The 115,343-nt window shown below is 58.0% G+C and carries 95 protein-coding genes and 10 pseudogenes (1 of these 105 cut by a window edge); 58 read left to right on the top strand and 47 right to left on the bottom strand.

Annotation, left to right across the window (positions count from 1 at the left end; genetic code table 11):
- Nucleotides 1–83: 83 nt before the first annotated feature.
- Nucleotides 84–1,721 (bottom strand): MBL fold metallo-hydrolase, encoded by a 1,638-nt coding sequence (locus NMAG_RS20085; protein ID WP_004216241.1) that lies wholly within the window; start codon nt 1,719–1,721, stop codon nt 84–86.
- Nucleotides 1,722–2,014: 293 nt separating this feature from the next.
- Between NMAG_RS20085 and NMAG_RS20080 the strand changes: the two genes are divergently transcribed.
- Nucleotides 2,015–3,982, top strand: a complete 1,968-nt coding sequence (locus NMAG_RS20080; protein ID WP_004216240.1) for a S9 family peptidase — start codon at nt 2,015–2,017, stop codon at nt 3,980–3,982.
- Nucleotides 3,983–4,209: 227 nt separating this feature from the next.
- On the opposite strand, the gene NMAG_RS22285 is transcribed toward NMAG_RS20080, so the two are convergent.
- Nucleotides 4,210–4,380 carry a hypothetical protein gene (locus tag NMAG_RS22285; protein ID WP_160165666.1) on the bottom strand — a complete coding sequence of 57 codons (171 nt, stop codon included), beginning with the start codon at nt 4,378–4,380 and terminating at the stop codon, nt 4,210–4,212.
- 262 nt (nt 4,381–4,642) lie between these two features.
- Between NMAG_RS22285 and NMAG_RS22550 the strand changes: the two are divergent.
- From NMAG_RS22550 to NMAG_RS20055, 5 genes and pseudogenes are all read left to right on the top strand, one after another.
- Nucleotides 4,643–4,942 (top strand): annotated as a pseudogene (locus tag NMAG_RS22550) (hypothetical protein); the annotation flags it as partial.
- A gap of 263 nt (nt 4,943–5,205) precedes the next feature.
- Nucleotides 5,206–6,069: a hypothetical protein gene (locus tag NMAG_RS20070; RefSeq protein ID WP_004216238.1), complete on the top strand. Its 864-nt coding sequence runs from the start codon at nt 5,206–5,208 to the stop codon at nt 6,067–6,069.
- Nucleotides 6,070–6,376: 307 nt separating this feature from the next.
- Entirely contained in the window at nt 6,377–6,604 is a 228-nt protein-coding gene (locus NMAG_RS20065) for a hypothetical protein (RefSeq protein WP_004216237.1), read from the top strand.
- Between the two features lie 113 nt (nt 6,605–6,717).
- Nucleotides 6,718–6,990, top strand: a complete 273-nt coding sequence (locus tag NMAG_RS22545) for a hypothetical protein (protein ID WP_081446737.1) — start codon at nt 6,718–6,720, stop codon at nt 6,988–6,990.
- A 228-nt stretch (nt 6,991–7,218) separates the two neighbouring features.
- A complete protein-coding gene (locus NMAG_RS20055; protein ID WP_004216235.1) occupies nt 7,219–8,184 on the top strand; it encodes a transcription initiation factor IIB in 966 nt (321 codons plus the stop codon).
- A 719-nt stretch (nt 8,185–8,903) separates the two neighbouring features.
- Here NMAG_RS20055 and NMAG_RS20050 read toward each other — a convergent pair.
- A complete protein-coding gene (locus NMAG_RS20050) occupies nt 8,904–9,287 on the bottom strand; it encodes a hypothetical protein (RefSeq protein ID WP_012996987.1) in 384 nt (127 codons plus the stop codon).
- Between the two features lie 310 nt (nt 9,288–9,597).
- Between NMAG_RS20050 and NMAG_RS20045 the strand changes: the two genes are divergently transcribed.
- Genes NMAG_RS20045 through NMAG_RS20035 form a run of 3 tightly spaced genes read left to right on the top strand, consistent with a single transcriptional unit; the run spans nt 9,598 to nt 13,429 of the window.
- A complete protein-coding gene (locus tag NMAG_RS20045; RefSeq protein ID WP_012996986.1) occupies nt 9,598–11,037 on the top strand; it encodes a nitrous oxide reductase accessory protein NosL in 1,440 nt (479 codons plus the stop codon).
- A gap of 56 nt (nt 11,038–11,093) precedes the next feature.
- Complete coding sequence (locus NMAG_RS20040; protein ID WP_004216232.1) at nt 11,094–12,212, top strand: signal peptidase I; 1,119 nt, start codon at nt 11,094–11,096, stop codon at nt 12,210–12,212.
- Nucleotides 12,213–12,226: 14 nt separating this feature from the next.
- Nucleotides 12,227–13,429 (top strand): DUF5305 domain-containing protein, encoded by a 1,203-nt coding sequence (locus NMAG_RS20035; RefSeq protein ID WP_004216231.1) that lies wholly within the window; start codon nt 12,227–12,229, stop codon nt 13,427–13,429.
- A gap of 184 nt (nt 13,430–13,613) precedes the next feature.
- Here the strand turns inward: NMAG_RS20035 and NMAG_RS20030 are convergent, their stop codons facing one another.
- On the bottom strand, nt 13,614–13,874 hold the full coding sequence (locus NMAG_RS20030) for a helix-turn-helix domain-containing protein (protein ID WP_004216230.1): 261 nt from the start codon (nt 13,872–13,874) through the stop codon (nt 13,614–13,616).
- A gap of 114 nt (nt 13,875–13,988) precedes the next feature.
- Between NMAG_RS20030 and NMAG_RS20025 the strand changes: the two genes are divergently transcribed.
- Nucleotides 13,989–14,246, top strand: coding sequence for a HalOD1 output domain-containing protein (locus tag NMAG_RS20025; protein WP_004216229.1), 258 nt, complete (start codon nt 13,989–13,991; stop codon nt 14,244–14,246).
- Between the two features lie 366 nt (nt 14,247–14,612).
- Nucleotides 14,613–15,443 carry an IS5-like element ISNma1 family transposase gene (locus NMAG_RS20020; protein ID WP_004216228.1) on the top strand — a complete coding sequence of 277 codons (831 nt, stop codon included), beginning with the start codon at nt 14,613–14,615 and terminating at the stop codon, nt 15,441–15,443.
- Between the two features lie 149 nt (nt 15,444–15,592).
- Here the strand turns inward: NMAG_RS20020 and NMAG_RS20015 are convergent, their stop codons facing one another.
- Nucleotides 15,593–16,237 carry a rhomboid family intramembrane serine protease gene (locus NMAG_RS20015; RefSeq protein ID WP_012996985.1) on the bottom strand — a complete coding sequence of 215 codons (645 nt, stop codon included), beginning with the start codon at nt 16,235–16,237 and terminating at the stop codon, nt 15,593–15,595.
- A 356-nt stretch (nt 16,238–16,593) separates the two neighbouring features.
- Entirely contained in the window at nt 16,594–17,439 is an 846-nt protein-coding gene (locus NMAG_RS20010; RefSeq protein ID WP_237076861.1) for a CPBP family intramembrane glutamic endopeptidase, read from the bottom strand.
- A gap of 616 nt (nt 17,440–18,055) precedes the next feature.
- Here NMAG_RS20010 and NMAG_RS21285 point away from each other — a divergent pair.
- Nucleotides 18,056–18,463, top strand: a pseudogene (locus NMAG_RS21285) (zinc ribbon domain-containing protein); the annotation flags it as partial.
- Between the two features lie 155 nt (nt 18,464–18,618).
- On the opposite strand, the gene NMAG_RS20005 reads toward NMAG_RS21285, so the two are convergent.
- The gene (locus NMAG_RS20005) at nt 18,619–19,155 is read right to left on the bottom strand and encodes a GNAT family N-acetyltransferase (protein WP_004216224.1); all 537 of its coding nucleotides are present in this window, start codon (nt 19,153–19,155) and stop codon (nt 18,619–18,621) included.
- A gap of 93 nt (nt 19,156–19,248) precedes the next feature.
- Here NMAG_RS20005 and NMAG_RS20000 point away from each other — a divergent pair, with 93 nt between their 5' ends.
- From NMAG_RS20000 to NMAG_RS22540, 3 genes and pseudogenes are all read left to right on the top strand, one after another.
- On the top strand, nt 19,249–19,917 hold the full coding sequence (locus tag NMAG_RS20000) for a helix-turn-helix domain-containing protein (RefSeq protein ID WP_004216223.1): 669 nt from the start codon (nt 19,249–19,251) through the stop codon (nt 19,915–19,917).
- 198 nt (nt 19,918–20,115) lie between these two features.
- Nucleotides 20,116–21,116, top strand: a protein-coding gene (locus tag NMAG_RS21280) for an IS630-like element ISNamo16 family transposase (RefSeq protein WP_076611238.1) whose coding sequence is annotated in 2 segments (ribosomal slippage) — nt 20,116–20,608 and nt 20,608–21,116 — 1,002 coding nt in all. Because the reading frame shifts where the segments join, the coding sequence is not laid out codon by codon here.
- 209 nt (nt 21,117–21,325) lie between these two features.
- Nucleotides 21,326–21,529, top strand: a pseudogene (locus NMAG_RS22540) (hypothetical protein); the annotation flags it as partial.
- Here NMAG_RS22540 and NMAG_RS19985 read toward each other — a convergent pair.
- Entirely contained in the window at nt 21,508–21,819 is a 312-nt protein-coding gene (locus tag NMAG_RS19985; protein ID WP_004216219.1) for a bacteriophage holin, read from the bottom strand. The pseudogene NMAG_RS22540 and the gene NMAG_RS19985 sit on opposite strands and share 22 nt — an antisense overlap.
- Nucleotides 21,820–22,292: 473 nt before the next feature.
- Nucleotides 22,293–22,739, bottom strand: a complete 447-nt coding sequence (locus tag NMAG_RS19980; protein WP_004216218.1) for a hypothetical protein — start codon at nt 22,737–22,739, stop codon at nt 22,293–22,295.
- Nucleotides 22,740–23,054: 315 nt separating this feature from the next.
- Here NMAG_RS19980 and NMAG_RS19975 point away from each other — a divergent pair.
- The 3 genes and pseudogenes from NMAG_RS19975 to NMAG_RS19960 all read left to right on the top strand — a co-directional run bounded on the left by NMAG_RS19975 (nt 23,055) and on the right by NMAG_RS19960 (nt 27,423).
- Nucleotides 23,055–24,754 (top strand): annotated as a pseudogene (locus tag NMAG_RS19975) (ATP-binding protein).
- Nucleotides 24,755–24,989: 235 nt separating this feature from the next.
- Nucleotides 24,990–25,832, top strand: coding sequence for a hypothetical protein (locus tag NMAG_RS19965; RefSeq protein ID WP_004216214.1), 843 nt, complete (start codon nt 24,990–24,992; stop codon nt 25,830–25,832).
- 550 nt (nt 25,833–26,382) lie between these two features.
- Nucleotides 26,383–27,423, top strand: a complete 1,041-nt coding sequence (locus NMAG_RS19960) for a hypothetical protein (protein WP_004216212.1) — start codon at nt 26,383–26,385, stop codon at nt 27,421–27,423.
- A 47-nt stretch (nt 27,424–27,470) separates the two neighbouring features.
- Here the strand turns inward: NMAG_RS19960 and NMAG_RS19955 are convergent, their stop codons facing one another.
- Together NMAG_RS19955 and NMAG_RS19950 are read right to left on the bottom strand one after the other, a co-directional pair.
- Nucleotides 27,471–27,938, bottom strand: a complete 468-nt coding sequence (locus NMAG_RS19955) for a hypothetical protein (protein ID WP_012996982.1) — start codon at nt 27,936–27,938, stop codon at nt 27,471–27,473.
- Nucleotides 27,935–28,264: a ribbon-helix-helix domain-containing protein gene (locus tag NMAG_RS19950; RefSeq protein WP_004216207.1), complete on the bottom strand. Its 330-nt coding sequence runs from the start codon at nt 28,262–28,264 to the stop codon at nt 27,935–27,937. Before NMAG_RS19950 ends, NMAG_RS19955 begins: the two co-directional genes overlap by 4 nt.
- 581 nt (nt 28,265–28,845) lie before the next feature.
- Here NMAG_RS19950 and NMAG_RS21835 point away from each other — a divergent pair.
- Nucleotides 28,846–29,634, top strand: a complete 789-nt coding sequence (locus tag NMAG_RS21835; protein WP_148221950.1) for a hypothetical protein — start codon at nt 28,846–28,848, stop codon at nt 29,632–29,634.
- On the opposite strand, the pseudogene NMAG_RS19945 reads toward NMAG_RS21835, so the two are convergent.
- From NMAG_RS19945 to NMAG_RS19930, 5 genes and pseudogenes are all read right to left on the bottom strand, one after another.
- A pseudogene (locus tag NMAG_RS19945) lies at nt 29,581–30,465 on the bottom strand (IS1595 family transposase). The gene NMAG_RS21835 and the pseudogene NMAG_RS19945 overlap by 54 nt on opposite strands.
- A gap of 843 nt (nt 30,466–31,308) precedes the next feature.
- Nucleotides 31,309–31,548 (bottom strand): annotated as a pseudogene (locus tag NMAG_RS21270) (transposase); the annotation flags it as partial.
- Nucleotides 31,549–31,758: 210 nt separating this feature from the next.
- Nucleotides 31,759–32,325, bottom strand: coding sequence for a hypothetical protein (locus tag NMAG_RS19940; RefSeq protein WP_004216206.1), 567 nt, complete (start codon nt 32,323–32,325; stop codon nt 31,759–31,761).
- Nucleotides 32,326–32,964: 639 nt separating this feature from the next.
- Nucleotides 32,965–33,726: a glycosyltransferase gene (locus NMAG_RS19935; protein WP_004216205.1), complete on the bottom strand. Its 762-nt coding sequence runs from the start codon at nt 33,724–33,726 to the stop codon at nt 32,965–32,967.
- A gap of 90 nt (nt 33,727–33,816) precedes the next feature.
- Nucleotides 33,817–35,136, bottom strand: a complete 1,320-nt coding sequence (locus tag NMAG_RS19930; RefSeq protein ID WP_004216204.1) for a hypothetical protein — start codon at nt 35,134–35,136, stop codon at nt 33,817–33,819.
- A gap of 98 nt (nt 35,137–35,234) precedes the next feature.
- Here NMAG_RS19930 and NMAG_RS19925 point away from each other — a divergent pair, with 98 nt between their 5' ends.
- From NMAG_RS19925 to NMAG_RS19910, 4 genes are all read left to right on the top strand, one after another.
- Nucleotides 35,235–35,840: a membrane protein gene (locus NMAG_RS19925; RefSeq protein WP_012996981.1), complete on the top strand. Its 606-nt coding sequence runs from the start codon at nt 35,235–35,237 to the stop codon at nt 35,838–35,840.
- An 81-nt stretch (nt 35,841–35,921) separates the two neighbouring features.
- Complete coding sequence (locus tag NMAG_RS19920; RefSeq protein WP_004216202.1) at nt 35,922–36,173, top strand: universal stress protein; 252 nt, start codon at nt 35,922–35,924, stop codon at nt 36,171–36,173.
- A gap of 249 nt (nt 36,174–36,422) precedes the next feature.
- On the top strand, nt 36,423–36,755 hold the full coding sequence (locus NMAG_RS19915; RefSeq protein WP_237076860.1) for a hypothetical protein: 333 nt from the start codon (nt 36,423–36,425) through the stop codon (nt 36,753–36,755).
- Nucleotides 36,756–36,942: 187 nt separating this feature from the next.
- The gene (locus NMAG_RS19910; protein WP_004216199.1) at nt 36,943–37,317 is read left to right on the top strand and encodes a hypothetical protein; all 375 of its coding nucleotides are present in this window, start codon (nt 36,943–36,945) and stop codon (nt 37,315–37,317) included.
- A gap of 139 nt (nt 37,318–37,456) precedes the next feature.
- On the opposite strand, the gene NMAG_RS19905 is transcribed toward NMAG_RS19910, so the two are convergent.
- The 3 genes from NMAG_RS19905 to NMAG_RS22530 form a co-directional block, all read right to left on the bottom strand.
- On the bottom strand, nt 37,457–37,867 hold the full coding sequence (locus NMAG_RS19905; protein WP_004216198.1) for a hypothetical protein: 411 nt from the start codon (nt 37,865–37,867) through the stop codon (nt 37,457–37,459).
- Nucleotides 37,868–38,542: 675 nt separating this feature from the next.
- Entirely contained in the window at nt 38,543–39,382 is an 840-nt protein-coding gene (locus tag NMAG_RS22535) for a hypothetical protein (protein WP_012996980.1), read from the bottom strand.
- A gap of 11 nt (nt 39,383–39,393) precedes the next feature.
- The gene (locus NMAG_RS22530; protein ID WP_237076859.1) at nt 39,394–40,413 is read right to left on the bottom strand and encodes a serine hydrolase domain-containing protein; all 1,020 of its coding nucleotides are present in this window, start codon (nt 40,411–40,413) and stop codon (nt 39,394–39,396) included.
- 379 nt (nt 40,414–40,792) lie between these two features.
- Here NMAG_RS22530 and NMAG_RS19890 point away from each other — a divergent pair, with 379 nt between their 5' ends.
- Nucleotides 40,793–42,154 (top strand): FAD-binding oxidoreductase, encoded by a 1,362-nt coding sequence (locus NMAG_RS19890; protein WP_049916378.1) that lies wholly within the window; start codon nt 40,793–40,795, stop codon nt 42,152–42,154.
- Nucleotides 42,155–42,262: 108 nt separating this feature from the next.
- Here NMAG_RS19890 and NMAG_RS19885 read toward each other — a convergent pair whose 3' ends face one another.
- Nucleotides 42,263–44,353 carry an ABC transporter ATP-binding protein gene (locus tag NMAG_RS19885; protein ID WP_004216194.1) on the bottom strand — a complete coding sequence of 697 codons (2,091 nt, stop codon included), beginning with the start codon at nt 44,351–44,353 and terminating at the stop codon, nt 42,263–42,265.
- A 463-nt stretch (nt 44,354–44,816) separates the two neighbouring features.
- On the opposite strand from NMAG_RS19885, the gene NMAG_RS19880 reads away from it, so the two are divergent.
- Both NMAG_RS19880 and NMAG_RS19875 read left to right on the top strand, forming a co-directional pair.
- Nucleotides 44,817–45,560 (top strand): ATP-binding protein, encoded by a 744-nt coding sequence (locus NMAG_RS19880; protein WP_004216193.1) that lies wholly within the window; start codon nt 44,817–44,819, stop codon nt 45,558–45,560.
- Between the two features lie 68 nt (nt 45,561–45,628).
- Nucleotides 45,629–46,879 (top strand): FAD/NAD(P)-binding protein, encoded by a 1,251-nt coding sequence (locus tag NMAG_RS19875; protein ID WP_004216192.1) that lies wholly within the window; start codon nt 45,629–45,631, stop codon nt 46,877–46,879.
- 86 nt (nt 46,880–46,965) lie between these two features.
- Here NMAG_RS19875 and NMAG_RS19870 read toward each other — a convergent pair whose 3' ends face one another.
- Nucleotides 46,966–48,234 carry an FAD/NAD(P)-binding protein gene (locus tag NMAG_RS19870; RefSeq protein ID WP_004216191.1) on the bottom strand — a complete coding sequence of 423 codons (1,269 nt, stop codon included), beginning with the start codon at nt 48,232–48,234 and terminating at the stop codon, nt 46,966–46,968.
- Between the two features lie 104 nt (nt 48,235–48,338).
- Between NMAG_RS19870 and NMAG_RS19865 the strand changes: the two genes are divergently transcribed.
- The 4 genes from NMAG_RS19865 to NMAG_RS19850 are packed head-to-tail and all read left to right on the top strand — an operon-like array spanning nt 48,339 to nt 50,285.
- Entirely contained in the window at nt 48,339–49,613 is a 1,275-nt protein-coding gene (locus tag NMAG_RS19865; RefSeq protein WP_004216189.1) for a GTP-binding protein, read from the top strand.
- Nucleotides 49,614–49,636: 23 nt separating this feature from the next.
- Entirely contained in the window at nt 49,637–49,822 is a 186-nt protein-coding gene (locus NMAG_RS19860; RefSeq protein ID WP_004216188.1) for a DUF7511 domain-containing protein, read from the top strand.
- Between the two features lie 11 nt (nt 49,823–49,833).
- Nucleotides 49,834–50,091, top strand: a complete 258-nt coding sequence (locus tag NMAG_RS19855; protein ID WP_004216187.1) for a hypothetical protein — start codon at nt 49,834–49,836, stop codon at nt 50,089–50,091.
- A complete protein-coding gene (locus tag NMAG_RS19850; protein WP_004216186.1) occupies nt 50,088–50,285 on the top strand; it encodes a 30S ribosomal protein S14 in 198 nt (65 codons plus the stop codon). Before NMAG_RS19855 ends, NMAG_RS19850 begins: the two co-directional genes overlap by 4 nt.
- A 314-nt stretch (nt 50,286–50,599) precedes the next feature.
- Here the strand turns inward: NMAG_RS19850 and NMAG_RS19845 are convergent, their stop codons facing one another.
- Nucleotides 50,600–50,836: a hypothetical protein gene (locus NMAG_RS19845; RefSeq protein WP_237076858.1), complete on the bottom strand. Its 237-nt coding sequence runs from the start codon at nt 50,834–50,836 to the stop codon at nt 50,600–50,602.
- Nucleotides 50,837–51,156: 320 nt separating this feature from the next.
- On the opposite strand from NMAG_RS19845, the gene NMAG_RS19840 reads away from it, so the two are divergent.
- Nucleotides 51,157–52,350: an RNA-guided endonuclease InsQ/TnpB family protein gene (locus tag NMAG_RS19840; protein ID WP_004216183.1), complete on the top strand. Its 1,194-nt coding sequence runs from the start codon at nt 51,157–51,159 to the stop codon at nt 52,348–52,350.
- Here NMAG_RS19840 and NMAG_RS19835 read toward each other — a convergent pair.
- The gene (locus NMAG_RS19835; protein ID WP_004216182.1) at nt 52,347–52,535 is read right to left on the bottom strand and encodes a hypothetical protein; all 189 of its coding nucleotides are present in this window, start codon (nt 52,533–52,535) and stop codon (nt 52,347–52,349) included. The two genes, NMAG_RS19840 and NMAG_RS19835, sit on opposite strands and share 4 nt — an antisense overlap.
- Nucleotides 52,532–52,909 carry a hypothetical protein gene (locus NMAG_RS19830; RefSeq protein WP_237076857.1) on the bottom strand — a complete coding sequence of 126 codons (378 nt, stop codon included), beginning with the start codon at nt 52,907–52,909 and terminating at the stop codon, nt 52,532–52,534. The genes NMAG_RS19835 and NMAG_RS19830 overlap by 4 nt, the downstream gene beginning before the upstream one ends.
- Before the next feature lie 779 nt (nt 52,910–53,688).
- Between NMAG_RS19830 and NMAG_RS19825 the strand changes: the two genes are divergently transcribed.
- The 3 genes from NMAG_RS19825 (at nt 53,689) to NMAG_RS19815 (ending at nt 58,552) form a co-directional block, all read left to right on the top strand.
- A complete protein-coding gene (locus tag NMAG_RS19825; RefSeq protein WP_004216180.1) occupies nt 53,689–55,443 on the top strand; it encodes a cation:proton antiporter in 1,755 nt (584 codons plus the stop codon).
- Nucleotides 55,436–57,238 (top strand): cation:proton antiporter, encoded by a 1,803-nt coding sequence (locus tag NMAG_RS19820; protein ID WP_004216179.1) that lies wholly within the window; start codon nt 55,436–55,438, stop codon nt 57,236–57,238. Before NMAG_RS19825 ends, NMAG_RS19820 begins: the two co-directional genes overlap by 8 nt.
- A gap of 306 nt (nt 57,239–57,544) precedes the next feature.
- Nucleotides 57,545–58,552 carry a transposase gene (locus NMAG_RS19815; protein WP_237076856.1) on the top strand — a complete coding sequence of 336 codons (1,008 nt, stop codon included), beginning with the start codon at nt 57,545–57,547 and terminating at the stop codon, nt 58,550–58,552.
- 193 nt (nt 58,553–58,745) lie between these two features.
- On the opposite strand, the gene NMAG_RS19810 is transcribed toward NMAG_RS19815, so the two are convergent.
- Nucleotides 58,746–59,621: a universal stress protein gene (locus NMAG_RS19810; RefSeq protein ID WP_004216177.1), complete on the bottom strand. Its 876-nt coding sequence runs from the start codon at nt 59,619–59,621 to the stop codon at nt 58,746–58,748.
- An 80-nt stretch (nt 59,622–59,701) separates the two neighbouring features.
- The gene (locus NMAG_RS19805; RefSeq protein ID WP_004216176.1) at nt 59,702–61,003 is read right to left on the bottom strand and encodes a glutamine synthetase family protein; all 1,302 of its coding nucleotides are present in this window, start codon (nt 61,001–61,003) and stop codon (nt 59,702–59,704) included.
- A gap of 402 nt (nt 61,004–61,405) precedes the next feature.
- Between NMAG_RS19805 and NMAG_RS19800 the strand changes: the two genes are divergently transcribed.
- Complete coding sequence (locus NMAG_RS19800; RefSeq protein ID WP_004216175.1) at nt 61,406–64,024, top strand: DUF1508 domain-containing protein; 2,619 nt, start codon at nt 61,406–61,408, stop codon at nt 64,022–64,024.
- Between the two features lie 68 nt (nt 64,025–64,092).
- Here NMAG_RS19800 and NMAG_RS19795 read toward each other — a convergent pair whose 3' ends face one another.
- Complete coding sequence (locus NMAG_RS19795) at nt 64,093–65,178, bottom strand: PAS domain-containing sensor histidine kinase (protein ID WP_004216174.1); 1,086 nt, start codon at nt 65,176–65,178, stop codon at nt 64,093–64,095.
- A 153-nt stretch (nt 65,179–65,331) separates the two neighbouring features.
- On the opposite strand from NMAG_RS19795, the gene NMAG_RS21260 reads away from it, so the two are divergent.
- Nucleotides 65,332–66,332 (top strand): IS630-like element ISNma7 family transposase gene (locus tag NMAG_RS21260; RefSeq protein WP_076611239.1). Its coding sequence is split into 2 segments (ribosomal slippage): nt 65,332–65,824 and nt 65,824–66,332, totalling 1,002 coding nucleotides; the frame shifts between segments, so codons are not numbered across the junction.
- A gap of 92 nt (nt 66,333–66,424) precedes the next feature.
- Here the strand turns inward: NMAG_RS21260 and NMAG_RS19780 are convergent.
- Both NMAG_RS19780 and NMAG_RS19775 read right to left on the bottom strand, forming a co-directional pair.
- A complete protein-coding gene (locus NMAG_RS19780) occupies nt 66,425–66,760 on the bottom strand; it encodes a DUF7344 domain-containing protein (RefSeq protein ID WP_004216170.1) in 336 nt (111 codons plus the stop codon).
- 242 nt (nt 66,761–67,002) lie between these two features.
- Nucleotides 67,003–69,951, bottom strand: coding sequence for a bacterio-opsin activator domain-containing protein (locus NMAG_RS19775; protein ID WP_004216169.1), 2,949 nt, complete (start codon nt 69,949–69,951; stop codon nt 67,003–67,005).
- Between the two features lie 212 nt (nt 69,952–70,163).
- Between NMAG_RS19775 and NMAG_RS19770 the strand changes: the two genes are divergently transcribed.
- Nucleotides 70,164–71,609 carry a hypothetical protein gene (locus NMAG_RS19770; protein ID WP_004216168.1) on the top strand — a complete coding sequence of 482 codons (1,446 nt, stop codon included), beginning with the start codon at nt 70,164–70,166 and terminating at the stop codon, nt 71,607–71,609.
- Between the two features lie 213 nt (nt 71,610–71,822).
- Here NMAG_RS19770 and NMAG_RS19765 read toward each other — a convergent pair.
- The 4 genes and pseudogenes from NMAG_RS19765 to NMAG_RS19750 all read right to left on the bottom strand — a co-directional run.
- A pseudogene (locus tag NMAG_RS19765) lies at nt 71,823–72,647 on the bottom strand (sensor histidine kinase); the annotation flags it as partial.
- Complete coding sequence (locus NMAG_RS19760) at nt 72,626–72,889, bottom strand: PAS domain-containing protein (protein ID WP_004216166.1); 264 nt, start codon at nt 72,887–72,889, stop codon at nt 72,626–72,628. The pseudogene NMAG_RS19765 and the gene NMAG_RS19760, both read right to left, overlap by 22 nt.
- 847 nt (nt 72,890–73,736) lie before the next feature.
- The gene (locus tag NMAG_RS19755) at nt 73,737–75,032 is read right to left on the bottom strand and encodes an MFS transporter (RefSeq protein WP_004216164.1); all 1,296 of its coding nucleotides are present in this window, start codon (nt 75,030–75,032) and stop codon (nt 73,737–73,739) included.
- A gap of 3 nt (nt 75,033–75,035) precedes the next feature.
- Nucleotides 75,036–76,148, bottom strand: coding sequence for an MBL fold metallo-hydrolase (locus NMAG_RS19750; protein WP_004216163.1), 1,113 nt, complete (start codon nt 76,146–76,148; stop codon nt 75,036–75,038).
- 86 nt (nt 76,149–76,234) lie between these two features.
- Between NMAG_RS19750 and NMAG_RS19745 the strand changes: the two genes are divergently transcribed.
- The 6 genes and pseudogenes from NMAG_RS19745 to NMAG_RS19720 all read left to right on the top strand — a co-directional run bounded on the left by NMAG_RS19745 (nt 76,235) and on the right by NMAG_RS19720 (nt 82,541).
- Nucleotides 76,235–76,966: a helix-turn-helix domain-containing protein gene (locus NMAG_RS19745; RefSeq protein ID WP_004216162.1), complete on the top strand. Its 732-nt coding sequence runs from the start codon at nt 76,235–76,237 to the stop codon at nt 76,964–76,966.
- Between the two features lie 195 nt (nt 76,967–77,161).
- A pseudogene (locus NMAG_RS19740) lies at nt 77,162–78,595 on the top strand (ATP-binding protein); the annotation flags it as partial.
- A gap of 118 nt (nt 78,596–78,713) precedes the next feature.
- Complete coding sequence (locus NMAG_RS19735) at nt 78,714–79,784, top strand: ABC transporter ATP-binding protein (RefSeq protein ID WP_004216160.1); 1,071 nt, start codon at nt 78,714–78,716, stop codon at nt 79,782–79,784.
- The gene (locus NMAG_RS19730; RefSeq protein ID WP_004216159.1) at nt 79,781–80,662 is read left to right on the top strand and encodes an ABC transporter permease; all 882 of its coding nucleotides are present in this window, start codon (nt 79,781–79,783) and stop codon (nt 80,660–80,662) included. Before NMAG_RS19735 ends, NMAG_RS19730 begins: the two co-directional genes overlap by 4 nt.
- Nucleotides 80,663–80,836: 174 nt before the next feature.
- Nucleotides 80,837–81,220 carry an IS200/IS605-like element ISNma12 family transposase gene (tnpA, locus tag NMAG_RS19725; RefSeq protein WP_004216158.1) on the top strand — a complete coding sequence of 128 codons (384 nt, stop codon included), beginning with the start codon at nt 80,837–80,839 and terminating at the stop codon, nt 81,218–81,220.
- Between the two features lie 61 nt (nt 81,221–81,281).
- The gene (locus tag NMAG_RS19720) at nt 81,282–82,541 is read left to right on the top strand and encodes an RNA-guided endonuclease InsQ/TnpB family protein (RefSeq protein ID WP_004216157.1); all 1,260 of its coding nucleotides are present in this window, start codon (nt 81,282–81,284) and stop codon (nt 82,539–82,541) included.
- Between the two features lie 71 nt (nt 82,542–82,612).
- Here the strand turns inward: NMAG_RS19720 and NMAG_RS19715 are convergent, their stop codons facing one another.
- From NMAG_RS19715 to NMAG_RS22275, 4 genes are all read right to left on the bottom strand, one after another.
- Nucleotides 82,613–82,867 (bottom strand): DUF3006 domain-containing protein, encoded by a 255-nt coding sequence (locus NMAG_RS19715; protein ID WP_004216156.1) that lies wholly within the window; start codon nt 82,865–82,867, stop codon nt 82,613–82,615.
- Entirely contained in the window at nt 82,867–84,027 is a 1,161-nt protein-coding gene (locus NMAG_RS19710; protein ID WP_004216155.1) for a ComEC/Rec2 family competence protein, read from the bottom strand. Before NMAG_RS19710 ends, NMAG_RS19715 begins: the two co-directional genes overlap by 1 nt.
- Before the next feature lie 163 nt (nt 84,028–84,190).
- Nucleotides 84,191–86,551, bottom strand: coding sequence for a PAS domain-containing sensor histidine kinase (locus tag NMAG_RS19705; protein WP_004216154.1), 2,361 nt, complete (start codon nt 86,549–86,551; stop codon nt 84,191–84,193).
- Nucleotides 86,552–86,568: 17 nt separating this feature from the next.
- Nucleotides 86,569–86,847 carry a hypothetical protein gene (locus NMAG_RS22275; protein WP_012996971.1) on the bottom strand — a complete coding sequence of 93 codons (279 nt, stop codon included), beginning with the start codon at nt 86,845–86,847 and terminating at the stop codon, nt 86,569–86,571.
- Between the two features lie 159 nt (nt 86,848–87,006).
- On the opposite strand from NMAG_RS22275, the pseudogene NMAG_RS21250 reads away from it, so the two are divergent.
- A pseudogene (locus tag NMAG_RS21250) lies at nt 87,007–87,653 on the top strand (IS6 family transposase).
- A gap of 31 nt (nt 87,654–87,684) precedes the next feature.
- Here NMAG_RS21250 and NMAG_RS19700 read toward each other — a convergent pair.
- Nucleotides 87,685–90,720, bottom strand: coding sequence for a CARDB domain-containing protein (locus NMAG_RS19700; protein ID WP_004216153.1), 3,036 nt, complete (start codon nt 90,718–90,720; stop codon nt 87,685–87,687).
- Nucleotides 90,721–91,310: 590 nt separating this feature from the next.
- Between NMAG_RS19700 and NMAG_RS19695 the strand changes: the two genes are divergently transcribed.
- The 4 genes from NMAG_RS19695 to NMAG_RS19680 all read left to right on the top strand — a co-directional run bounded on the left by NMAG_RS19695 (nt 91,311) and on the right by NMAG_RS19680 (nt 95,802).
- Entirely contained in the window at nt 91,311–91,664 is a 354-nt protein-coding gene (locus tag NMAG_RS19695; RefSeq protein ID WP_004216152.1) for a hypothetical protein, read from the top strand.
- A 117-nt stretch (nt 91,665–91,781) separates the two neighbouring features.
- Nucleotides 91,782–93,077 (top strand): serine hydrolase domain-containing protein, encoded by a 1,296-nt coding sequence (locus tag NMAG_RS19690; protein ID WP_081446736.1) that lies wholly within the window; start codon nt 91,782–91,784, stop codon nt 93,075–93,077.
- 53 nt (nt 93,078–93,130) lie between these two features.
- Entirely contained in the window at nt 93,131–94,726 is a 1,596-nt protein-coding gene (locus NMAG_RS19685; RefSeq protein ID WP_004216149.1) for a succinic semialdehyde dehydrogenase, read from the top strand.
- Nucleotides 94,714–95,802 carry an SDR family oxidoreductase gene (locus NMAG_RS19680; protein WP_004216148.1) on the top strand — a complete coding sequence of 363 codons (1,089 nt, stop codon included), beginning with the start codon at nt 94,714–94,716 and terminating at the stop codon, nt 95,800–95,802. The genes NMAG_RS19685 and NMAG_RS19680 overlap by 13 nt, the downstream gene beginning before the upstream one ends.
- A gap of 118 nt (nt 95,803–95,920) precedes the next feature.
- Here NMAG_RS19680 and NMAG_RS19675 read toward each other — a convergent pair whose 3' ends face one another.
- The 5 genes from NMAG_RS19675 to NMAG_RS19655 form a co-directional block, all read right to left on the bottom strand.
- Nucleotides 95,921–97,369 carry an RNA-splicing ligase RtcB gene (locus NMAG_RS19675; RefSeq protein WP_004216147.1) on the bottom strand — a complete coding sequence of 483 codons (1,449 nt, stop codon included), beginning with the start codon at nt 97,367–97,369 and terminating at the stop codon, nt 95,921–95,923.
- Nucleotides 97,370–97,444: 75 nt separating this feature from the next.
- On the bottom strand, nt 97,445–97,765 hold the full coding sequence (locus tag NMAG_RS19670; protein ID WP_004216146.1) for a hypothetical protein: 321 nt from the start codon (nt 97,763–97,765) through the stop codon (nt 97,445–97,447).
- Nucleotides 97,766–98,864: 1,099 nt separating this feature from the next.
- Nucleotides 98,865–99,215, bottom strand: a complete 351-nt coding sequence (locus NMAG_RS19665) for a winged helix-turn-helix domain-containing protein (RefSeq protein ID WP_004216144.1) — start codon at nt 99,213–99,215, stop codon at nt 98,865–98,867.
- Nucleotides 99,216–99,401: 186 nt separating this feature from the next.
- On the bottom strand, nt 99,402–99,845 hold the full coding sequence (locus NMAG_RS19660; RefSeq protein ID WP_004216143.1) for a pyridoxamine 5'-phosphate oxidase family protein: 444 nt from the start codon (nt 99,843–99,845) through the stop codon (nt 99,402–99,404).
- Nucleotides 99,846–99,932: 87 nt separating this feature from the next.
- Nucleotides 99,933–101,201, bottom strand: a complete 1,269-nt coding sequence (locus NMAG_RS19655) for a saccharopine dehydrogenase family protein (RefSeq protein WP_004216142.1) — start codon at nt 101,199–101,201, stop codon at nt 99,933–99,935.
- 134 nt (nt 101,202–101,335) lie between these two features.
- Between NMAG_RS19655 and NMAG_RS19650 the strand changes: the two genes are divergently transcribed.
- Nucleotides 101,336–101,689 (top strand): 2Fe-2S iron-sulfur cluster-binding protein, encoded by a 354-nt coding sequence (locus NMAG_RS19650; protein ID WP_004216141.1) that lies wholly within the window; start codon nt 101,336–101,338, stop codon nt 101,687–101,689.
- A 115-nt stretch (nt 101,690–101,804) separates the two neighbouring features.
- On the opposite strand, the pseudogene NMAG_RS19645 reads toward NMAG_RS19650, so the two are convergent.
- A pseudogene (locus NMAG_RS19645) lies at nt 101,805–103,123 on the bottom strand (RNA-guided endonuclease InsQ/TnpB family protein).
- A 3-nt stretch (nt 103,124–103,126) separates the two neighbouring features.
- Nucleotides 103,127–103,273: a DUF2080 family transposase-associated protein gene (locus tag NMAG_RS21820; RefSeq protein WP_004216139.1), complete on the bottom strand. Its 147-nt coding sequence runs from the start codon at nt 103,271–103,273 to the stop codon at nt 103,127–103,129.
- Nucleotides 103,274–103,732: 459 nt separating this feature from the next.
- Between NMAG_RS21820 and NMAG_RS19635 the strand changes: the two genes are divergently transcribed.
- From NMAG_RS19635 to NMAG_RS21815, 3 genes are all read left to right on the top strand, one after another.
- Complete coding sequence (locus NMAG_RS19635) at nt 103,733–105,151, top strand: carotenoid oxygenase family protein (RefSeq protein WP_004216136.1); 1,419 nt, start codon at nt 103,733–103,735, stop codon at nt 105,149–105,151.
- Between the two features lie 137 nt (nt 105,152–105,288).
- The gene (tsaA, locus tag NMAG_RS19630) at nt 105,289–105,789 is read left to right on the top strand and encodes a tRNA (N6-threonylcarbamoyladenosine(37)-N6)-methyltransferase TrmO (RefSeq protein ID WP_004216135.1); all 501 of its coding nucleotides are present in this window, start codon (nt 105,289–105,291) and stop codon (nt 105,787–105,789) included.
- A gap of 162 nt (nt 105,790–105,951) precedes the next feature.
- On the top strand, nt 105,952–106,335 hold the full coding sequence (locus NMAG_RS21815) for a hypothetical protein (protein ID WP_148221948.1): 384 nt from the start codon (nt 105,952–105,954) through the stop codon (nt 106,333–106,335).
- Between the two features lie 763 nt (nt 106,336–107,098).
- On the opposite strand, the gene NMAG_RS19620 is transcribed toward NMAG_RS21815, so the two are convergent.
- On the bottom strand, nt 107,099–107,971 hold the full coding sequence (locus NMAG_RS19620; RefSeq protein ID WP_004216133.1) for an NAD(P)-binding domain-containing protein: 873 nt from the start codon (nt 107,969–107,971) through the stop codon (nt 107,099–107,101).
- Nucleotides 107,972–108,527: 556 nt separating this feature from the next.
- Between NMAG_RS19620 and NMAG_RS19615 the strand changes: the two genes are divergently transcribed.
- From NMAG_RS19615 to NMAG_RS19600, 4 genes are all read left to right on the top strand, one after another.
- Nucleotides 108,528–109,346 (top strand): CPBP family intramembrane glutamic endopeptidase, encoded by an 819-nt coding sequence (locus NMAG_RS19615; RefSeq protein ID WP_004216132.1) that lies wholly within the window; start codon nt 108,528–108,530, stop codon nt 109,344–109,346.
- Nucleotides 109,347–109,970: 624 nt separating this feature from the next.
- The gene (locus NMAG_RS19610) at nt 109,971–110,894 is read left to right on the top strand and encodes a manganese-dependent inorganic pyrophosphatase (protein ID WP_004216131.1); all 924 of its coding nucleotides are present in this window, start codon (nt 109,971–109,973) and stop codon (nt 110,892–110,894) included.
- A gap of 204 nt (nt 110,895–111,098) precedes the next feature.
- Nucleotides 111,099–112,436, top strand: coding sequence for an RNA-guided endonuclease InsQ/TnpB family protein (locus tag NMAG_RS19605; protein ID WP_004216130.1), 1,338 nt, complete (start codon nt 111,099–111,101; stop codon nt 112,434–112,436).
- 139 nt (nt 112,437–112,575) lie between these two features.
- Nucleotides 112,576–113,172 carry a cadmium resistance transporter gene (locus NMAG_RS19600; protein WP_004216129.1) on the top strand — a complete coding sequence of 199 codons (597 nt, stop codon included), beginning with the start codon at nt 112,576–112,578 and terminating at the stop codon, nt 113,170–113,172.
- A gap of 403 nt (nt 113,173–113,575) precedes the next feature.
- Here NMAG_RS19600 and NMAG_RS19595 read toward each other — a convergent pair whose 3' ends face one another.
- A complete protein-coding gene (locus tag NMAG_RS19595) occupies nt 113,576–114,031 on the bottom strand; it encodes an ArsR/SmtB family transcription factor (protein WP_004216128.1) in 456 nt (151 codons plus the stop codon).
- Between the two features lie 83 nt (nt 114,032–114,114).
- On the opposite strand from NMAG_RS19595, the gene NMAG_RS19590 reads away from it, so the two are divergent.
- Entirely contained in the window at nt 114,115–114,969 is an 855-nt protein-coding gene (locus tag NMAG_RS19590) for a hypothetical protein (RefSeq protein WP_012996968.1), read from the top strand.
- 104 nt (nt 114,970–115,073) lie between these two features.
- Nucleotides 115,074–115,343 carry the beginning of an ABC transporter ATP-binding protein gene (locus tag NMAG_RS19585; protein WP_004216125.1) on the top strand. 660 nt of this gene lie beyond the right edge of the window, so the window shows 270 of its 930 coding nt (coding positions 1–270); its start codon is at nt 115,074–115,076; the stop codon falls past the right edge of the window.

Raw genomic sequence — 115,343 nt, 5'->3', positions numbered from 1 at the left:
CAGACTGCCGAGACTGATGAACTGGATGCAAGCAATGAGCGTGCAGTACTCCAGTTCGGGACTTATACCGGCATCGATGCGGTCTACGCTGATTTGATCGATAATTCAATGACCTCTCCTGCCTCGAGTTCTGCCTGATCCAGCAGTTGGAGGAACTGCTCATCCTCTCCGCCACTCAGCACACGAGCTCTAACTGTCTCCTCGGAACACTCGAGTTTCGCATCGATCGCATCGAGTCGAGCGAGGAGTTCTGCCTCAAGCGACTGTTCTTCGAGTGATTCCGTTTCTGCAGGAAGCGTCTCAGTGTCAGCTGTCACACCATCGGAGTCCGTCGACGCATATGGATCTGCCACAGTCCGTACAAACGTTTCCTCGAGGACGTCGAGGTTGACGCCTTCGGCCTCGAGAGTGATCGGTTCGCGCCGGTTGACATCCAGTGTGGTAGGTGCCTCGAGAGATTGTTCCTGTACCGCCTCCCAGTGTCGTCTGCGGATCTGACTTGCAGTCGTGTCCGGGATCCACCCGGGCGCGTTCCAGCGTCCATCTTCGTAGAGTCGGTGGATGTCCTGATCGTTCGTCCCCCAGGTGAAACACCGATCGAAGCGGCGTTGAAACCGGTTGAGCGTCTCGCCTCTTGCGTGTTTGATCACGACCTCGATCGGAGCGAGTGAGCGGACGACGTCGTCGATCGTCTCGAGTGTGGGATGATTGCATAGCCGAACCGATTGCGTCGTACACTGGGTATTCGGGATACCGTCGCCGTTTCCTGTCGCGAGTTGGAGAAACAGCGCTCCTGGATCGTCGCCAACTGTTTCGAGCAGTCGCCGAGAACTCCCAGTCGTCGCCGACTCCGGGCCTGTAATCGTCACGCCACCGTCCTCGAGTACCTCCGCAGGTCGTTCGAACACTTCAACAGGCGTGACTGATGGCTCGTCGTACTCGAGTGCAGTGTACAGTTTGGCAGCCTGCCCGACGAGGGTAATCGGTAACTCGCGCTCGAGTTCCGTTGCAACGCGAGCGAGGAGCGTCGCGTAGTGTACGCCGGTGAGCGAACTCGTTGCGACCACGACTCTCGAACCGGCGAACGCACGCTCGAGTACCGTCTCGAGTGACTCGTTGAGTGCGGCCGTGTACGAATCGTCGTTCGAGACGTTTAGCAACACACAGTCGATATCGAACGGGTACGCGGTCTCGAGTCCAGGATACCCGGCACACGGTCGCGTCGTGAAATCGCCGGTGACGAGGAGGTGTTGTTCGCCGCTGAGAGGGTCGTCACTCGAGTTCTCGTCGCGAAATCTGAGTATGAATCCGGCAGCACCAGGGGTGTGTCCAGCTGCAACCGGTCGGACCTCGAGTGTGGAGAGGATCGACGTCCAGTCGTCGATCGGTTCGAGAGCGTCGAGTGCAACCGAGATATCGCCGAGGTTGTTGTCCTTCTGGGCTTCGGGTAACGACTGCTCGAGGACTGTCGCCGTTGCAGGTGAGGTGTATATCGAAGCGCTGTGGTGAACGTTTCTCGCGAGTGTTTGGTAGTGATCAATGTGGGCGTGAGTGAGCAAAATTGCGTTCAGGTACTCGTCGTCGCCGAGCATGGATTCGACGTCGACATTGTCGCCAGCATCGACGAGAACACACGCACGCGTGCCATCCTCTGTGGTGAAGCGCAGGAGCGTCGATTCGTTACCGCTGTGAACGTTCGCATGTTGGTAGGAGACACGCATACGTGGTGGACTGTTTCAATTCACCACTGCATGAATTTCAGTTTTGTGTTAGACAGATTGGATACACACAACCGACCGATCATCGATGCATGCGGGTGTGAATCAATCGAGTTCCGATTTCAATCCTGCAGATCCCACGCCGCAGCACCGATATCGTCTCGGAGAGAACAACTGCAGGAGGGAACTCGGATAGAGAGTGACAAATTGTTCGACTCGCCTCCTCAGGACGGTCGATCACCGGAGAACTCACCTTTATGAATCAATATTTCGTTGGGCAACGAGAGGCGACCCACATGAGTGATGATGGAACTCGAACGGAACCGTACGGGACCTGGCCGTCGCCGATTTCCGCCGACGTGGTCGCGAGCGATGCTCGCACGTTCGGGCACGTCGCAGTCGACGGTGATGAGGTGTACTGGCGCGAAGAGCGCCCGACAGAGGACGGTCGCGGCGTCATCGTTCGACACGATGGCGAGGGGATCGAGGGCGTCACACCCGACGGAGTCAACGTTCGCACGCTGGTCCACGAGTACGGAGGCGGCGATTTCACGGTCCACGACGGCACCGTGTTCTTCACGGCGTTTGACGATCAGCGCGTCTACCGCCAGCCCCCGGATGGCGACCCGGTCGCCATCACACCCGCACCGGAAAGCGAGCGAGGACTGCGATACGCCGACTTCGAGGTGGCCTCGGACGGTCGCCACGTCTACTGCGTCAGGGAGAACCACGATGTGACGGCTGACGAGGACGGCGCCGAGGAGCCGACGAACGCGCTGGTTCGGCTTGCGGCGGACGGAAGCGACGAGCCGGCGGTGATTGCATCGGGGCATGACTTCTACGCCGCGCCGCGACTCTCGCCCGACGGCGATCGACTCGCCTGGCTCACGTGGGATCACCCGCGAATGCCCTGGGATGGCACCGAGTTACACGTCGCGACAGTGATGGACGACGGAGCCCTCGTTGACGAACGCGTGGTTCTCGGCGGGGACTCGGAGGCGGTTTTTCAGCCGACCTGGGCTCCCGACGGCGACCTGTACGTGGCCTCCGATCGGAGCGGCTGGTGGAACCTCTACCGCGTTCCCCTCGACGGAAGCTCCCCCGAACCGGTGCTCGAACGCACCGCCGAGTACGGGGCTCCACTCTGGCAGTTCGGGATGGCGACGTTCTCCGTCCTCGACGACGGAACGATCGTCGCCGTTGCCACCGAAGACGGGACTCAACGGGTGGAACTTCTTGAGGGAGGGGATCGGAAGGTAGCGGACCTGCCCTTCGAGACCGTCTCCCCACGCGTCAGGTCGAACGGCGAGACGATGACCTTCATCGCCGGCGGCCCGCGGACACCCACGTGCGTTGTCCGGTGGACGCCCGGAGACGATCCGGAGGTCGTTCGCCGGAGCACGGCGCTCGAGGTGGACGACGCGTACCTGGCGACGCCGGAGCACGTCAGCTACGAGACCCGCGACGGCGACGTGTCCCACGCGTACGTCTACCCGCCGACGAATCCAGAGGTTGAGGCGCCGTCGGACGAACGCCCGCCGCTGGTGGTGTTCGCTCACGGCGGGCCGACCGGCGCGACGACTCCGGCGCTGAATCTCACGATCCAGTACTTCACCTCCCGTGGATTCGCCGTCGCGGACGTCAACTACCGCGGATCGACGGGGTACGGTCGGGCGTATCGGGAGGCGCTCTACGGCGAGTGGGGTATCACCGATGTCGAAGACACGGTTGACGCTGCGGTCCACCTGGCCGAAACGGGTCGGGCCGATCCCGATCGGCTGGCCGTCCGCGGCGGGAGCGCCGGCGGGTTCGTCGTGCTGGCGGCGCTCGCGTTCCACGACGCGTTCGACGCCGGTGCCAGTTACTTCGGCGTCGCGGATCTCGCTCGCCTCGCGGAACTAACGCACAAATTCGAGTCACGCTATCTCGATCAACTGGTCGGGTCGTATCCCGAGGCGGCGGACACCTACCGCGAGCGCTCGCCCGTCGAACACGCCGATCGCATCGACGCACCTGTGCTCCTGTTGCAGGGTGAGGACGATCCCGTGGTCCCGCTCTCGCAGGCGGAGGCGATGGTCGACGCCCTCACCGCAAACGACGTTCCGCACTCGTTGCTCGTGTTCGACGATGAGCGCCACGGCTTCCGCCGGGCGGACTCTCGCAAGCGTGCCACAGAATCGGAACTCGCGTTCTACGGCGAGGTCTTCGGATTCGAACCGGCGGATGACCTGCCTCGGATCGATCCGGTGGCGGACGACGAGTAAGGCGGCCCGGTCTCGAATTCGGACAGTGATAAACGGGAGAGAGACGGCAAGCACCGACTCCACACCGTTCTCGCGCTGCGTCTCTGACCACGCATTATAACTCGAACGCGTCTTCTCTGTCGGCGTTGCTGATCTCAGCGCAGAACTTCTGCCAGAGCATCTCCTGGGGCCACTCCTTCGACCACTCCACGTTTCACTCGCCTGCCGGCGACACCAGGATCGCCACCTCACGTTCGGGAAAGGCGTGTTGACAGGCGGTCGCCTGCATCCGGTGGCGTCGTCACGTTGTCGCCCTTGGCTCGGGCTTCGTCCGGGAAAACGGCTGTTGACGCGACAGCCTCAGAATCCAGCTCCGGCCGCAACACGTCGCACGCGTGGTCGAGTTCCGAGAGGGCCATAGCGACGCGGTCCACCTGTAACGCTCGTTCCGAAAGGTCGTCGATGGTGGCCGAGTTTGGTTTGGACGTCGCGTCGGTTTCGGCACTCGCCTTTGCCAGTTCCTCGCGTGTGTCGGAGAGCGACTCCTCGATGCTTTCGACACGCGGCTCCTCTCCCGGATCGTCTTCTCACACTCGCGACCTTGTTCTCTCGCGTCCCGCAGTCCGTCGAACAACGACGTTCCGTCCTCTCGGCGTTAAAAATGATTCTTTCGAGACATAGTCGGTCGACCTCGATGCCGAGTTTCCGCTTGACGACGGCGAGAACGCTGCTGTCACCCTCGCGAACGAACTTGACGCTGCACTGTGTCTCTGCGATGAGTTCAACCAACTCGGTTTGATTCACGCGTCGCTCGCCGATACCCGGCTTGTGACTACGCAAACCTTGCTCTCTGTCCTCGTTCGAACTGAGCGGTTATCAGTTGCTGATGCTCAGATGCACCTCGACGAGATCAGCGCTGCCCGCAGCTGGGACGTGAACAGCTACGTACAGCGAGCCCGGTCGTTCCTCGAGGAGCCCTGACTGGATACTAGTTGAGTTGGTTGACTGATCTACGGTTGCGGCCCGCCCCGCTCGTCGCTGCCGCCCTCCGCTTGCTCACGGCTCACTCCGTTCACCGTTCGCCTCGAGGCGCTCCCCGATGGTCGCGCCTTCGCTCGCGTCCCTGTGGGGCGCGAGCGAGAGCGCACATGGTGAATGAGTCGGTCGATGTCGAGAGCCACGGCTGGAGAGTCGTGGTGTCAGAAGAAGACGCCGAGTGAGCGCCTTCGGAAGTTAGAATTCCAATGTCTACTAAGAATTCAGTCAGTAAGGTCGTTTCGGTCGATGAACAGGCATACGAACAGGCGGACACTCGAGCGGAGCACGATTCCGATGCAGAGTACATCGTCGACGAAATCCCGGAGTTCCGGGCAACGGTCGAGATGGAAATCCAGGCGAAGGTGGATGCGAACCACCCTGATGGGATCGTCGACACGAGCGACGAGCGAATCTACGGTGCGACCCTGGCTCAGGAAGAGCGCATCCGGGCCAGAGAGGAGGAACTCGAGCGCATCAGTGCCCAGGCCGAGTTCGGTCAACAGAATGGGCGGGCACGACGAACCCGGCAGGAAGTCGAAGCGATGCGCCGTGAACAGCGCCGGTCGGTATCTCGAAGCGATCCCCGTGAGCAACTCGAGTGCGAGCAGTTGGCGGAAGTCAATCAACAGGCACAGCGGTTGGCTGACAACGTCCGGGGTGGCTACAGTCGGGCGGTCATCGCGAAGCGGATCGCCAGTCGCGTTCTCGACGGAACAGAGTTGTTCGAGGCTGTGATGGAGACGAAAGAGGAGCTGCTCCACGAGGCAGGGACGATCGTACCGATTGGGAAACTCGAGGAGATCAATCGCGGCGAGGTCAGCGTTGAAGGTCGTGTGATCGAACTGTGGGAGCCAGCCTGTTCGAGTCAACAACAGGTTGGGCTGCTTGCGGACGAGACGGGGCGAACGAAGTTCACGGTCTGGCGGAAGAGCAGACAGCCGCTGGTCGACGAGGGCGAACGGGTGCGGTTCAGGGCTGCGGCGAAGAACTGGTACAACGGTCGGTGTTCAATCGCGCTCACTCGGTGGTCGGAAGTCCGGTTCCCAGCGCGGGAGACGTGGTGGGAATAGCCGGTCATGCCCTTTTTTGCTGGTAGGTACGATCACCGCCACCACCCACCACCTCCACGTTCCGGGCTGCTCACGGCCATAGGCCGCTTCGCTTCCGGGCTTTCGCTTATAGAGTTTTGCAAGAGATGAGTACAACAAGTAATCAACTCACAATTGGCTCTGTTGAAACCCTCAGAACGTGATAGGATTGTCGTGCTGAATACAGGGCGCGAGTGTGGTACGGACTCTGGATTGATTTGTGAGTATATGATCGGCAGTACAGATTGGAACCAGAAGAATCATATTTTGTAGAGTCATAGACCAGTTTATGGATATCACGAAACAAGTGTTAATTGAAAATCTCTTAGAGTCTCTACGTTGGTTAGCAAATATCGCATACTTGCTACTTACACTCGTTATCGCAGGATGGCTTGCAAACGCGGCTGGCACTGTCTTTGGTGGAGGATATCTTGGAACAGCCGTTGGGTTTGTTGTGTTCGGTGGAGCGTTTCTTGGAATGATGATGGCATATTATCTACTCTTTCTTAACGAGTGACCGACACTTTTACAAGTCGATTGAATTCTTGTTCGTTGATTAACGTGGGAAACAAGCGATGCGGCCGTGCTGCACTAATGCTCTGTATTCAGCACGACCATCCCTAACTATCAGTGATTGTGGGTTTCAACAAAGCCAGACGGTTCGAAGCCAGACTCGTTGCCCATGATCGGGATGCAACTCGCGTCGTGACAGCAGATATCGGCGACACAGCCGCCCGAAAGCTCGTTACCGAACTTGTCGATAACGATCTGGTGACACCAGTCCCTGGCAAGCGGGTGTTCGTCCACGAACCAAGTGGGACCGCCTTTGACTCGAGCACTCAGCTTGCTGTTTTCCATCGAGGCTGGACAGCAGCCCGTAATGCTGACAAGGAAGGTGTGTAATGCAGGAGACACTCACTGGCAGCATTTCTCCGATACCTTCCTCGCATACATAACCAAACGAGTGCTCTCTTTTTGCTGGTGCCCGATCACCCACACCCCACTGACCCACTCATCTGCCTGTTCCGGTCATTTCACGTTTTACGGCTGTTAAAACGCCGGAATTTCGCATAATTCTTGTCTCAGTATTGTACCCAGCGTTTAACCCGACAGAGCACATTATTCTAGGTAATGGAACGCCTGCCCCAGCAGAAAGAGCGCGATACTGAAACAGGGCAAGAAACCTCTGAACAAGAGGGTGTTCGAAGCTGCCCTGAATGTGATTCAACAACGCTTGCGAGGAGCGCTGATGGGAGCGAAATCAGTTGCGAGGACTGCGGACTGATTTTAGAAGAGGAGGCTATCGATCGAGGGCCAGAATGGCGGGCGTTCAACGCGGCTGAACGTGACAGCAAATCGCGCGTTGGTGCGCCGACGACCCAGACGATGCACGATAAGGGACTGACCACGACAATCGACTGGAAAAACCAGGACGCCTACGGTCGGTCTCTTTCCTCGGAGAAACGCAGCCAGATGAATCGGCTGCGGAAATGGCAAGAGCGGATCCGAACAAAGGACGCTGGCGAGCGCAACCTCCAGTTTGCGCTCTCTGAGACCGACCGGATGGCCTCTGCCATGGGCGTTCCCCGCTCTGTTCGCGAAGTCGCAAGCGTCCTCTATCGACGTGCACTCGAGGAAGACCTTATCCGAGGACGCTCAATCGAGGGTGTGGCCACGAGTACGCTGTATGCGGCCTGTCGGATGGAAGGGATTCCACGATCGCTCGATGAAATTGCCGCCGTCTCACGGGTTGAACGGATGGAGATCGGCCGCACGTACCGATACATCTCGAAGGAACTGGGCCTTGAAATGCAGCCTGTTGATCCCAAGAAATACGTCCCCCGTTTCTGTTCCGAACTCGAACTTCCCGATGAAGTACAATCGAAGGCCAACGAAATCATCGATACGACGGCTGAGAAAGGGATGTTATCGGGGAAATCGCCAACAGGGTATGCCGCGGCTGCCATCTACGCTGCTGCGCTCCTTTGCAATAAGAAAAAGACCCAGCGGGAAGTCGCAGATGTTGCTCAGGTAACTGAGGTCACTATTCGAAATCGGTACCAAGAGCAAATCGCCGAAATGGGGATTCACGACTAACGCTCTGCATCGGATCTGACTCCGTGAAACTGTGCTCAGTGCTGCTCAAAGAGTATGACGGGAGCCAGAGACCAGAGCTTTCGGTTACCCGTTGTTCTCTCAGTCTTGCCAGTACTGAGAGGTATACTGAGTCGGGCTGAATTAGCCCGACTCAGTCGCCGAACCAAGCGCTCACTGTACGGTATTTGTCCGAGAAACGTACGAAACAGGCTGGTCGGGACGACTGGGTCAGTCCCGACCGCCCGACGTGGAGTGACGACTATATTTGTTACCACTCCTAATTGTACAGCGCGACGACAAAAAGGAAGTAAACAGTCGTACCGAGAACGTCGGTGGCGACGTTCGTGGGAGAAACTCAGTTCTCTTCCGATAGGACGTCTCAATGCCCCAGCGACGGCGCTACGCTTGAGCCAGTGGTGAGCGATTTCGATGTCAGTGCCGACGTCGAGATCACGGTTGGTGACCAGCCAGACGTAGTCACCATCTCGTGTTCGGTGCGGAACGACGACGAACCGAACTGGTGGTACACCCGTGTTCGCACACGCACCGCAGTTCGACGAACTGGCAAACCCCGAGGGCACCGTCTCGGGAATGCGCGAGCGTCGTCGACACTGCGCCACGCTGTGAACCGGCGAACACCGACTCCCTCGAGACGGTGGGTGTCGACCCTGACGGGTACGAGTGTAGTGCGTCGGGCTCCTGACGGAGTGGCTGACGTTCTAGCCGTCTCCCTCGAGGACGAGTCGTTGTTCGGCCTCCACCTGGATATCTTCTTTCTCGAGGCGAGCGGTGACGGTATCTTCGTCGTGTCCGTCCGTTTCGACCTCTATAGTGACTGGTACAGTTTCCCCGGTTGGATTCGAGCCGACCGTTATTTTTTCGGCATCGAATTCCGTCACCTCCGCACTCTCGAGTGTGGAGTCGATAGTGAGGGCGTCGTTCGATTCTTCGAAACTGAGTTGGAGAGCGGACTCGTCGTCGGCTGTGTCGATGGCAGTTGCCTGACCGACTCCGATTCTTGAGGCGCCGTCGGTCTCTGTGAGGATAGCAAGCGAAGAGAGCCCAGCGAGGCCTAGAAACAGTCGGCGGCGGCTCACTCTCATCAGTATTACCTCAGTGCCTTCAGCCGTGTTCGTTCGGTGGTCTGTTCCCGGGCTGTTCCAGCAGACTGACACGCCATCACGTGGGTAGTAGCGGCGACACACCCAATCTGTTCTGGTCCACTAGTCGAAAATTTTCAAAACATAATTGCCTCCTTTCTACAGTCATACTAGTTCATTCCACGAATGCACCACAAATTGTTAGGTAATTACATCAGCATATCTTACTGTACTATGCCGGAACACGACACGTCCCGATCGACTCAGAGGCGCTTCCCAGGAACACGCGGCCATGTAGAAGGGATGTACTAGTATGCAACGCCGGAAATTCATGCTCGGTTCGACCGCCGCAGGTGCCGGTTTGTTGGTAGGCACTGGCGCGTTCAGTGCGGCCGGTACTGGACACGGGGTTTCGATCCAGGCTGGTGACAGTGACCTCCACGTCGAACTCAACGATGAGTACGAGGGCGATGCTGGGTCGTACGTCACCGAGGATCCCCTCGAGCTCGACGTCGAGGTCGGGGACGACGAGTGGATCCGATTCGACGACTTGCTTCGCGTGACGAACACGGGGACACAGCCTGTCACCGTCTACGTTGGGGATGAAGAGTGGCTTGGCGACGATGCGGACGCCGTGCTCGATTATCGGGTCGACGGCACCGTCGTGGGCGAAGACAACGGCGTCACCCTCGAGGACGCGGCGGGAGACAACAGCGAAACGTTCACCGTTCTGGTCGATGCGACCGGTCACGATACCGTCGAGGACGCGCTTCCCGACACGGACGGTGACGACGACACCCATACCGTTCGGTTTGTCGCCGAGACCACGGACGCCGACAGCGGTAGCGGTGAGGAGGACTCAGACGAGGACGACGACGATGATGAAGAGGACGACACCGAAAACGGGGACGGAGTTCTCGAGGTCGACGCCGACAATCATGTCACGGTCGGCTCGGACAACACCTTCGACGTTACTGCCACAGTCACAGACGAGGGACACGGCGGCGGGGACGCGACAGTCACACTCGACATCGAGGGTAACCAACTGGAACCGCACGAAGAGACGATTACCGTGCCCGAAGACAGCGAGGTGGAGGCCACGTTCGAGGTCCCGACGGTGTATGACGATCTCGACGCAGACGACACCGAGTCCGGACGACACGGTGACTTCCGGTTCGACGGGACCGACTGGACGGTGACAGTCGACTACGCCGGTGAAACAGACGCGGTCACCGGAACGCTCGATGTCGAAGATGCGGCGATCAAGTTCTACGAACCGGACGGTGATGTAAATTGTCCAGTATGTAACATGGGGACGAAAACCTGGGAGGACTCCCACGGACAAGTAACACACGCAAACGGCGACCGAATGGAGTTTTGCTCCGATGGGTGTATCGTCCCGTATGTTGTCGATCCAGGCCAGTACGACGGTGACTACGTCACTGTTCCGGACGCTCCGATAGAGGGAGTCTGGGTCGTCGACTTCACTGACCTCGACGACGACGGTAATCGCACCGGTGACGGGACCGACCTCATCGACGGACACGAGGCGTACTTCGTGCTCGATTACGACGCGAGCCGAGAGACGCAGCATCACATCATGGGGGCGAATCCGCCGTCGTTCGCCGCCTACGACGACGCCCTCGCGTACGTCGACACCTACGACGACCTCGAAGAGGCAGACATCGTCACTCTCGACGACTTCGACGCCGACATCGCCGAGGAATACCGTCCGAACTCCTACGAGCCGTAGGCCACTTCGAAAAAGCTGGTGGTCTATCTTCCAACTGTACTTCAGGACGTGATATAATGGGACGCTCGACGATATCCCGGTCACTCGAGTTCGCGTTGCTAGTCGGCGCAATCGTCGTCGCCGGTCAACTGCTCGGCCAGCCGATCCTGCTGGGCTACGTCACCAGCGACAGTATGGAGCCGACGGTCGAGGCCGGTGACGGCTTCGTCGCCGTACCGGCTGCCGTGACGGGCGAGGTGGAGGTGGGCGACGTGGTTGTCTACGAGGCGGACGGGGACGGCGGGCTGGTAACCCACCGCGTCGTCGACGAGACCGACGAGGGCTACGTCACCCGCGGTGACGCGAATCCCATCACTGACCAGGCCCGGGGTGATCCACCACTCGAGGAGGACGACGTCCTCGCGACGGCCGTACAGGTCGGTGGGACGGTCGTTACGATTCCTGGACTGGGAACCGTAGCGACGAGCGTAGGGGCAGCAGCCGAGACCGCCCAACTGTGGCTGATCGACCTCACCGGACTCGACCAACTCCGTGGCACGGCGGTGCTCCCGATTGCACTGCTGGTCCTCTCACTCACCGGCTACGCACTCGAGACAGCCCGTGACCGGTCGTCGTCGGAGAGAGACAGATCTGGCGACACTGTCGCCGCCCCTTCTAGACTGGCCCTCGGCCTTGGGTTCGCCCTGTTCGTCGTGATCGCCGCGTCGGCAGCGATGCTCGTTCCAGCGGGCGGGGAGACGCTTACGGTCATCAGCTCCGATCCGGCACCGGACGTCGAACTCGTCACCGAACCCGGCGGGACGGCCCAGACGTCCTACCATGTTTCGAACCAGGGGTTCATACCGATCGTCGCGTATCTCGAGCCCGTCGACGACGGTGTTTCCGTCGAGCGCAAATCGATGTCCGTTTCGGGACGCGATAGCGAGGTGGTCGGGGTTACGCTCGAGGCTCCTGAGGCGACCGGCCACAACGACCGAACGGTTCTCGAGCGGCGGTATCTCCACGTCCTTCCGCGAGGGGTGATCGACGCGTTGTACGCAGTTCACCCGTGGGCCCCGTTCGTCGCGATCGTCGTCACACTCGGTAGTGTGTCGTACGCACTCGGACGACGCGTTGCTGGCTATCAGGACGTTCGAACGGCTCGAGAACAGGACCGTTTACGAACACGTGGGTGACCGACAAGAGATCTATGAGTACCAGCGACGATAGTGACCGAGATGTCGACGGACTGTGGACGAACGAGACGGTTCTGTGCGCCCGAGCTCTCCTCGCTGACCGACGAGCGCTCGCCGTCGTGGCGGTCGTCTGTCTTCTCTGTCTGGGTGGATGGTTGACGTACGCGGCGTACGCCGCTCCCGATGAGACGACAGAGCAACGGACGACTGAAACCTGGACGATGACGGGGACAATCTCCCACGGTGCCACCGTGGTCGAACCGACGACGGTCTACGGAGACGACGGCGGCGTAGAGGTAACTGACGAACCAGTGTACTACAGGTCGGTCTCGCCGACTGCCAACGGAGCGGTCGCCGTCGAGTACGACACAGCGAAGGCGTCCGATGTCGACCTCGAGATCGATCTCGAGGTCGTCTCACGGGCGGTTGACGACGGAACCGTCTACTGGGACGTCTCTGAGCCGCTCGACCGTGTCGAACGAGAGAACGTCGAACCCGGTGAGACGGTGGCTGCCTCGTTCGAACTCGAGGTCTCTCGAATCGAAGAGCGGATCGACGAAATCGAGAGTGAACTCGGTGCGAGTCCTGGCGACACTGAGACGTACGTCGACGCGACCGTTTCACTCGATGGAACGATCGAAGGTGAGCAGGTATCGACTACCCGTCAGCAACGGATGGACCTCTCGATTGACGAGTCGACGTACAGCTTTGACGGTGATGGCTCGTTTACCGAGGAAGGAACCGACACTGAAACGATCACTGTCACCGACTCGTCCGACCTAATCTACACCGCCGGTGGCCCACTCCTGTTCGTGCTGGGTGTCGTTGGCGGTGGTATCGTCGTGACCGTTACTCGGCGGCCACTGTCGGAAGCCGAACGCCAGTGGATCAGCTATCGTGACGCCCGCGAGGAGTACGACACAGTAATCGTGCGGGCGAATCTGCCAGCGACGGTGGACCCACCCTTCATCGAGATTCCGACACTCGAGGAACTCGCGACCCTCGCGATTGACTTCGATTCGGCCGTCCTCGAGGTGCGAGCGAGTCAGCGGTACGTCGTCCATCATCGGAACAGGACGTACGTCTACGACCCTCCACAGGAGCCGTGGGATCGACCCGAACCGGATTCTGACACGATCGCAGGTTCGGATACCGACACAGCGCTTTCCGAGCGGGCTCTACCTGAACCTAATTCGGATCCTGTGGACGACCCGTAGTGTCGCCGTCAGCGGAGTCTGTTGGCTTCGGAACGGTTCTTACGGGTCCGGAAACAGCAGTGATGAAGCCGCGTGAGTTACATTCCTTGCCTCGGTTGTGTCGACCAGATCGAGACAACGACCGCGACGACAATCGTCGCTTGGCTACTTCAGCAACCACTGTTTCGCTGTGGAAGAAAGTACGTTACTTCGCCTCCAGATCGCGAGCGTCAAGTTCCCCGTCGAGATATTGTTCCCCTTCAGGGGAGATGTCGTAGACGCCGTTACCGAGGTGGACGAGCAGCCCATAAATAACGAGTTTCTTGCATCGCTGGTTAATATGCTGCCGAGAGAAGCGAACACGGCCACTATCTGCCATTTCCTTCGGCGTATCTGGGCCGCGTTCTGAGAGGTGTTCAAGAATCCTGTCATCGGCACGCGACATCCAGTCGTCGTCGAAACGCATATTCAACGCTGACTGCTCCACGGACATTGTAGCCGCGCTAAGTCAACCAGAGAATCTATTAGAGCCTGTAGTTGACCGACAATTCTTTAAACGGTGAAAAAGGAGGGCTAGAAGATGAGTGATAGACAGAAAGGGACAACTGTCGACGAGTATGATGATCCGCTCATTGCGATTCTCACTGCCCTCGAGGCAGAAGGAGTTGATCCAGATTCGTATCGTCTCTATGACTTCGTCGAGATGGAAGCACTCAAGCAGTTGATGAATGCAGGAAACGACTCTGTGGCGGTTTCGTTTACGGTTCGAGGGTTTCGTGTAGTAGTTACGTCAAACACAGTGTCTGCTACCGAGCGTGAGTCGCTTGAACAGATCTGACCACGTAATGTACCTGTCTCGATACAAATGGCGTTAGGTGGGGACAACAAGCCAGGGAATATCGAACTTCTCAGTCGCTCCGAACACGCAAACTGACACGGCTTCGGAGCCGAGATTAAACCAACCGACTACGAATGGGATGTTACAGATCGCGAGCGGGACGAACGGAGCGATTCACCATCGGGGTTCACGGGCTACGCATTCTCGCCTAAAACTCCAACTGTGGGTTATTCGGCCTTGTTGAAATCATTAATCAGTGATAGGTTTTAGCAACCGTGCTGAATACGGGGCGCGGGCCATGTTTAGACGCCGCTCAGTTGATGTCTCGACCGGGATTATGTAGAGTTGAGTAAGGAAGCGGCGAGTATGCCGTCGCAACTCGCTCGTTTCACCGACCGATGCGTCGATTTGTCCCAGGATGCTGTCATTGGCGAGCCAGCACCGGCGGTCGAGAAGGGTGACGGCGGCTATGCTGACTGGGTGATCGTCTCGATTCACTGTCTCAGAGAGTATCTGAATCAGCCCTACCGCCGATTACTCGATATCTTGTACGAAATGCCTGCAATTGCTGCTAAACTCGGACTGTCTGTGGATCAGCTTCCGGATTTTACCACCGTCTGCACGCGGAAGCAGGATCTCAGAATGCGGATCTGGCGGGTGTTGCTGCGGCTGTCTGTCTCACTGCACGAACTCGGCGACGTCCAAGCGATCGACGCAACTGGTTTCAAACGGCATCAGGCCAGCCGTCACTACGTTCTCCGCGTCGGCTACAATTTTGACGACATCAAGACGACAGCGCTCGTCGATTGCGATACCAGCGTCATCCTCGACATTCATTGCTCGATGAAACAACCTCATGATACCCAAGTTGGACGGCAGGTACTGACGAGAAATCGCACCCGATTGAGCACGATCGCCGCTGACAAAAGCTACGACTGGGACGCGCTCCGGCACGAACTCAGGGACGCTGGCATCCGCCCGGTGATCAAACATCGTGAGTTCTACGCACTCAATAAAGCGCACAACGCTCGCCACAACGAAACCGTCTATCACCGCCGGTCGATCGCCGAGGTGATCTTCTTTGCACTGAAGCATCGGTTCGGCGAGACGTTGCGGGCTAGAACGTGGTTTGGCCAGTTCAGAGAACTCGTCCTAAAGACTGCCGTTAGGAACATCGAGCAAGCTGTGAAGCTCTGAGACCACTAATCTCCCGCGCCTAAACAAGCCCGATAGCGCATGTATTGCACAAATATACGCCGCCCTCACAAACTGATGATTATAGATGAGTCAATAAATAATGCAAGACAAATGATATAACCTCCTATCACTAAAAACAATTTCCCTTATTAATTCTGTATTGAAATCACGTCGCTGATCAACGCTCCGAGCACAAGCCCGACAGCGTGATAGTGATGGCCCAGTCCAGGAAATGCCAATCCGACTGATTTCCGCCAGATATCGAATACAACCCCACCGAGACTGATCACTAACAGTATGCTGAAAAACGTGGAATTTTTCATATCAATGCCGCTCTCTGCCAACGGTGGGTTCTGATACGACCAGTAGTGGCGAAGGCTCAACCCCAAGAGAACGAACAATCCAATACTTGACCCTATCCCACCAGAAGTAGTCGCATCAGGGAGGAACGGGAGACGGACGAATACGACCAGTACGGTCCCGATGATAGCACAGAGTGCTCCACCCACAATGTAAGCCACGCCCGTCTTCGTGGTCCCTAAGACCCGTTCAACTGGTGGGATAATAAACAATGCAAGCCAACTGTTGAACAATAAATGTGCGAGATTGCCGTGGCCAAGGGGCGCAGTCACCCAGGTCCATACATACTCTAGGTGAGAGAAGTGTACTGCGAATAGTGAAAGGGCAATCTCCTTGCCGTAGAGGGATTCAATTCCCAACCTGAGCCCATACAATACCCAGACTGTCACCAAAAACAACACAGTTGCTTGGGAACGCCGTAACACCCCAATCATTATATTGATAATAAGGCTAATTTTATTAAAATGTCTTGATTTGACAACTTTTGAGAGAGTAGGTGTAGCCATTTGATATGAACATAGCTGTTCGGAACCGCCAGGTTGCTTTGCTGTATTCAGCACCCCTCTCGTGTCAGGTAGTATGAGTTTCAACAGAGCCGACTGATTGAGTACATGTAACAGCCAATTGGTTATGCTATGGGGCAGCAGTTGATGGCACTCAACAGACCAGTGTTTCACTCTCGTCTGGCCTGCCTGTTTGTCCTACTTGCTCGCCACAGCCGCGGTGGGTCGTTCCTTGAGGGCGAGGCATTCTCGCCTCTTTTATAGCAAGGATTGATAGATAGGAACGCTCACGTATCATCAGAATTCTCCTCCCGGACTGGGGTGGACTGGTAGATAGCTTCGTGAATCCTCACATCACCGTAGGTCAGTCGAACCCATCCGACGACGAGCAGGCTCACCAGAAGTGCCCGGACGACGGAGAACTCGTAGGTGACTGTTGTATGTGCTTCCAAAACGAAGAGTGTCGGCAGCTCTAATCCCAGAAACGACGTTCCGAGCGCGCCTTCGAGAAAAACACCGCCGAAGTGGACGCCGATCGGGAGCCCGAGACGTCCCGTGAACAGGTACGCCAGCGTGAAGGCGATACCGATGACGAAGCTTGTGATCACTTCGGGTATCGGATTTCCCGCTCCGAGTGGAATGTGCCATAGCCCAAACACGAAAAGGCTCCCCACGGCCGCGAGGACGACCGCCAGAGTCGGTGAGAGCCCGCGCCCCTCCAGCCCTTCCGTGAAATTCGGGAGCATGATCCCGCGAAAGACGACCTCCTCGTAGACATTGTTTGCGAGCACGTAGCCGAGGAGCACGACGAGGACACTACTCACTACAAACGGGCCACCGGTGACACCGAGACCGCTCACCTCCACGCTGATGGATGCATATCCTCTGTAATCGAGATAACCGAATGCTAGACCGCTTCCAACGGCGCTGATCGCGATCCCGGCCAAAAAGTCCCGAGCCCACGTCGCGGAACTCTCGAGCCCGTAGGCTCTGATCGGCTTCCCGTCTAGCCTCGTTGCAAGACCGAGCGCGATAACGACAAGAATAACCGCCACGAGTAGCTGGAAACCCACGATTCCGACCGCTTCGGCGAGCGAAAACTCAGTTGCGGTTGGGCCGAGTATGATCGCCATCGAAATATGTAGAATGACCAAGATCGTGCCTGTCACTATCGCCGGAAGTGATCCACGAACACTTGCCCGCAGCTGTTGTGAGTTTTTCTCGCGGATGCGTTTCATCGTTCCCTGGTCTCACTCTGCCGTGTGAGAAAGCCCACAACCACTCCGGTTGCTGTTCCGCTCATCATCACTAGCATACTCCTCGTCGAAATTCGCCCCCGAATTCCCGCGTTACAGACCATCGCCGTATCGAGCACGTCAACTAACAGCGCCACACGATCCCACTCGCGCCTTCGTTCCGATGATGCAGTGAGTTGGCCAATCCCGAGCCCAAGTGCTCGAATACAGGCGTACCGGAGTGCTACCGACTGTGAACTGGCGTCACCTTCTGTCAATCCATACCACCGGCCAAGCAAACCAGGAGACAGTGTTCCGATGACGCCAAACACCACTCGAAACCAGGGTAGGGTTCGCGAGGCCCTTTCGACCGCAACAGTGGATGCAATCTGTTTCCTTCTCGAATTTGACTTTTCCATATAAACAGTCACGGCGACACCTCAGGAAAGGTTTCTCCGGAGCATAGCCACTGGGTTTATGGGTTGTGCAGGCGCGTATCCCCGCGCTATAGCGATTGAGCGACCTCAGTGAAACCCGAAACGAGGAGAAAGGCGGTTCTCGCAACTGGGGCAAGCGTGGCAACAAGCTGCTTCATGGCTGGGGGTTCGACAGCTTCACGCGGTTACTCGAATGCCAGACGGAAGAGCACGGTATCTTCGTGACGCGGAAGTCGGAGCGCGACACGTCTAAGACGTGTTCGTGTTGCGGGCGGAAGAAGAGGTAAACCGAGTGGAGCGTGGCCTGTACGTCTGTGATTCGTGCTGAACGCGGACGTGCATGGAGCGGTGAATATTCGGCGAAAGATAACCTGGGATCCTCCAACGTGGATATGAGTACCGGTCGTTTGGCACGGCCAGGAGTCTACGTGTTTAAATTAGGTAGCGAGGCGGATTCCCCGTCCCACCGTGCGCGGGGCAGATGACTCAACCTTCGGGTCAGTTCGAGTCGAGGGGAACACGTGGACTGCGTAATATCCCAACGCTCGAGAATCCTTCCCGTCAGGTCGGAGGTGTCAAGTACATCACATGTGTAGAATTCACCGATTTCAGACATCCGTAATCTGGTGTACAGTGACTGTCAATGGTTCCTGTCGCTGTCGGGCAAGGAGAGACGATAGATCTCGGTCGGGTACGAACGCTCACCGATCCTGTACGTTCTTTCGTCGATCTGTTCGAACCCACGCGCTTCGTAAAATTGGCTGCCGACGTCGTTTCCCGATAGCATTTCGAGTGAAACTGCCTCGAGGTCCTTCGGGAGCATTTCAAGGCCAGTGTGTAACAACTCCGTACCGATCCCCTTTCCCCAGTCGTCTGGGTGGACGTATATCTCCTTGAGACCCGCTTCCGCTTCTCCGACGAACTCCTTTGTCTTATGTCCCCATCGGAAGTAGGCGTATCCCCGGACGAAACCGTCATCGACGGCAACGAGGAATCGGTCCCGGTCCGTCTTGACTCGTTCGTACCACCGTTCCACTACGTCCGGATTTGGATTCGTCGGGACCTGTTCAAGAACGTTTTCCGGGAGTACGCCAGTGTAAGCCTCTCGCCACGCCAGCCCGTGTGTTCGAACGACGCCGGCGATGTCGTCAGGCCCCTTCAGAGTCCTGATTTGCATAGCGTATGACTGTCTCCAACAGTACCAGAAGGTTTCCCAGAGTATCCGCACCCGATTTATATATTCGTGTATGGAGTGGCGACACGCAGGGAGATGAAACAGATCCGTGTACAACTGACGCTTGACCCAAACGACCTCCCCCCGTTTTATTCAATCGTGTCTGACTCACCGGACATCAGCGAACTACAGCTCGTCGACTGGAACTTAGCTGCCGACGATATTGGAACGATTATTTATGTTGTCGATGGTGACGAAGAACGGTTTCGCGACGCACTCGACGGGGCGAACGGCATCGTCACTACTGATGTTACCAAATCCAGCCAAGGTTGGTCGTACGCCGTTGTCAAGGCGAAAGTGCATGCGATTCCGCTATTCGACACGTTAATGGAACTCGTAGGCAGAGCAGGAATGATTGTTCGAAAGCCGATCGTCATTGATGATAACTGTTCGCACGCACGGATCGTCGGCGAACCGGAATCACTTCAGTCGATCATCAATGATGTTCCATCGAATTTTGAGTTGCGTGTTGACCGAATCGAGTCGTTCCCCGGCGAGGTGGATGCTCCTGAACAACTGTTGAGCGATCGGCAGCAAGAAGTCGTGTCGTTGGCACTCGAAATGGGATACTATGATCAGCCACGTGGGACGACACACGCCGAAATCGCGGCAAAGGTCGGGTGTGCGCCAAACACCGTAACAATGCACCTACAGAAAGCTGAGGCAAAACTGATTCCCGCAACCATGAATCACCCCGGGGCCTGATCCCGGGGCGATTCACATCAAGGGATGAGTACAGCATCACAACTTCGTTTATTGACCACCATGCTTTCGACGGGTGTGGATTGGTCGTTGACACGCTTGCAGCCCTCAGTGTAGCTCCGGTAGGCTGGCAACCTATAGTAACAACTGCAACTATAGTAACCGCTAGAACTTTCCGCCCACAGATTGTTGAAGCTACTAATGGACCATCTCGACGAGATCTCCGTCGAAGAACTTCACGACGCACTCAACAACGTCGAGGGGAGGAAGCCGACACAGCGACTGATAGCGGCAATTGAGTACAAAAACGGCGTTACGCAGACTGAACTAGCTGAGTGGCATAACACCGGCCGGCGAACAATCTACAGTTGGCTCAAGCGACTCGATACTGACGAGTCGCTTGAGCAGGCTGTTACTGATGCTCACCGATCTGGGAGAAAACGAAAACTCTCAGAAAAAGAGCAGCAAGAGTTCGAAGACACAGTCCACGAATCTCCCGAAGAAGTTGGGGTAGACGCGCCGGCGTGGACGCCGGCGCTCGTCCAGCAGTATCTTGACGAAACCTACGATGTCGAGTACTCAATCCCGAGCTGTCGGCGGTTGCTCAAAGAAGCGGGATTGAGCTATCAAAAACCACGACCTACAGCCGCCGAATCAGATGCTGAGGACCAAGAAACGTTCCGCGAAGAACTCAAAAAAAGCGGCGGGAAATGGACGCCACGGTAGTCTGTATCGATCAAACCAAGAAATCCGTGCAAGTTGAGCCGCGTGCCGCGTGGTTTCCGCGCGGCACACGGCCGTCCGTCGAACTGTCTGGGCAACGCGACTGGACGTGTCTGTTGGGCGCGATCACCGAGAACGGTGATCGCTTTTTCACTCGATTCGAAGAGTACGTGACCGCCGCCCACGCAAAACATTTCATTCTTGCGTTATGCCAAGAGTTCGAAGATAATTTGATTGTCGTGCTAGATGGAGCGCCGTATTTTCAGGCGTCGGCCGTCACGGACCTGGCGGCCCGTGACGACCTCACCTTCGTGAGGTTACCGGCGTATTCTCCCGAACTCAACCCAGTCGAGGAGTGCTGGAGACAGCTCCAGGCAGCCCTCAGCAACCGGTTCTTTGACTCGCTTCCTGAGCTCACAACAGCGATTGATACCGCTCTTGATCAACTTTCGCTCCCAAAGGTGAGCAATCATTTCTAACGTCTACTATAGTTACACACTGATCGCCGAGCAGGCTGGCGATCAGGTGTGCAGTGACTTGCAGTGGCTACTATACTGGACAGGTACTTTCAATGAGCACGTTGTTGCAGATGAGTGGAGTACAGCTATGCGTGGCTACCGAGACAGAACGAGTGCACGTAGACAGTTGGCTCCTGAGTGTTTATATGCCATGAGTCGTATTTTTGTGGTTTGAGTGTGAGTCCTGCGGTGCAACACAGAATGCGGATTACGTGGGTGCAAAGAATATTGGGTGGCGGTTTGTCCGTCGGGGCCTACAGTCGTCTCGGCGGACGGGCGACAGTCAATCGTTAGGTTCAGCATCATCAACTGCCAAATTGGCCGATATAGATAAGATGACAAGAATGACACTTCACTCCGCCAGTCGGTTGTAAAGTCTCCCAAACAGGTACCCGAGGATGTATGCATCGATGAAGCCCAGAACTGTGCCCCAAACGAGATCCCCTGGCTCATGGCTGTATCCCGGGTAGAGGTCCGCAAGCAACAGTCGCCAGCGTTCTCCGTATTTTGTCCCAGCTGCCAGTTCCAGGAAAGCAACCACTGCACCCCAGATGATACCTGCCGAGAGGCCGAGCGCACCGGCATCTACCTTCCCTGTGGTCTCTACGGCTTCGGCTGAGAGAGCACGGGTCTGTTCTTGGACCGAGGACTGTGAGTCGCTCATCCTACCGAGAGGTCGTCTCCTTCAACAAAAATACACTAGGGTAGTCCTAGTGCTGTGTGAATTACTACACGTAGAACTGGTCATCGGCACCCGTAACACTCGATAGGCCGATTTTCCCATGGCCCTGTCAGTATGAACCAACCGACTTGTTCGATAGCCATAGAGACGAATCTTCATTCCCTGTACGGAGATTTACTGATGGGTTCATCCTCTGTCTGATGAACGAAATAAAGTCGCTCTGCTGTACCTATCCTCTGTATCTTGCACGCGCTTTCTACCAGCTACTGGACAGATTGAGCGGGACGTGCTGAACTCAGAGCGCGAATGTGGCACGGACTGAGGAGCGATCAACGCGGAAGATCGAACGGTCAGTACAGGAGAGATAAACAGTAGTGTAGCGATAAATTATACTGTTCATTTAGAGTAACTCTCTTACTAAGACACCTCTATAGAGAGGACGGGTTCGAGCGGCACTATAATTCTTTGCTCGTATGAGTGTCGTCAAATGATCCTCGTTCGATTACCGTAATACGTGCTGGTAACGACTCAACGTCTACGGTCAACTCGTACTCATTATACTGCTCAATGTCGGTACAACGGAACTCCCATGGCCAACTGTCATCTTCCCCAACCACCTCAATAATCAATTCATCCGCAGATTCGTCGTATTCGACTGTGTCAAGCATAGCCGCGTTACACGAGTTGCCGACAATAAATTCCCCCGTCACGAAGAATTCATGTTCGTCTGTCTCGTCTATCCTTGGTGGCTCCTCTGACTGGTCGCTAGGGTCAGTTTCTCGGGCTACGAAGTCAATACCGGTAACGGGGCCCGGAGTAGGTGGAGTTTGCAGAACGCGGTATCCAAGACCGCCGCCAAAGGCGGCTGCTACACCAGCAGCCAGCACCGAGCGTCGATTCATGACATTTGATAGAGGTTATGCGAGTAAATGCTTTTGGATGGAAGTATTCGGACATAAGAGATGTAAATTGATAGCGTCTTCAGCACTCAATAAGTGCCTGAAGTGAGCGGATGCTTCACAGCTTTCGTCGTGAAACAAACGAGGTCGTTGTCCTGCATCCATGCTCTGTATTCAGCAGCTCTCTCTTGTCTGGTTGTGAGAGTTTCAACAGAGCCGGTTGACCGAATCTATCCACCAATTCCAGCAGCAACCGCGCTAGACGAAAGCGTCTGAGTTGCTCTGTTCGGTTTTTGTGGTGCCACAGGGGCGGACACCATGACAAAACATCCGACGTTATCGGAGTTCGCCACGAACGAAGCCACTGACTCGAGACCGGCCAGTCAGCCATCGACTGACGAGACCGTGACGATGACGGCTGACGAGCGAGTTGCAACGTACCTTATCGAAGATCAGATGGCAAACCTCGCAGATGCGATTCGTGAAGCAGTTCAAAACGGCATTGACAGTCCAGGGTCAACCCGTGTGCTGGTCAGCATCTCACCAGAGCGGTCGCTCATCCTCGATGATGGTGCTGGTGTCGACCTCGCGTCGACCGAGGGACGACGCGACCTCTCGGTACTTGGCGCGGGGAGCAAGCAACGATCGGACGACGAGACGATCGGTGAGTGGGGAATCGGCAAGGGAGCAATCATCGCAAAAGGTGCGGTCCGGATCTGGAGCCACGACACTGCACTCCACTTTGACTACCGAGATCGACGCAACTCCGGACCGTGGGCAGAGATCAACGGTCGCGATGGCCAGCTAGAGGATACTGACCATCACCTCGAGGGGATGCTCGTCGAGATCGATCACTACGAGCACGAAGTCCCTGATTCGGATAGCTACCGCTGGCGGCGCTACGTTCGCGATCTCCGCAAGTGCTTTGCGTACGTGCAGTCACGAACGGACGTCTCGGTCGTGATCAACGGCGAATCGGTCGACAACGGAGACCCACTCGAGGCGGTGGCAAACTCGCCCCATCCATCGCTCATTCGAGAGACCGACGATGCGATCCTCGCACTCGAGTACGCTCCCCATGAGGGACTCGACATCTACAGTAACGGGTTGTACGTGACGACGAAACGCGAGTACGGACTCGGTGGAGTCGTCGTCTCGAAAGGGAATCTCACGCTGAACTTTGCACGTAACGAGATCCAGTCTGGCTGTAAGCGCTGGCAGCGGATCGGACACGCACTCGAGCAGGCCCGTGATGAGCTGTACGCGGACGTCTCGGATGACCGATTGACAGCCGAGAGCCGGGAAGTGATGGTCGAAGAGCTGGCAGCTGATTCCAAGAGAGAGAGGACCAGTGGGCCGGTCGGAAGCTGTTCCAGTTGGCAACGGAGTCCCGTATTAGCCTCGAGAAGATCTAGGCTGCTCCGGAGATTGGTTGGGTCACTGGCGCGGAGAAAGGTGCGGACAAACTCGTTGAGCGAGGCTACGTCGTCCTCGATACGAGCGACACAGCAACACATCGACTTCGTGAGCTGGCTACTGATGAGGAGACATCGATCGACCTTCCGTTGACGTTCGATGTCGGGAAGCAAGCCGAGTCAGAAGGCGTGTGGACCGGGTATCATCGAATCGACGATGAGTCGCAGTTGAACGCAGATCAGCGACGCTATCTCCGCTTTGCTCGCGTGTTGGCCCTAGAACTTGGTATCGATCGGGATGTGTACTACGGTGAGGCCAGTGCCGATGCCTGGACCGATGGCAGGTCGTATATCGTGATCACTGACTCGGCAGTAACGAGTCGCCAGCGCGCAGTCTGGATGCATGACCTGTATCTGGTGTTGCTGCACGAAGCAGCGCACCAGACCTCGAGTACGAACCGACCGTCGCATGGACATCACTTCGAGAGCACGTTTCGCTCACTCGTTGAGGATCCAGGCAATCGTGACACGTTCGCTGACCTTGTGCAGCAGGTTCTCGATGAAGGGTTTGAGGCCGTGTTCGAGGAGTACGGACACAGGTAAGCTACCCCACCCTACTCTCTCGGCACAGACGCGCCTCGGTCCTTGAGGGTAGCGTGGGACCGTCGGTCCCACGGACCATGCGAACGGCCGGGCCGTTCGCAGATGGGGATTTGATGTGGACTCCCGGCAATCACGCTGAAGTTGATTGACAGTGGGTTCTCTATCCCCTCCCTTCTTTTGATTTTCTGGGCCCGAAAAATAGTCATTATGTGTCTCCAGTATGTTTTTGAGTCCAATGACCGGTCTCGTCCACTACCATCACCCTGACGACGAGCACTATTCGCTCGCATACGTTACACTCGATCGTGACGAGATCAACCCCGATGACGGGAAGATAAAAACCTACCAACTCGAGGAAACGGTACACGTCCTCTACACCAACTCCGGAGCGAGTGGGACGGTCGACGATATCACCGAGAATTTTGAAGCGATACTGGACGAAATGGACGAATCAGACCGGCTCGTGACAATGCGTATTCTCCAGACCTTCGAAGGTGTCCTCGAGGCCATGGAACTCGAGGAGGGAGAGAAACTCGAGATCTATAAGCAGATCGACGTTGGTCGAATCCCGACTGCACTCGAGCACGTCGACTGGTCGAGACCAGTAGTCGAGGTCGCAGGGCAGTTGCTGTCATCACTCATTTTGGCACATTCCCTTCCGAATGCCAACCACCGTACATCGATCGCGTTCGCCGAGTGGTACCTCGAGAGTGCCGAGTCGTCGTTTTCACTTCCGAAATTGGCGACCGAGAGCTACGATTGGCAGGAGTGGGTCGACCCATACATCGTCGACTCGAAGCGACTGCTCACTGTTCGACGAAACACAACCCCGTTCAGGATGCTCAGTGAGTGGGGCTGTGAGATCGTGTTACGAAAAGGTGAGATCGAAATTGAGCTCTCGGAGTACGACCTTGAGATGCCCCAGTCAGAAGCCCTGTCGACGTATGCGACTCACCATACCGAGCTCTGTACCGGACTCATCATCGAATCAGTGACGCGAGCCGGAGCGTCGCATCTGCGCTTTGAGGATGGGCTCGACGAACAGGGGTTCCTCGAGTATCTAGAAATCAGCGAGTAAGGCTCGAGCGTTAGTCCCGCAGCTGGGCGACGGTACGACCAAGTTCTCGAGCACGCTCACTCTCGGAGATGTCATACCGTTCTTCTAGCGACCGGAGTTGTTCGTCGAATTCCATGGTAGTACTGGAGATGTACTCCTCTATGAAAAAATAGTGCATCGTCGAATAAGTAAGTTCTCGTGCTCAGCGCTTACTCTCCATAGCGGTTCCCACTGAACAACACGAGGAGATTCACAGTACGACCAAAATGCGAATTCGAAGTCAGCGGCTACATAATCGGTCGATATTTCGGGCTGAACGCGAGTCGGCTGTCGTTCTATTCGTTTCTCACTGCCACTGGAAGATTACAACAAGTTGAACGGGAGTCCCTTCCAGTTCTCTAGTAAAAGTAGGGGGTGTATTTTGATCAGTTCATGGACTAATCGCGTGCTCGAATTTTGTGTGCTCCCAGCACTATTGAGCAAGACGGTCCTCTGGTGTGCCTGAGAGACTACTTGTAATAGCGCTGACCGATGCATAAGATATATTACGGAAACAACTAATCGAAATGTAATGTATCTCTATACGCCGGATGAAATTGATCGAGAGCGAGCTCACCACCAGGCAGTCATACAGGGCGCAGACAATCTAGACGTCAAGCGAATCGGGAACCTTGGTGAACTCGCGTTCGAGCAATTCTGTCGGGAGTATCTCCCGGTGGAGATGTGGGAGTGGGAAAACGAAGAAGCAATTCGCCGCTGTAATGCCGAGAGTTTCTCGGGTCACGACTTCGAGGTCTTTGGCTACGAAATCGACGTGAAGACCTCGAGAGACGTCTCGGCGTTTCGTCCAGCGAACCTCCTCGAGAACGACCCTGACGACGACATCATTGTGATGGTCTGGCATCGCGACAACGAAGATGCACTGATTCTTCTCGGCTGGGAGCGAACTGAAACCCTCAAGTCAAAAGTCAGAACACAGGACGCGTATTCTGGTGAGGAGCCTGAGAAACTCGCCCATCTCGCTGCTCGCCCAATGAACGAGTTGCAGGATCTGGGGCCGAACACGGCTCACATGAACCAGAAGCCACAGAATCCGTTCAAACCCGGCGATAGAGTAAGAAAAGCAGGCGATGACGACGCGTCAGTTGCAGTCGTCGTGGAGGTTGTCCCGCCTGAGAAGGACGTTTCTCTCTATGGTCAGACGATGGATGGTGAAGCCGTCAGTGTTGCATTCCCGAATATGCTTGATGACGGGCCGGGGAACTGGCGTGAAATCCATCCAGCGAAGCTTGCATCTTACTGTGACGATCAGGATATCCAGCTCTATACGTACAAACACACAAACCTTGAGTACGCAGAGAATCCATTCACTCCAGGCGACTACGTCATCAAACCAGACTATGAGGATCCCGATTTAGCAGTCGTTCTCGAGGTCGCAGAAGACGGTGACGACGACCGGGATATCACTATCGTGTTCTGCAAACATCTCGAAAAAGAGTTTGGCGAGCAAACGTACGTTCCGCCGGCGGAGCTCGAATCACGTTGTGATGAGGCAGGTATCAAGTCGTACTCTTACGGGCACGATGAACTCTCGTTCAAACCGCAGTACTGATCTGGTGTCTTGGTGTACGTAGAGTAATTAGCAGTCGATATAGGGGTTCAATCGACGTACTCGAGAGCGAGTTTCGAGAGAGTGTGCTCGGCTGGAGCAAACGCAGCGAAGTCGGCATCGTTGGTTAAGACCGTCGGTTCCCGATCTCGATGCTCGAATGCCAGAACGACGATCGGGATATCTTTCGGCTGAACGCCCGTAATTCTGGCGAGGAGTTGGGTGTGAACGTTCGCTCGTCGTTCGTCGAGTAAGGAGTCGGCGAAGTCGCGACTCGAAGGGGCTTCGATGAGTCCGGTCATTCGGGTAAGTCGAGTCAGGAATAGTGTCTTCAGCTCGTCTCGTTCTCTCGCTGTTAGCCCGGGTGTCCGATCGAACGCGTTGAGTGCCTCCTGGACCATGTATGCGTTGATCGCCGACACCGTCTCGCCCCGTTCGATGTCGTCGAGGAGACGTTCCGCTCGATCGTTCGTTCCAAGCGTTCCGAAAACCCAGAGGTTCGTATCGAGGATCTTCACGCGTGATCGGCGTACTCGTCGACTATCTCTTCGCGAGCGGCTGCAACCGCGTCTGCGACCTCTTCTTCGTCGACGCGCTGACGAAGCTCGTCGAGTCGGCCGTGCAGTTCGTCGTCACTCACCGGCTTCTGTTCGGCGCGAGCGAGTAACTGCTCGACGCGGAGCGCCGCGATCGCTGGTTCGTTATTCAGTTCGATCAGGTGGCGGCGAACCGACTCCTTGATGAACTCGCTCTTGTTCGTGTAGACGCCCGTCTCTTCGAGGAACTGCTCGAGTTCCCGATCGAGTTCTTCGGGAAACTTGACGCTGACGTTGGCGTACTTCATGGTAATACTATAGTAGCACAATCAAATAAAGGTGCGGCCACTCCTCCGAACAATTAGACAGACCACGAACTCTTTAGATCAATGCTCTCAAACCTGGTCAGCGAGAGCTATGCGGCCGACAACCTGGCACTGGGAATCTCATCTGATTGATTATTTCTCCAACCTACCGACGGCGAAACAGTCGGGGGTCGCGGTTGACGAAACCCAGCAACCGCACCAGTCAAATGATATTGTTTGTATATTGTCACTAACACACATCTACCGGTCCAAGAATTGCTATCGAGGGTCCGAGGCATGATTTTGACCGGCGTGCTCCCCAGAAGACTCACTTCAACAGAGGAATTAATTTCCAGGGATGGCTAATATTGTTGATGATCCCGGTACAAGGTCAGGGTACTATCGAGGCAAGTCGATTGCTACCACAATGGTTGGATAATCGACTACGACGAGTTACCCGGGGTACTCAAGAATACAGTATTCCATATCATTTGGATGCCAATAGTATCAGTTATCGAAGTCAAGCTGTAACCCAGTATCAACTTTATTCACTTCTAAATAAATACGGGAATTGTTACTGCGAAGTGAAGTTACAGGGTGAGGGTAGAATTGATATTGTTTGGGAAGCCCCAAAGTCGGACCGACTTATTGGAATTGAAGTCAAAAGTTTCTCAGACTACAAGAACACACCGTCGTATAAATTACGTGAGCAGGTCGAACGCTATCGGAACTCGACTCCTATTGATTCACATCGTATCTCTGTCGACCAGCAAGGCCAGGCCTATAATTCAGATGAGTTATATCTCTTTGATGGCATCTGGGTTGCACTTCCAAGAGAAGAGCCATGGGCAGAAGACACCACTGGTGAAAAGATCGGTGACGGATGGCTAACATATGATTATTTCACCGGCAAACTATCCTACACCGTAGAGAAAACAAATAGAGACACAATCTTCTCACAACAATATTTGGACGAAAACATTGGTGGGGAGGCAGAATTAGTGACTGCGCTATGGAACTATTATACAAATAAAGAGATGATCGTAACGTCTGAGGTAGGGTTCAGAACGTCACCGTATGACCGGCGACGATTGGACTATACTGCTGATAGTGACCGTCACAAGCTCTCTGGGAAACTACGGGGAGACTATCGGAAGGCAGACTTAGTGGTGGGGAACAAGCACGTGCTTGATGAGAGTACAAATGAAACTGAAATACTCGGTATCGAGGTAAAGAAAAGTCTTTCAAACAAGTCCAGGATCATTGACCAGCTCGAAGACTACATTCAATCAACGCTCTTGTGTAGCACTTTGTTGATTTCACAGCGTGGCTTTGACAGCGTGTTTGAGCGCTTCTCTTCCTGGTTTCCGTAGTAGCTTTCGTCGAAGTTGGAACGCTCGGAGATACTGTGTGAGCTTGTCTTTTGAGACGCCTCGATGAGGCGAGAGCCACGGTCGCAGCAGTGATCCGTGGCTCTCGCAGGTGTTGACGTGAACGTCTTCGTCGGCATATTCGCCGTCGCCGTGGACGACGTATTCGCGGTCGAATGCGTCGTCCTCGGCTAACGGATCGTAGGCACGAAATCCATCGGTGTAGACAGTCAGTGGCTCCTTCTCGCGGTTTGCAAGAAGGAGCCGAACCGTCGATTCGTCGGCGGATTTCGCGGGGATCACGTACCGATTGCCGGTGCCACGATCGACGATCGTGAACACCGGCGGTTTGTCCTGCTCGTATGATCATCGCCCACGCGTGGACAGGCCACGCGAGCGCGACTCTTGGTCGCGCTCGCGGCCTTTCAGCCCTGCAGAAACGTAGACTTCGTCGATCTCGACTGGACCAACGAGGTCGAGGGAAGGCGCGTCGAGCGCCTTCGTGAAGCGCTCGACGCGCTGGTAGATCGTTTTGTACTGAACGTCGATCTCTAGCTGAAGTTGGCGAAGACTCGTGTTAAACCGGAGGAACGCGTAAATCGAGAATAGCCACTTTCTGAGTGCAACTTTCGAATGGGCAAAGATCGTGCCGGTCTTGTCGTTGAATGTGCGGTCGCAATTCTTACAGAGATAGCGCTGAAAGTGTCCATAGCTGCCGTTCTTGACCGTCAGGTCAGAACGGCAGCGAGGGCAAGTAACACCGTTACGCCAGCGAGCCTGCGCCAACAGGTCCGCTGCGACCGATTCCGATCCAAACACATCTAGCGGAATCATGCCTAACGGACACCGCTGACGCGGTGTCCTTGCTCTCTTCGATTCCACAGCGACAGCTGAGCAGTATCAACAATCTCCTACAGAAGAGCGAACAACTGAAACTGTGTACACACCAATCGCGCAGCCGCGGTTCTCACTCGTTCCACTCGCTTGCGGGTCACGCTGTTCCCCGCTCGTCATCCGCGGTTCTCACTGACTTCGTTCGCTCGCGGGTCAGGCTGTTCCCCGCTCGTCATCCGCGGTTCTCACTGACTTCGTTCGCTCGCGGGTCAGGCTGTTCCCCGCTCCTCGTCCGCGGTTCTCACTCACTTCGTTCGTTCCGAACCGCGCTCGCTCCGAACCGCGCAGCCGCCGTGCGAGTGGGTGTGCACTGACGTTCAGTGGCTACTATAGTTCCCATGGACTGAAACACGACCCCAAGCACCGTTCCGACGATAATCAAACCGAACGAGGAGATTACGCGGTCTCGTATACAGCAACGACTGAAACGCTTTACACACTACTCGGTGCAGAAACATTCGTTTTCTTGTCCGCGCGTTCGAACGTGAACTGCCCGGTGGTGACCGGTGCCTCCTAAAAGTACTGTGGCTTCCTCCGCATCTTCGCCCAGAGTCAGTACACAGCGTGGCACATTCGCGGTATGATTCAGCACGGTATTCTGAATATCTACTAGCCCTGAAATACCGTTCAGTGCTCAATACGCAAGTGTACTGAGCGGCTGGAGACGTATGGAATAAACGTGGTCATCTTGCTGAACTCATCTTCTATATTCAGCAGCCGACTTTTGACATGTTTCGGACAAATCAATAGCTGCTTCGGTAACTGCTTTCCCTGAACTGGTCGTTAGATTGCTTGGTCAAGATTGTGGACGAGACACGCAAGAGCGAGTTCACGGAACTGCTTCCACCAGCGTCGTGAACGGACGAACGCGCCGTACTTCCGCTTGAGCGTTAAGTTGACTGTCTCTGATTGACTCCGTTGGCCGTAGAGGTCGGCGTCTAAGCGTGCGTTCCATGCCTTGTGAAGCGGTGTGAACTCACGGTGTTTGATTCGTGGACGGATCTCGTGTTGACGGGCAAGCCGTCATCCGAAGGCAAGAGACATCGTGCACGGGTGAGTTCCCGAGTTTTGTACGTGCCCGCTGACAGCATCGCATTCAGTTCCGCTCGCGCATCAGCAGACAGATCGACAGAGTACTATTGTGTTCGTGGCATGAGTGACTTCAGAGAAATTCTGAACGAACCATAGAGGCGCTCACGCAGATAAAGCTAGCAGTTCAGGTCTGAAGCCGCACTAGTTGGATCCGTAGAGGTTCTCGAGGAACCGGTCGCCGAACACGACCACCAGTATCGCTCCCACGAGGTTGAAACAGAGGTCCAGGGCGGTGTCGACCTTCCCGTACGTGACGAGTAGCGGCTCGAAACCCCGCCGGCGGGCGTACAGGTGGATCACGTACTCGAGGGCCTCCCAGAGCAGGCCCCCGGCGACTACGGTTCGAAGGACGGTCGCGTCGGGATCGTACCCGCGGCGGTGGGCCGCGACGCGAGCCAGCCCGCCGAGGAGACTCGCCGAGTGGACGTGCGTGAGGTGGTCCCACCACCAGACGTCGTCGTACGGACCGAGCATGCCGGCGGCGTGAGTCACCATCGCCACCGCGGCGTAGAGGCGCTGCCACGGCCGGAACTCGACGTTCCAGCAGCGTTCGACGACCGACGGAAGATACGTCCCGACGTACGCGATGACGGCGTTGACGACCGCGCCGGGGTTCCTGCGACGGGCTCCCATGACGAAAACGAGCCCGATCCCGAGCCTGACGGCCCGGACGCCGACGCTGGCGACCGACCCGCGCGTCGAGCTCACGTACTGACACCCCGACTCTCAGGGCGGTGAGCGAGGGCCGTCGTAGTCCTCCCGTGCGAATTGGCCGGACGGCGAGGTGATCCGGGACCGGTCGCAGTCCGTCGGATCGTGCCGCGGTCGCCGCCGTCTCCGCACGGCCGACGGTCGAAACGCAGTTCCCGGTTTCGAGCGAGCCCTGTCATGAACTGTTAGCGGAACCGTACCACCGCGACACGGTTAGGCGTTGGCCCGATGGGGCCGCCGGAGGACCGAACGGAACGATCCGTTCCCGACACCCGGTTTCGGCACCTCGAGAAGCGAAGCTGATCCCGGCAGCTCCGTTGGACCCGGTGATGGTCGGATTGGCCCGCCGATTCGACCGTCTGAAATTGCGCGACTCAGCCGTACCACGGTGGGAGCTCTCCGGGGTCGATCCCCCAGCTAAACGGGAGCCACTCTGGACGAACGCGAGCACCAGCAGGACGCCGATGAGGTTCATACTGACTCCGACCGAGGCCATCTTTGGGACGGTGAGATGGCCGCTGCGGAAGACGATGGCGTTGAGGGGCGCGCCACCGGAAGCACGAACGCGACGGTGGTCGCTGCGTTCCTCGAGGCCGTATCCAATCGATCGTCGCCAGTGGGGGAACGGAGGAGTGGTCAGTCGACCACGGTCACGTCGAACGTATCGGGCCAGTGATACCGCCTGCCGCCCCAGACGAACGTCGGCCTGACGATTCCCGCGAGGACGAAAAACGGAGCGAGGAGCAGTGATGGAACCGCAAACACCCACGTCCGTCGATCGACACCGAGCGAGCGGTACCGATCGCGCGCGATGTACGTAACGCCGAAGGCGACGAGCAACGGGGCGAGGATCCCGGCCGCCGCGACCGCCAGGAAGAGCCCCAGAATCGCCAGAGTCCGTCGCGGCGCAAATCGGTAAAAGATCGTCGCGAAACGCGTGATCCGCTCGTAGGTGACGCGCGGACCGCCAGGAACGTACACCTTGTTGACGATTTCCCGCGAGGCGACGACTTCGTCGGTGTACTCCGCCAGCAGGGCGTCGTCCGAGACCGTCCGCCGGAGGTCGCCGACGTAGCCTTCGAGATCAATCTCGCGGCGGTCGAACGTCACGCCGCCACCCCAGGTCACCCAGTTCGTGCGATCGACGTCGTCGTCGGTCAGGACGATCCGGTCTTGCGAGGCGTGCTCGAGCGCGAGGGCGACGGCGTTTGCCTTCCCCGAACAGCCCTCCGGCTCGCCGGCGACGAGCAGCTCGGCGTTCTCGGGGAGCTCCGCGCTCGCCACCGGATCGTCCTCGTGGTCGCAGACGACCAGCAGTTCGTCCTCGGGCTCGAGTTGGCGAGCCAGCTGTGCGCACGACCGCGTCCACTCGAAGGTTGGCAGGATAATACTCGCCATCGACCCACCGTACACCGGCCGTCCGGCTAACGATTGTGGGACGTATCAGCAGCTGAGACGGAACCTCGTGGCGACGCGAGAGCGATCAGTTTACTCGGTCTCGACCAACCGGTCGAACCGTTCGGACAGCGAGTCGGAGACGTCCGTGAGGTAGGCCGTCCCCCACAGCGTGACGATAATCGCCCCGACGGCATTGAAGATCAGGTCGACGATCGTATCGTTGATCCCGTACTGTGCGAGAACGGCGTCGAGCCCGAAGACGATCGCGCTCTGGTCGATGATGAACTCGAGGATTTCCCAGAGGACCCCGGCCGCGAACACAAAGATCAGGATGAACGCGGCCATCACTTTCGGCGGGATGTAGACTCGGTCGGTGTGCACGTGTATCGCCCGGAAAATGGCGTAGCCGGCGGCCGAAACCACCGACGCCGACAACGCGTGGGTCAGGTGATCCCACGGATCGATTGCGTCGTACAGACCCGCCGACCCCAGGGCGTGGAGGAAGACAGCAGTCGTGATCCACAGCACCAGCCCGGCGTCCATCGGGAGGTCGTACTCCCGCTCGAGGATCGCCGGGACGAACGTGATCGCGAGCGCGACCGCGGCATTGGCAATCGTGGGCAGATCCCGAACGTACAGCCCCCAGACGAGGACGACGGCGAGGACGACCTGCATGGAACGACTGGCCTGGCGCTGTCGCCGGGGAGAGATGCCGAGACGGTCCCGGAGCTTCGGCGAGTCGGGTTCGCCGGTCGACGCCGCGTCGGCTTCGGTCTCGAGTTCACCCCGTGGTTTCGGCGGGACGTACGTCCGCTCGGTCGGCATCCTGTTTCGCGAGCGGAAATACAGATCGAACAGGAGACCGCCGCCGATCCCAGCAATGCCGGCGTAAATGAACTCGATCATCATGTCGGCGTTGATCGCGTCCTGCGAGCGACTGTCGAGGACGAACGACGTGCCAACGAGGACGTCGGCGACCCACTGGAGGACGTTCCAGATGCCGGCGACCGCGAGCGTCGTCAACGCCACGAGGGCGATAGCGAGCCCGTGGTTCAACCGGACGGCGGTAAACTGGTGGAGTTCGACGGCGATCAACAGCGCCAGCGCGGCGACCGCGAGATACGCCGGCACGTCGGTTACGAACGCCCGACCCAGCAGCGCCTCCCAGAGGATCGGGACGGCGGCGATGGCGACCAGTTCCCACGGCGGCATCACGCGCGGATCCCGGAACGCACCTCCGGGAACGAGGACGATCACGACGACTACCAGCGCGATGAAAGTCCAGTCGAACGCCCCCTCGAGGGCCGACAGAACCGCGGTCAACGACAGGATAACGACGACGACCCAGCCGACGATAGCGTTCGGACCCGTCTCGGAGAGTAAGGCCCCCAGATCGTCCGTGCGTTCCATGTCCGACTATTCGAACGACGACTTCAAATTCGTATCCCCGTCCGGCCGTTCCAAGCCGGGAAACGTTCATATCCTTCCGTCGCTTATGGAAGGTCACAATGATGGCGACGACCCACGCGCTGTGGGGGATGGCCCTCGCCCTCCCGGTGATTGCGGCCGCCCCGGAGTACGCACTCGCCGCGTTCGTCGCGGGCCTCGTCGGCGGTCTCGCCCCCGACCTCGATCTCTATACGGGACACCGGAAGACGCTTCACTACCCCGTCTACGCGTCGCTGGCCGCGGTCCCCGCTATCGTCCTCGCGGTCGTGTTCCCCTCGACGGCGACCGTCGCGCTCGCGGTCGGCCTCGGGGCGGCGGCGCTACACGCCGGCAGCGACGTCCTCGGTGGCGGCCTCGAGCTCCGGCCCTGGGAGGGAACCTCCGAGCGAGCGGTTTACAGCCACTACCACGGACAGTGGCTCCGACCCCGACGGCTGGTCCGGTACGACGGCGCGCCGGAGGACCTCGCGCTGGCCGGCGTCGCCGCGGTGCCGATCGCGGTCGCAGGTGACGCGCTGATCGCAGCGGTCGCCGTCGGGTTCCTCACGATTTCGGCCGTGTATGTACTCCTTCGCAAGCGTCTCGCCGCGCTTGCCGCACGCCTCGCTCGCCTGCTCCCGGCACCGGTTCGTAGCTACGTTCCCGCCCGGTATCTCGAGGCCTGACGCTCGTTCCGCTGTAAATCGCTCGTTTCGTGGTCTACCTTTTTGATCGGTGCCGGCGAACCAACACGTCTGCATGTTCTCGTGCCGATAGACGACTCCGACCCCGCGGACGCGGCACTCGAGTACGCGGTCACCGAGTTCCCTGACGCCGACGTGACGGCGTTGCACGTGATCGATCCCTACGAGACGAGTTTCTCGTCGTGGCTCGGCGGGGAGCAGTTCTCGGAACGCCTCGAGGAGGAAGCAGACGTACTGCTCGCGGCAGCTATAGTAACAACTGCAACTATTTTACACACTGATCGCCGAGTCATCTGGCGATCAGGTGTGCAGTGACTTGCAGTGGCTACTATAGAAACCCCGGGGTAAACACCGTGAACAGAAAACCCTGGACGACCTCCTCGAAGACGCCCGGTGATCCCCGTGAAAGCGTTTCCTCCCGGGACCGCTGGTCTCACCCAAGGAACTGCCGATATTGCTTTCGGATAGACTATCTGTTTTGTTTTCCAATCCTCTACTAGTATATATACCCTCCTGGATATAATGGTAGTGCGCCTACTGCATAGGAGCAGTTTTTTGCTGTTAATGTCTGAGTATTCCGTGACCGACGCGACCGACGCGACCGACGCGACCGACGCGCTGTTCAAGGCCCTCGCCAAGCAAGAGCGCCGCCAGCTACTGGCTACCCTCGCGACGCATGGCCCGACGGAAATGGTCGCGCTCTCGGACCTCCTGGAAGGCAACGATGCCAGCACTTCCATGGTTATGTTCCACCACAACCACCTCCCGATGCTGGACGAGTTGGACTACATCGAGTGGGACTCGACGCAGAACGAAGTCGGACAAGGCCCGAAGTTCGACGACCTCGTCCCCTTCCTCGATCGGGACTCCCCTACCTGCCTATTCTCTCCTTCCTGACACTCTTGTTTGCTCCAAGCCGCCCGCCGCCTACTGGTTCTCCATCTCACAACCTCGTCCGTGAGAGTCGGGGCCGGGACACGGGCTACAACGGCACCTCCTACCCGGTGTTTTACAGTTCCTGACGTGATTCGGCTAGATTACCGATTGATAACAGGTCTCCCAGTTCGAACGTGGTGAACCGTTGATGGTCAGGAACCTCACGTACCTCGCAGCAATTGCAGTTGGGATCCACGGAGTCATTCACTTTCTCGGGATCGGGGTCTACTTCGAGCTACTCGAGATGGCAGACCTCCCGTACAAAACCACCCTGCTCGGCGGTGCCGTTGACGTGGGGGATGTTGGAATTCGGGTCTTTGCCGTGTTGACTGCCGTGGCCGGTGTCGGGTTCGTCGCTTCGGCTGTCGCGCTGGTAACTGACTGGCGCTATTGGCGAGAGATGCTGCTCGCAGTTACCGTGTTTTCACTTGTTCTCACGATGCTTGATTGGACCGTCGCCTCCGCGGGCGTTCTGGCGAACCTGGCGATTCTGGCTGGCCTTTTCGTGATGTCACGGCCGTGAAGTCCACTTTTGCAATTCTCGCAGTTCTGTTGAAACCCTTAGAAAATGATAGTTTTGGCACCCTGTGCGGTAAGTACAGGGAATACACCTAACGTTTAGAGGAACAGTAATGCCCTGTGAATGATCCACTTTTCGATCGTCACTCGCATCGGTCGTACAATTGATATTCGCTGTGGAGGGTTTCAGGACCCAGATAGAATTGCAAACGGATACACGTTTGATCGTCTGTGATACGGTCTTGCGCATCCATAGTTGCGGAGTACTCATCAACCTCGACTCGGACGGTATGCGCTCCCGGCTCAACGGGATCTTCGAGCGCGATAGCGGATTCACCCGAGTCGGCTGCTTCAAGGTGATATGTCTCTTTGAACACGGTTCCCTCTTCGTCCTCAATTTGAACCATGAACTCGTGATCTTCTTCCCGTTGATCGTTTCGGACTTCTAAGCTACCAATCTCGGGGACAGGCTCAGAGTCGTCCTCATCGAGACAGCCGGCACTAATTCCACAAACAGAACAGCAGCCAACTGCAATGAACTCCCGCCTTCTCATATGGGCGGAGATGGGACAACTGTGTATAATTCTTCATATCCAGTTTGCACGTGTAGTGTGCAGTAGATTCATGCGAATAAATGTCTAAAGAAGAGGGTTTTAACAGAGCCATTCTCGTCTTTCTCTTTCCTGGAGACCTCCTCCGCACTGACCAGAACGCTCGAGCAAGAGTGACCGGACGATACAGGTATTCGAAAGTTTGAGATGGTATAATCTTGAATAACAGTATATGCAGGGCCCCAAACTCAATTTTAGAGAGATTTTTAAATCGGCAGTCGTCCTTGTTCTCGTTATCGCGGTCCTACAGTATTTCGGGGGGATAATGGTGGAAACTCCCGGACAAGTTGACATCACTGGGTTAGCGACAATCGCAGTGGTGTTTCTGATATTATCTGCTGTGATTGCGATAGTCACCGTAAATACATCTCTCCCGGCACCTGACTGGGCCACGAGAACCGACAAATAAGAAGTCGACTGGACGGCTGACTCACCGATTCTGGTGTGAAACAAACTCGGCTGCTGTGCTGCGTCCATGCGTTAGATTCAGCACGCAGTTTCTGACAGAATCTGAGTAAGGCGTTCAGTTTCTACTGATTGCACAGCACGGATGTGACACCGACTGAGAGCGATCTACGGGGGACGATGAGATTCAAACTGCGTAGGGGGAGGTGGTGTTCAAAACGCCGCTGTGAATAGATTCCAGTACCACGCTTGCCAGAGTAAGACGAGAAGTGCCATTACCAGCGTGGTCAGATATACCAGACCGTACCGGCTGGTTGATCCTGCATCAAGGTCACGGGCGACGAAAACTCGTTGCCACTCAATGCCAACCGAGACCACCGTGACTACGGCTCCGATGGCCAAGGCGTATAGTAGCCCGAACGCCAGCCGTTGCCAGAGTATGAAGCCGTACACCCAGGACGCCATATCGAACGGCGGATTCAACGCGACGCCACCAATAAACGCCACCAGAAAGGCAACACATCCCAAGATTGCGAGGCGAGGGCGGTTTAGATACCCGCGCATCGCTCCCCAACCACGGTGCCGATAGGCGTTGATCGGCCAGATAACAATCGGTGAGAGGAGAGTCAGAATAACTGTGCCAGCGAGACTGACCTGGAAGCCCGCCGTCTCGTACCACGAGAGGCGTTCGAATGGTGGTGCTGGTGCGTTCATGTAGAGGTAGTCATCCTCGATCGCCACGCTCGTCTGTCCGAAGCTTGCATCATCGTCAGTTTTGGGCTCGAACACGCCCGGTTCGACCTCGACCCATCGACTCTTCTCACCTTCTGGTGATATGAGTTCGAGCACGCCGTCATCAGTCACGGAGGCCGTCACTGTCCCTTGAGCTAGTCCCAGGAACTTTTCGTGTGTCGTCTGGAAGGTTGTCATCCGGTACTCCCCGGCGTACTCGTCCGCGCGATCAGCCGTCGTCGGATCCGCTTCGATCGCATCCTCGGCCGGTGCGAATCGCTCGTCGACGAATTCGCCAAGGATGTCGTCGAACGGGGCCATCGAATTGAAACTCACAAAGAGACCAACGTCGTGTTCGGGAAACAAGACGAACAACGTGTGGAAGTGTTCGGTTCCGCCGGTGTGCACGACGAGTTCTCGCCGCGATACTCGCTCAGCATGTAACCGTACCCCACCCCGTGTACACCCGGATGATTCGCCGCCTGCTGTTCGAACATCTCTTCGACCGAGGCGGCCTCAAGGATCTGGACATTCTCACCGCCGTGTTCGACTGTCCCGTCCTGGAGTTTAGCGAGCGCAAATGCACCCATGTCGGGTCCGGTGGCACTCACCGAACCAGCTGGCGGAATTCCAACAATCGTCGGATCACGCGTTTCGAACCCGTCGTCGACCGGGACGTGCCCCTTCGAAAGCGTTCGGTCTTCTGGAGCGGGTTGGACAAACGTGGCGCTGTCCATCTCCAGTGGGCTGAAAATTTCGTCCTCAATGTGGGACTCGAGTGATTTGTCGTACGCTTCCTGAACGACGAGGCCAGCAAGGACGGTTCCGTGGTTCGAATACGAGATCGTCTCGCCAGGCTCCCAGATCTGTGGCGGCATCTCCGATTCGAGTTTTTCTTCCCATTCCTCGATCTCGCTGTGTTCCTGGACGAAGATCCCTTTGAAGCGGTCATCGTATCCTCCTGAGTGCGTTGCAAGGTGTGCAAGCGTTACCTCGTCGTCGCCTTCGAACTCGTAGTCATCGAGGTACGTTCCGACTGGTTCATCGAGGTCGAGCGTACCATCTTCTACACCCTGCATTACTGCCGTCCAGACCAGCAATTTCGAGACCGATCCGATCATGAAGGAGGTCTCATCCGAATCGACAGACTCACCGGTCTCGTAGTCGGCATACCGATAGCCTTCAGCGTGGACAATCTCGTCTCCCTCCACGTACGCGACCGTTGCCCCAGCCACGTCGTGTTCAGTCATCGTCTCCTCAATCATCGCATCGATAACCTTCGGTTCAAGTGGTTCGTCACCAGTAGGTAGTGCATCTTCTTCTTGTGCATCCGCAGCGTCCCCAGTACCCATTGCGAATGGCCCAAGCACGGCCATTGCGAGAAGTAGACAAATCGTTAGAACGGCCGCGTTAGAGTTGAACTGCGTGTGCGTAGACCCCATTGGGACTGAGTAGGTGGGTGAAATAGATATAGGGTGCTTCTGCTTCTCATCGTATAGGATCGATGCTGAACTCTCCCTCTGGATGTCGCACGCTACTTCTAGCCATTTCTGATGGGGGTACGTCTTGTCCGTGCAGGATACAGGGGGCGTATCTTTCATCGGTTGATTTTACGTCACCTCTCGCAAATTCGTCACAGAGTGACGATATGGGACTGTGCCACATAGGAATGGGCAACCCATGGCCGAAGCAACACCATCATCATTTTCAGCGGATGTCGTTCAGGATTTGATGGAGCGATTCCACGGTGAGATAGTACTTCCCGAGGATGCGAGCTACGATGATGCCCGGGTAGTTTGGAACGGGATGATTGAGAAGTATCCCGCCATAATCGCCTGCTGTTCGGGAACCGCCGACGTCATCAGCGCGGTGAATTTCGCCCGAGAGAACGACCTCCTCGTGGCGGTTCGGAGCGGCGGTCACAACGTGTCTGGAAGCGCGGTCTGCGACGACGGGATGGTCATCGACCTCGCTGAAATGAACGGTGTATGGGTGGATCCCGACGAACGGACTGTGTGGGCCCAGGCAGGTGCAACGCTGGGTGACGTCGACCACGAGACGCAGGTGTTCGGCCTGGCAACACCCCTCGGAGTCGTCTCTGATACCGGGGTCGCAGGGCTCACCCTCGGCGGAGGAATCGGTCACCTCCGGAACAAATACGGATTGAGCTGTGACAACCTCACATCCGTCGGTATTGTCACCGCGGATGGCGAGTACTGCACCGCCAGCGAAAACGAGAATGAAGAACTGTTCTGGGGTCTACGCGGCGGCGGTGGCACGTTCGGGATCGTGACGGGGTTTGAGTTTGATCTGCATCCTGTTGGGCCCGAGGTCGCCACTGGATTAGTGTTCTACCCTGGTGATCTCGCTGTTACGGTGCTGCCTGCCTTCCGAGACTACGAGGAATCGGCACCGGACGAGCTCACCACGCTTGTTTCCATGGGGGTGTTCCCCGAGGAAGAGCTCTTCCCAGTAGACGCGGTCGACAAATTCAAGATCGCTATTCTGGGGGTGTACGCAGACGCACCTGGACAAGGTGAGACGGTCATCGAGCCACTGCGGAAGCTCGGCGAACCACTGGCAGACTTCAGCGGCAGGATTCCCTATACGGAGTTCCAACAACTGTTCGACGACGACTATCCCGACGGCATGCGATACTACTGGAAATCGTTGTATCTCGCGTCGCTCTCCGACGACGTCATCCACCGCAGTCTCGAGTGGGCGGAGGCGGCCCCATCACGGCTCTCGACGGTCGACATCTGGCCATTGGGAGGTGCGATAGCCGATGTCGGTCACGACGAGAGTGCCTTCGCTGGTCGAGAAGCCCCGTATCTCCTCGGTGTAGAGGCAAACTGGGAGGACCCCCGGCAAGATGGGGCGAACGTAGAGTGGGCACGCGACTGTCTGGATGACATGCGCCAGTTCTCCGACGGCTCGGTGTATCTCAACTTTCCGGGATTCTACGAGGATAGCGACGAGATGCTGGAAACGACGTTCGGCGATGCATACGACCGACTGGTCGCGCTGAAAAACGAATATGATCCGACCAACCTCTTCAGCCCAACTCAGAATATCGAGCCGACGACGTGGTGATCTGGTCGATCCACTGTCTCCACGCCAATTTTACAGGCGGTACGAGGCGGATGCCACGGGGTTTGACCCCATGGAGGAAGCCGACACTCCACTCGACCAGTAGCTGGATCACTCGAGTGACTGATGGTCGCCGCTGCCACCGTCGTCGTTGCTCGTCTGTGAGGTCCAGAGATCGGCGTAGGTGCCCGACGCAGCGACGAGTTCCTCGTGGGTTCCGGTCTCGATCACCTCGCCATCGTCCATGACGACGATTCGGTCGGCGTCCCGGATCGTCGAGAGCCGGTGTGCGATAACGAACGCAGTGCGGTCCGCCGTGAGATCGTCGAGATTGCGCTGGATGAGCTTCTCGGTCTCGGTGTCGACGTCGCTAGTTGCTTCGTCAAGCACGATGATGTCTGGATCGTTGAGGATTGTCCGCGCGATCGAGACACGTTGGCGCTGGCCGCCGGAGAGTTTGACGCCACGCTCGCCGACCATTGTGTCGTACCCGTCGGGCAGTTCTTCGATGAACTGGTGTGCACCGGCGGCGACTGCTGCCTCGCGGATTTCCGTCTCGACAGTGTCTGGGACCTCGTCGGTGTCGTCAGCCGCAAGCACTGTTCGGAATCGCTCACCGTCGCCGTAGGCGATGTTCTCCCGAATCGTTCCGGAGAACATGTAGGGGTCCTGTTCGACGACGCCGACCCGGTCGCGCAGCATCTGGAGGTCGTACTCACGGACGTCGACGCCGTCGATTCGCACCGCGCTTGCACCATGGTCGGATGCGTCGCGGCGGGGGCGGTTGTGATCGGGCTTGGCCCAGCCGCTTCCATCCCAGTCAGTATCGCTGGCCTCGCTGTCGACGTCGAGACCGCCGTCAGCGCGGGTGTGGCTGTCGGTATCGAGACGGACACCGTCCTCGTCGACGTCGTAGAATCGCGGCACCAATTTTAGCAGCGTCGATTTCCCGGAACCGCTGGTTCCTGCGAAGCCGACCGTCTCGCCTGGTTCGACCTCGAGGTCGATCCCGTCGAGGATCCGTTCGCCGTTCTCGGTGTAGCTGAATTCGACGTTCTCGAAGGCGACCTCACCCTCGACTGCATCGGGGGTGATGGGGTCGGACGGCGACTGGACGTTGGCGTCGGTTGCGAGGATGCCGAAGACCCGCTCGGCGCTGGATTTGGCTTTCTGGTAGTTGTTCGCGGTCTTGCCGATCCGGGTCATCGGGCCGTCGAGTTCCCGCAAGTACATGAAGAAGACGACGAACGTCCCGGCGGTCAGCCCGCCGGCGGTGACCACGGAGTAGCCGCCGGCGACGAGAATCGAGACGAACATCACGCCGACGAGAAGCCGAAGCGACGCGAAAAACGCCTTTCGGACCGTAATCGCGCTGATCTTCTCGTCGCGGTATCCCTCGCTCTGTTCGGCGACACGACTGTTCTCGACCGCGTACCGATCGAAGGACTTCACGATGGCTGCGCCGCCAAGGTTGTTCGACAGCCGCGTGTTCAGTTGCGCGACGCGTTCGCGGATGCGCTTGTACTTTGGCTCGATCCAGATGATGAACTTCGCCGTCATAAGAGCGATAATCGGCACGGGGAACAATACCAACGCGCCGAGCCACGGCTCCGTGTAGAGCATGTAGCCGCCAACCAGCGAGAAGATCATCACCGCCTCCGTGATCTGGCGGATCTCGTTGTTGAAGAACTCCTCGAGGCGGTTGACGTCGCTGTTCAGGATCGCCATCATCCCGCCGGTCTGGTGGTTGTTGAAGAACGAGAGTGACAGCCGCTGCATGTGGTCGTACGTGTCGAGCCTGAGGTCGTGCTGGATATGCTGGGCCGTCGTCTGGAAGAAGTACCGCGACATGTAGTGAGTGATGGCCTGCACGATGTAGGCTGCGACCGTGAGCGCCCCCAGATAGTACAGCAGGGAGAGTCGCTCGCCGGTCTGTGACGCGGGAATCGGTTCGGTAGGGACGAGACCCGTCGCTGCGAGTAACTGATCGACGCCGCCCGATTGCGTGATGACGAGATCGATCGCAGCCGCGAGCATCAGCGCCGGGAACAGCCGCGCGGCGCGGTTGATCATCGTCGAGACAAAGCCAATGCTCAATGGGATCCAGTAGGGCATTGCGTACTGGAACAGCATCAGCATCGGATTGCCGTCGATCTCCTCGCGGATATCGTCGAAACTGCCGTGAGGATCGGATCCGGCCATTGTGCTGTTCGCGGCCTTCACGACCGGTGCGTAAAAGGCGCACACAACCGGAAACCATCGCTGCATCAAGCGGAATCCGACCGTCAGTGCGTACCGAATGTATCCTTTTGAGACTGCTACGGTGCCGACTCAGATCGTGATGTTGTGATTCGACGGTGTACAGCAGTTGTACGTAGGAAACGCGTGTGGGTAGATACAATCGGTATATGTGGCTGCATAGCGGGTACAGACTTCGACGCTGCCGCGTCGACGAACGAACGCATGGAGCGAGGACCTCGGCTCCATTCGCGAGTCTGCTGGCGTTTCAGTCGTTGAGGCCGCAGGGTCGTTCATGGCCCAGCGATGGTCGCAGCATCCGAACTCGAGTGGTGCTCAACTCGCTACGTATTTCGTGGCGGGTTACTAACTTTGAGCCACAGAATGATAATCTTGATTAGTATGGGACGTATAATTGATAACAACTGTGTCGACGAAGCCAACCGAGACCGGGGCGATCGAGAACGAGTGTGGCCCTGAGACACGTCACATCGCGTTCGTCGGCGACCGTGGTGTCGGCAAAACGACGGTCGCTGCGCTCGTCGCAAGTCGCCTGACCGAGCGAACGGACGTTCGGGTGATCGGTGAGGCAACGCAGCTGGTGACCGACGATGCGGCGAGTACCGACGATGGACTCGGAATTGAGTGGGCGGTCGAAGATTGTCCGCCGAATCCGGAGGCAATCGAAGCGCGAGCGGAACAGGTGGATACCGTGTTCATCGTCGCAACGCCTGCGACGCTCGAGCGCGTCGTGACCTACGAGCGCCGCGCCAGACAACACGACGTCGACTGTTTCCTCGTGGTCAATCGCTTTCACGAGTCGGCGAGAACTCAACTTCGAACGTTCGACGGACCGGCTCTCGCGGAGTACGTTTACGACGACGAGGCGATTTCGTCGGCGATCGACGACTCTCGAGTGCCGGAACTTCCGGAGTGGACAGTCGAGGCAATACTCATCGAGGCCCTTCAGTCCGAACGACAGGACACAGAGTGCGCGCTCGAGGCGCTCGACTGCGGCGAACGGTCGATCGTCAACGTCGAGGTCGAGGAGCGAGCCGACGCCGATCCGCTCATCAACACCTTCGAAGCGGCCGGGTACAGTGCGGCCTATTTCGAGTGCAACTGCCGGTGTCATACCGGACACGTGCTGGCGCGCCACCGACTGGATTGAATGGGAGCTGACGTTCGTGTCGCCTCGAGTCGAGTACAGCGCTTTCGTCGGTTGGCAACCGGAAGACGATGATACGGACCGAGACAGACCCTGAACCGGTTGTCACGATCGTTGGTGGCGGTGTCCACGGGGTTCACCTTGCCGTTCGGCTGTTGCAAGCGGAGCTGGTCGACCCGTGCGAGTTGTGTGTCATCGACCCCGCAGGTCTTCTCGAGTCGTTTCGTCGAAAGTGCCGCCAGTGTGGGATGGTCGAGTTTCGATCACCATTTGTCCATCACGTCGATACCGATCCGTTCTCCCTCAGAGACTTCGCTCGAGCGCAGAGTCGCGAGGACGAACTCGTATCGAGCACGGTCGGCGCGGATCGGCCGACTGTGTCGCTGTTTTTCGACCACGCTGCGTGGCTCTGCGATCAGCACGACCTTGAGTCGATTCGATTTGATGCCCGGGTCACGGACATCACCGATCGGCGGGATGGCGTCGAGATCGAGACGAATCGCGGGCACATCAACTCTCAGTGGTGTCTCCTCGCTGTCGGACACGGTCGCTCGTTTACCTACCCAGAGTGGGCTACAGACCTGGCCTCGACGGAACCAGTGACACACGTCTGGGATCCTGGATTCGATCCCGATGCGATTGAGGAGATGTCGACCGTCGGAATCGTTGGCGGCGGGATTACCGCGGCACAACTCGCAACGACGCTTGCCCAGCCGGGCCGCGACGTGGTGTTGTTCGCTCGAAGCCCGTTTCGCGTCGAGACACTCGAGGCGAGCACTGACTGGATGCATTTCTCGGGCGGTATCGAGGCCCTTCACGGTCATCCTCCCGGATCACGTGCTCGCGAGGAACTGGTTTCGGACGTCCGATACGATGGGACGATGCCTCCATACGTATTTCGTCGAGTACAGCGAGCGCTCGAGCGGAGGTGGATCGAACTCGAACGATCTGAGATCGCGGTCGCGACCGAAGCCGGCGGAACGGTCGTCGTCACCTGCCGGGATGACAGCGCGTTCTGTCTCGACAACCTGATCTGTGCGACGGGGTTCGGATCGCCGTACGACGGTTCGTTGTTTCACCACCTGCGCAAGCAACCGACGCTGCAGACGGGCTACCGGGGGGCGCCCGTCCTGGACGACGACACGCTCCGGTGGATGCGTCAGGACGGGACACCCTCGCGGATTGCGGTTTCGGGTGTCGCTGCACAGCAAGTCCTCGGCCCGTTCGCTCGCAATGTGATCGGTGCCAGGCGAGCGGGCAAATTGATCGTCGGATTCCTGGAGTCAGAACTCAATGCGGAGAAACAAACAACCAAGCTGTGAATCGCCTCGGGGTCAAGCCCCGGAGCATCAACCTTGCGGCGCTTGTGAACTGAATCGAACCCTGTTCGTCGTCGTACCGTACTTAATCAATCGGACACTCCCGTTCCGGACACCGATTCGCTCGTGTCGTCCGTCTCGGAATGACGAAGGCGCCCTGTGATGGCAGCCGTGATCCGATCACCGGCCCGTCTGGCGCCCGGAATGTTGGGTGCGTATGGACCGACCGATCCAAGGGCGAGCGCCCCGGACACATACAGCGGAACGAACCGGCTGTCGTCGCACCGCCAGGCCAGTGTGTCGTCGTCGAGAACGGGCATCCCTCGATGGCCCCGAGCCAGGTCAAGTTCGTTTGCGATTCGATCGGCGAAGGGGTGATCGAACACCGGTTCGAAGCCGGTCGCGAGGACAACTCGGTCGCCCAGTACCTGCAACCCGTGGTCCAGGGAGAGTCGAACCGACTCGTCTTTGTTCGTCGCCGAGTCGACGGCTCCCTGCGAGAGTGTGAGCACACCGTCGTCGATTCGATTCTCGAACTCGGTGTAGAGAGACGGCGGAACCGTCGCGGTGTTTCTGGCAGCCGAAATCACCTCGAACCGTTCCCTTGAGCCCGGCGGGTGGACGTGGAGATTTTCTTCGACGTGCGACCAGTTGATCCACGACGGATCGGCTTCGGAGACCTCCCACTCGAGTGGATGCCGTGAGAGCAGGGCTACCGATTGTGTCTTGCTCAACTCACATGCGAGTTGTGCGGCCGTGATTCCGCCGCCGACCACGATGGTTCGATCAACCGACGCGTCGGGATCGAATCCGTCCCAGACGTGTTCGACCCTGTCGAGATCGGTCGTCCAGTCGGGCCAGCGATACCGACCGCCGTGACCAATCGCCAGGACGCAGTGTTGGGTATCGATTGGTCCGACGGTCGTCTCGAGTCGAAGTCCTGTCTCTCCAGAGCGTTCGTGAATCCTGTCGACCGCAGCCCGACGATGCAACGAGTCGAGGTCCTTTCGATCGATCACGTGTTCCGCGTAGTCCAAAAAGAGGTCGAGCGACGGCCTTGGCGGGTAGTCGACCGTCGGAACGAGTTCGTCCTCACGGTCGTTCGCTTCGGCGAAGCTCTCAAGCCCGAACGGCTCGGTCCCGACGTGGTGAACGAATGTCGATCGGAGAGCCTCCATACCGCAAGCCGTTGCCTTCTCACGAAACGACGCCAGCAATCGGTCGCGTGGATCGACGATGCAAATGTCGGAGCTGTCGAACGAAGTGTCTTCGATGAGACGTTGGGCGAGATACGTGCCATGGATCCCTCCGCCGATGATAGTACAGCCGAATTTCCGAGTTGAGTTGGGTGTCGTCATGCGAGATGCGTCGTGTCGGTATCGGGACAGAGCCGCTGCATGTTAATAAGAGCTATGGGGAAGATAATAACTTATATTACTGAAGGCTACGATGTTGGTATCGTATGGAAGAGCAGACGATTCCCGTGACGGTGCTTTCCGGGACGCTTGGCGCCGGCAAGACAACCACGCTCAACAATCTCCTTCGTGAGAGCGGCGACCGCGAACTCGCCGTGCTCGTCAACGACATGGGTGAGGTGAACGTCGACGCGGACCTCGTCGCCGAGTCCTCAGACATCTCGGCGGACGAAGAGGAGATAGTCGAGCTCTCGAACGGCTGTATCTGCTGTGAGCTTCGTGGCGACCTGCTCGACGCGATCGGTGGACTCACCCGTGAGCGGGAGTTCGACGCGATCGTCGTCGAGTCGACAGGCGTCGCCGAACCACTCCCTGTTGCCCAGACGCTGACGCTCGGGTTCGATCAGTCGGACCTCGATCCCACGGAGTTCTACGATGAAACGGGTATTGAGCCGCTCGAGAACTGTCACCTCGACACGACGGTGACAGTCGTCGATGCCCATCAGTTTCACGAGGCGATGCAATCCGACGAGATTCTCGACGACGACGGGACGAAAAAACACCTGGGCGACCTGCTCGTCGAACAGGTGGAGTTCTGTGACGTCTTGCTTTTGAACAAGTGCGACCTCGTCAACGAGGAGACGCTCAGCGAGATTGAAGAGACCCTCGAGATGCTCCAGCCTCGTGCCGAGATCGTCCGGACAACCCACGGTCGAGTCGACGTCGACGAAGTGGTAGACACGGGACGGTTCGACTTCGAGGAAGCCAGCCAATCGGCGGGTTGGATGCGGGAACTCCAGGAACCCCACGAGTCCGCCGAAGAAGAACACGGCGTAACCTCGTTCGTCTTCGAGGCGCGACGCCCCTTCCACCCCGAGCGGTTCGCCGAACTGCTCGACGTGTTTCCGGAGAACGTCGTCCGATCGAAAGGTCACTTCTGGCTCGCGGGGCGCGAGGAGATGGCGCTCATGTTGAACGTCGCTGGCCAGTCGATTCGGGTTGCACCCGCCGGGAACTGGATCGCCACCCTTCCGTCCGAAGAACGCGAGGAACAGTTTGAGGCGTACCCCGAACTCGAGGAGACCTGGGACGACGAGTGGGGTGACCGCGGCAGCCAGTTGGTGTTGATCGGCACCGAGATGGACCACGACTCGATCCGTGAACACCTCGAACTCTGTCTGCTCACCGACGAGGAGATGGACGCTGACTGGGACACATTCGACGATCGGTTCCCAACGTTTGAACCACCCGAAGGTACCGACGAAGACGAAGCAGAGGCTCCTGACCACAATGGCCAAGAAGAGATCGGAATCGCAGATTGACTCGCCAAAACTCCGAAAAGCAGGTGACAGCAACCGGATCGCCTCCGGCCGCCGAGCATCCAGCACCGGAGTGTCTCGCGGTCGTCGAAACGACAGACTCAGAGCCGGATCTGTGTACGATTTACTCGATCGCGTCCGAGGACTCGCTGGTGACGGCGTGGATCTCGGCCCGCGAAGGCTCGTATTGTTCACTCGAGAACGCACGATAACCCACTGAACGATGTCTACAACATTCCAAACAGCAGTCAAGAAGAACGTTTCACGACCGCAACGCTACGACGCAATCGATGCACTCGTCCAAAAGGGGGAGACGACGAACCTCGCAATACTCGTCCAAATGGGTGGCCTCCGGGGAGAATTCCGTCGGCACGCACTCAACGGATTAGCCGACTGTAACGCCACGACCGTTCTTGAGGATCTCTCCGAGGATACGGCGATCGAACCGTCGCTAAGACGGAGAGCGGAGGAGCTGGCATGACCGACGGCGGTACATCCAACGTCACAAGCGAGTCGAACAGCGGTACCGACACAACGGGTGGACGCACCGGGAATCAACGCGTTTGTAGAGACACCGGTCGAGAACAGGGCTTGATCGGAACGTACGATATCTGGTTGTGTCGACAGTCGTTTCGAGAGATGGCCCGTGATATGGGCTTTCGAAAGTATGACTAACCATTGACTGATCTCGTTTGACAGGGGAGTACCGGACTCTGTTCATCGATGTGCAACCGATCGGGCGTCCGCAAACCGATCGTCACTGATGACGATCGCGAAGCGCTGAAAGAATCCGACCGAGGTACCATTTTCGAGGCGCATTTGTTACAGTGCAACGAGCAATTCAACGGGGTAGACGAGCTACAGGATCACATCCACCAAAACCATTGACGCGGGTGCAGGTGTAGAGACACGTTTGGCGCTCAAAATTGGGTTGCTCGGGGAGACGTCGATCACCCACGAGCTTGCAACGTTCTTCTTCGGTCTCGAGTTCAGGTTGATGACGCGTCGTCAGCCGGCTGTTCACTCGAGTTGCCGCGCTCGACGTACTCGGAGACGCCGAGTAGCGCAATCGCCCAGAGTATCACTGCGAATGCGCTGATGGTACCGAGGCTCGATCCCTGTTCGGCCCCGGGGAAGGCAAGCGAACTGGCAGCAAAGAGGAGCGCCAGTGTGCCGGCGGCGTAGAGCGGGATTCGCCAGCCAGTTGGCTTCAAACTAGGTAGCAAGGCGGATTCCCCGCCCTTCCGAAAACCTGCGGTTTTCGGCTTTCGCAAACCTTTGATTTGCGTCAACACCGTGGGCGGGGTTGAAGCCGACACCACCCCGAATTTTATCAACCTATAACTCTTTATTGAACGGCTCTGGTGAATCACTAGACCGCGGCGACTTCGGGTAAGAAAATAGGTCGCTCGAGGCCCACGCTGGAACAATCATGGCTGCAACCTCGACAAACCCAACAATGACAAACTAATTTGCCGGTCTTAGCAAGAGGGCAAGACAGTACAACTCGGCGCAGTATGGCGATTCACCAGAGCCTATTGAACATATGGCGTCGGACGAGTATCACCGTCGAACACTCATTACTCGCCTCACTCTCCGTAGTGACGAGGATGAGCAACTGCTCCTCAACACGATCGAGGAGTGGCTCGACGGTTGTAACATCGCTAGCACTCTCGCGTGGAACGACTGTCACACCAAGTCCGATGTCCGACAACTCGCCAAACACAAAATCAAGCAGGAGACCAAGTTAGGCGACCAACACGCCACGCTCGCCTGCCACGAAGTCTCCGGTGCAATCAAGTCCTGCATCGAACGCCGCAAAAACGGGAAGAAAGCCAGCCAACCACAATTCACAACCCGGTCGATGACATTCGACCGACGTACCCTCACCGTCTTCCCCGACCAAGAAAAGGTTACACTCACCACGCTCGGAGACCACAGCCGCGTCCACGCCGACCTATGCCTTCCCGAAAACGAAGACGGCTATCAATACGACTACCTCTATAGTGATGAGTGGGAGTACACAGAATCCACACTCCACTACCGAGATGGTGACTGGTACATCCATCTTGGCTATCGAACACCAACGGAAGACGGCGAACCCGAGGCAGCGACCGAGAACGGAACGGTTCTCGGTGTTGACCTCGGCGTCAACCAAATCGCTGTGACGAGTACAGCCAGGTTCTTCGACGCGGGTGAACTCAACCACTACCGCCGTGAATGTGAGAACACACGTGGCAGTCTCCAGCAGACCGGGACGCAATCCGCCCACCGAACCATCGAATCCCTATCCGGCAGGGAAAACCGATACGTCAAACACGTTTTGCACAGCGTGGCGAACGGTATCATAGAAGAAGCCCTTGAACACAACTGCGATGGTATCGTGTTCGAGGAACTGGACGGGATTCGAGAGGACTTGCCAGAAGCGGCGTGGCATTCGGAGTGGGCGTTCCGCAAACTGAAAGATTTCGTGGAGTACAAAGCCGAGTACGAGGGCCTGTTCGTTGATACGACAAATCCTCGAAATACGTCGAAACGGTGTAACGAGTGTGGATTCACGCACGACGATAACCGGTACGCTCGGCAGTTCGAGTGCCAGTCGTGTGGGAAGACGAATCACGCAGATTACAACGCGGCGAAAAACATTGCAGAACTGTATCTCCGGCGGGGCCATCAGTCGTCCGGTCGGAGGAGCGTCAGTCAATACGCTCTGAAGTCAGGAGCGAGGACGCCGAGTTAGCCAGATACACTGGTTCCCCCAATACTGGGGCAGAGGCCGAGTTCACTGACAAGCCCCGCGCCACCGTGCGCGGGGCAGTTGACTGTGCCAAGCAGGCCGAACAGGCCGATCGAGACCAGTCCAAACAGCGTGAACTCGTAGTGGCCCATCAGGACGTGCTCGTCGGCCAGCGTGATATGGTTCACGAACTCGGTGACGGCGAGCGCCGCGAGTCCATCGCGCCGACGGCCGCAATGGCGAGTACACGGCGATCCGCTCCCTTGAGTCGGGGCACGAGCTCGCTGCGGGCAGGATGCAACAGGGTGATTAGTACGACTGGAACGAGGAACACCAGGAGTTCACCGGCGGCCGCCAGTCCCGATGCAATTGCAGTGAGCACGAACGCCGCGATGATGAACGCGAGTGCCGCCTGTAACGCTCCCACGTGCTTCGTGGGCCGGTATAACTGCACGACGATGGTCGCCGCGAATACTGCCAAGGTTCCGCCGATCATGATGTGATGGACGCGGTGGATGGGAAAGGCGTAGCCGCCAAACCACGCGGTGACGACCATCGCCATCGCCTCTCCCAAGGCGAACAGGAGGAACGCCACGAACACGGCCGTCAGTAGGTAAACACGGGCTTTCGGACTCGGGATGCCCTGTGGCCCGCTCCGCTTCGAACCTGATGGCCGACGCGGGCGGCACTTGAGGACATGCTCATGGTCGAACCTCGCGGAAGGTACTCAGAAACTGTACGATTTGGCTGTGGATCACTCTCGATGGCATGAGTGTAGGTATAGAGACGCTATGCAAGATAATGAGTAATTGCGGGGTTTCGCGTATTTTCTTGGCAAGTAGACGAATGTGCTACTGAGGCCGTTTCGTGGTTGCGAACAAGGTGGTAAATCGAAAATGTGTTCTCGTTTGTAACTGGAGGTGGTGTTCCTATAGTAACACCTGCAACTATAGTAACAACTGCAACTATTGACACACTGATCGCCGAGCAGGCTGGCGATCAGGTGTGCAGTGACTTGCAGTCGCTACTATAGTGTGCGTGGCCCGTTTACGGCTGCCGACGCGCTCTGTCACAGCGGTAACAGCGCGGAAGCCCACGGCTTTAGCCGTGGGAGGAAGCGCGTAAGCTCCGCAAGCCAATCCACAACTCTTCCCAATCGGTAGCAATCACTGATCGTTTGCCCAAATTGTGACGCCGTTTTGGGTGGACTGGCACTCGAGCGACTGACTAACTGGTCCATAACGGCTGCACATCAAACGGTCACTGTTTCTGGCCTCGGCAACTGAGCGCGGTGGACTTTTAATTTTACGAAGGTAATTGGGAGTACAGGTGAAATAAGAGATGGTCGATGTCGGCCTCGCAAGTGACGTTGCAATTATCCTCGTCGCTGCTGCACTCGTCGGCGTGTTGGCGGTCCGGCTAGGACAGCCGACGATCATCGGATACATCCTCACCGGCGTGGTGATCGGTCCAGTCGGACTGGGGCTCGTGGAACCGAGCATCATAACAGACACGATGGCCGAACTCGGGCTCGCGTTCCTGCTGTTCCTGCTCGGGATCAAAATGCGCATCGACGACATTCGCCATCTCATCGCCCCGATCGTAAAGATCTCAATTCCGCAGATGGCCGCAATCGGCCTCGTCGGGTTCGGTCTTGCGGCTGCCCTCCCGTTTTCCGTCGAGGAGTCGGTGATCATCGGACTGGCGGTAATGTACAGTTCGACGGCCGTGGTCATCAAGATGTTAAACGACAAGGGCGAGGCAACGTCGCTGCACGGCAAGATGGACGTTGGCGTACTCCTCGCCCAGGACATCGTCGTCGTCATCATTCTCGCGGTGCTGGCCGCAGGCCGGCCCGAGGACGCCGCCGACATCGCGGCCACGCTCGCAGTCGTGATGGTTCTCGTCACGGTCACTACCGTCGCGGCGATCGCCGCGTCCAGGTACGTACTGCCGCCGCTCTTTCGACGGATCGCCGACGATACGACGTTCCTGTTCCTCGTCGCCATCTCGTGGCTCTTCCTGTTCGTTCTCGTCTCCGACCAGATCGACGTTCTCCTCGCACCGTTCGGGATCGATGCCTACCTCTCGGTCGAGATGGGCGCGTTCCTCGCCGGGCTGGCGATCGCTCAGTTGCCCTACAGCAAGGATCTCCAGGGCCGGGTCAACCCATTGACTGATCTGTTCGTGATGATCTTCTTCGTCTCGGTCGCGCTCGACTTCGAGGCCAGGCACCTTCTCGAGTACTGGCAGGAAGCGATCGTCGTGGGCGCGGTGTTGATGGTCGTCAAGTTCGTCGTCTTCTTTTCGCTTCTGTACTGGCAGCGGTTCGACCTCGAGACGACGTTCCTCGGCAGCATCGGCATGGTTCAGGTCAGCGAGTTCGGAATCGTCGTCGCCGTCGCCGCAGTCGAGACCGACCCGCAGTTCATCGGCCAGGAGGAACTCGGCTTCATCACCCTCGTCGCGCTGCTGACGATGAGCGTCTCGGTGTACTTCATGCAGTACAACAAGCAGCTGTTCGAGCGCGCGAAACCCTATCTCTCTCGGTGGGAGCAGACCGATCCCGTCGAGCCGGCCAAGACAGAGTACCGAGACCACGTCGTCGTGGTCGGCTACGACGAGATCGCTCGCAGAGCGTTACGGATCCTCGAGGAGCAGTACGACAACATCGTGGTCGTTGACCGGAACGTCGAGCACGTCGAGGCGATCGAAGACGCCGGGTACGAAGCCCTGTTCGGCGACTTCCGGTACGAGAAGATTCGCAAGGACGCCAGGGTCAAGTACGCCGATTTCGTGTTCTCGTCGTCGGATCAGGTGGCGATCAACGAGATACTTCTCGACGAAACGTCGGAGGAAACGACCGTGTTCGTCGAGGCCGCCACTGCCGATGAGGCCGGACGGCTGTATGATCACGGTGCCGATTACGTCATCATGGCCCCTCAGCTCGGCGTCACACAGTTCATTGAGTATCTCGAATCATACTTAGAGAACAGAGCGGCTTTCGACCGGGAGATCGCCGGCGACATGGAACTGCTGCAAAGCGGACGACTGTTCCCCGACATTTCGGATCGACCGGGTGGTGACCATGACTGACGTTGCGTTGCTCACCGCCTTGGCGATCCTGTTTGTCGTCGTCGGACCACTGTTGCTGATTGCGAAGGGGCTGCGGCTGTCGCTGGTCCCGTCGCTCATCCTGGCCGGGCTACTCGTCGGACAGCTGGGTGTCATCGAGGAAGAGACTATGCTCGAACTCGCCCGGCTCGGGATCGCGTTTCTCGTCTTCACGTTTAGCGTACAGATTCACACCGAGCGCGTTCGCACGGTCGTCTCGGACACCGAGGTCGTCGCAATCGTACAGGCGCTCGCGCTCGGTACGCTCGGAATCTGCTTTGCGCTCCTGGTCGGCGTCGCACTGGAACTCGAGATATTCGCCGACGTGGCCCTCGAGGAGCCACTGACGGTCGAGCAGGCGCTCTTCGTCGGGATCGCGGCCGCACTCTCGTCGTCGATCGTCGGGACCGCGCTGTTTACCAAACCGCAGTCCGACATTGTCCACGACTACCTCTCGAGAGAAATCGATTCGTTCAACGACCTCCTGGCAGTGTTCCTCCTCCTTGTCGTCAGCGCCGGCACCTTCGCACTGGATCCGATTGCGACACAACTCGGGTACGGCGTCATCCTCCTCGCCACGGCGATCGTCGTCAACCGGTATCTCTTCGGTATCGTCGAACGCCTCGCTCGCGGTTCCGACGAGGCGATGCTCGTCAGCATCGTGGCGCTGTTGATCGTCTTCCTTGCGGCGGCGGAGTTCCTCGAGACTTCGATCGTAGTCGGCGCGTTCGCAGCCGGGTTGGCAGTCAGGAACAATCCCGTCGAGTACTCGGAGGTGTTCAACGGGTTGACCTCGATCCAGGAGTTCTTCGTCGCTATCTTCTTCGCTACCGTCGGGGCGCTGGTGACCCTCCCCTCGCCGACCGCGGTCGTATCTGATCCGACAGCTGCTTTTGCCCCCTTCGTCCCTGTCGCCACGATCGCTCTCGGACTCGTGGTTCTGACGGTCGTGGTCAAGCCGATAGTTACCGGCATCTTGCTCGTGTACAACGGGTACGACAGGCGATCGGCGACGGTCACGGGGCTCGACCTGGATCACGTCGGCGAGTTCAGTGTTATCGTGGCAATCGAGGCGCTCGTCCTTGGCCTCTTGATCAGGCCGGTGTTCTATGCGATCATCCTTGCGGCCGCGGTGTCGATGATCCTCTCGAATCTCACTCACACGTACGACGAGGAAATTTACGGGTTTATGGTCAGTCGCGGCTGGCTCGGACAGCCGTACCACGATGTCCACGACTGGAACTCAGTCCCCGAGAATATCTCAGATCACGTCATTATCGTCGGCTACGGCCGGCAGGGTCGACGGCTCGTCGAGTTCTGTGAGGAGGTCAATCAGCCCTACGTCGTGATTGAGAACAACCCGCAGGCGCTGCCCAATCTCCGAGCCGACTGTGACGCCTACGTGTTCGGCGATGCTATCGAACCGGAAACGGCGGGTGTGGCCAATCTCGAAGACTCGCGGCTGGTCATCTCGACGGTCGAGTCGAAACCTCTAACGGAGTACTTCCTGTCGTTTACCGATACCGTTGATGTCATCGTCCGGACCAGAGAACTGCCGATGGCTGCTGAACTCATCGAGCAAGGTGCTACATACGTCATCGTGCCGGACCTTCTCGCAGCCGACCAACTCGCCGACAGCCTCGAAGCACTCCTGAGCGGGGAGTACGATCTCGACGGACTGCGGACAGAGAGCATGCGCGAACTCGACGTGGAACGCGCGCCACCTAGTCCGTCCGCCGGGGAATCGATATCGTATAGCGGGGAACGCGTCAGGTGACCTCCCAACACCCTGAAACCACCTCTTTATACCAGTGGAATCTACAATAGATAATAGCGCGAGTGCCCCGCCCCATCGTGGGCGGGGGTGAAGCGCGTCAAACTATTATACTTAACAATTCTTAGACTGTAATAGAATCCGATGCAGTCGTCTGAACTCACCCACACCCTCTCATTCGGGTTACACATCGACACGGGGAGTCCTGACGACTTGCGAAACGGGTGTCTCGAAGCCCGCCGTATCCGTAACGAAGTCAACCGTCTCGACCGCCACGGCTGGGACTGGGACGATCTTAGATCGGTCGTCGTGGATAACGCCACCCACGTCAAGAACACCAGCCAACAAATTGTTGACAAAATACTTGGCGAGATCGAAACCTACCACGAACACAAAGACGACGGCTGGGGACGGCCTTACCCGTACATCGACAAGCTGTACCCGATGGTGATGAACCACGGGGAAGGATACCGACTGTTCCTCGAAGACGAGGATACGGTTCGGTTCCGCATCAGTGCCGCCCCACGAAACCACGTCAAAGGAGAGCTTCGTGGCAGCCCTGATCATTTCGACCGGGTGCGAACCGCTCTCGAAAACGACGAGTGGCGGGTTGGAACCGCCGAAGTCGTTCACAAACACAGCGAGTGGCGGCTTCACGTCACCGTCACACACGAACAGCACCACGTCGCCAGCAAGAACGATGCAGAGACGATCGTCGGCGTTGACGTGAATGAAGATTGTATTGCCCTCACAGCAATGAATCGAGACGGGGCAATGTTGGACTCCGTGGTAATCGAGTACCCTGAAATCAAGGAACGACGCCACGAGTTCTTCACGAAACGGAAGCGGATGCAGAACGCAGGGCAAACAGCGTTTGAATCCGTCGTGCAGACCGAGGAACGCGACTACGTTCACGACTGTCTGCATAAGGTATCGCGTCAGGTAGTCGACTGGGTGTCGCAATTCACGGATCCTGTCATTGTCTTTGAAGACCTCAAAGACATGCGAGACTCTATCGACTACGGCACGCGAATGAACCGCCGCCTGCACAGTTTGCCGTTCGCTGCACTCCGGGAGATGGTATCGTACAAGGCTTCGTGGAGAGGGATTCCGTCAGATGAGGTTGACCCGGAATACACGAGTCAGCGGTGTCCTCGGACAGAGTGTCAGCATACGTCGCGGTCGAACAGGCAGAAGAAGCGGTTCCGCTGTCAAGAGTGTGGGTTCCAAGACCACGCTGATCGGAAGGCGGCGGTTTGTGTGGTGCAGAATTGGTTTGCAGTGGCTACTATAGTATCGGAGTTAATACGAAGATAACTTTCACTATCATTGGGAATTCGAGTGTAGATTGGAACGTCGTCGAAACAGGAAGCCCTGCCTCAAGGAACGAGCGAAAGCGAGTGAGTAGGCAGGGGTGGTTCACCCACAACGGCATGCGACCAGATGAGACCCGGGCCAGGCTGCTGCAGTCGGCAAAAGACGACCCGTCGTGTCGCCATCCATGTCGGTGCTAGCCGAACCGATCGAACACGGATCCACCGACCGTCTCACCGGCCCGAGCGAGGATAACCGTCCGGTCGGTTCGGTGGACGACCGATTGCGGGATCGAGCCGACGATCCGACGCATTACACCTTGACGGGTCGCGCCCAGCACGAGCACGTCGTGGGCGGCCGCCGCGTCCAGGATCCCGTCGACGATCTCATCGGCTTCGCGGACCTGCGTCTCGGTTTCAATTGCGGGGCCTGGACTCTCACGAAGGGCAGTGTGTGCGTTCTCGACGGACGCACGCGCTGTTTCGTCGTCCACGTCGGCCGCAACAACCGACAGGACGTGGACGCTGGCGTCGTTCCGTGCAGCGATCGCCTTCGCTGCCGTGGCTGCCGGACGCACGTGCGGTCCTCCGGCCACCGGAAGCAGGATCGACTCGACGCCGTTGGCCTCGTGCCCGATCTGTTCGACGTAGAGATCACACGGCGCGCGCCTGATCAGCCGATCCACGTTCGTCCCGAGGATGGCATCGGTTCGGCCCGATCGGTCTTGCCACCCGATGACCACGGCTCGTGCATCCGTGGCGGCGATTTGCGTGAGCACCCCGTCGGCGACCGATCGGCCGACGACCAGTTCGCTCTCTGTCGTGACAGCGTCGGGTGCGACAGCGGTCGCCTTATCGAGGAGTTCCCGGCTATTTCCCGAAAACTGCTCGATGATTCGTTCGTCCGAGTACATCGAGAAGGGAGACTGTGGTGACTTGACGACGACCGAAACGATCTGGACGGCGGCGCCGGTAGTTTCGGCGAGATCGCCGGCCGTCCTGACCAGTTGCTCGACGTGGTCGGGATTTGCCACCGCGACCAGAATCGGTTGGGTCTCACGTTTCGAATTCATGCGTGGTACTACATGCCACAGGGATGAATAGCCCCCGTTTCAAAAATAGAAAAATTCTGTCCGCGGGAAATACCCGTAATTCACAGGACGCCGAGATACCGCCGTTCCCAGTCGGTGACGTGGTCGTTGAACTTCTCTCGTTCGCGGCGTTTAACCGCGGTGTAGGCCTGGATGAACTCCTCGCCCAGCGCCTCTGTCAGGACATCGTCGTTCTCCAGCGCCCGGAGGGCTACCTCCGGCGAATCTTCGAGCGGTGGGCGCTGCCCCGCGGCGTCACCGTCCACGGGCTCGCCGGGGTCGATGTTCTCGCGAACGCCATGAAACCCTGCGGCGAGCGTCGCCGCGACGACGAGGTACGGGTTGGCGTCGGCACCGGGGATGCGGTTTTCGACTCGAAGCGGCTTGGATTCGGGAATGCGGACGGCCGCCGTGCGGTTGTTGTACCCCCACGACCGGGTGTACGGTGAGAAGCTACCCGGCGTGAATCGCTTGAACGAGTTGATGGTCGGACAGCCGAGGGCCACCAGCGCGTCGGCGTGCTCGAGTAGCCCCCCGACGAACGCTCGCCCCGTCGCGGAGAGAGTATCGCCGTCGGCGAACGCGTTGTCCTCGCCGTCGAACGCCGAGACGTGCAGGTGGAAGCCGTTCGCGGAGGCGTCGGTGAACGGGACGGCCATGAACGTGCCGGTGAGGTCCTCCGCGTCGGCAGCGCGCTTGACGAGTTCGCGGAACGTGAACGCTCGGTCTGCGGTTCGCATCGGCCCGGCGTGTTCGAAGAGGACCTCGAACTGTCCTGCACCGAACTCGTGCATCAACACCTGCAAGGGGATGTCCATTGCGTCACTCCACGACCGGAGGTGATCGTAGACAGCGGTGGCTGCCTCTGTCGCCCGCGTGATGCACTCGTGGTTCCCGTCGGTCAGCGGTTCGATCTCGTCTTTGCTCTTGTCTTCGTTCTCACGGAGGAGGTGGAACTCCAGTTCCGCTCCGACGCCGATATCGAGGTCCGGTCCGTTGTCGACGACGCGGGCCAACAGGTCGCGGGTGTATGCGCCGGCGGTGTCGCCGCGAAAGGAGTACGTACAGCGGACACAGGCGGTGTCATCGCGCCACGGGACGACGCGAAACGTCTCGGGAACGGGGTGGATGGTTCCGTCGGCGAAGTTGAGCGACTCACCGAGGCCGCTCCCTTCGGGGACGTCTGTCATCGAGGAGACGCCCAGAAGCAGCATGTTCATCGAGAAGCCGGTCTCGAATTTTTCGATGAAGTAATCAGCGTCAACACGCTTCGAGCGGGCGACCCCGTCGATGTCGGGGAACTCGACGATGACCTCTCCGATACCCTCCGCTTCGATGGTCTGGGTAATGGTATCTGGTATCATACAACAGGCAGATTCAGCTACGGTCATAAACTTTGCTCCGATTCCGATATTTTCGCCACAGTTAGCCCCACAGCGTAGCGAACTCGCTCTCACCAGTGGGGTCTCCGAGGTGACTGAGGGACACCTCACGAGAAGGGGACAAGGATAGCATACAGAACGGAGCAGACGCGATGACGCAATTTCTCAACGCGTAGAGTACCGTTGACACGAGAGAGTCCCCCGTTGTTCCCGTGAGTGACGAGTGCTCCGACACTCGCTGTCGGAACGATGACCACACCGGCTCGCCGCTGCCCGTGCTCGTCTTCTGACTCCCTCCCACGACTGAACTCGTGGGCTCTCTCGCTGTTTTCCGTGTAAGGTGGACATTCTTATGGGTCAGTTGATGCTCCGGATCGGATACGAATGTCCCTCGTTCGCAAGCGCGGTTTTCGAACCGGTGGTGGTGGTCTGGGGCTGCTACTCATCGGAATCTCGGCTGATGCGTCCGCTCCCGCCTGGTGGCCCGCCCAGAGCCCGGACCTCCAGAGCGGCGTGCTCGCGACCGCTCTCTTGCTCATCGTTGGGCTGGTCGCTCTCGGCATCACGGCGGGGAGCAAGTACCGAACGGACGACGAGCTCGAGCCGTCCGCCGCGCCGGTACTCCCGAGCGGTGACGACTCGCCGCGCACCGAACTCGCTGTCCGTCAGGACGAGACCGGTGGATGGCAATGGCACGTCGTCCAGATCTCCCCCCTGGCGACGGGTGATGTCGGTGCTGACACGCAGTCCGCCGCGACCACTCGCACCGAACAACTCCAGACCGCGATCGAGACGGCTGGGGTGACGGAACTCCCTCGAGCGATGGTTCGTGTAACGGAATCCCGCGACGGGGAGTGGCGGTGGTCGCTGGTGCGGGCTGACGGCACCGCGGTCAGCACGAGCAATCAGTTGTTCGAGGACCGTGACGCCGCCCTGTCGGCCGTCAGTCAACTGCAAGAGCACGGATCCACAGCCGACCTCGTCGAGGTCGAGGGCGCGGCGATCACCTACAGCGAAGAGCCCGACGGCTGGCACTGGCGGCTGGTCGACGACGAACGGACCGTGCTGGCGACGAGCGAGCGCGGCTTCACGAGCCAGGATGAGGCCGCGGATGCCGCCCGGACGTTTGCCGAGCGTGTCACGGAGGCGCCGCTGCTCGACATCGAGACCGCCGGAGTCGAACTGTACGACCGCGAGGACGGCTGGGCGTGGCGCATCGTCGACGAGAGCGACGAGATCATTGCCGACGCGGCCGCGACGTTCGAGACGCGCCGGGCGGCAGAGGCCGCAGCGGAATCGGTCCTGCCGGCGTTCGATTCGGCGGCCATCACCGTCGCCGGGGAGCCGACCTACGAACACTACCGGGACGAGTCGGGCTGGCGCTGGCGACTCGTCGACGCGACCGACCGCGTACTCGCCCGCGCCCCCGACGGCTATTCGGAGCCCGAACGTACGGACCGGATGACCGAGACGTTCAGCGCGGCCGTCCCTGACGCGGACGTCGTCGCGGTCGACGACGCAATCTACGAGTGCTATCCCGGGGCCGAGAGCGAGAACTGGTCTCGGACCGGGAGCGGCGGTGACACGGAAGCCATCGACGGCGAGGATGCAGGTGCCGAAACGCAGCCGGACGCAACCACCGACGCCTGGCACTGGCGCCTCGTCACCGCAGACCGCGAGGCTATCGCTGCGAGCACCGTCCCCTACACCGACGCAGCGGCGGCCGCGGACGCGATCGAGCGGATCCGCGAGCAGGCCCGTGAGGCGGAGCTGATCGAGTTCGAAACCGCCGCGTTCCAGGTCTACGAGGCCGGAGACGGCACGTGGCGGTGGCGGTTACTCGACGAGGACGGCAGCGTCCTCGCCGACAGCAACACAGACCACGCCTCGCGGAGCGAGGCCGCTGAGGCAATGTTGACCCTGAAAGAACAGGCGCCCGACGCCGACGTCCTGGAAATCGAGACGGCGGCGTTCGAACTGTTCGGCACCGAAGACGCAGAGTGGGGCTGGCGACTGATCGATCGCACCGGCACCTGCCTCGCCGCAGGGACGACGACCTATCCGACGCGAGACGACGCCCGCCGCGCGATGGAGCGACTACTCGAGCACGTCACGGCCGACGTCCAGACGATGGACCAGCCCGCGTTCCAGCTCAGTGCGAGCCACGACTGGCGCTGGCGGCTCGTGCACCCGACCGGCGACACCATCGCGGTTGGCGACGACCCGTTCCCGACACGGGATGCTCTCGCCGACGAACTCGAGACCGTCCGTGAGACAGCGGCCGCCGCCCAGGACGTCACGCTCGGGGAGGTCACCGTCCAGCTCTACGACAGCGGTGACTGGCACTGGCGGCTACTCGACCGCGACCGCGAGGTACTCGCAGCGTCCACGGTCTCGTATCCCGAACGCGAGGCTGCAGTGGGGGCAGTTGAAACCCTGCAGCAAGGCATTGCGGACGCCAGGGTCTTCACGATCGACGACGCAGCGCTGCGCCTCGACGACGCCGATGGGTGGCGCTGGGAGCTCATCACCCGTGAGCGCGACGTGCGCGCCCACTCGAGTGAGGTCGTCGACACGCGGGCGGATCTCGTGGCGGCTCTCGAGAACGTCCGCCGGCTTGCGCCGCTAGCCGATTCGATTGGCATCGGGGAGCCGTCGTTCGACCTCGTCGAGACCGAGTCCGGTCGCTGGCGGTGGCGGTTGCTCGCCGCCGATGGCACTCCCGTTGCGAGTGGGGCTAACACTCACGAGTCGGATTCGGCCGCCCGGGACACGCTCTCTGCGGTGCAGGAACTGCTCGATGAGGCAACCGTCCGCGAACACGACAACGTCACCTTCGAGCTCTGTGCGACCGCGGACGGGTGGGGGTGGCAGTTAGTCGACGCAGACGGCGAGATACTGCTCGAGAGCACGCAACCCTACGCGACGCGGGCCGGTGTGCGCGAGGCACTCACCGAACTGAAAGCGCAGGTGGTCGACAGCGAGTTCCCGGTCGCTGAGTAACGTCCACCCGCGACTTCGGTCGTGAGAGTCTCTTGCTGGTCAAAGATAGCAATCTCTCAAAAAGGTGATCACGTATTGGTTGCCGGAAGCGTGAACGAAAACGTCGCTCCCTCTTCGGGTTCGGAGTCGACGTAAATTTCGCCTCCGTGGCGTTCGACAACCCGTCGACAAAGTGCGAGGCCAATCCCTGATCCTTCGTACTCCTCGTGACTGTGGAGTCGCTGTAACACCTCAAAAACACGGTCTGCATCGTCTTGCTCGATACCAATCCCCTCGTCACTGATCGAGATTTCCCACTCGTCTTCGTTACGCATCGCAGAGATTGACACTCGGGGCTTCTGCTCGCCGCTGTACTGAAGCGCGTTTTCTAACAGGTTCTGGAAGAGTTGGCGGAGTTGGCTGGCGTCACCGTCAACAGTCGGCAGCAGTTCAGCGGTGACTTCAGCACCGGTTTCGTCGATTCGAACGCTGAGATCCGTCAAGACATCGTTCAGTACTGCCTCGAGATCAACTGAATCGAAAGACTCACCCTGTGTTTCGACTCTTGAGTACGTCAGGAGCCCCTCAATCATTGCCTCCATCCGCTCGGCACCGTCAACTGCGAACTCGATGAACTCTTCGGCGTCTTCGTCGAGGTCGTCGCTATACCGATTCTCGAGCAGTCGGAGGTAGCCCGTGACCATCCGTAACGGCTCCTGGAGGTCGTGGGAGGCAGCGTAGGCGAACTGCTGGAGGCGTTCGTTGGACTCTTCTAACTGCCGCTGGTACGTGTACCGGTTGGTGATGTCGAAATGCGCGACAGCAACGTATCTCTGGTTACCGTCAGTGAACGATGCTGCTCGCATGAGAAACCACCGTTGTTCGTCGGGAGAGTGGCACGGATATTCGAACTCGAAGAGTTCTCGTTCTCCCGTTAGAATCTCGGACAATCCAGCGGCAGCAGCTTGGGCTCTCTCTGTCTCCGCTTGTTTGGTAATCTTGAGATAATTAGTGCCGACTGTTTCTGGCCGAAGGTCGATATCATTCGCCTCGCCGAACTCCTGCCATGCACGATTTGTATACAGGATTGTCCCCTCGTTATCGAGGATTGCAAAGTTGATCGGGAGTGTATTCACAGCCGCTGAAATGAGCGTCTCTGGCTCCCGGCCGTTCATATCTGTTTGCAGTTGACTGACGCTAATAACGTTGTTCCCGTTCTGGTTGCAACGCAACTTTCTTGGGGATCAATATTTCAACCGGCGGTATTGTAACAACTGCAACTATAGTAACCGTTAGATCTTTCCGCCCATAGATTGTTGCTACTTCTAATGGATCATCTCGACGAGATCTCCGTCGAAGAACTTCAAGACGCCCTTGATAGGGTTGAGGGAGCTAAGCCGACACAACGATTGTTAGCGGCGATTGCGTACAAGAACGGCGTGAATCAGACCGAACTTGCGGAATGGCACGACACTGGTCGACGAACAATCTACAGTTGGCTCATGCGACTCGATACGGACGAACCGCTTGAGCAAGCCGTTTCTGATGCTCATCGATCCGGGAGAAAACGAAAGCTCTCAGAAAAAGAGCAACAAGAGTTCGAAGAAACAGTCCACAGGTCTCCTGAAGAAGTTGGTTTTGACGCGCCGGCGTGGACGCCGGCGCTTGTCCAGCAGCATCTCGCCGAGACCTACGATGTCGAGTACTCAATCCCAAGCTGCCGGCGGTTGCTCAAAGAAGCGGGATTGAGCTATCAAAAACCACGCCGTACAGCCGCCGAATCTGAGGCTGAGGAACAAGAAGCGTTCCGCGAAGAACTCAAAAAAAGCGGCGGGAAATGGACGCCACAGTAGTCTGTATCGATCAAACCAAGAAATCCGTCCAAGTTGAGCCGCGTGCCGCGTGGTTTCCTCGCGGCACGCGACCGTCTGTTGAATTGTCCGGACAACGCGACTGGACGTGTCTCTTAGGTGCGATCACCGAGGACGGTGATCGCTTTTTCGCTCGATTCGAAGAGTATGTAACGGCTGATCACGCAAAACACTTCATTCTTGCATCATGTAATGAGTTCGAAGAGGACTTGATTATTGTGTTGGATGGAGCGCCGTATTTTCGGGCGTCGGCCGTCACGGACCTGGCGGCCCGTGACGACCTCGCCTTCGTGACATTGCCGGCGTACTCGCCAGAGCTGAATCCCGTCGAAGAGTGCTGGAGACAGCTCCAAGCGGCACTCAGCAATCGTTTCTTTGGCTCACTCAACGAGCTTACAACAGCGATCGATACAGCTATTGATCAGATCACCGTCCCAAAAGTGAGCAATTATTTCTAACGTCTACTATAGTTACACACTGATCGCCGAGTCATCTGGCGATCAGGTGTGCAGTGACTTGCAGTGGCTACTATAGCCCACTCCAGTCACAGTCAGCCGTCGGGTAGTTTGTTGGCGTGGTTCTGCAGCACCTCCAGCAGGGGTTGGATCTCGTCGAAATGGGGTCCCTTCCGTACTGAATTGGTGTCCCGGTCCCACTCGATGAATCCTGACTCTTCCAGTTTGGGAAGGTGGGAATGCCTCATGTGAATTCGACGCGTTTCCAGGTCCTCAGCTGCGAGTTCACTGTCTGCTGGGAGCTGTGGGTTATCGGCATCCTGCGGATTATGCTCCAACAGCGCCACAAGCATGCGGCGACGATACCGGTTTTCCAAGACGTTCAACACGATATCCATCGACGATGGTGAATTCGCTTCTTCGGTCATCATGGGAAGCTTACACCCTCAATCAGGGAGGGTAGCAACGAAAGAATAGTCTCGGAACCCTGCGCACGTCCTCACCACCACATCGCACTATTGCGAACGCACATCGATCACAATCACACGCTCTTTCTCTCAGAACCGCTCTCCATCTACTCAAACGCCGGTAAAGAGGATATACGACGATACATAGGTAACTAGGAAAGAGAGTACAGAACGCAATAGTGAGAGGAATAGCGACTGGTATCCAACTACGCATCTGGGACGTGATCAAACACCATCGCCAGGAGTGTGCGTTCGCCACCTCTGAGGTGATAGTTGAACGTCGATTGCGAGAGGTCCAGCGCGTCGGAGAGTTCCTTCCCCGTTTGGACGCGGGGGGACTCGAAGTACCCACTCCGGTAGGCCAGTTGGAGTATCTCTTGTTGACGAGGGGTGAGACGCTGATCGAATGCGGTTTGGAGCCGCTGTTCCGTATCGGGTGACCTGGTTCGAGACTGGCGAGCGAGCAAATTACAGTCGGGCACGTCTTGCTTCAGCCCCGCAACGAACTCGCGGACGTCAGCTGTCTCCGGTAACTCCACGACGGCAGTAGCCGTCCCCGCATCGATGTTTAGCGAACGGATCGTCGCGCCCCGGTCGAGGAATCTCCTGGCAAGCGTCGAGTTAGCCAGCTGTGCTTTGAACAGGAAACCGCCGTTCTGTTCCGCTAGATGGGATACTTTCTTGATGACGAGCGATCGCTCGCCGGCATCAATCATCTCGTCGGGGGAGACATCTCTCGTAGTGAAGAACACAGTCACGTCCCCGTCGGCTCTCGGCACTACTCCCTCAAACTTGAGTACACAGTCTGCCTCCAGAGCGAGCCGAACGAGTGGCGTTTCCGCCGTCGTTTGAAGCGTGAGTTCGACAACGCTGTCGGTTCGCTGAGCCACTCTGGTTTCGACCGCGTGAATCGCGTGGGCAATCGTCTGTCCGAGTTCCGAGAGGACGTCCACGTTCCGTTCGTCGGGCTGTGGCGTCCTGCCGTATACAACCAGGACACCGTAGATAGACTCATCGTACACGAGCGGGATACAAAAACACGACCGCCCACCGGATTCAAGCGCGGCTTCTCGCCATGGCGTTGCCCGTGGATCTGTTGCGGTGTCAGCGACGACTTGAACCTCGCCCGACCGGACTGCGTCGACGACCTGGCTCTCACCAATGGCAGACTCCTCACCTGTAGTGAGCTGTTCCAGAGATGCCGTATCAATCCCCGCCCACTCCCGAGGGGTAACCGTGCCGGCGGCTGCGTCGAACTCGCCGGTCCAAGCGAACTCGAACAGCCCAGATTCGGCCAGGCGGTCGCAGACGGCTTCATCGATGGATTCGACTGTTTCCGCCTGGACGAGCGCCTGATCAATCTCCCTGATCAGTATGTTGAGCCGGTCAAGCCGGACTAACTCCTCGTTCTGCTGTTCCAACTCCGCTTTGCCGGCGGCACGGTCCAACGCGGTCTCGACTGTGGTGGCGACCGTCTCTACGAGATCAACTAACCTATCGTCGAACGTGTTGACTCGAGTGGAGCCGACACAAATAACGCCATGTCTGCCCAACGGGGCGAAGACACGACTCCGCAGTGGGAACTCTCCGCCCTCGCTTTCACTACTTTTGACGTCGTTTCCGACGTCTACATCATCACTGATGAATGCCTGCCAGGCCTGCTCGGAAAGCTGGTCTGGTAGGTGAACTGCATCAGCGTCTATGTCGGGGCTCGTTTGACTGGCGTATTCGTCGAGTTCGCCGATCGCCTCGTCGTAGTGCCAAAGCGCGGCGTACTCGACGTTGAGGACCGACTGGGCGATGTCGGCGGTCCGGCGCTTTATGTCCTCGGGATCAGCCTCGATCAGTTCCTGGGTTGTGACGTTGAGTCGTTCGAGCGCCGCCTCGTTCTCACGAATGCGTTCTTTCGCCTGCGTTCGTTCGGTGATATCGCGCGAGAGCGCGAGTACGTACGCCCGATCTAGCTGATCCAGCTCGATGTACGAGACGTTGACTTCCACCGGGAACGTAGAGCCGTCCTTCCGTTGATGCGTCCCGTTAAAGGTAGTGTGCCCATCGGCTTTGAGATCCATCACGAATTCCCGGTAGTCCTCCTGCGTGGGGAGCTCGGTGTCGATGTCGGCTATCGTTAGATCCAGTAGTTCCTCGCGAGGGTAGCCGAGCTGTCGGATGGCGGTGTCGTTGACGTCGAGAATCTCGCCAGTCTCAGGATCTTCGACGAAGACGGCGTCGCTGGAGTGATCAAGTAACGTGCGAAACAGTGCCCGGTCGCGTTCGTGCTCCCGGCGTTCAGTTATGTCGCGGAAGTAAATTGATAGACCCGATGCGGACGGATAAACGTGGACCTCGAACCAGCCATCCAGCGGCGGGTAGTACTCCTCAAATATGGTGGGCTCCTGGGTGGTGACAACCTCGCGGTAGTGCTTCTCGAACGTCGTTCCGAGCGCCGGTTCGAACACATCCCAGAAGTTTCGGCCGACCAGTTCCTCGTCATCGAGAGTAATCAGTTCCTTCCCGCGGTCGTTGGTATATGTGATGACCCAGTCAGCATCCACCCCAATGAAACCGTCCGTGATGCGGTCAAACGTCTCTTTGAGATCGTTCTCCCGTTCGTGGAGCTGTTGCTTCGCATGTATTTCCGTGATCACCGCCGCCAGCACGTTAGCGATGCTCTGGACGAAGTTCACGTCGTGGTCAGTGAATTCGTGGCACTCAGCCGTGTGTACACCGAGGGCACCCCATGGATCCTCGACAGAGCCGATGATAACGCTGATACCGCTGACGACGTTGTGACTGGTAAGCAACTCAGGCCCGGAAAACCGTTCATCGGTTCGAAGGTCGTCTACGATGATTGGCTCCTCTGAGAGCAGCGTGTAGCCCGCTTGCGAGTCCACAGCCGCCGGCACCGTCGCGTCGCCGACGAGACCATCGCGCCAACCGACGCCCTGCCGTAAGATCATTTCGTCCTCACCAGGGAGCAATTCCAGCACCTTGGCGTAGTCACTATCAAGTGTCTCGGCAATAGCAACCGTAGCCTCGTGCAATAACTGGTCGAGATTGTTGGTTTCGAGTGCTTGCTGACCGATTTCGGCGGCAACTTCCTGTTGCCGGACTCTCGTTTGCAATTCGGTGTTCTGTCCGGCAGTCGAATCCATGCTGAAGTCTGTAAGACAGGAATATAGGTAAAAGAACCGACCTTTATTCGCGCATAGGCAGGTTGAATAAACAAAATAGTTCTGCCGTACGCCACTGTGTCGGGCAGTGAGCAATCCACCGGTTATCCGAGTCAGTACCAAATCGACGCTCAATTTGCACAGCCACTATTGTCGGCAGAAAACATATTGCGAGCCAGTCTAAATGATAAAACATGAACCGCCGCACGGTCCTCACGACGGCCGGTCTCGTGGCAGTCGCCGGCTGTCTCTCTGAGTCCTCCGACCCCGTAACCGAGGATGATCCCTCCGAGTCGGAAACTGACGATGGTCCAGGCGACAGCAACGGCGACGACGATGACCCGGCCGATGTCCCATCGACGTTCGATGCGACACTCTCGTACCCCGAGTACGTCCTCTCGATGAACAGCCAGCACGCCGATGAAGCAGGACCGAACCAGATCACCACCGCTACAGAACTCGAAACACCCATAGCTGGGGCTGTCGAGACGGCCATCGACGACGGCGAGTACGAGACTGACGAGGCCGACGACACCCTACTCGAGGAACTGGTTGGTCTCCAGTACGTCGACCACGACGGGACGATCTACGACATCGCGTATACGATGCCCGAATACGTCGTTTCGGGTCACGATGTCCCCGAGAGCGAGGTCGATCACGACCGAACGATTTCTGCGATGGATGATACGATCCGGGTACTCGACGTCGACAACCGGGAAATCGTCACGGCGGTCAACACCGTCCTCGAATCGTTTCGCGGTTCGGACAACGAGGGTGGTGCAAGCGATTACGACTACCGATCGACTGTACTGGACGAGCACCTCGAGGAGTTCCTCGATGAATACGACTACGTCGCGTATCCTAGTGACGGTGTGGACGGTCCAGATCCTGAGGGGTACATCGAACTCGAACGTGACCACGAGGATCCGGGATCGCCCTACACGATTACGGCGACGGAGGTCACCGACGAGCAACGGTACGGTCGTCCGGTCACCGACGTCGAGTCCTATTCCAATCCGGTCGTCGACGCACTCCGTGCCGCCGCCGATCACGGACCACTGCGGACCGACAAACGACCCGACGGAATCAACGCAGTACTCGAGGAAGACGCCTACGTCCGGGTTGACGGCGACGTCTACGACCCCACTTTCGAGACTGTCGACCACGATGTGGTACCGATCGACCTCCAGATCACCGATGTCGACCCCGACGAGCGGCGGTTCACTCTCGAACTCACGGCCGAAGACGAGCCGATACTGGTGTTCAGTGGCGCACCGGAACCGTTCGGCATCCTCAGTGCGTACCCACTGATTGACGGCAACATCGATGCGGACGATGGCCGGGCGATCCTCTGGACCGATACCTACGAAGAGGATGGTCACGTCCACGTCGGCGAAGGCGACGGCGACCCCTCGATCGGCGTTAACGACATTGGGATCACCACCACCCTCGAGCCCGGCGAATCGATACACGAGACCTACGAGATCCACGAGGAATGGGGCTTCGAGTCCGGCCACTACCAGCTTGAAGATGCGCTGTCGATTGAGTGGGGCGGTGACCTCGAGACGCCGGACAGTAGCCCCGACTCCTCGTCGTACCCGTTCGTCATCTCGCTGGCAGTGCCCGCACTCGAGTCCTAAAACGGTCGCTGATCGTCTCACGGTCGAACGCACCGGAATTCCTGTATTTGCCGACGGGACGTTGAATTGCGAGTGTGTAGACTGGTTGCAAATCGCCTCGGGGTCAAGCCCCGTGGCATCCGCCTCGATTCTTCTGTGAAAAGTCACACGAGCCGGGGGTATCCGCAATCGATGCCAATCGCACTCGTGTCCGGTTCAAGACGGCTGGCTCACTCACTCATCGACATCACTTGCTGCTGGTAACATGAGCGAGAACGTCGATCCCTCGCCAGGTTCCGACTCGACCCCGATTTCGCCGCCGTGGCGTTCTACAATCCGTTGACAGAGTGCGAGTCCGATACCCGCACCCGGATGTTCTTCGTGCGTATGCAGGCGCTCAAACACCTCGAAGATGCGCTCCTGCCCGTCGGAGTCGATCCCGATCCCTTCGTCTCGGATCGAGAGAATCCACTCGTTGCCCTCGCGCTCGGCGGTGACGTCGACCCGTGGTGGTTCGTCGCCGCTGTACTCAATCGCATTACTCAGAAGATTCTGGAAGACCTGACGTAGTTGCCCGGCGTCGCCATGTACACGCGGAAGATTCTCGGTCGCGACCTCGGCATCACTCTCTTCGATCTGCATCTGTAAATCTTCACGAACAGCGTCGAGAACGTCGTTCAGGTCGACCGGTTCGAACGGATCTCCTCGGGTTTCGACCCGCGAATACGCGAGTAACCCCTCGATCATACTCCGCATGCGGTCGGCACCGTCGATCGCAAACTCGAGGAACTCTTCGCCGTCCTCGTCGAACGCATCTCGGTATCGGCGGTCGATCAGCTGGAGATAGGTCGAGACCATCCGGAGCGGTTCCTGTAGATCGTGGCTGGCGGCGTAGGCGAACTGCTCGAGTCGGTCGTTGGATCTCTCGAGTCGTTCGTTCGACTCCTCGAGGTCGGCTATCAGTTGTTCGAGTTCCTGCTGATATCGGTGGCGTTCGATAGCCTCGGTGAGAATGTTGGCGACGGACTGAACGAAAGTCACGTCCTGGCCGGTGAACGTCCGATCCGGTCGACGTCGTGATCGGTGAGAACGAGCGAGACGTGTTCGCCGAGGAGTTCGTCGCGTGAATATCCCATCGTTTCCACGATTACATCGTTGACCGCAACGAAGTGTCCATCCGAATCAAGCTGATACACGCCGTCGTCGATCGTGTTGACGAGCGTCCGATACCGGTGGAGCGCCACCTCATCATCGACATCCCCCCAAAATTCCCCGTCAGGAGCGCCCGCTCGTGTACCCATTACTTTCCGATAGGATTTGTCCAAGTTAAAACACTCGCCGGTCATGCGTCTGTGAATTTCGTCGGGGATCCAAGGAGTCTCAGAATTATCGAATTCGTCCTTCGAATCGGTCACAGAAGTTGTAATCTGACATCCTCCCACGACTGAAGTCGTGGGGTTCCACAGTCACAGACTGTGCTCCGGCGGAGAGGGTCCCCACTCGTTGCATCGCACGGTGGGGTCGTGGGCCGTGCCAGTTTGGCCCCCGACTCGGATAGCGGGCTTCATCTACTGCCCCGCTGGCGTGCATATCCTTACCCGAGACTCGGTAGCACAATTTACGGTACGAACCAACGTCGTTGTTTCAGGAGATGTCGGATTCATCCCACGGCTTTAGCCGCGGGCTTTCTCCTTGAACCACTGTAAAACGGTTGTTCTGTTAGTGCGATTCGTGGATATGATCGCGCAGCGACTCTGTATCGTCGAATTCCTCGCTGCAGACTCCACAGGTGTGGTGGTGGAGTGGAAGGTGTTGGCTGAGTCCTGCTGCCGATTCAAACTCTTCGTCGCACGTTGAACATTTGACTGCCATTGCGTTATTAACGCAGACAGAATAGCATAAAAAGGTTTGTTAATAAGTGGCGAAAATCCAGACATAGTGTGTTAACTTCGACACGAGGATTCTTATCCCACGACTGTAGTTTCGGAGACCTCGGTAACTGCCATCGCTTCCCCTCACTAGTGTGATATTGCTTTGGTTTATCGATCATGTCAGCGAGGGAATTGTGCTGTGCAGTCTGACTCAAAAGTAAACGACCACGGGTCGGGTGACCCGTGGAACTCTCGCTGTTTTCTTTAGATGGCCCGGTCAAGACTGTAAGCCCGGGTGGGTCTCTTCCATCCAGGCAACGACGAGGCCACCGGAGAGGAACATCGCGATGGCGGTGCCGTAGAAGGCGGCCTCGATCGAGAGTAGGTCGACCGAGAGGCCAATGAGGATAGCACCGACGGCGTAGCCTAAATCTCGCCAGAGGCGGTAGACCCCGAGGCCAGTCGAGCGCCACAGCGGGTGGGCCGCGTCGCTTGCCACCGCAATCAGATTGGGGTAGTGCAGTGCCATCCCGACGCCGGAAAGCGCCGAGAAGAGGATCCAAAGGTAGTACCCTTCGACGAGCACCATCCCGAGGACGCCCGCGCCGGCGAGGAAGAAGCCAATAACGATTGGCGGCTTGCGTCCCACCCGGTCACCGAGTCGGCCGGTGTAGACCTGCAGGAAGTACGCGGCGCTGTGGACGCCGACCACAACCCCGACCTGGGCGACGTCCAAGCCCTGGCCGATCAGGAATATCGGGAAGGCGATCCAGACGAGCGTGTCGACGAAGTTCTCGACGTGGCCCGCCTGCGCTGCCGTAAAGAGCGTCCGGTCCTTGTAGGTCGCGCGCTTGACGATTTCGATGAACGAGAGATCGGCCTCACTCGTTTCGCCGTCAGTTTCGACGCCGACGCCGTCGCCGTCGCTATCGCCATCGCCATCGCTATTGTCGTCGAGACCCGCCGCCTCTGCTTTCGCGTAGGGGAGCGTCTCCTCAATCAGGACGGTCGCGATGAGCAAGGCGACGACGATCACTGCCGCAAGGAAGTAGAACGGCTCTGGCCGGAGACTATACTGGGCAGCGATCACGCCCGTCAGCCACGCGCCGACGGCGACGCCAGTGTAGCCGAAGGCCTCGTCGAGCCCGGCCGCGAGCCCCCGCTGGTCGGGGCCGGCGAGTTCGATCTTCGAGATCATGCTCATGCTCCAGGCGACCCCCTGATTGACCCCGAGTAAGACGTTCCCGACGGCGATCCAGCTCCAGCCCGGGGCAAAGATCAGAATGAACGGGATCGGAATCGCGGCGACCCAGCCCGCGATCAGGATCGGCTTGCGGCCGTAGGTTTCGGCCCACTTCCCCGAATACAGGTTGAGTACAGCCTTGACGATCCCGAAGCTCACGACGAACGAGCCGATCACCAGGAGCGACTCGACGCCGAAGGTCTCCTCGCCCATGATAGGCACGACGTTTCGCTGGGACCCCATCGTGAGCCCAACGGCGAAGACCGTCATGATCTGGAGGGCAAACTGTCGCCAGTTCCGGCGGATACCCTGTGCGTACTCGCCGCTCATGGGTTATTCGGCCGCACAGCGGTTGGGTCCGAGCTCGAGTTCGTCCGCCTCTTCGTCGGAAACTTCCTCGGTGCCAACATTGGCAAGCTTGATGCGCTCGAAGTTCGCTGGCTGGTCAGGAATGTCGCCAGCCAGTGCTGCAACTAACGTCTCCCGGTCCTGGCAGAACGCTTCGTTGCGCTCTTTTACCTCGCTCAGGCGGGCAGCCACAGGTGGCTGGGGGCTTCCGGAGTCATGGGCCGGCAACACGAGCGGGTCGCCCTCGAAGGTACGCAGGCGCTCTAAGCTCTCGTAAAGCGTCCCGGCGTTGTCCTCGACGTCCGTGTCCTCGAGTCCGGCGTCAACGCCGAGTTCGACCCGACCAACACTGTCGTGAAAGAGTGTATCACCGGTCAAAAGCGCCTCCGATTCGACGGCGAAGGTGACACTACCCGGGCTATGACCTGGCGTATGTACCACTTCGACCTCGACGGCACCGACCGCACGGCGGTCGCCGTCCTCGACGTGGGTAGCACCGATTCCGTCGTCGTCGGCGGGATGGAGGTAGTACGGGACGTCGTGGGCCTCGGCGAGTGTCTGCCCACCGGAGACGTGGTCGGCGTGGGCGTGCGTGTCGAAGACGCCCACCAGATCAGCGTCGTACTCCTCAAGGATTGCCTCGTACTCCTCGATGTACTGAGAGGGTTCGAAAACGGCAGCCTCTCCCTCAGAGACCAGGACGTGGGAGAGACACCCCGTTCCAGGGCGGGCGACCTGAATCAGGTCACCCTCGAGGTCGCACTCGAGTTCGGCGTGGCGGTGGACGCGTGCCCAGCCGTTCATTCCCTCGGCGAGGACACTCGCGTCGTAGCCGCGTTCCTGGAGGAGGTCGGCCGCGTCTCCGGCGAGGACGCCCGCCGCACAGACGGTGACGATCTCCTCGTCTTCCGGCAGTTCGGCCAATAGATCGCCCGCTGCCTCAGGGTCGTCTTGTAGTTCGTCGTAGACGTCGATGTGCTCGCTTCCGGGGACGTGCCACTCCGCGAACGACTCGGCGTCACGGACGTCGACCAGGGTGACATCGTCGTCTCCCTGCTCGAGTCGTTCAGCGACGGTTTCCGGCGTGATCTCTGTCATCGATGGCTGGTAGGGACAGGAGGGGCATATCACCGGTGCCAGTTATGACCGGCACCGTTATTGAGAAACGGGCCCACGTACGAGCTATGAGTATGTACGAAGTCTCGTTCAAACTCCGCCACGAGTGTCCCTATCGGGGGCTCTCCGAGCAGTTTCCCGGGGTTTCGATCCGGGAGTGGTATCTCCAGGATTGTCAGGTCCTCGAGATCACCGCTTCGGACGCCAGCGACGACGAGTTGCTCAAGCAAATCGACGCGCTCGGAACGGTCTTGCACACCACGGCCGACGGCTCAGACCTGCATGTGATCGTCCAGTCGTGTGCCTGTCCCATCGAGGAGTCGATCATCCGTCGGTTCGAGCGTCACAACTGTGTGCACCTGCCGCCGACGGTGTACCGCAACGGCTGGGAGCACTATTCGGTGATTGGCTTCGACGAGGCCGACGTAACGGCGTTGCTCGCCGAACTCGACGCGGACCGTGAGATCGACGTCCTCTCGAAGACCTCGATCGAGGAACGACACGTCCCTCACAGTTCGCTGTTCTCGGTCGATCGACTGTTCGACGGCCTCACCGAGCGCCAACTCGAGGCCTTACGGATCGCGCTGGACGCAGGCTACTACAACCAACCACGGGGCGCATCGATCACAGAGCTCGCCGAGGAGACGACTGTTGCGCGGGCGACTTTCGAGGAACACCTGCGGAAGGCTGAGAACAAACTCGTCACGAACGCCGGGCAGTTCGTCCGACTGCTGACCGAGGCCCAGGGCGACGTGTTGCGTTCGGGAGCACGGAGCGTAAAACCGGTCGGAGACGACTGACACGTCGAGCTGGATGGGAGTTATTGCCAGACACAACGGGGTTGGCAATGTAGGTGCGAGTCTGGTGGTCAGAGCGGGAGTCCAGTGACACGCCCACCGCTAAAGCGGTGGGTACCTGACAGACCTCCTCGCTGAGATTCCCACCCACCGAAATAGCCAAGTCATTATCGCAATAACCATTATGTAGAGTATGACTTCTACGACCGAGGAGACGAACTCGCTGTATTGAACAGCGCCTTTACGTCACCTGGCCACGCGTTCTATGTCGTTTACGGACGACGTCGTGTCGGGAAAACCGAGCTACTCAAAGAGTTCTGTTCTGAGTACAATCATATCTACTTCCTCGCAGCGCAGGAAGCCGAACATCGCCAGCGAGAGAAATTCGTTGAACAGGTTGCTGAAGCATTCGACGACCGTGTGCCACGAATCGATGGCTGGGATGAGGCCTTCGAATATCTTGGTGAGAAGCTTGCGACAGAGAACGTTGTGGTGGTTATCGACGAATTCCCCTACCTCATCGAAGAGAACGACTCGATACCATCCTATCTGCAGTCGTTTGTCGACGAACAACTCCAGCATACAGACTCGATGCTTGTTCTCTGTGGCTCGAGTGTGAGTACCATGGAATCTGAGGTACTCGGTCATGAAAGCCCACTGTACGGTCGGCGGACGGGGCAACTCGACCTCCGGCCGTTCTCGTTCCAACAGGCCAGAGAGGTCATCACGTACGACATCATCGACTCGATTCGCTCATACTCAATCACCGGTGGAACACCGATGTATCTCACGCTCTTTGACTACGAGCAATCGCTCGCCGAGAACGTTCAGTCACAAGTTCTTTCGCCGACAGCCGCCCTCTACAACGAACCGGAGTTCCTCTTGCGCACCGAACTACGAAACCCCGCCCGATATATGAGTATCCTCGAAGCAGTCGCGCTTGGTCACACAACGCCGAACGAGATTTCGGGGGCAACGGGAATCGATTCGGGACCGCTCTCGAAGTACCTACAGACACTCCGACGACTCCGACTGATCGATCGAGAGATTCCAGTGACGGCATCGGCCAAGAAGTCGAAGCGGTCACGATACCGCGTTGCCGACGAGTTTCTCCGATTCTGGTTCCGATACGTTGAGCCAAATCGATCAAGTATCGAAGAAGCACCGTCAACCGTTTTCGAAGGCACGATCGAACCCGATCTTCCGACACACGTCGCGACAACGTTCGAGGATGTCTGTCTCGAGGCAGTCTGGGAGAGTATCCGACGCAGCGATTTTGAGCCCTACTCGGAAGTTGGACGGTGGTGGTATGCCGAAGACGAGATCGACATCGTCGGTCTCGCACCTGACGACGATCGTATCCTCCTTGCCGAGTGTAAATGGACAGCCGATCCAGTTGGACACACGCTCGTCGACGATCTTCGTGCGAAGGCAGAGAACGTTCGATGGGGATCTGCTAGCCGAGATGAACAGTTTGCTCTCTTCTCAAAGAGCGGATTTGTCGACGGCCTCGCGGAAACTCTCGACAGTAGTTGGTCACTTTTCGATATGGATGATCTCAGTACACTCTTCTCGAGTCACCGAAGCGGTAGCACGGAGGCCTCTTCCTCAACGAACGAGCAGAGCGAGTGAGTCGGGGGTTGGAGAAGGTGCTTTGATTTGGCTGTGAAACGAGAGACAGCGACCTCCTTGAAGCGACCATGGCATTTCGAAGTCGCAGGTATTTCTCGTCTGCGCCCGTATCTACTGTATGTCAGACGAACAATTGATAGGAGGTGCTGAAACGCTCCGTGAGCACTCACGGGACTCGAGTGTGAGTCGAGTCGAGTCTGCCAAACACACCTCGATCGATATCTCTGAACTCGAGCTCACGTACGCTGACGGAACTGAAGCCGTTAGCGGCGTCGATCTGAGCGTCGGTGATGGCGAATTCTTCGGGTTTCTCGGTCCTAACGGCGCAGGCAAGACGACGGTGATCAAAGTGCTCGCGACACTGCTGTCGCCGACCGCCGGCGAGGTCCGTGTCAACAGGTTCGATGTCCAAACCGAGCCGCGAAAGATTCGGGAATCGATCGGCTACATGGCCCAAGAGACCAGCATCGATCCGGAACTCACGGCCGAGGAGAACATTCGATTCGCGTGTGAAGCTTACGGCGTCCCGCGAGGCGAACGGGACGAGCGAACCGCCGAACTGCTCGACCTCGTCGACCTCGAGGCGGTCGCCAACAAGCGCTCGGAGGAGTTTTCCGGCGGGATGAAAAAGCGACTGGACGCCGCCACTGCGCTCGTCCACCGGCCGCCGCTGGTCTTTCTCGACGAACCGACGACCGGTCTCGATCCGGCGGCACGCAATCGTCTCTGGGAATACTTCCAGCGAATCAACGAGCAGGGGACGACAATCTTCCTCACCACGCAGTACCTCGAGGAGGCCGACACGCTCTGTGAGCGGCTGGCAGTCATTCTCGACGGCGGGATTGTCGCCGACGGATCTCCCGCCGATCTCAAGCGGGAGGTCGGCGGCGACGTCCTCGATATCGAACTGGGCGATGGACCCGAGGCCAGGGCGCGCGCTGCAACAATCGCACGCGAGTTCGACGACTTCGATGCCGCGACCGTCGAGGAGACCGAGACGGGAATCAGCGTCACCGCGAAAGCGGCCCGTCAGTCGGGAACGGATCTCCTCGTTGCACTGCGGGACGCGGGACTGATCGTCACCGGATTTAATGTTCGGGCGCCGACACTGGACGATGTCTTCCTCGCGATTACGGGTGAGCGCGTCGACACCGACGATGGCGCGGCCATAATGGAGGAGTTACCGTGAGCACGCCGACCGAATCGGGAACCACCGACCGCGAGGTGGCGAGATCCGCAAACACGTTCACCGGAGACGTCTGGGTCAATTTCAAGCGCTGGAACCTCAAGGCCGTCCGGAACCCGTTCGTCCTCGTCGTCTCGCTCGCACAGCCGTTCATCTTCCTCGTGTTGTTCACGGAGGTGTTCGGCAACGTCGCCGGCGGGGCGGTGAGCGAGGGGTTGGGGTCGGGAGTCGACTACACCACCTTTCTCGTCCCGGCGATCGCGATCCAGGTCGCGCTCGCATCGGCGGTCACCTCGGGAATCGGGCTGGTCAACGACATCGAGAACGGCATGTTCGAGAAGGTGCTCGTCTCGCCGATGAACCGAACCGCCGTATTCGTCGGCAAAACCCTCGCAGAGGTGTTCCGTATCGCCCTCCAGATAGCGATCATCCTCGGACTGGGTGTGCTCCTCGGCGCGGAGATCACGACCGGCGTCGTCGGTGCCGCCGGGATCATGGCCGTCGGCATCCTCTTTTCGTTCTGGTTTATCGCGTTCTCGAACATGCTCGCGGTGCTGACTCGAGACCAGGAGTCGACGATCATCGGCGCGAACCTCTTGCAGTTCCCACTCCTGTTCCTCTCGAGTGCTTTTCTCCCCCTCGAGGTGCTCCCGAACTGGATTCAGTTGTTCGCTCGAATCAATCCTGTCACGTACGGCGTCGATGCCGCACGTGCGATTATGCTCGACGAAGACGTGATGACCGTCCTCGAGGTGACGGCGTTCGGCGGCGCGCTCGACACGATTGTTCCCGCCGTCGCCGTTCTCGCCGGACTGGGACTCGTGTTCGGTGCCGGAGCCGTACATCTGCTTTCGAAGGCCTCGAGTTCGGAGGTTCGGTAAAATCAGCTCCTATTCATCTGATAACTGTGATACATAGTTCGAGCGCATACCCGCGTCTTCAGGCGCGGGTCGAGCGGTAGGCATAGTTCGTCCGAACTACGTTGCTACGAACCGCTGGATTTCCCGCGTTTTCGGTAGTTTTAACAGTAGACTCGATCATAGTGTGTAGTACGGATGAAGACCAAACGGCACGCGACCTACAACCTTAACTATCACATAGTGTGGGTCCCGAAGTGCCGAAACTCGGTGCTGGTTAACGAGGTCGCCAACCGTGTGCGTCGAATCCTCCACGAGATCGCCGACGAAAAAGGGTTGGAGATCATCGACCTTACCGTCCAATCCGACCACGTACACCTATTCGTCAGTAGCCCACCAAAGCACGCTCCCTCACTCCTCGCCAACTGGTTCAAAGGCATTAGTTCCCGGAAGTACAACCACCGCCACGCCGACCACGACGGCGAGAAAATCAAGTGGGCACGCGGCTACTATGCCGGAACAGCGGGACACGTCTCAAGCGAGACGGTGCAAGACTACATCCAGCGTCAACAGAACTCATGAGTTCTGTTTGGCACACGAGAAACGCGCCGCGTTTCTCGGGACGACACGAGGTGGGAGACACGTGACCGAACTCACTGAGACGCTGGAACTCAAACTTGTGGAGCTGAACGCCCACAAGCACCGCAAACTCTGTGAGACAAAACAGGCGTACCAAGACGCCCTCAAAGCCGCGTTTAACGCGAATTGCACCACCCAGACCGAAGCGAACGATGTGGTGGTCAATTACGACCTGTCGGGATACGCGAAGAACGCCCTCAAGAAGTACGTCCCGCAACTCTGTGGGGACAGCTACAACGCTGACGAGCTTCACAACGATCACCCGGTTCGGTTCACCAACGAGGGGCCGAAGCTCGACCACCAGCCACAGAACGCCCTCGAGTGGTACGTCAAAATCCCACACCACGAAGACTACCATCTCTGGATTCCAGTACAAATCAATCCAAACCAACGGGAGTGGCTCGAGGCGTTATACGCAGACGACGCTGAAATGGGTGAATGCCGACTCATCGAACGGGACGGGACGTGGTACTTCCACGTCACCGCTACCCGCGACGTGGAGGAACAATCTCAGGCGTCCGTCGACGAGCGGACGCCGATTGGTGTGGACATCGGAGAAGCGAGTCTCGTCACGGTGTGTCACCGCGACGAGAGCGGTTCTCCGGTTCGCCCCGAACTATGGGCCAACGACGGCAAAGCCGTCCGTCGGCTCCGCAAAACCTACTTCACCGCCAAGCGGCGGCTTCAAAAGCGCGGCAGTGAGCGAATCGCGGAGTCCTACGGTGACACACTTTGGAGCCAGATCGACAATCTATTCCACCGTGTGACCCGCGAGGTCATCGAGTACGCTGAGTCTGTCGAGAATCCAGTATTGGTACTGGAAGACCTGACGTACATCCGCGAGAACATGGACTACGGCAAGTATATGAACCGGCGGTTGCACGGGTGGGGCTTTGCGAAGCTCCACGCACAAATCCGGTACAAAGCCGCCGAGAAAGGGATTCCCGTCGAGACGGTGAATCCCCGGAACACATCAAAAGCGTGCCACGCCTGCGGTGAACATGGCTCCCGGCCGCGACAGGCGACGTTCCGGTGTTCGAACGACGACTGTTGGCTCGGTGAGTACCAAGCTGACGTGAACGGGGCGATAAACATTGCAGATCGCTACCGTAGTGGAGAGAGTCACCGCCGAAGTGACCGGGCTTCCCGGCAGAAGGCTGGTGACGATGACTCGGCTACGGATGGGGCCTCTTTGACCGGGCCACAAGACAGCCACGCCGATGCTGAAACCCAGCAGAAGACGTGTGGACCGTATGCGTCTTGAAACCAACAGGCCACAACGCTGGGCCTGAAATCCCATGGTGGGATTCCCGCGACTTTAGGCGCGGGAGGAGGTCAAGAGAGCCGATCGAGTCGCTCCTGTGCAGACTCGTTGCGAGAGTGTGTGTCCTCAGGGAGGTATTCGACTTCACAGAGTTCGCTTGCTTCGACACCGATCTCCAGAACTGCCCCTTCGTGCTGAGCCTCCGGTGGCAGCGTCGTTACGTCGACGTCGAGTTGGTCGACAGTCTCGTCGTCCTCTTCAAGCAAGAGCACCGCTGTCTGTTCGTCGACGATCCGATCGAGTGTTGCGGTGTAGGTCTCGGTCATTAGCCAACTAGTGGTGCTGTAGCCACGTCAATCGGATGGGTGAGCGACGCTTGTGTATCGTCATCAGCTGGTTTCTCCTCGAGGAGCTCCGACGCATCAGTCGAGAACTCGTGTTCCGTCTCGAGTTCGACATCGCTCCCGTCAGTCGTGAGGACGACATCGCCGTGAACGGCGGTCCAGTACGTTTCGATATCTCGATCGGCGTAGTCCTCGAGGACCTCGTCGTGTGGATGCCCGTACTGGGAGTCGTACGCACTCGAGATGACTGCCACGTCCGGTGCCACCTGGTCCATGAACGGTGTTGTCGAGGACGTCGTCGAGCCGTGGTGGCCCGCCTGGTAGGCATCCGACTCGAGTTGCGCTCCGTGTTCGTCGACCATCCGCTGTTCAGCGTCGGCTTCTGCATCGCCGGTGGTGAGATAGGAAAACTCACCGAACTCGATGGCGAGTGCTACACTGTTGTAGTGAAGATCGGACTCCGAGTCACCTGCCGGCGGGTTGCGGACGTCGATGGTCGCGTCGCCAAACTCAATGTGATCGCCGTCTTCGACGACCAGCAGTTCGACGTCGTGGTCTTCGATGGCATCGAGATATCGCTCGTACGTCTGGCTCGTATGAGCAACGCCAGAGTCGTAAGCTGCGCCGATGCCGTCACGTTCGGTTTCGTAGTGTTCGATGATCGCATCGTGGCCGCCGATGTGGTCGGCATGTGCGTGTGTTGCGACGAGATGGTCGATTCGATCGACGTCCTCGTCCTCGAGGTAGTCGATCACGTCGGTACCTCCTTGACGCCAGTCGCCGGAATCGATGAGCATCGTCTCACCGGAGGGGTCGATCAGGAGCGTGGCGTCAGCCTGGCCGACGTCGATGTGGTGGATCTCGAGTTCACCGTCGACATCGGGACTGGCTCCTGAATCAGGTTCGTCTGCTTCGGTGTCGGTAGTCTCTTCTGAATCTGTGTCGTCCTCATCGGCTGCTGTATCATCTTCAGCCCCGTTTGAATCGGCTGCTGTATCATCTTCAGCCCCGTTTGAATCGGCGTCTTCGAGGCTGCCATCTGTTTCTATGTCTGACTCATCGGTATCTGTTCCAGCCCCATCAGCACAGCCCGCAAGAACGAGCATTGCTGCAACAAGGACAACCAAGAGAAGTCGTTTCATCGCTCGTGTAATTCGATTGCTGCTACATGGCCGTTTGGAATCAGTGTCTCTGATTCGGTCTGTCCCGTCTGTACAAGACACCGGTCACGAATGTGACACCCATCACGACGACACGGCCGACACCTCGAGACCGGTCGGAACAGCCGAACGACGTATCTGTGGATCACGGTACAGGGAGTGTGAACGAGAACGCCGAGCCGTCGCCGGGTTCGGACTCGACCCATAGTTCACCATCGTGGCGTTCGACGATCCGTTGACAGAGGGCCAGGCCGATGCCAGTTCCCGGGTGCTCGTTGCTGGTGTGGAGTCGCTGGAACACTTCGAACACGCGATCCTGGTTGTCGGGATTGATCCCAATCCCGTGATCACTGACTGTAATCTGCCACTGGCCACCCACACGCTCGGCGTCGATGTCGATCCGTGGTGGCTCGTCGCCGCTGTACTCGATCGCGTTGTTCAACAGGTTCTGGAACACCTGGCGCAACTGGCTGGCGTCACCGGCCACTGTCGGCAGGTCGTCGGCCGTAATCTCGGCTTCCGTCTCGGCGATCCGCAACTGGAGGTCGTCGCGGACCTCTTCCAGAATGGCGTCGAGATCGACCGGCTCGAACGGCTCCCCTTGCGTTTCGACCCGCGAGTACTCGAGTAACCCATCGATCATCGCTCGCATTCGTTCGGCGCCGTCGACGGCGAACTCGATGAACTCCTCGCCGTCTTCGCCGAGCGCATCGCCGTACCGCTGGTCGAGCAACTGGAGGTAGCTCGTCACCATTCGGAGTGGCTCCTGGAGGTCGTGTGAAACTGCGTAGGCAAACTGTTCGAGGCGTTCGTTCGACGCCTCGAGTTTGCGCTGGTACTCCCGTCGTTCGGTCACGTCTTGGACGACGAGCATCCCTGCGTAGACCTCATCGTCGACGTTTCTGACGGGTAAGGTGTTCACGAACAGGTTGCGATTGTGGTACTCGACCTCGAACGAGTTCATCTTGCCCTCCAGCGCGGCCTCGAAGTATTGTTTGACCTCCTCAACGAGCTCGTCCGGGTAGGTGTCGTAGACACTGTTTCCAACCCAATCTTCTGGAGAGACGCCGACCGTGTCCAGCAACTCCCCGCCGACGGCCGTATACCGCAGATCATCGTCGAAGAGACCAACTGCACCGTTTGGGAAGTTTTCGGCGAGCGTCCGGTACCGCCGTTCGGATTCTTCGAGCGCACGTTCGCGTTCTTTGCGCTCGGTGATGTCCAGGGCTATTGCTGTTCCCCCGTGAATCTCGCCATCCTGATCCGTGAGGGGGACGACCTGGACAATCCACTCGCACCCTTCGGACGTGCCCTCGATCGACTGCTTCTCGCCTTCAAGGACGGTCTGGTAGACGGGTTCGATCGTGTCGGCCACGTCGGTGTCCCATACCTCGTGGAGGTGCTGACCTTCGACGTCGTCCGGCGAGTGGGGGAGGTAGTCGAATGCCTGCCCCGCGGCGAGCGTGTACCGAAGCTCCTCGTCAAACTGGGTGACGAGCCCGTTCTGGAAGTTTTCGGCGAGCGTCCGGTAGCGACGTTCGCTCTCCTCGAGAGCGCGTTGTCGTTCCCGCCGTTCAGTGACGTCTTCGATACTGAACACGACACTCTCGATTTCCCCACGCTCGTCGTAGACCGGTGCCCCGTTGACGGAGACCCAGACGCGCTCTCCATCTGGACGAGACACGCCGCTAACATGATCGAACACCGAATCCTTGGACTCGATAATTTGCGGGAAGGGCTTTTCGTCGTCTGGGAGGGGAGTGCTGTCGACGTCGACTTCGTTCCAGTCGGAATCGTCGAAGCTGAGGTCGTTGATCTGGGCTTTGCTTCGACCGTATATTTCCTCAGCGCGGTCGTTGGCGAACTGCATCTTGCCGTCACTGTCAACGATCGTGATGCCGATCGGACTCGTTTCGACGATCGTTTCGTAGCGAGCCAGTTCTTGTTCACGTCGCTTCCGCTCGGTGATGTTGCGGGTATAGACCGACAGACCCGATTCTGAGGAATAGATGACGTTCTGGAACCACTTGTCTAACGGCGGATAGTAGTCTTCGAAGGTTACGGGCTCTTGTGTTTCAAGAGCCTCACACAGTGCGTTCTCGTACGTCTCCGTGACGTTCTCGTTACGAATGTCCGACCCAATTGCACCCTCATCCAGTCCAAAAAGGTCTGCTGCGGTGTCGTTCAGATAGCGAAAGCGAAGTTCTTCGTCGAGGGCGTAGAAACTGTCCGAGATTCGATCAAAGACTTTTCCGAGGTCGCTATCCACCGCATCTTGTGTAGTCGCTCCGCCGACCGTCGCTGGCCGCCACCAGACGCGCCCGTTTCCCCCGACTTTCTTGGTTTCGAGTTGGTCGTGGTCGACGAGTCGCTCCAGTCGTTCGTAGGCACTCCGCCGACCGAGGTCGAACTGTTCGGCGACCTCGGTCGTTGTTTGAGGAGCCCCGCCTTCCTCGAAGGTTGCGAGAGTTTCGCGGAGGGTATCCGTCAACGGCGTCGAACTCATTATCCCGTCAATGCACCTCAAACGGATAAACCCTCCACCGTTGGAGGTAGGCATCCAGTCGAACGAATTCTCAAACTGACTCGTGGCTCCTGTCGGAAGGTGAAGTAAAAATACCACGCACGATCACTCGAATCAGAGATATCTAACACCTCCATGCCGTGCGCTTCTTCAATCATCTCAGCCCACTCAGCTAATAGACCGGTCAATTCGTCGGCGGGAGTTTCAGTTTCATCTTCTGGCTCATATTCTTCGAACACCCATGGATCATCAACAGTACATACGTTATTCTCGTCCATCACCCATGCTTCTATAGTAACAACTGCAACTAGTTACACACTGATCGCCGAGTCGTCTGGCAATCAGGTGTGCATTGACTTGCAATGGCTACTATAGATCCACTGGGCACTGTCTAGATGAGAGTTTGAGGAATGAGCAGGTGGTGGCGAGAAGTGCCTATGCAACTCGACAACCTGCTCAGAGATCTTAGACGTGGACTGTAATGAGGTTTGGGAGAACGAGCGCACCCCGACATCCGTCAGGGTGTTCGGGGTACGACTGCATTCGATGGGATTGTCAGTTCGAGAGGTCGTCGCAGTCCTTGATTTACTGGGTATTGACCGCTCTCACGGTGCAGTTTGGAACTGGACACACAAGCTTTCGGAAGCCCAGATCGACCCGCCGACGTCCACGAGAACGGAGTTCTCGTGCGGCCCATCAGAACGCAAAACGTTCTGAGGACGGCAGCGCCGTCGCGGGTCGCGGTCGACGAGAAACAGATCGTGGTTGACGGCGCGAAAAAGTAGCTGTACGCGCGATCGACACAGAATCAAAGCTGCTGCTCGAAATCGGCATCTACAGCTGCCTCGGGACTGACCCCGCGGGCGTTTCTGCACCGTCTTACCGAGAAACACGATATCGACGATACAGAGTTTTTCGTCGATGCTGGCGGCTATCTGACTGCCCGCGCTCGTCACGAATTGAGCGATCAACTCAACTACAGCGACCGAAACCACGTCGAAAAGTGGTTTCAGACTGTCTCAATGCGGATCGACCGAATCAAGCACTCAAGGGTCGAACACCAGCCGAAGAGGTGCTGAGCTAGACAGTGCCAATCTTCCAATAGATAAGGAATGTCAGCGGCGTCGATGAGCAAGTGCTACCGCCATGAGAACCACAATGAGGGTGCCTACAACACCAAACCCTGGTGTCCCGTCAGCTGTTTCATCATCGTCTAACACATCAGGTTCTGTTTCCTCATCATCGTCTTCTTTCACCGGCTCGGATCCGATGATACTGACACTGACCGTCTCCGCACTGTTATCGCTACGAACAGTCATAGGGACGTCCTTGTCTGCATCCGCAGTAATCCATTCGTGGCAGAGTGTCACCTTCTGTGACTTGCTGGGCTTCAGCGTGACTGTTGTGCTGTCGACACCTTCTTGTTTGTCAATATCCAACACAACGTTCTGGGTGTCTACTTCCTCACCGACATTCGTAATATATGCTTTTTCACACACTTCTTCATTGATATGAACCGAGTCAGTGACTTCTTTGATATCGACGGTGAAGAATGCAGGTTTAATTGCGTTTACGGTGACATTTTCCATATCAGTATTATCTTTCGTTGAAACTGTAACGACGTACTCCCCAGTATTGGATTTTTCAGTTTCCCACGTAAGTGTCACTTTTTCGCTTTCATCGCTGTCGAGTTCGATCGATGTGACGTTGACCTCGTTACCGTTGATTGTTAGGTTGATGTCCTGTTTGTCGGACCGGTCGCCGGTGTTCTCGATCGTGGCGTTGACTAGTAACTTTTCACCCTCTGTAACGGGACTGGTTGTATTATCAACAGTCACATCGAAGAACGCAGGATCCGGTGTCGGTGGAGTGGGCGTTGGTGGGTCCGGTTTCTCTCCGACCGATACATTTGCCATGTCGAGGTCGTTATTACTTGAAATGTTGGCCACATAGTCACCGGCCTCGGATTTTTCAGTCTCCCAAATAAGCGTGACCTCTTCGGTCTCGTTACCGTCGAGGTCCACCGTCGTGACGTCCATCTCGCTATCGTTGATGGAGAGTTTGATGTCCTGTTCGTCAGCAAGATCGCCGGTGTTTTCAATCGTGGCACCGACCTCAAGTTCCTCGCCCTCAGTGACGGGACTGCTGGTCTCGTCGATCGTCACGTCGAAGAAGGCATCGTCGGGCTGTTCTTCGACGGTGATGGGCACGGTCTCGGAGTTATCATCACTGGAGACGGTGGCGTCGTAGTCATCGGCGTCGTTCTCCTCGGTCTCCCAGGTGAACGTTATCTCTTCGGTTTCGTCACCGTCGAGGCTGACGACCGTTGCATCCACTTCGTCACCGTTGATCGTCAGATTGACGTCCTGTTCGTCGGCAAGATTGCCGGTGTTCTCAACGGTAGCATTCACCAGCAGATTGCCTCCTTCCGTGACGGGACTGTTGGTCTCGTCGATCGTCACGTCGAAGACGGCATCGTCGGGCTGTTCTTCGACGGTGATGGGCACGGTCTCGGAGTCGTCATCACTGGAGACAGTGGCGTCGTAGTCACCGGCGGCGTTCACCTCGGTCTCCCAGGTGAGTACCACGGTTTCGTACTCGTCACCGCCGAGCGCCACCGTCGTCACGTCTCGTTGGTCGCCGGCAACCTCTAGCGACACGGTTTGCTCGGTCGCCTGTTCACCGACGTTTTCGATGGTCGTGTTCACGTTGAGGGGTGAACCCTCGGTGACGGGACTGGTCGTTTCGTCGATCGTCACGGCGAAGTTCGGCGGGTCTGGCGGCATCGGTTCCGGATCGAGCGCCTGCAGCGTCGGGTAGTCGTCGGGGAGCGTCGTCCAGATCGCAGCGAAGTCGAACGCGGTCATATTCTCGGCCGCCGCGTCATCCGTCATGTTCTGGGTCGGCAGCCCGGTCACGTCACCGTCACCGACGCCAATACCCTCATCCTGCTGGCTTGTTACCTCGTCGTAGTACGAGCCAGTGATCGCGACGGCGTCTCGGTCGGGGACGTTGCCGGCGAAGCCGCCAACGCTCGCTTCGTCTGGCGCACCGGAAACGGATCCGGTTGCGTATGACATCTCCACGAACGCACTGGATCCGAGGTCGCCGACGAAGCCACCAAGACGGTCCTCGCCGTTCACGTTCCCAGTCGCGTACGCGTCGTAGATTACGGCCTCGCCGGTGAGGGCGGAGTTCGATCCAGCGAACCCGCCGGCCGCGCTGATAGTTTCACCGGAGACGTCACCGGTCGCGTACGATTCGTAGATGATCCCCTCTCCAGCCACGTGGGTACCGACAAATCCACCAAATCCACTGAAAGTGCCGTTCACGTCGCCGCTGGCAGTCGAGTGTCCGACCTCGCCGTCCCCGACGTTCGTACCAACAAGGCCCCCAGAGATGTCCAACGCCTCGACATCGCCGCTCGCGTGGGTCTGGACAATGGTCCCGTTGTTCGAGCCGACGGCACCGCCCGTGAAGCTCGGTCCGATCACATCGTTGTCGACGAACGAGTCGCGCACTTCGCCGCCGTTGTACCCGGCCAGTCCGCCGATCCGTCCCGGGAAAGCGTCGAGGTCGCCTGAAGTGGTTCCGGTAACGTCCGCACCCTCGATCGACCCGAAGTTCAGTCCCGTGACGGTACCTACCTCGACGTTGCCGGTCACGCGGGCGTCACGCAGTTTGATATCGACAACTTCACCGTCGGGAAAGACGTATCCGAAAAGCCCCACCTCAGACTCGTTCTCACGGTCGATCGTGAGGTCGGCAATCGGATACAGCCCGCCGTCAAACGACCCTTCAAACGGGGTTTCCTCACATTCGTCGATTGTTGCGTTGAAGTCGCACGCGCCGATCGGATCGAAACCATCACCGTCGTTCCAGTCGGCCGTCTCGCTCGCGTCGATCGGCGAAACTAGTTTGTAGTGCGCCGATAGGTTCGCCTCCATCGCCTGCAACTCCGTCACGTTCGTGACGTGGAAAGGGTCATCTGCCGTGCCATTTCCGTCCATTCCGTCCACGAGTGAGTCGTACTCGTCAGGGTCGGGTGTATCGTCGTCGGTTGCACTGACCCCCGCGGGAACGAGTGCGATTGCACAGCAGACAACCAGTATGCCGATACAGGCTGCCAGGAAAACGCTACGATGTGACATAGAACTACTACCACGAATGTCACGTAAAACTGGTATTCTACTTGCAGTGAATGAAAATTTATTCGAGGTAACTGGAGCCAGATTGACCCTTCGGTGTTGGCTTGGTCGGCCCGGTTGATCGGGGAAACCCAGGCCGACACGGATACCGCGCGAAACCACAGCGGGCGTGACGAACTCCGAATCGACGGGTAGACTTTCGAGTTCCTCGAGGGGCGTGTGCTAACCGACGGTACGCTCATCCCAATACATCGTACGCTCTTCCGCAGGAGATTGATGAGTCGCTCTCGGCGCACCTTGACGAACTCGTTCCGGACTTGCTCGGCCGATACGACGTCCCTGGAGCGTCGATCGCGCTGATCGAGAACGGTGAGGTGACGTGGACTGGCACCTATCAGTTGTTGGCAATGTGACCTACTTTATTCAGTCTGACCGACCCGGACACTGCGGAATCCTTGCCGGTCATTGTTCGTATTCCAGTGCTTAGTTCAAGACACAACAGATTTTGATCCAAAATAATATTAGTAAAAATCAGAGCCTGATTAATGCATATATTCTCGACATCTTGCACGCTAGGTAGTACTAATGCCAGTATGCTGATTATCGACGACCCGACCGACGCGCTGACGCAGTTCTACACCAACCGCGACCCGCGAGAGTTCGCCACCAAGGAGCGAAACGGCGCGGAGGTACTGGCTGAGACATTCCGCGGAAGATGGGGTGTAGAAACCTCATATCGAGCGATCAAGAACCGGTTTCTACCACAGTCAGGATCAAGCCAGATTGAACACCGGATGTTCCTGTTCGGGTACGCGGTGCTGCTGTACAACATGTGGACAGTGGCGAACGCGATTGGTGCCGACCGGGATGACGACCATGACCTCGGAAAGCACGGGAAATATTGGAAGGCAGTCGTGTTCCTGAGTAACATGATTTACGACCCGTAGTCACTCGAAATTTAGGAAGTTCCCAAGGGGTAGTTGTCAGAATTTAGTGAGATGGTTCAGAGCGATTTTTACTTGGGGTTTAGCGTCTGAAAGAGGTCGTTTCCACTCACTCCCGAACTGAATAACATAACCTACATTGCCAACTACTGCTATGGCAGCGCTGACCCGGCGGAAGGACGCCCGGCGACCGAGGACACCCAGTTCCGAGTGGAATCAATTACGAAATCGCTCACTGCATGGGCGGTGCTGAAGCTCGTTGAGCAGGACGAGATTGGGCTCGACGATCCAGTTGGCCAGCACCTCACAAGCTGGGACCCTCCGGACACCGAGTATTCGTGGGAAGAAGTGACGCCACGGAGATTGTTGAGCCACAGCGCCGGGATGCCGGCGGGAGGCTACGAGACAGTCCCATTGGACGAAGAGCCGCCGCTCCGGGAGGCACTGTCCGGAAACGCGGACGGGCCGGCGGCGAGACCAACGAGCGAACCCGGTGAGTTCCGGTACTCGAATCCCGGATACGCGCTACTGGAACTCCTCGTCGAGGATGTCAGTGGCCGTGACTTCGCGGCGTACGTGGACGACGTACTCCTCGATCCGCTCGAGATGGACGGTGTCACCTTCGTCGTGACCGAACGACTCCGTTCTGAGCTGGCCACCGAGCACTTCGTGGACGGAACGCCGGTCACTGCGTCACATGGCCCCTCCAACGCCCACGGCGAACTGTACGCGACCGCCGAAGATATCGCCCGCTTCGTCGCCGCTGGCACGGAGACGAGCGGCGGACCGGTGGGGCGGAGCGTGCTCGCTCCGGAGAACGTCGCCGAGATATACACTCCGACCGTCGAAACGACGGGGTTCTACAGCCTCGCCAGCGACGGCGCAGGACTCGAACACTTCGTCGAAACGCTCTCTGACGGGGCGCGAGCGGTGATGAACGGCGGACAGGGAGCCGGCTCGTGGAGCTGGTTCCACGCCATCCCCGAGACTGGTGATGGTATCGTCATCCTCACAAACAGCGAACGGAGTGTGCAGCTTATCGCCGACGTCGTCAAAGCATGGACGGATCGAAGGGGCCTCCCTGCCGTGTCACTGGCGCGCGCAAGACGATGGATCCGTCTCCCAGTCTGGGTTCTCGTCGGTGTTGCAGCCGGTCTCGCTCTCCGACTCGGGTATGGAGTCGTCGCGGGGACGCGAACGTTCGCCCCGCTATCTGACCGAGACCGAACTACTCGTGCAGTCATCGGCGGCTTCGCCGTCCTAACGTTCGGGCTCTGGTGGACTATCGGTCGGGAGACCATTGCGTTCTTCCTGCCGGTGATCGCCGAGTGGCTCGGCTTAGCGCTGTCGGCAGTCGTCGCTCTCCTGTTGGTGACGCTCCTCTTTCCCAAAACAGACAGGAATGAACCGACGTGATCGAACCTTCTTCTAACCCAAACTACAGGTACTCTCGAGTCGAGAATCGAGATATGGCACGGACGAGCGGATTGCGGATCCTCGAGGAGACGACCCTCAAGAGTGCGCGCCTCGAACGTCTCGAGCAGCTCGCGGCTCGCATCGAGACCACCGGCGACAGGTCGTCACTCGAGGTTCGGACGCCGATCACCGACGAACCGATCGGATCGATTCCGGGCTGTACAGCCAACGACGTCGCGGTTGCGGTCGAACGTGCTCGTTCGGCCCAGACAGAGTGGGAACGGGTGACGGTCGATGAGCGGGCGGCAATCCTCGAGCGATTCGGTGATCTCGTACTGGAACGTCGTGAGGAGCTGCTCGACGTGGTGCAACTCGAGACGGGCAAATCCCGCCACCATGCCGTCGAGGAGGTGCTCGACGTCCCATTGACGTGTTCGTACTACGCGGCGAACGGACCCTCGATACTCGCGGACGCGGATCGAACTGGTGCGGTTCCGCTGGCCTCGGACGCGACGGTCACGTACGATCCCCTCGGCGTCGTCGGCGTGATCTCGCCGTGGAACTACCCGCTGACGCTCGCGATGACCGACGCGATCCCTGCCCTGCTTGCCGGCAACGCCGTCGTCTGCAAACCCGACGAGCGCACGCCGTTTATCGCGCTGGCGCTTGCGGATCTGCTGACGGAGGCCGGTCTGCCGGACGACCTCTTCCAGATCATTACCGGCGACGGGGCAACAGTCGGGCCCGCGCTGATCGACGAAGTCGACTACGTCGCCTTTACCGGCGGCACCGAGACGGGCCGAACGGTCGCCGAACAGGCCGGCCGGAATCTGATCGACTGCTCGCTCGAACTCGGCGGGAAAAACCCGATGCTCGTCCTCGACGACGCCGATCCCGAGACGGCCGCTCGCGGCGCGGTCAAGGGTGCGTTCACCAATGCGGGACAGCTCTGTCTCGCTCCCGAACGGATCTACGTCGACGAACGACGGTACGACGAGTTCCTCGACGCTTTCGTCGGCGCCACGCGGCGTCTCGAAGTCGGTCTCGAGTTCGACTACGGTTCCGATATCGGTTCGCTGATCGACGGCGATCACCTCGACAGCGTCCGCGAGCACGTCGAGAGCGCGGTCGCCAACGGCGCATCGCTGCTTTCGGGTGGCCGCACCCGTCCTGACGTTGGCCCGTTCTGTTACGAGCCGACGATCCTGACGGACGTCGATCCCGACTCGCGGGTCGCCTGCGAGGAGACGTTCGGTCCCGTCGTTTCCGTCCACCCGGTCTCGGGCGTCGACGAAGCGATCGAACGGGCGAACGACTCCGAGTATGGTCTGAACGCCAGCGTCTGGACAGGCGACCGCGAGCGCGGCCGTGCAGTCGCCCGCGAGATTGACTGTGGTACCGTCTGCATCAATGATCCCTACACCGTCGGCTGGGCGGCGATGGACGCACCGATGGGCGGCTTCGGCGATTCGGGACTCGGCCGCCGTCACGGTCCCGAGGGACTCCAACGGTACGTCGACGCCCGGACGATCGCGACCTCGCGGATCGGCCCAATGGACGCCCCGCCAGGCGTCTCGCCGCGCTGGTTCGCGCGCTTCATGCTCGGACTGACGAACGTTCAGCGGCGGCTCACCAGGTGGTTACCGTGAACCGCACCGAGGCCCTCATCACCGGCTTCCCCGGCTTTCTCGGCTCAGCACTGCTCAAGCGCGTCCTCGCCCGCGGCGACGCACCGGTCGCCTGCCTGGTCCAGCCACAGTACCTCGAGACCGCACGCCAGCGAGCACAGGAGATCATCGCCGGGATCGACAGGGTCGACGGCGACGCGGTTCGGCTCTACGAGGGCGACATCACCGAACCCGACCTCGGACTGGGCGACGAGTCCCTCGAGGACGTCCGCGAACTCTACCACCTCGCGGCGGTCTACGACCTCGCCGTCGACCGCGACCTGGCGGAAGCGGTCAACGTCCGCGGGACCGAACACGTCCTCGAGTTCGCCGACGACCGTGATGTGGATCGGTTTCACTACGTCAGCACCTGCTACGTCAGCGGCCGGTACGATGGCGTGTTCACCGAGGACCACCTGCAGGAGGGCCAGACGTTCAATAACCACTACGAGGAAACCAAGTATCGCGCGGAGGTCGCGGTCCAGAACCGGATGGACGCCGGCCTACCCACGACGATCTACCGGCCCGCGATCGTCGTCGGCGACAGCCAGACGGGCGAGACCAACAAGTACGACGGCCCCTACTATCTGCTCCGCCTCTTGCTGGCCCAACCCGAGTGGCTCTCGGTGACGTTTACGCTGCCAGGATCCAGCGACGCCGAACTGAACGTCGTCCCCAGGGACTACGTCGTCGACGCAATCGCTTATCTCAGCGCCCGCGAGGAGACCGTCGGTGAGGTCTACCAACTCTGCGATCCCACGCCGCTCCCTATCCCGCGGTTCGTCGATGTCCTCGCCGAGGCAGCCGGCCACCGCACTGTCACGCTGCCGACGACGAAACCGATCGCACGAACGGTGTCGAGTCGGCTCTCATCGTCGCTACCACTCGAGTCCGCGACCCTCGATTATCTCGACCATCCGACGCGGTACGCCTGTCCGAAGACATTGCAGGCGCTTGAGAGGAGCGGGCTCGAGGTGCCGGCGTTCGAATCCTACGTCGACCGACTCGTCGCGTACGTTCTCGAGAATCCCGCCGTCGGCGACGAACCGATGGTCTAGATCTGGGGTTTCGAGTCCCGCAGGCATTGCTTCGAAGTCAGCCGCTCGGGGTCAAGCCCCGTGGCATCCGCCACGCACCACCTGTGAGCAACGCCTAGGCACTCTAGACCGCGCACATTCACTCTTTAGCCTTGAGATTGTGCACGACATCGAGCCAGTCGACGATCTCCGCGGTCGGTTCGATCGCGTCTGCAATCGCCTCAGTCGGCTTGTACGCCATCGGTGCTTCGTCGACGACAGCCTCGACGACCGACTCCGAGTAGACATCTGCCATCGCCGCTTCGAACGCCTCGACGCTCAGTTTCTCGTGGGCTTCTCCTCGACCCATGATGCGTCCTGCTCCGTGGGGTGCCGTCTGGTTCCACTCCTGGTTCCCCTTTCCGCGGGCCAGGATTGATCCCTCTGCCATATTGAACGGGATGATCAACCGTTGGCCCTCACGTGCCGGCGTCGCCCCCTTGCGAATCGTTAAATCACGAAAATCGATGTAGTTGTGGATCGACTCGATCCGATCGATCGGGTCGACGTTCAGTTCGTCGCAGACGGCTTCACTCATCAGCTCGCGGTTCCACCGGGCATACTGCTGGGCGAAGAGCATATCCACGTAGTAGCCGTGGGCTTCCCTACCCTCGAGCCAGTCGAGTTCCTCGTTGCGCTCATCGACCAGGTCCTGTGGTCGCGAAAGCACGTCGAACGCTTCCTCAATCTCCTTGCCCTCGAAATCCGCTCGGAGACGCTCCTTATCGAGATGGGACTTGCCTTTGCCGCCGGTGACCCACTCGTAGAGGCCGTGATCGCTCACCGTCTCGAGGTCGAACTCGAGATACTCGTCGTACCGTTCGGGAATGGCGTCACGGATGGCGTCGGCGTGGCGATACTGACTTGCTCTGTGTTGCCAGAACTCGGCGATGGATTTCCCCAGGTAGCGCGAACCGCTGTGGACGACCAGCCAGTAGTGGCCCGTCTCGCGTGCCTTCGCGAACTCGATGAAGTGGTTGCCGCCACCGAGGGTGCCCGCGCTCCGAATGACGTGTCCGATCCCCTGGCGCTGGCGAGCAAGGACGCGCCGGCACAATCGTTTGAAGTAGTCGCCGTCGTAGCCATCGAAGTCGAACTCGAGTGGGTCGATTGGCCGACCAAAGCGCTCCTCGTAAGCGGCGGCGAACCGGTCGAAGACGTCGTTCGCACGCTCGAAGGGAAACTCGTCGACGAGATGTGGAGCGTCGTCGTAGTCGAGGACGTCTCGCCCCATCGGCACGCGCTCGCGGATGCGTCGTTCGCGTTCCGGTCCCTCGAGTGGGAGTTCGGCCCCGATGTTGGTGGCGGCCATCCCACAGCCGACGTCGACACCGACGATGTTCGGCACGATCTTGTCGGGAAGTTCCATCGTGAACCCGACGGGTGCGCCTGCACCCCAGTGGGCGTCCGGCATCACCCTGACCGGTTCGGTAAACGCCGGATGGTCGATGAGTTCGCGAATCTGCTCGAGGCAGTTCGCTTCGACGAGCGACTCGTCGTCGACCATGATTCGGGCGGTTGTGTACTCGCCCTCGAGTCTGAGTGTCACACTCGACTGTCGCCTTGCTCCGTATTCAGCCTGTGGTACGTCGATCCGCAGGGGCACCTTTGTTAAAAGAGGAAGCTACGTTCCTGGGTAGTTCTCTTGTCGGTCGGGTACGCCGTAGTCGATGTGGACTTCCGGTGTACTGGGCGATTCCGGTGCAGGGACACCGTTCCAGTCGGTCACATGCACGTTCGCCATCTGCCCGGAGAACCGGAACCGCAGTACGCCGGTATCCACTGCACCTTCGGCGGCGTTGTCTGTGACGACCGTGGCTTCTTCGAGTGGGTCGGCTCCCACCAGTTCGATGCTGCCGTCGACGGTGATTTCGTAGTTCGATGGCACGCCTCTGCCGACGATGGTAACGAGATGTGGCAGAGAGTCAGCATTCTGAGTGGACATACTCTACCGAGCCTATTCCGCTGGCATAAGCCTTCTCTTCGGTAAAAAGTAGAAAAGGAAGAACGTACTGCCTAGCCGAATACGGTTACATTTCAGAATTCAACCTATTGGCTTTCCCATCCTCGTCGCTCTTGGATCATCTTTCTCCCCGCGTCAGTGATCGCATAGTTCTGCTTATTAATCAGAACTGGAACCCCACCAGATGAGAATTGACATCCTCCTCCGCGTTCACGCGGAGGAATCCCGAGCGGTGGGAGTTTCAGGTTTGCAACCATGACTCCGCCACTTAACGGGAGTTCGCGTCTAACCCAGACATCGTGGTCGGTGGCTGTCTGGCCATGCCAAGTAGCCGTTACTCCTATCCTCCGTCGTGCCCGGACTCACCGTGTTGTTTTTGCCACGGTGAGTCCGGCAGACTTCGACGGACTCGGAGTTATCTTGGGCTTGCTCGACCGACGGGCACACGGCGAACCCTTCGAGGTTTCACGTTCACCGCGTCGGCGTTTCGGATACTGTCGTCCGAGAGACTCCGTCTCTCGTGATCGCGAAAGTCTTCGATTTTCAAACGACCTCGTTACGTGGGCGGACAGGCCGCCTCCGACGGTCGTTCGGAATCCGCTCCGTTCCGACCTGACCTTGCTCTCGTATAGTGATTCCTGTGACTTGAGCATTAGGATTGGAAACTCAGCTATGGGATTATCGGTAGAACGTGTCACTGAGTGACGGCGCGTATCCACGGCCTGAAGGCCGTGGTATTGCGCCTGCTCCACGTATAAACACCCGTTATAATGCTCTCGGAACTAAAGTTACGGTGTGACCAAACTTAGCTGTCAATGTAAGAAACACCTTGCGGAGGCTCTTCGAGCAGATGACCCGTCGGAGAAGGATTTCTACATCCGACAGGTGCTTCAAGCCTGCGGCGTCGGTGATCTTCCAGAAGGGTTTGAAGATGAGCATCTCAGCCCGTGTTAAAACTCGGAATATCTATTGCGCTACTGAGCGAGTACCAGACTCCACAGATTGGCTCCCGCCCTGCGCCAGCTTCGAGCGATGGAACACGCCGGAACCGCTCACCGTATGAAGATTTCAACAGACCCGCTCAGGGGTCTTCGGTTTCGTCTTCGCCGCGAGCGAAACTCGCTTGAGGATTGTCGGTGTTGTCACCGGTGGCGGTGCCAGGTCCCTCAATGAGCTGCTCGAAGTCGTCCACCTGGTTATACTGGTCCTGGTAGATGAGTGCCGCCTTCCCGTCGGACGTGATTTCGTACAGCCCGGATCGTTCTGCCGGGCCGATCTTCTGAACGAGGCCGTAGTCTTCAAGCACCGGCAATCGTGTGTTGATGTTCTTGCGACTTTTTCCCGTGTGGGAGGCTAAATTCGTCGCAACGTTCCGACCTTTGTCTTCGAGTGCCGCAAGGATAAGAAAGTCAGTTGGTTGACGGAGCTTCATTGTGAATAAGTCTCGTAACGAGAAAATAGTTCCAGCGACAAGTAAGGCTTTCTGGCCAACTTGTCCGGTGCGTTCGGCGCGATATCCGAGAGACGGACTCTCACGAAGTTGAATATCAGTAATCCGTCTAAATTGAGGCTTCGAAAAGTCCAACCATGATCAGAACGAGTACTGCAAACCCGTTGATTACTGATCGGCGGGCGCTGGGGTGAATACGTTGAACTGTCGGCCGGTAATTGCAGTTGGGCGTAAACGGTAGTAATCTATTGTGAACTCGTCAGGAGTCGTGTCCGGGTAGACATTCACGGTTGGAATAGAGGCGTTTTCTGCGATTGCTGTGGTGGCCTTTGATTCGTTTCCCTCAGGGATAGGTTCGACCGGCCCTTGCACAAGGACGCTCTGGGTCGGCTGTTCGTCGTAGACCGTGAACGTTGCTGTCTCTGTCGTTTCGAGCAATGCCATTTTCTTGCTATCTGGTGTGTGGACAAACTGAAAGTATAGTGTCTCGCCGTCGTAACCGAATGATTCGGGAATTGAATACGCCTCTGAACCGTTAGTGAGCGCTAAGACACCAATACCCAGATCACGGAGCAATAAATCGGTCTCCTCTTGTGATAACTCAGTAGTCATATCAGTAGATATAGTTTGTACTCATGAATATGCACTGGCCATCGATTCCCATCAGTGGTTCTGAAACGGAGACAGAATCCGCAATCGCTACGTCTGATCGGAGTCCCACTCGTCCACTTCGACGACCAGTCCCGCCCGGCGCAGCCCGTCGGCAAGCGGATCACCGATAGCAGCCGCCGGAGTGAGAATACCACCCTCAAGCGGCGAGTTGATGTCCTCGTTCACGAGACACATCGCGGCCTCGCCGAGCATCTTCGCGGTCGCACCATATCCCGGATCCCGGTCGGCGCTGATTCGACTCTCGACAACGAACGGCCCGTCAGTAGCGGTTCCGCGACCGAGTACGCGAATCGTGAAGTACCCGTTCTCGATCTCCTCCCTCGTTGGTCCCTCGCCCGGATCGGGGAACGCGAAGCGACGGAGCGCTTCTCGCGTCGGGCCAACGGCCAGTACTCCAGTCACCAACCCGAGGCCAGCCGAGACAGCGCTTGCACCCACCATACCGAGGGGGCCCGATCCGACAGGGATGACCTCCGTACACTCGAACTCGCGACCCCACGGATACTCCAGAAGGGCGTTACTCCGTCGAATCACCCGCTCGTTCATGACCGCCATCGGCGACGGTCCCGTCCACTCCCCTCGCAGCGGATCTTTTCTCGGGAGGGTCTGTGCGCCCGGATCGACGCCGTCGCGCTCGCCCGGCGGCGCCAGCGAATAGGGGTTCCGAAGCGTCTGCCGGGCGACCGGATCGGTGGACGCAGCCCGGAACACTTCGACGATGCTCGACATCGTTCCGCCGCTCACCCCGCCGCGACCGTCCTCGAGGTAGATACGAACCAGATCACAGGGGGTCCCGAACTCGTCCATGGCGAACGACTGTGCGAGCAACGTGGCGAGATCGGCCGGGATCGAATCGAACCCGCAACTGTGGACGATACGAGCACCCGCATCGACCGCATCGTCGTGGTAGCGGTCGATCATCTCCCGAACCCAGTTTATCTCTCCGGTGAGGTCGCAGTAGTCCGTTCCGGCCGAGATACACGCCTCGACGAGGGGCGTGCCATACGTGGTGTACGGGCCGACAGTCGTACAGACGACGCGGGTATCCTCGGCGATAGCGCGCAGGCTCTCCGGCTCCATTGCATCGCCGATGACGATCGGGAGTTCCTCCCATCCGGCGCGCTGCTCCACGAGCACAGCTTCCAGTTCGCGAAGCCGCGTTTCGTCACGACCGCCAAGGGCGAGCGAGAGGTCGTCCGACGTGTACTGTTCGGTGAGGTACTCGGCAACGAGACGGCCGGCGACGCCGGTTGCACCCCAGACGACGAGGTCGTATGTCCGGTCGGTGTTTGACACGAGTAGCAGTTGCTTCGTGGCCCATCGCCCTCAACCGTTCGGTGGTCTCCACACTGGACCCTCGACACTCCGCAGATAGTCGCCGACAGCTGGTATGGCAGTGCGGTTTTGTATTCGGAGTGCGAAAACAACTCATGCCAACAATCACCATTCGTGGCCGGGACCTCGAGTGTGAACGGGGTGCAGTGCTCCGGGACGTTCTTCTCCGAGCGGACGAGTCACCGCACAACGGCCGGGCAGACGCCCTCAACTGTCGCGGGTTGGGGACGTGTGGCACCTGTGCTGTTGCGGTATCCGGCGAGGTGGGAGAGCCCGGGCCCCGGGAACGACTTCGACTGTCGACTCCGCCGCACGATGCCGATTCCGGGCTCCGACTTGCCTGCCAGGTCCGCGTCGAAGACGACCTGGTCGTCGAGAAATACCCTGGGTTCTGGGGTCAGCACACCGATCGAACGGAGAAGGGGAACGAGGATACGGAGGAACCGTGAGCGGGGGCGAGGAAATCGAACGCATCGCAAACGACGACGGCAACCGAGAGACATTGACCTCCTCCACGGCCTGAAGGCCGTGGAATCCCACCATGGGATTTCCGCGTCGCTGCTGTTACGCGTTCACGGTTCCAAGACGCATACGTTCACACGTCAGCCACTCCCTCCCCGCAGAGCCTAACCGCCGGATGCTAGAGTTCGTGTCAGCGTGAGTGTCTTGTGGCGCGGTCAAACACGCCCCCTCGCCAGTCATGTCACCGCCACTTCCTTCTCGTCGGATGAAAACTCCGAATCTGTTCGGACGTGGCTCTCACAACTGGCGTAGTACCGATTGATACTGTTGAGTGCGGCGTTAATATCCGCCTGATACTCGCCAACCCAACACTCCGCGTTCGAACACTTGAACACCGCCTGACGCAGACGATACCCGTGTTCGCCACACGCGTGGCACTCCTTCGACGTGTACTCGGGGTCCACGGTTTCCACGGGGATACCGTGTTCCTTCGCTTTGTACGATATCTGTGCGTGGAGTTTCGCGAACGCCCAGCCGTGTAACCGCCGGTTCATGAATTGGCCGTAATCCATACCCTCACGGATGTGCGTCAAGTCTTCAATGATGAGTACGGGATTGTCAACTTGCTGGGCGGACTCGACTATTCCTCTCGACACGGTGTGGAGGATGTCGTCGATTCTCGCCCAGAGTTCGTCGCCGTACTCTTCCGCAAGGCGTTCGCTGTCGCGTTCTTGTAAGCGTTTGACGGCTTTGAAGTAGGTTTCGCGGAGTCGTCGGACTTCTCTGCCTTCGCTGCTCCAGAGGGTTGGGTTGGCCGGGGAACCGCACTCAGTACGGTGACACACCGTGGCTAACGCAGCTTCCCCGATATCCACTCCAATTGGCGTCTGCTCCTCTACAGACACCGAACTGGACTGCTCGACTATCATCGTCGCACTCACATGGAAATACCACTCGCCGCCACGCTCGATGAGTTGACACTCTCCCATCTCAGCGTCCCCACGGCACAAGGCTTCCAGCCACTCCCGTTGATTCGATTTTGGTTGTGCGGGGAGCCACAAGTGGTAATCCTCGTGGTGCGGGATTTTCACATACCACTCGATAGCGTTCTGTGGCTTGTGGTCGAGCTTGGGCCCCTCGTTCGTGAATCGAATGGGGTGGTCTCCCTCGCGGAGTTCTTCCGCCCCGTATGTGTCATCGTCGAGGAGGTTGGGGACGTACTGTTTCAGCGCGTTCTTCGCGTAGCCGGATAAATCGTAGTTGACGACGACGTCGTTGGCTTTGGATTGCGTGTCGCAGTCTTGGGTGAACGCATCGCGGAGTGCGAGTTGGTATTCGTCTCGGGTTTCACGGAGTTTCCGCTCTTTGTGCGTGTTGGGGTTGACGAGTTTGAGCGTGAGAGTCTCCGTGAGGTCGTCCATGTGTTAGCCTTCGTTGGGCTGGCTGGTGCGAACGATTTTGACGTCTGCGCCACGCCAGTCTTTGGGGACGAGGACGTGGGCTCCATTGCCGGTGGGTTTGACCTCGCCTTCGATGACTTCGTGGCCGTTGATTTCGAAGCGGTCCTCCATACTTGTGTTTACACATCGTATCAACTTAGACGCTTTGATTGGGAAATCAGGACGGCTGGTACATGGCGGTTGGTTTACTATGCCTACCGCTCGACCCGCGCCTAGAGACGCGGGTATGCGCTATTGTTCTGTATCACGGTCGAACGCGGAACGACGCTTCGGGACGACTTCCGTGATCGAGATTCCCAGTATACGGAACAGTGACCTCGAAACGCAACTTCGGGGCGGGAGACTGTGTACGACCTGTACGGTCGAGGTCGACCGACCGATGACGATCAGGTACCCGAAAAGGACGTCCGGAGGCAGGTGCATCCTCGTCGATCGGACTTCGGGTGACATCTCGAGGACGGTATCCGACCCACTCACACGGAGAGCAGTCGGCTCACCGCTCGCGAACCCAGACTCCTCGGTCGGTGGCGCCTCCCGCGGATTGATCGTCCATCCGCCCGATATACCGGTATGTCGAACGCAACCGATCGCGCCTACGAACTCGGGTTTCGAACGGTCGACACCGAGTACGCCGACCGGCAGCTACCGGTTGAGGGGACCGTGCCGTCGTGGCTCTCCGGGGCGTTGATCCGGAACGGCCCGGGCCGGTTCGAGTTCGGCGGCAAGCGTGCGACCCACTGGTTCGACGGTCTGGCGATGCTCCGCCGCTACGGGTTCGCGGACGGCACCGTTTCGTATACAAACCGGTTCCTACGGACCGACGCGTACGCGGCCGCCGACACCGGCCACGGCGCGGCGGAGTTCGCAACGGGCGACGATTCGTTCCGCCGGCCCCTGCGGTGGCTCCGGTCGCTCGGACCGCCCGAACCGACGGACAACGCGACCGTCCACGTCGCCCAACTCGGCGAGCACTTCGTCGCGCTCACCGAGGCACCGCGGCGGATCGCGTTCGATCCGGTGACACTCGAGACCCGCGGCGAATTTCGCTGGCGCGACGACATTCCGGAGCATCTGGCGACAGCCCACCTCCAGGTCGATCCCAATCGCGAGGAAACGATCGGCTACAGCACGGAGTTCGGTCTCTCTCCGATGTATCACTTCTACCGGATCCCCAACGGACGTGCCGGCCGACGGCACGTCGCTACCGTGCCGGCCGCTGGCCCCGGGTACGTCCACGACTGTTCGATCACCGAGTCACATATCGTCATCGTGGAGACGCCGCTCCGGATCGCGATGGCGAAGGCACTGGTCCCGTGGACCGACGGATTTCTCGACCTTCTCGAGTACGACGAGGCGGCCACGACCAGGTTCATCGTCGTCGATTGGGACACGGAGAGCCTCGCCGCGACGCTCGAAACGTCGCCGTTCTTCACGTTCCACCACGTCAACGCCTACGAGGACGACGACGAGTTGGTTCTCGACCTCGTCGCGTTCGACGACGACCAGATCGTCCGAGCGCTCACCTTCGATGCCCTCTCGGAGGACGGCTTTGCCGCGGCGCCGGACGGTCGGTTTGTGAGATTCCGGCTCCATCCCGGCGAGGGACGCGTCCGACGCTCAGAACGATACGACGGCGGGATGGAGCTCCCGACAGTTCCCAAACCGGTTCGGGGCCGACAGTACCGGTACGCGTATGCACAGGCGACCGACAGGAAGGGTGCAAACGGACTGGTCAAACTCGATGTCGAACGGGGAACCGCGACGGAGTGGTGGGAGCGCGGCGTCTACGTCGAAGAGCCGCGGATGGTTCGACGACCGGGCGGGACGGCCGAGGACGACGGCGTCGTGATCGCGACGGCGCTGGACACCAAACAGGAGCGATCGATGCTGCTCGTATTCGATGCGGAAACGGTAGTCGAGAGAGCGCGTGCACCTCTGCCACACGCCGTTCCGTTCGGCTTCCACGGTCGGTTCTTTCCGGCGGTGTGAGACTGGTCCGGTCGAACGAGGATGCTCTGTTTCTCGCAAGTGCTTTCCGCCAGTTACTGGATACGATTGGCGAAGCGTGCGAGAGACTTCCGTGTCGATCACGAACTGATTTCTCGCTCGAAGCTCCACCTATTGGTATGTCCGAAGATCCATTCGTCTACGAGCCGATCGGAGTGATTCGAACGCCTTTCGAATCGCCAGATGGAATGCCGATTCAACCTGTCGGAGACGCCGCTGTAGAGGGACTCGTCGAACTCGAGGAAGCGTACGCGGATGGACTACAAGACCTTGACGGATTTACACATTGCATCTTGCTGTATCACTTTCATGCGTCTGATGACACAGCTCCGATGAAGGTCGAACCGTTCCTCGATGACGAACCGCGGGGACTCTTTGCGACGCGAGCCCCACAGCGTCCGAATCCAATCGGCCTCTCTGTTGTCGAGATTGAGTCCGTCACAGATGCAACAGTGACCGTCAACAGTATCGATGTCGTCGACCAGACACCCTTGCTAGACATTAAGCCCTTTGTTCCCGATTTCGACGTTCCATCTGACGCGGACACTGGGTGGCTCACCGCCTCAAAGTCAACGATTCAATCAAAGCAAGCCGACGAACGGTTTATCAGGCCTTGTTGAAATCCTCAATCAGTGACAGGTTTTAGCAACCGTGCTGAATACAGGGCGCGAATGTGGCAGTAGAGTCCAGTCCATTTTGACGAGATGAAATCGGACAGTAAAATGATAACGAAAGTATATATCTGCCGAGAACCATTCAACATCCGTTGATGTTACATCGTTATGGATAAAGAAGGAACAATACTTGCACTATCTGTTATTTTTGGATTGGTTCACGTAGCTACTGCTGTCTATGGATTGTATGCGGTCTCAGGCAGTACCGGACTACGCATCATTGTTTTATCAGCTTTAATTTTTATCGTCGCCGCATCTCCAGTTTATGTATTCCTGCGGTACAGTATTATACTTCCACTCCTGTTTAGTTTGTATATACAATTCGGTGTAGTGAACGAAGTTATATATGGATATAGCGTGGAACCCTCAATTGTTATTTATTTCTCGCCGATTATCCAGATACTATTGATTAGTGGATTAGCAGTACTTGCTGTAATAGAGTATGGTGTCCGGGCTCAGATCGGGATATTCCCTCCGTCTTCACTACTGTAATATCAAACAATGGTCAGTGAACCACCATTCAATCTCCTGAAACTGGTTATACAACGGCAATTGGTTCCGGTATTGAGTAGGGAGCGCTGTATGTATCCTCTGGATGTTGCACGCGCTTTCTACCAGCTACAGAACAGATTGAGCAAGACGTGCTGAACTCACAGCGCGAATGTGGCACGGACTGAGGGACGGTTTGCGAGCATTAGTGATCGGCCAGGACAGATGAATCAGTTGACAAAAGGCAATCACAAAAATTCATACCTTCAGAAAACTATTTGTCTTTATGAACGTCGGTGCCGGTCTCTTACTACTTTTTGTCGGATTCGTCTGCTTCCGATGGCCAGCAGCACTGTTCCACTATAGTATGATGTTCGATGAGAGTGGATTATCCGACAATGCAAGGGATACAATCCAGCTGCTCGGCATCCTGTGTATGATCGCCGGTTTCGGTGTCGCCCTTTTTTCGATTGCTACTTCCAGATTTGGCATCTAACGACAGTGGTATGGGGTGAATTCTTGCTACTAATACCGTATCAATTCTCCGGTCGCACGTGTAGTGAGCGAATGGATCATCGATTTCAACGTGTGACAAACGAAGTCGTTGTATACTCTGAGTCGATCACGCCGCTTATGACAGAGACCGAGTAGTTCGTTCAGTACCTGCTGAATACAGAGCGCGTATGTTGCATGGCGTCTCGGCTAGAAGGGACGGCAAATCGATCAGTACAGGCGACCAACGGCTCAGCAGACGCAACTTGTTCCGTCAAGTGGTGGGATGGTCCGCAGCGATGTCACCGATACATGACCAATCATGGTCCCCACGCCCCGCTTCGATCCCTGCTATAAACAGGCGGTGTAACGCCTGATAGATTCCCGCATCGAGATCCGCCGATTCGAGGTAGTCAGCGTACTCTTTGGCACCGTCTCCCCAGGTACGCACTGAGGCTTCGATGTTCCCCGGATCAGCCGGATCGGGGTCGATCTCTACCGTCTCACAGAGTCGGTCGATGTGCTGTGGATACACTGTCCGAATTTCCTGGGTGTACCACTCCAGCGGGATATCGTTGCGCTCGCAAACCTTCGCTCCCTGGAAGATGCTGACAGCCATCGGTAAGTATGGGAGTAACACGGCGAGTCCACTGATATAGGCATCCCCAGGAGTAGAACTAACGTATTTCACGGTCCCGAGGTCGGTCAGCAGCGGTCGAGCCTCCTTGAACGCGGCCCGGTCACCGGACAGGTACAGGGGTGTAGATTCCATGCCGATATCGCTCGGATAACCCAGGATCTCCACATCTAGGTATCGTCCGCCGTCCGATCGGATGAGTTCGTCAAGTTGGCGTCCCTGATCGTGCGTCACGAACGAGGTGCTCCCGATCGTTTTTCCGTCGAGGCTCACCGAAGCCTCCTCTATCAGCGATTTCGTTACGTCGTATCCGGCGACACATACGATCGTCAGAGGACTACGGTCTATCGCCTCTTCGACCGAATCGACCACAGTTACGTGCGGCCCGGCAAGTGCCAACGCTCGTTCACGGGTTCGATTCCAGATACTCACGCGGGTGTTCCGTTTGGCCAGCGTTTCGATGAGAGCGCTCCCCATCGCCCCGCAGCCGATCACCGAGATGTCGCTCATGATCGCTCAAACTCCGTACTCCCCGTAGTGACATAGCCCTTTGCGAATGAGTGCCATAGGCGGTCGATGGAACTGCACAACGAATAGGATTCGCAGCCCGATCCTCGCAGTATCTTCCGACCCACTCATAATCCGCATTTATGGACGACAGTCGCCCGGTTGAATCTGCTGCAGCATAGGGAGGTCCCTGCTGAATCCAGAGGGTGGATTCAGCAGGTAGTTTTTGACAGAATCTGAGGAGGACATTCAGTCTCTGCTGAATAGAACGCGCGAATGTCGCACGTAATCTGATTTATCTACGAAAGGTAGTGGTCGTTCAGTGTAGAGGATTTACACAAATGTAAGAACACACCCATATACATGTGGATTAACACCCTACCTTTTGTATGACACTGCGGATATCCGTGCCTCTCATAAGCGTGATAAGCCACCTGGGAGACGTCCGGAGGCATCGAACGTTCCTTGCCACGATGCTCTTGCCGATAATGCTGTTCCGGTACGTTTGCTTGAGCGCAATTGGCGGTCATATCGGGACGCCCCAACACGAGGTGGAACAATGACCGCCACTCGGCGATCACTTCTCGCGTTTGTTCTGCTAACGTTTCTCATCTCCTGGACTCCCTGGGGAATACTCGTCGTACTCGGCATGGCGCCCGGAGAAGAGTTAACGTTCGACCCGGCGTTCGTTCTCTTTGCTATCGGCGGCCTCGGCCCACCAATTGCGGCTGTGGTTGTTACACAGTTCACCGAGGGGGGCCAAAGCACCCGTCAGTTATTGCGCCGACTCCTCCGGTGGCGAGTCGGCTCGCGTTGGTATGGCGTCGCGGTATTGCTTCCGGGCGTCTTCGTCATCAGTGCGATTCTGCTTGACTGGCTGATTCTGGGGGTGACCACGCCGCTTCCGACCCCCGATCTCGCCCTCCTGTTCGTCGGGATGGTCATCGTGAATTCCATGTTTGCAGGGCTGGAGGAAATCGGGTGGCGGGGCTTTGCACTCCCACGGTTACAGTCGTCGTTGGATGCACTGACTGCGAGTCTCGTTATCGGCGTGGTCTGGTTGATCTGGCATGCCCCCTTGATGATCCTTCCCGGGGCGGTTCAAACGGACCTCCCAGCTCTCCCATATGCCATTCAGACTATTGCCCTCGCAGTGCTTTTCACGTGGTTGTACAATAGTACGCGAGGGAGTCTCTTACTCGTCGTCCTCCTGCATGGGTCGTTCAACGCATGGATAGGGAGTATTTTGCTTCTACGTGACGACATAGATCCGTTCACGTACTGGGTGATTGCGCTCGTCGTCTGTGTAATCACCATCGGGGTGATAGCCGTCTATGGAACCGAGCATCTATCCAGGATCGAGCGACAGACAGCATGAAGATGGCATAAGCGACGAAAAGCGCTCATACAGACGCTGGTAGCGATTAACTCCTTGACAATCACGTGAAACCATACTAACATTTTTGCAACATATAATGTTTCAATTTTTTAGGTCTATATTTATAGAAACGTGTATTGACATTCGAGTGCAGTGCATCCAATTGTAGGTCGCTTGGCCGATCGATCTATCTATATTAAACTGATATTACAAAATGGCTAATATATGCGCATTGTATCTTGCACGGATGGGACCAATCTTATTAAAAGTTGATAGAGATAGCGTGCAATATCCGCACGTCCATTGACCGGCTGATTCACCACAGATCAACTGAACCAAACGAACCCGCTGTGCTGCACTCACGCTCTATATTCAGCAGTTCACTCTTGGCAGTAATTCGGTAGTTCGATGAAGTTCTGCTGAACTCACAGCACGAATGTAGCACGAGCTCTGACTCAATCTGCGAAGGTGGTTCTCGTTCAGTACAGAGGATGTCTGCAGCACTCGGTCACAGGTCATTTCAAATATTAGTAAAATAGTCAGCACGTCTACCTACTGACCGATGACGTTCTGTCGGGAAGAGACAGAGGTAGAATTATAGATGCATAGCGTGCATTTCGCGGTATGTCACAGCCGCTCTACGTTATCGGCCACCAACAGCCAGATACGGATGCGGTCTGCTCTGCACTCGCGTATGCGTGGTTGAAACAATCGCAGGAAGTGGATGCTGTCCCGGCACGAGCTGGTGAGGTGAACCCTGAAACCCAGTTTGTTTTAAATTTCTGGAGTGTGCAGACCCCGCCCCTTCTGGAGGATGCCGCGACGGAACGGCTCATTCTCGTTGATCACAACGAGTACAGCCAGACCGTGCCTGGCGCTCGGGAGGCAGAGATCGTCGAAATCGTGGATCACCATCGTATCGGTGACGTGACAACCAGCAACCCCATCTTCTTCCGGAACGAACCAGTTGGCTCAACCGCGACCATTCTCACGCACCTGTACGACGAGGCAGACGAACCGATCGACAGTGAGACCGCTGGGCTGTTGCTAAGTGGTCTCTTGAGTGACACTGTCGTCCTCCGATCGCCTACGACCACCGACACGGATCGAGTTGTGGCCGAGCGCCTAGCGGAGACAGCCGGTGTGGAAATCGAGACGTACGGAAAAGATCTCCTCCAACAAAAAAGCAAACTCGGTAATAAAAGCCCGCGTGAGATGGTTCTTGGCGATTTCAAGGAGTTCGAATTTGGATCGCATCACGTCGGGATCGGTCAAGTCGAAACTGTCACCCCGGAAGCAGTGCTGGAGCAGCAAGCCGTTGTTCTCGCCGCGATGGACGATATCGTTGATGAGCGGGAGTTCACCACCCTCCTATTACTTGTCACTGACCTCCTTGACGAGGACTCGACTGTCCTCGTTGCCGGTGATTACACAGACACTGTCGCGGACGCCCTCGACACGACGTTTACCGATCAGAAAGCGTTCTTGCCAGGCGTCATGTCCCGGAAAAAGCAGGTAGTCCCGTCCCTTGAGGACGCTTTCAGTTGAGCTTATCCCCCAATCCTTCCCCGTACCGCCAATCTTTCCCCGTGCTGAGCGATTCTCCCGACTTACAGAAAATCAAGGAGAAAGCCCACGAGTTTAGTCGTGGGATGAATCCGACATCCCACGTCATCAACAACACTCAATGGCGGGCCTGAGTCTCCCACGCTAACGCATATCTTTACAAACAAACACTTCGTAGACGGTGATATGAAGCGAGCCAACCGGTTCAACGTTCGCCCTCGCTCTGCGAAAGAGCGCGAGGTGTTCGTTCGTTGGTTGGACGCTTCTGCGAGTCTCTGGAACGAGACAAACTACACTCGCCGCCAAAACTTCCTCGAAGACGATGAAAGCATCTGGGACGCCGACACCGGTAGTCTCGAAGGTAAGTACAAGGGTGTCCTCAGCAGTTCCGTCGCCCAGCAGATCATCCGCAAAAACTCCGAAGCGTGGCGGTCATTCCTCTCGCTCAACGAAAAGTACCACGCCGGGAAACTCAACGAGAAGCCGTCTCCACCCGGATACTGGGGCAGCAAAGACGATGGGCGGGTACTCCGCACGTACGTTCGCAACGACCAGTACACCATAGAGTACGGCGAACGTTCCCGACTTGAAGTCCCGATCGGCTCCGAACTCAAAGACGAACTTGGGTTGAATCGGAACCAACGCCTCCGCGTTGAAGTTGCTGGTGAGCCGAAATGGAGCGGCGAGCAGAACCGGCTTGAAATTGTGTACGACGAAACCGCAGATACGTTCAGGGCTTTCCAACCAGTCACCGTGCCTGATTCTCGACTGGACTCACCACTGGCTTCCCACGAAGCCGCCTTGGACGTGGGCGTGAACAACCTCGTCGCCTGCACAACAACGACCGGCTTTCAATTCCTGTTCGAAGGACGTAACCTGTTCGAGCAGTTCCGGAAAACCACGGAACGTATCGCACACTACCAGTCACTCCTCGAAAACCAGCGTGAGTCGAGCAAGCGCATCGACCGCTTGTATCGCAAGCGCACAAACCGGCGGAACCACGCCCAAGACACCCTCGTCCGCGAGCTCACGGAACGTCTGTACGACGAGGGCGTTTCGACGCTGTACGTCGGGGACATCAAGGGCGTGCTTTCGACGCACTGGTCGCCGTGTGTGAACGAAAAGACGCACAACTTCTGGGCGTACCGCCGGTTTATCAACCGCCTCGAAGACGTGTGTGAGGAGTACGGTATCACGGTCAACGAGGTATCTGAAGCGTGGACAACTCAGATGTGTCCCGAATGTGGCGAGCACAAAGGGACTATTCGTCACGAGGATTCGCTGGCGTGTCCGTGCGGATTCGAGGGGCACGCTGACCTCGTCGCATCGGAATCGTTCCTGAGACGGCAGAACACCGAAGTCGGGTCGATGGCACGGCCCGTGTATCTCAAGTGGAACAATCACAACTGGCGGGAACATCACAACCCGCCCTCCCTAGTGGAGACAACGGCTAACGAGGCGTACACAGACCAGAGTACCACCGTGGGTGGGAATGTCGCTGTCGGGGAATCTCAGGACGACTGAGACTCCCACGAAAGGAATCCCACGACTTCAGTCGTGGGTAGATGTCAAGCCAATACGGTACGAGTCAGAAAATGAGTGCCGGTCACGACATCCTCCAACGATCAGGGCTTTCGTAGAGAAACAATTATAGAAATCGGACATGACATATATAGGATCTGTGGAAGCTGTTCTGCTTGTGGGCGTGTGGTTGTTCGTCCTAACCCATATTGACACGCTACTCGTCATCGGCGCCTTTTGTGCGGACAACGATTACCGCCTTTGGGAAGTGCTTGTTGGGCATTACGTCGGCTTTTGTGGCGGATTGGGCGCGGCGGTCATCGGGACGATTCTTGCTGCCGAGCTACTCCAGGAGTGGACGTTCATGCTTGGTTTCGTTCCCCTCAGCTTGGGACTATGGGGACTACTCCGCCAGCGCCCAGAAACGACGGTCGAAGAGGTGCCCTTCGTGCCAAACTCTCTCGGACGTATCGGTGTCGTGACCGCCGCAGGACTGGGTCTCAGCGGCGAAAACATCGCTCTCTTCATCCCATTTTTCGCTACCCTCTCGCCAGCCGAACTGATACTTATCATCACTGTTTACCTGATCGGTGCCGGGGTCGTGTTTCTCGCCGCGCTCGCAACCGTATCTCGCCTCACTACCGACGGCATTCCTGACTGGCTGGATCGGTGGCTCGTCCCCTCCGTGTTGGTACTCGTCGGCGGGCTCGTCGTAGTGTCCGGATGGGTTATCGCCTGAACTCCACGTCTTTACCGAACCGATCGGCTTCTGTTCTCGGTTTCTACCGACTATAGGGTCACAACTACAATCTGAAAACCAAGTCGTCGTGCTGCACTAATGCTCTATATTCAGCAGGCATCTCTTGATAGCTATCGTAGGAATCGATTGCTGGTCCGTTACCTGCTTGACCTGTATTGACCGTTCGATCTTCCGCGTTGATCGCTCCTCAGTCCGTTCCACGTTCGCGCCTTGTATCTTGCAGTGGTATAGCGAGATATGGAAATTCTGTCAGAAAAGACGGCCGAAATTCGGAGGTGAAGGTACCGAGTCCGAGAGTTGGACATAATGAGTGCTGAAAACATTGAGGTGGACAGGAACCACAGCTGTCGTATTGGCTGCGTAGTTCCGCTCCTTGAATAACTCACTCGTCACCCGACACAAGTCGTACCAGAGCCTGGCCGATAGCAACTGGAGCAGCAATCGGACCGAGTGCGTGTACAAATTGTTTGAATGATGCGATCATCCCTGGTCTATCGTCAGAGGGGCCCAGATATAGAAGGAGTGGCGTCTCGGGTGGACCGTACACGTCCATCTCCATACCCTTCTCGGAGTAGCACGTATCGAGTACCGTAATTAATCCCGACTCCTGGAGATTGTCGAGGTGGTAGGAAACTCGCTGTAACGATAGATCGAGTTCGTCGGATATATCTTGTGCAGCCATTGGCTCCTCGTTGAGGAGAGCGAAAATGTCCTGACTCGTATCTGAAGAAAGCGCTTTAAAAACTTCGGACGTTAGATCGTCATCGATACAGAGCAGTTGAGGCTGTTCCTCTCTGTTGATGGTGGCGTCGGACGACGTCGGAAGTAGCTTTCCCATCGTGTGACCGATATTCGACCGGGCTCCCCAAATAGGTTGATTTCGATAAAAACTAATTTTGATCGTTTGAACGTACACTGACTATGGAGCCGATCAAACAACCCGACGACGTCGAAGGGTGTACCTGTCTTCGGTGTCGATCCACCGATCTACAGGTGTTTCGTCGCTCCATCGCTGGCGATATTCTGTGGGCGATATCGTTGCCGTGGCGACATCCATCAGTTCTCGTATTGGTCTTTGCAGTTACGGTTCTCAGTTGGTTGTTGTGGCCAGCGCTTGAAACGATGCCCCAGACGTGGCCGGTCGGAACAGCAGTGGCCTTCTACGTTGCACTAAGCACGACTGTCCTCCGTGTGTACGTCGTGGGCGTGACGACCGCTGCCTTACAGGGGTCAGTACGGTCGGCCCGTGAACTATTCGTGACGAGTCAACGACGGTTACCCGCCGTCGTCGTAACACTCATCGCTGTTCTGATTGTTGGGGCAGTCGCTATCGGTCTCGCGTCGATTCTTAGTTGGGGTCTTCTCTCGACTCTCACGTGGGTCGATGAACTGGCCGGGACGAGTCTTTCAAGCGAGTCCATCTACGATGGTGCGTCGGCGACACTCATATTTGGATCTGCATCGGCGCTCGCCATTTTCAAGTTCTGGCTTGCCCCTGAGATTTGTGTTGTGGGAGGCTACAACCCGCTGACGGCGCTCAGATTGAGTTGGTCTGTGACGAGTCTGCACTGGTTTCGCGTGCTGATAGTCATCGTTGGATTTTCACTCACCGTGTTTCTCCCACAGATTGGCAAACAGACGCTCTCTGCATTGGGAGGGAGCTGGCTCCTGTGGGACCCGCTCACCGGATTCATCCAGATGCTCTTCTACGGCGTCGGATACGCTATTTGGTTCGCCGTCGGCACACAAATCTATGTCCGCTCGACGCTCCCGTAGTGAACGGAACTGTCACAGTCATACCCGGAATGGGGTAGAACGGTCAAAATCGATTTTGACCGTAGATGATGGTTTTTTCACACGAGAGGTAACTGACGACTGAGATGGTAGCAAGTGAACCCATACTCGAAACGGAGCAACTCACCAAGGAATTCGGTGATCTCGCCGCAGTACGGGATCTCAACCTCTCCATCCGAAAAGGCGAGGTATACGGCTTTCTCGGACCGAATGGGGCCGGAAAGACCACGACGATCCACATGCTGTTGTCGCTCGTCCGACCTACCAGCGGCAGAATTCGGTTATTCGGTGAGGAAGTCGATCCTGGGTCGCCATCTCCGCGGAATCGAATTGGCGTCCTTCCAAGCCACGGCCAG

It is taken from the genome of Natrialba magadii ATCC 43099, assembly GCF_000025625.1.
Taxonomy (GTDB): Archaea; Halobacteriota; Halobacteria; order Halobacteriales; family Natrialbaceae; genus Natrialba; species Natrialba magadii.
This window is presented reverse-complemented; position numbering and strand designations above follow the sequence as displayed.

Coding starts and splice junctions, on each gene's coding strand:
- NMAG_RS20085 (WP_004216241.1), bottom strand. CDS start 1,721: ATGCGTGTCTCCTACCAACATGCGAACGTTCACAGCGGTAACGAATCG.
- NMAG_RS20080 (WP_004216240.1), top strand. CDS start 2,015: ATGAGTGATGATGGAACTCGAACGGAACCGTACGGGACCTGGCCGTCG.
- NMAG_RS22285 (WP_160165666.1), bottom strand. CDS start 4,380: ATGGCCCTCTCGGAACTCGACCACGCGTGCGACGTGTTGCGGCCGGAG.
- NMAG_RS20070 (WP_004216238.1), top strand. CDS start 5,206: ATGTCTACTAAGAATTCAGTCAGTAAGGTCGTTTCGGTCGATGAACAG.
- NMAG_RS20065 (WP_004216237.1), top strand. CDS start 6,377: ATGGATATCACGAAACAAGTGTTAATTGAAAATCTCTTAGAGTCTCTA.
- NMAG_RS20055 (WP_004216235.1), top strand. CDS start 7,219: ATGGAACGCCTGCCCCAGCAGAAAGAGCGCGATACTGAAACAGGGCAA.
- NMAG_RS20050 (WP_012996987.1), bottom strand. CDS start 9,287: ATGAGAGTGAGCCGCCGCCGACTGTTTCTAGGCCTCGCTGGGCTCTCT.
- NMAG_RS20045 (WP_012996986.1), top strand. CDS start 9,598: ATGCAACGCCGGAAATTCATGCTCGGTTCGACCGCCGCAGGTGCCGGT.
- NMAG_RS20040 (WP_004216232.1), top strand. CDS start 11,094: ATGGGACGCTCGACGATATCCCGGTCACTCGAGTTCGCGTTGCTAGTC.
- NMAG_RS20035 (WP_004216231.1), top strand. CDS start 12,227: ATGAGTACCAGCGACGATAGTGACCGAGATGTCGACGGACTGTGGACG.
- NMAG_RS20030 (WP_004216230.1), bottom strand. CDS start 13,874: ATGCGTTTCGACGACGACTGGATGTCGCGTGCCGATGACAGGATTCTT.
- NMAG_RS20025 (WP_004216229.1), top strand. CDS start 13,989: ATGAGTGATAGACAGAAAGGGACAACTGTCGACGAGTATGATGATCCG.
- NMAG_RS20020 (WP_004216228.1), top strand. CDS start 14,613: ATGCCGTCGCAACTCGCTCGTTTCACCGACCGATGCGTCGATTTGTCC.
- NMAG_RS20015 (WP_012996985.1), bottom strand. CDS start 16,237: ATGATTGGGGTGTTACGGCGTTCCCAAGCAACTGTGTTGTTTTTGGTG.
- NMAG_RS20010 (WP_237076861.1), bottom strand. CDS start 17,439: ATGGCGATCATACTCGGCCCAACCGCAACTGAGTTTTCGCTCGCCGAA.
- NMAG_RS20005 (WP_004216224.1), bottom strand. CDS start 19,155: ATGCAAATCAGGACTCTGAAGGGGCCTGACGACATCGCCGGCGTCGTT.
- NMAG_RS20000 (WP_004216223.1), top strand. CDS start 19,249: ATGAAACAGATCCGTGTACAACTGACGCTTGACCCAAACGACCTCCCC.
- NMAG_RS19985 (WP_004216219.1), bottom strand. CDS start 21,819: ATGAGCGACTCACAGTCCTCGGTCCAAGAACAGACCCGTGCTCTCTCA.
- NMAG_RS19980 (WP_004216218.1), bottom strand. CDS start 22,739: ATGAATCGACGCTCGGTGCTGGCTGCTGGTGTAGCAGCCGCCTTTGGC.
- NMAG_RS19965 (WP_004216214.1), top strand. CDS start 24,990: ATGACCGGTCTCGTCCACTACCATCACCCTGACGACGAGCACTATTCG.
- NMAG_RS19960 (WP_004216212.1), top strand. CDS start 26,383: ATGTATCTCTATACGCCGGATGAAATTGATCGAGAGCGAGCTCACCAC.
- NMAG_RS19950 (WP_004216207.1), bottom strand. CDS start 28,264: ATGAAGTACGCCAACGTCAGCGTCAAGTTTCCCGAAGAACTCGATCGG.
- NMAG_RS19935 (WP_004216205.1), bottom strand. CDS start 33,726: ATGGCGAGTATTATCCTGCCAACCTTCGAGTGGACGCGGTCGTGCGCA.
- NMAG_RS19930 (WP_004216204.1), bottom strand. CDS start 35,136: ATGGAACGCACGGACGATCTGGGGGCCTTACTCTCCGAGACGGGTCCG.
- NMAG_RS19925 (WP_012996981.1), top strand. CDS start 35,235: ATGATGGCGACGACCCACGCGCTGTGGGGGATGGCCCTCGCCCTCCCG.
- NMAG_RS19915 (WP_237076860.1), top strand. CDS start 36,423: ATGTCTGAGTATTCCGTGACCGACGCGACCGACGCGACCGACGCGACC.
- NMAG_RS19910 (WP_004216199.1), top strand. CDS start 36,943: ATGGTCAGGAACCTCACGTACCTCGCAGCAATTGCAGTTGGGATCCAC.
- NMAG_RS19905 (WP_004216198.1), bottom strand. CDS start 37,867: ATGAGAAGGCGGGAGTTCATTGCAGTTGGCTGCTGTTCTGTTTGTGGA.
- NMAG_RS22535 (WP_012996980.1), bottom strand. CDS start 39,382: ATGGCCCCGTTCGACGACATCCTTGGCGAATTCGTCGACGAGCGATTC.
- NMAG_RS22530 (WP_237076859.1), bottom strand. CDS start 40,413: ATGGGTACTGGGGACGCTGCGGATGCACAAGAAGAAGATGCACTACCT.
- NMAG_RS19890 (WP_049916378.1), top strand. CDS start 40,793: ATGGAGCGATTCCACGGTGAGATAGTACTTCCCGAGGATGCGAGCTAC.
- NMAG_RS19885 (WP_004216194.1), bottom strand. CDS start 44,353: ATGGCCGGATCCGATCCTCACGGCAGTTTCGACGATATCCGCGAGGAG.
- NMAG_RS19875 (WP_004216192.1), top strand. CDS start 45,629: ATGATACGGACCGAGACAGACCCTGAACCGGTTGTCACGATCGTTGGT.
- NMAG_RS19870 (WP_004216191.1), bottom strand. CDS start 48,234: ATGACGACACCCAACTCAACTCGGAAATTCGGCTGTACTATCATCGGC.
- NMAG_RS19865 (WP_004216189.1), top strand. CDS start 48,339: ATGGAAGAGCAGACGATTCCCGTGACGGTGCTTTCCGGGACGCTTGGC.
- NMAG_RS19855 (WP_004216187.1), top strand. CDS start 49,834: ATGTCTACAACATTCCAAACAGCAGTCAAGAAGAACGTTTCACGACCG.
- NMAG_RS19850 (WP_004216186.1), top strand. CDS start 50,088: ATGACCGACGGCGGTACATCCAACGTCACAAGCGAGTCGAACAGCGGT.
- NMAG_RS19840 (WP_004216183.1), top strand. CDS start 51,157: ATGGCGTCGGACGAGTATCACCGTCGAACACTCATTACTCGCCTCACT.
- NMAG_RS19830 (WP_237076857.1), bottom strand. CDS start 52,909: ATGGCGATGGTCGTCACCGCGTGGTTTGGCGGCTACGCCTTTCCCATC.
- NMAG_RS19825 (WP_004216180.1), top strand. CDS start 53,689: ATGGTCGATGTCGGCCTCGCAAGTGACGTTGCAATTATCCTCGTCGCT.
- NMAG_RS19820 (WP_004216179.1), top strand. CDS start 55,436: ATGACTGACGTTGCGTTGCTCACCGCCTTGGCGATCCTGTTTGTCGTC.
- NMAG_RS19810 (WP_004216177.1), bottom strand. CDS start 59,621: ATGAATTCGAAACGTGAGACCCAACCGATTCTGGTCGCGGTGGCAAAT.
- NMAG_RS19805 (WP_004216176.1), bottom strand. CDS start 61,003: ATGATACCAGATACCATTACCCAGACCATCGAAGCGGAGGGTATCGGA.
- NMAG_RS19800 (WP_004216175.1), top strand. CDS start 61,406: ATGTCCCTCGTTCGCAAGCGCGGTTTTCGAACCGGTGGTGGTGGTCTG.
- NMAG_RS19795 (WP_004216174.1), bottom strand. CDS start 65,178: ATGAACGGCCGGGAGCCAGAGACGCTCATTTCAGCGGCTGTGAATACA.
- NMAG_RS19780 (WP_004216170.1), bottom strand. CDS start 66,760: ATGATGACCGAAGAAGCGAATTCACCATCGTCGATGGATATCGTGTTG.
- NMAG_RS19775 (WP_004216169.1), bottom strand. CDS start 69,951: ATGGATTCGACTGCCGGACAGAACACCGAATTGCAAACGAGAGTCCGG.
- NMAG_RS19770 (WP_004216168.1), top strand. CDS start 70,164: ATGAACCGCCGCACGGTCCTCACGACGGCCGGTCTCGTGGCAGTCGCC.
- NMAG_RS19760 (WP_004216166.1), bottom strand. CDS start 72,889: ATGGGTACACGAGCGGGCGCTCCTGACGGGGAATTTTGGGGGGATGTC.
- NMAG_RS19755 (WP_004216164.1), bottom strand. CDS start 75,032: ATGAGCGGCGAGTACGCACAGGGTATCCGCCGGAACTGGCGACAGTTT.
- NMAG_RS19750 (WP_004216163.1), bottom strand. CDS start 76,148: ATGACAGAGATCACGCCGGAAACCGTCGCTGAACGACTCGAGCAGGGA.
- NMAG_RS19745 (WP_004216162.1), top strand. CDS start 76,235: ATGAGTATGTACGAAGTCTCGTTCAAACTCCGCCACGAGTGTCCCTAT.
- NMAG_RS19735 (WP_004216160.1), top strand. CDS start 78,714: ATGTCAGACGAACAATTGATAGGAGGTGCTGAAACGCTCCGTGAGCAC.
- tnpA (WP_004216158.1), top strand. CDS start 80,837: ATGAAGACCAAACGGCACGCGACCTACAACCTTAACTATCACATAGTG.
- NMAG_RS19715 (WP_004216156.1), bottom strand. CDS start 82,867: ATGACCGAGACCTACACCGCAACACTCGATCGGATCGTCGACGAACAG.
- NMAG_RS19710 (WP_004216155.1), bottom strand. CDS start 84,027: ATGAAACGACTTCTCTTGGTTGTCCTTGTTGCAGCAATGCTCGTTCTT.
- NMAG_RS19705 (WP_004216154.1), bottom strand. CDS start 86,551: ATGAGTTCGACGCCGTTGACGGATACCCTCCGCGAAACTCTCGCAACC.
- NMAG_RS22275 (WP_012996971.1), bottom strand. CDS start 86,847: ATGGACGAGAATAACGTATGTACTGTTGATGATCCATGGGTGTTCGAA.
- NMAG_RS19700 (WP_004216153.1), bottom strand. CDS start 90,720: ATGTCACATCGTAGCGTTTTCCTGGCAGCCTGTATCGGCATACTGGTT.
- NMAG_RS19695 (WP_004216152.1), top strand. CDS start 91,311: ATGCTGATTATCGACGACCCGACCGACGCGCTGACGCAGTTCTACACC.
- NMAG_RS19685 (WP_004216149.1), top strand. CDS start 93,131: ATGGCACGGACGAGCGGATTGCGGATCCTCGAGGAGACGACCCTCAAG.
- NMAG_RS19670 (WP_004216146.1), bottom strand. CDS start 97,765: ATGTCCACTCAGAATGCTGACTCTCTGCCACATCTCGTTACCATCGTC.
- NMAG_RS19665 (WP_004216144.1), bottom strand. CDS start 99,215: ATGAAGCTCCGTCAACCAACTGACTTTCTTATCCTTGCGGCACTCGAA.
- NMAG_RS19660 (WP_004216143.1), bottom strand. CDS start 99,845: ATGACTACTGAGTTATCACAAGAGGAGACCGATTTATTGCTCCGTGAT.
- NMAG_RS19650 (WP_004216141.1), top strand. CDS start 101,336: ATGCCAACAATCACCATTCGTGGCCGGGACCTCGAGTGTGAACGGGGT.
- NMAG_RS21820 (WP_004216139.1), bottom strand. CDS start 103,273: ATGGAGGACCGCTTCGAAATCAACGGCCACGAAGTCATCGAAGGCGAG.
- NMAG_RS19635 (WP_004216136.1), top strand. CDS start 103,733: ATGTCGAACGCAACCGATCGCGCCTACGAACTCGGGTTTCGAACGGTC.
- tsaA (WP_004216135.1), top strand. CDS start 105,289: ATGTCCGAAGATCCATTCGTCTACGAGCCGATCGGAGTGATTCGAACG.
- NMAG_RS21815 (WP_148221948.1), top strand. CDS start 105,952: ATGGATAAAGAAGGAACAATACTTGCACTATCTGTTATTTTTGGATTG.
- NMAG_RS19620 (WP_004216133.1), bottom strand. CDS start 107,971: ATGAGCGACATCTCGGTGATCGGCTGCGGGGCGATGGGGAGCGCTCTC.
- NMAG_RS19615 (WP_004216132.1), top strand. CDS start 108,528: ATGACCGCCACTCGGCGATCACTTCTCGCGTTTGTTCTGCTAACGTTT.
- NMAG_RS19610 (WP_004216131.1), top strand. CDS start 109,971: ATGTCACAGCCGCTCTACGTTATCGGCCACCAACAGCCAGATACGGAT.
- NMAG_RS19605 (WP_004216130.1), top strand. CDS start 111,099: ATGAAGCGAGCCAACCGGTTCAACGTTCGCCCTCGCTCTGCGAAAGAG.
- NMAG_RS19600 (WP_004216129.1), top strand. CDS start 112,576: ATGACATATATAGGATCTGTGGAAGCTGTTCTGCTTGTGGGCGTGTGG.
- NMAG_RS19595 (WP_004216128.1), bottom strand. CDS start 114,031: ATGGGAAAGCTACTTCCGACGTCGTCCGACGCCACCATCAACAGAGAG.
- NMAG_RS19590 (WP_012996968.1), top strand. CDS start 114,115: ATGGAGCCGATCAAACAACCCGACGACGTCGAAGGGTGTACCTGTCTT.